The 112,569-nt window shown below is 63.6% G+C and carries 115 protein-coding genes and 1 riboswitch (1 of these 116 only partly in view); of the genes, 51 read left to right on the forward strand and 64 right to left on the reverse strand.

The window, feature by feature from the left end:
* Positions 1 to 467: 467 nt before the first annotated feature.
* Positions 468 to 743, reverse strand: a complete 276-nt coding sequence (locus BJP06_RS02325; RefSeq protein WP_071567268.1) for a hypothetical protein — start codon at positions 741 to 743, stop codon at positions 468 to 470.
* Entirely contained in the window at positions 743 to 1,354 is a 612-nt protein-coding gene (locus BJP06_RS02330; RefSeq protein ID WP_071572683.1) for a sigma-70 family RNA polymerase sigma factor, read from the reverse strand. The genes BJP06_RS02325 and BJP06_RS02330 overlap by 1 nt, the downstream gene beginning before the upstream one ends.
* 45 nt (positions 1,355 to 1,399) lie before the next feature.
* Here BJP06_RS02330 and ybaK point away from each other — a divergent pair, with 45 nt between their 5' ends.
* Positions 1,400 to 1,867 carry a Cys-tRNA(Pro) deacylase gene (ybaK, locus tag BJP06_RS02335; protein WP_071572684.1) on the forward strand — a complete coding sequence of 156 codons (468 nt, stop codon included), beginning with the start codon at positions 1,400 to 1,402 and terminating at the stop codon, positions 1,865 to 1,867.
* On the opposite strand, the gene BJP06_RS02340 is transcribed toward ybaK, so the two are convergent.
* A complete protein-coding gene (locus tag BJP06_RS02340) occupies positions 1,864 to 2,511 on the reverse strand; it encodes an SOS response-associated peptidase (RefSeq protein ID WP_071572685.1) in 648 nt (215 codons plus the stop codon). The genes ybaK and BJP06_RS02340 overlap by 4 nt on opposite strands.
* A 21-nt stretch (positions 2,512 to 2,532) precedes the next feature.
* Here BJP06_RS02340 and aroA point away from each other — a divergent pair, with 21 nt between their 5' ends.
* Together aroA and rsgA are read left to right on the forward strand one after the other, a co-directional pair.
* The gene (gene aroA / locus BJP06_RS02345; RefSeq protein WP_071572859.1) at positions 2,533 to 3,801 is read left to right on the forward strand and encodes a 3-phosphoshikimate 1-carboxyvinyltransferase; all 1,269 of its coding nucleotides are present in this window, start codon (positions 2,533 to 2,535) and stop codon (positions 3,799 to 3,801) included.
* A gap of 10 nt (positions 3,802 to 3,811) precedes the next feature.
* Entirely contained in the window at positions 3,812 to 4,834 is a 1,023-nt protein-coding gene (gene rsgA, locus BJP06_RS02350; RefSeq protein WP_071572686.1) for a ribosome small subunit-dependent GTPase A, read from the forward strand.
* On the opposite strand, the gene BJP06_RS02355 is transcribed toward rsgA, so the two are convergent.
* Together BJP06_RS02355 and BJP06_RS02360 are read right to left on the reverse strand one after the other, a co-directional pair.
* Entirely contained in the window at positions 4,808 to 5,302 is a 495-nt protein-coding gene (locus tag BJP06_RS02355) for a hypothetical protein (RefSeq protein ID WP_070362942.1), read from the reverse strand. The genes rsgA and BJP06_RS02355 overlap by 27 nt on opposite strands.
* The gene (locus BJP06_RS02360) at positions 5,302 to 5,715 is read right to left on the reverse strand and encodes an HAD family hydrolase (protein WP_070975921.1); all 414 of its coding nucleotides are present in this window, start codon (positions 5,713 to 5,715) and stop codon (positions 5,302 to 5,304) included. The genes BJP06_RS02355 and BJP06_RS02360 overlap by 1 nt, the downstream gene beginning before the upstream one ends.
* 151 nt (positions 5,716 to 5,866) lie before the next feature.
* Between BJP06_RS02360 and BJP06_RS02365 the strand changes: the two genes are divergently transcribed.
* Positions 5,867 to 6,274 carry a hypothetical protein gene (locus BJP06_RS02365; protein ID WP_071572687.1) on the forward strand — a complete coding sequence of 136 codons (408 nt, stop codon included), beginning with the start codon at positions 5,867 to 5,869 and terminating at the stop codon, positions 6,272 to 6,274.
* Between the two features lie 34 nt (positions 6,275 to 6,308).
* On the opposite strand, the gene secA is transcribed toward BJP06_RS02365, so the two are convergent.
* The 12 genes from secA to BJP06_RS02425 all read right to left on the reverse strand — a co-directional run bounded on the left by secA (position 6,309) and on the right by BJP06_RS02425 (position 19,715).
* On the reverse strand, positions 6,309 to 8,849 hold the full coding sequence (secA, locus tag BJP06_RS02370) for a preprotein translocase subunit SecA (RefSeq protein ID WP_071572688.1): 2,541 nt from the start codon (positions 8,847 to 8,849) through the stop codon (positions 6,309 to 6,311).
* Positions 8,850 to 9,060: 211 nt separating this feature from the next.
* Entirely contained in the window at positions 9,061 to 9,753 is a 693-nt protein-coding gene (gene hpf, locus BJP06_RS02375) for a ribosome hibernation-promoting factor, HPF/YfiA family (RefSeq protein WP_070362946.1), read from the reverse strand.
* Between the two features lie 129 nt (positions 9,754 to 9,882).
* Entirely contained in the window at positions 9,883 to 10,527 is a 645-nt protein-coding gene (locus BJP06_RS02380; RefSeq protein WP_071572689.1) for a ComF family protein, read from the reverse strand.
* A gap of 5 nt (positions 10,528 to 10,532) precedes the next feature.
* Positions 10,533 to 12,239: an MtrAB system accessory lipoprotein LpqB gene (gene lpqB / locus BJP06_RS02385; RefSeq protein ID WP_255365769.1), complete on the reverse strand. Its 1,707-nt coding sequence runs from the start codon at positions 12,237 to 12,239 to the stop codon at positions 10,533 to 10,535.
* Positions 12,229 to 13,863, reverse strand: a complete 1,635-nt coding sequence (gene mtrB / locus BJP06_RS02390) for an MtrAB system histidine kinase MtrB (RefSeq protein WP_304440869.1) — start codon at positions 13,861 to 13,863, stop codon at positions 12,229 to 12,231. The genes lpqB and mtrB overlap by 11 nt, the downstream gene beginning before the upstream one ends.
* 9 nt (positions 13,864 to 13,872) lie before the next feature.
* Complete coding sequence (mtrA, locus tag BJP06_RS02395) at positions 13,873 to 14,544, reverse strand: MtrAB system response regulator MtrA (protein WP_070477811.1); 672 nt, start codon at positions 14,542 to 14,544, stop codon at positions 13,873 to 13,875.
* A gap of 18 nt (positions 14,545 to 14,562) precedes the next feature.
* Positions 14,563 to 15,168 (reverse strand): dTMP kinase, encoded by a 606-nt coding sequence (locus tag BJP06_RS02400; RefSeq protein WP_071572691.1) that lies wholly within the window; start codon positions 15,166 to 15,168, stop codon positions 14,563 to 14,565.
* A gap of 34 nt (positions 15,169 to 15,202) precedes the next feature.
* Positions 15,203 to 15,562, reverse strand: coding sequence for a DUF4259 domain-containing protein (locus BJP06_RS02405; protein WP_071572692.1), 360 nt, complete (start codon positions 15,560 to 15,562; stop codon positions 15,203 to 15,205).
* Positions 15,563 to 15,766: 204 nt separating this feature from the next.
* The gene (locus BJP06_RS02410) at positions 15,767 to 16,417 is read right to left on the reverse strand and encodes a hypothetical protein (RefSeq protein ID WP_071572693.1); all 651 of its coding nucleotides are present in this window, start codon (positions 16,415 to 16,417) and stop codon (positions 15,767 to 15,769) included.
* Positions 16,418 to 16,519: 102 nt separating this feature from the next.
* Positions 16,520 to 17,707 (reverse strand): mannose-6-phosphate isomerase, class I, encoded by a 1,188-nt coding sequence (gene manA, locus BJP06_RS02415; protein WP_071572694.1) that lies wholly within the window; start codon positions 17,705 to 17,707, stop codon positions 16,520 to 16,522.
* A 105-nt stretch (positions 17,708 to 17,812) separates the two neighbouring features.
* Complete coding sequence (locus tag BJP06_RS02420) at positions 17,813 to 19,198, reverse strand: phosphomannomutase/phosphoglucomutase (RefSeq protein WP_071572695.1); 1,386 nt, start codon at positions 19,196 to 19,198, stop codon at positions 17,813 to 17,815.
* Positions 19,199 to 19,208: 10 nt separating this feature from the next.
* The gene (locus BJP06_RS02425) at positions 19,209 to 19,715 is read right to left on the reverse strand and encodes a DUF3499 domain-containing protein (RefSeq protein ID WP_255365770.1); all 507 of its coding nucleotides are present in this window, start codon (positions 19,713 to 19,715) and stop codon (positions 19,209 to 19,211) included.
* A 93-nt stretch (positions 19,716 to 19,808) separates the two neighbouring features.
* Between BJP06_RS02425 and BJP06_RS02430 the strand changes: the two genes are divergently transcribed.
* Positions 19,809 to 20,279: a metallopeptidase family protein gene (locus BJP06_RS02430; RefSeq protein WP_071572696.1), complete on the forward strand. Its 471-nt coding sequence runs from the start codon at positions 19,809 to 19,811 to the stop codon at positions 20,277 to 20,279.
* Positions 20,280 to 20,289: 10 nt separating this feature from the next.
* Here the strand turns inward: BJP06_RS02430 and BJP06_RS02435 are convergent, their stop codons facing one another.
* The 3 genes from BJP06_RS02435 to BJP06_RS02445 form a co-directional block, all read right to left on the reverse strand.
* Positions 20,290 to 20,580, reverse strand: a complete 291-nt coding sequence (locus BJP06_RS02435) for a WhiB family transcriptional regulator (protein ID WP_305083192.1) — start codon at positions 20,578 to 20,580, stop codon at positions 20,290 to 20,292.
* 305 nt (positions 20,581 to 20,885) lie between these two features.
* Positions 20,886 to 21,980: a sugar phosphate nucleotidyltransferase gene (locus BJP06_RS02440; RefSeq protein ID WP_255365771.1), complete on the reverse strand. Its 1,095-nt coding sequence runs from the start codon at positions 21,978 to 21,980 to the stop codon at positions 20,886 to 20,888.
* Positions 21,981 to 22,006: 26 nt separating this feature from the next.
* Positions 22,007 to 22,879, reverse strand: coding sequence for a glycosyltransferase family 2 protein (locus BJP06_RS02445; protein ID WP_071572697.1), 873 nt, complete (start codon positions 22,877 to 22,879; stop codon positions 22,007 to 22,009).
* Between the two features lie 138 nt (positions 22,880 to 23,017).
* Here BJP06_RS02445 and BJP06_RS02450 point away from each other — a divergent pair, with 138 nt between their 5' ends.
* The 13 genes from BJP06_RS02450 (at position 23,018) to BJP06_RS02510 (ending at position 34,901) form a co-directional block, all read left to right on the forward strand.
* The gene (locus BJP06_RS02450) at positions 23,018 to 24,580 is read left to right on the forward strand and encodes an LCP family protein (RefSeq protein ID WP_071572698.1); all 1,563 of its coding nucleotides are present in this window, start codon (positions 23,018 to 23,020) and stop codon (positions 24,578 to 24,580) included.
* Positions 24,581 to 24,604: 24 nt separating this feature from the next.
* Positions 24,605 to 25,303 (forward strand): TIGR03089 family protein, encoded by a 699-nt coding sequence (locus BJP06_RS02455; protein WP_071572699.1) that lies wholly within the window; start codon positions 24,605 to 24,607, stop codon positions 25,301 to 25,303.
* A 123-nt stretch (positions 25,304 to 25,426) separates the two neighbouring features.
* Positions 25,427 to 26,683 carry an ABC transporter substrate-binding protein gene (locus BJP06_RS02460; protein ID WP_070362958.1) on the forward strand — a complete coding sequence of 419 codons (1,257 nt, stop codon included), beginning with the start codon at positions 25,427 to 25,429 and terminating at the stop codon, positions 26,681 to 26,683.
* A 101-nt stretch (positions 26,684 to 26,784) separates the two neighbouring features.
* Positions 26,785 to 27,789 carry a carbohydrate ABC transporter permease gene (locus BJP06_RS02465; protein WP_070477703.1) on the forward strand — a complete coding sequence of 335 codons (1,005 nt, stop codon included), beginning with the start codon at positions 26,785 to 26,787 and terminating at the stop codon, positions 27,787 to 27,789.
* Positions 27,786 to 28,607, forward strand: coding sequence for a carbohydrate ABC transporter permease (locus tag BJP06_RS02470; protein ID WP_070477701.1), 822 nt, complete (start codon positions 27,786 to 27,788; stop codon positions 28,605 to 28,607). The genes BJP06_RS02465 and BJP06_RS02470 overlap by 4 nt, the downstream gene beginning before the upstream one ends.
* Positions 28,608 to 28,677: 70 nt before the next feature.
* Entirely contained in the window at positions 28,678 to 28,992 is a 315-nt protein-coding gene (locus BJP06_RS02475) for a hypothetical protein (protein ID WP_070362961.1), read from the forward strand.
* A 3-nt stretch (positions 28,993 to 28,995) separates the two neighbouring features.
* Positions 28,996 to 29,205 (forward strand): PEP-CTERM sorting domain-containing protein, encoded by a 210-nt coding sequence (locus BJP06_RS02480; protein ID WP_070477699.1) that lies wholly within the window; start codon positions 28,996 to 28,998, stop codon positions 29,203 to 29,205.
* 276 nt (positions 29,206 to 29,481) lie between these two features.
* Positions 29,482 to 29,578: riboswitch (TPP riboswitch) on the forward strand.
* Entirely contained in the window at positions 29,570 to 31,078 is a 1,509-nt protein-coding gene (locus BJP06_RS02485; RefSeq protein WP_071572700.1) for a bifunctional hydroxymethylpyrimidine kinase/phosphomethylpyrimidine kinase, read from the forward strand. (Overlaps the previous riboswitch by 9 nt.)
* Positions 31,071 to 31,721 (forward strand): thiamine phosphate synthase, encoded by a 651-nt coding sequence (locus BJP06_RS02490; protein ID WP_070362964.1) that lies wholly within the window; start codon positions 31,071 to 31,073, stop codon positions 31,719 to 31,721. Before BJP06_RS02485 ends, BJP06_RS02490 begins: the two co-directional genes overlap by 8 nt.
* Positions 31,718 to 32,815, forward strand: a complete 1,098-nt coding sequence (gene thiO, locus BJP06_RS02495; RefSeq protein WP_070362965.1) for a glycine oxidase ThiO — start codon at positions 31,718 to 31,720, stop codon at positions 32,813 to 32,815. The genes BJP06_RS02490 and thiO overlap by 4 nt, the downstream gene beginning before the upstream one ends.
* A 9-nt stretch (positions 32,816 to 32,824) precedes the next feature.
* Positions 32,825 to 33,022, forward strand: coding sequence for a sulfur carrier protein ThiS (gene thiS, locus BJP06_RS02500; RefSeq protein WP_070362966.1), 198 nt, complete (start codon positions 32,825 to 32,827; stop codon positions 33,020 to 33,022).
* A 2-nt stretch (positions 33,023 to 33,024) separates the two neighbouring features.
* Entirely contained in the window at positions 33,025 to 33,816 is a 792-nt protein-coding gene (locus tag BJP06_RS02505; RefSeq protein WP_071572701.1) for a thiazole synthase, read from the forward strand.
* Positions 33,813 to 34,901 carry a ThiF family adenylyltransferase gene (locus BJP06_RS02510; RefSeq protein WP_070477696.1) on the forward strand — a complete coding sequence of 363 codons (1,089 nt, stop codon included), beginning with the start codon at positions 33,813 to 33,815 and terminating at the stop codon, positions 34,899 to 34,901. Before BJP06_RS02505 ends, BJP06_RS02510 begins: the two co-directional genes overlap by 4 nt.
* A 6-nt stretch (positions 34,902 to 34,907) precedes the next feature.
* Here the strand turns inward: BJP06_RS02510 and BJP06_RS02515 are convergent, their stop codons facing one another.
* From BJP06_RS02515 to BJP06_RS02540, 6 genes are all read right to left on the reverse strand, one after another.
* Complete coding sequence (locus BJP06_RS02515; protein WP_240492828.1) at positions 34,908 to 35,093, reverse strand: DUF4282 domain-containing protein; 186 nt, start codon at positions 35,091 to 35,093, stop codon at positions 34,908 to 34,910.
* Positions 35,074 to 35,259 carry a DUF4282 domain-containing protein gene (locus tag BJP06_RS02520; RefSeq protein ID WP_070362969.1) on the reverse strand — a complete coding sequence of 62 codons (186 nt, stop codon included), beginning with the start codon at positions 35,257 to 35,259 and terminating at the stop codon, positions 35,074 to 35,076. The genes BJP06_RS02515 and BJP06_RS02520 overlap by 20 nt, the downstream gene beginning before the upstream one ends.
* Positions 35,260 to 35,343: 84 nt before the next feature.
* A complete protein-coding gene (locus BJP06_RS02525; RefSeq protein WP_070362970.1) occupies positions 35,344 to 35,979 on the reverse strand; it encodes a DUF305 domain-containing protein in 636 nt (211 codons plus the stop codon).
* Positions 35,980 to 36,039: 60 nt separating this feature from the next.
* Entirely contained in the window at positions 36,040 to 36,519 is a 480-nt protein-coding gene (locus BJP06_RS02530; protein ID WP_071572702.1) for a YdcF family protein, read from the reverse strand.
* Entirely contained in the window at positions 36,512 to 37,012 is a 501-nt protein-coding gene (gene purE / locus BJP06_RS02535) for a 5-(carboxyamino)imidazole ribonucleotide mutase (protein WP_071572703.1), read from the reverse strand. Before purE ends, BJP06_RS02530 begins: the two co-directional genes overlap by 8 nt.
* Before the next feature lie 18 nt (positions 37,013 to 37,030).
* Entirely contained in the window at positions 37,031 to 38,194 is a 1,164-nt protein-coding gene (locus BJP06_RS02540) for a 5-(carboxyamino)imidazole ribonucleotide synthase (RefSeq protein WP_071572704.1), read from the reverse strand.
* 57 nt (positions 38,195 to 38,251) lie between these two features.
* Between BJP06_RS02540 and budA the strand changes: the two genes are divergently transcribed.
* The gene (budA, locus tag BJP06_RS02545; RefSeq protein ID WP_071572705.1) at positions 38,252 to 38,989 is read left to right on the forward strand and encodes an acetolactate decarboxylase; all 738 of its coding nucleotides are present in this window, start codon (positions 38,252 to 38,254) and stop codon (positions 38,987 to 38,989) included.
* Here the strand turns inward: budA and BJP06_RS02550 are convergent, their stop codons facing one another.
* Together BJP06_RS02550 and BJP06_RS02555 are read right to left on the reverse strand one after the other, a co-directional pair.
* On the reverse strand, positions 38,990 to 39,451 hold the full coding sequence (locus BJP06_RS02550; RefSeq protein WP_255365772.1) for a hypothetical protein: 462 nt from the start codon (positions 39,449 to 39,451) through the stop codon (positions 38,990 to 38,992).
* Between the two features lie 10 nt (positions 39,452 to 39,461).
* A complete protein-coding gene (locus tag BJP06_RS02555) occupies positions 39,462 to 40,184 on the reverse strand; it encodes a biotin--[acetyl-CoA-carboxylase] ligase (RefSeq protein ID WP_071572863.1) in 723 nt (240 codons plus the stop codon).
* 31 nt (positions 40,185 to 40,215) lie between these two features.
* On the opposite strand from BJP06_RS02555, the gene BJP06_RS02560 reads away from it, so the two are divergent.
* From BJP06_RS02560 to BJP06_RS02580, 5 genes are all read left to right on the forward strand, one after another.
* Complete coding sequence (locus tag BJP06_RS02560; RefSeq protein ID WP_071572707.1) at positions 40,216 to 40,638, forward strand: hypothetical protein; 423 nt, start codon at positions 40,216 to 40,218, stop codon at positions 40,636 to 40,638.
* Between the two features lie 105 nt (positions 40,639 to 40,743).
* The gene (locus BJP06_RS02565; RefSeq protein ID WP_071572708.1) at positions 40,744 to 42,270 is read left to right on the forward strand and encodes an acyl-CoA carboxylase subunit beta; all 1,527 of its coding nucleotides are present in this window, start codon (positions 40,744 to 40,746) and stop codon (positions 42,268 to 42,270) included.
* A gap of 15 nt (positions 42,271 to 42,285) precedes the next feature.
* The gene (locus tag BJP06_RS02570) at positions 42,286 to 42,489 is read left to right on the forward strand and encodes an acyl-CoA carboxylase subunit epsilon (protein WP_071572709.1); all 204 of its coding nucleotides are present in this window, start codon (positions 42,286 to 42,288) and stop codon (positions 42,487 to 42,489) included.
* 3 nt (positions 42,490 to 42,492) lie between these two features.
* Positions 42,493 to 43,086 carry a nucleoside triphosphate pyrophosphatase gene (locus BJP06_RS02575; RefSeq protein ID WP_071572710.1) on the forward strand — a complete coding sequence of 198 codons (594 nt, stop codon included), beginning with the start codon at positions 42,493 to 42,495 and terminating at the stop codon, positions 43,084 to 43,086.
* 5 nt (positions 43,087 to 43,091) lie between these two features.
* Positions 43,092 to 43,487, forward strand: a complete 396-nt coding sequence (locus BJP06_RS02580; RefSeq protein WP_071572711.1) for a DUF3151 domain-containing protein — start codon at positions 43,092 to 43,094, stop codon at positions 43,485 to 43,487.
* 38 nt (positions 43,488 to 43,525) lie between these two features.
* Here the strand turns inward: BJP06_RS02580 and BJP06_RS02585 are convergent, their stop codons facing one another.
* Positions 43,526 to 44,584, reverse strand: a complete 1,059-nt coding sequence (locus BJP06_RS02585) for a Cj0069 family protein (protein WP_071572712.1) — start codon at positions 44,582 to 44,584, stop codon at positions 43,526 to 43,528.
* Positions 44,585 to 44,879: 295 nt separating this feature from the next.
* Between BJP06_RS02585 and BJP06_RS02590 the strand changes: the two genes are divergently transcribed.
* The 5 genes from BJP06_RS02590 to BJP06_RS12015 all read left to right on the forward strand — a co-directional run bounded on the left by BJP06_RS02590 (position 44,880) and on the right by BJP06_RS12015 (position 47,253).
* A complete protein-coding gene (locus tag BJP06_RS02590; protein WP_071572713.1) occupies positions 44,880 to 45,746 on the forward strand; it encodes a sulfurtransferase in 867 nt (288 codons plus the stop codon).
* Between the two features lie 429 nt (positions 45,747 to 46,175).
* Positions 46,176 to 46,403 (forward strand): hypothetical protein, encoded by a 228-nt coding sequence (locus BJP06_RS11800; protein ID WP_143110520.1) that lies wholly within the window; start codon positions 46,176 to 46,178, stop codon positions 46,401 to 46,403.
* Positions 46,404 to 46,408: 5 nt separating this feature from the next.
* Entirely contained in the window at positions 46,409 to 46,585 is a 177-nt protein-coding gene (locus BJP06_RS12010) for a hypothetical protein (protein ID WP_177224251.1), read from the forward strand.
* Between the two features lie 30 nt (positions 46,586 to 46,615).
* Positions 46,616 to 47,134: an alcohol dehydrogenase catalytic domain-containing protein gene (locus BJP06_RS12405; RefSeq protein WP_369822180.1), complete on the forward strand. Its 519-nt coding sequence runs from the start codon at positions 46,616 to 46,618 to the stop codon at positions 47,132 to 47,134.
* Positions 47,065 to 47,253 carry a hypothetical protein gene (locus BJP06_RS12015; protein WP_177224250.1) on the forward strand — a complete coding sequence of 63 codons (189 nt, stop codon included), beginning with the start codon at positions 47,065 to 47,067 and terminating at the stop codon, positions 47,251 to 47,253. The genes BJP06_RS12405 and BJP06_RS12015 overlap by 70 nt, the downstream gene beginning before the upstream one ends.
* Positions 47,254 to 47,365: 112 nt before the next feature.
* On the opposite strand, the gene BJP06_RS02605 is transcribed toward BJP06_RS12015, so the two are convergent.
* Entirely contained in the window at positions 47,366 to 48,037 is a 672-nt protein-coding gene (locus BJP06_RS02605) for a Fic family protein (RefSeq protein WP_071572716.1), read from the reverse strand.
* Positions 48,038 to 48,254: 217 nt separating this feature from the next.
* Here BJP06_RS02605 and BJP06_RS02610 point away from each other — a divergent pair, with 217 nt between their 5' ends.
* The 3 genes from BJP06_RS02610 to BJP06_RS02620 all read left to right on the forward strand — a co-directional run bounded on the left by BJP06_RS02610 (position 48,255) and on the right by BJP06_RS02620 (position 51,322).
* Positions 48,255 to 48,929 (forward strand): hypothetical protein, encoded by a 675-nt coding sequence (locus BJP06_RS02610; RefSeq protein WP_255365773.1) that lies wholly within the window; start codon positions 48,255 to 48,257, stop codon positions 48,927 to 48,929.
* A 135-nt stretch (positions 48,930 to 49,064) separates the two neighbouring features.
* Positions 49,065 to 50,834 carry a biotin carboxylase N-terminal domain-containing protein gene (locus BJP06_RS02615; RefSeq protein WP_071572718.1) on the forward strand — a complete coding sequence of 590 codons (1,770 nt, stop codon included), beginning with the start codon at positions 49,065 to 49,067 and terminating at the stop codon, positions 50,832 to 50,834.
* A gap of 2 nt (positions 50,835 to 50,836) precedes the next feature.
* Positions 50,837 to 51,322: a GNAT family N-acetyltransferase gene (locus BJP06_RS02620; RefSeq protein WP_071572719.1), complete on the forward strand. Its 486-nt coding sequence runs from the start codon at positions 50,837 to 50,839 to the stop codon at positions 51,320 to 51,322.
* On the opposite strand, the gene BJP06_RS02625 is transcribed toward BJP06_RS02620, so the two are convergent.
* The gene (locus BJP06_RS02625) at positions 51,309 to 52,199 is read right to left on the reverse strand and encodes a hypothetical protein (RefSeq protein ID WP_071572720.1); all 891 of its coding nucleotides are present in this window, start codon (positions 52,197 to 52,199) and stop codon (positions 51,309 to 51,311) included. The two genes, BJP06_RS02620 and BJP06_RS02625, sit on opposite strands and share 14 nt — an antisense overlap.
* Before the next feature lie 87 nt (positions 52,200 to 52,286).
* Between BJP06_RS02625 and BJP06_RS02630 the strand changes: the two genes are divergently transcribed.
* Positions 52,287 to 52,784 carry a GNAT family N-acetyltransferase gene (locus BJP06_RS02630; protein ID WP_071572721.1) on the forward strand — a complete coding sequence of 166 codons (498 nt, stop codon included), beginning with the start codon at positions 52,287 to 52,289 and terminating at the stop codon, positions 52,782 to 52,784.
* A 17-nt stretch (positions 52,785 to 52,801) separates the two neighbouring features.
* On the opposite strand, the gene BJP06_RS02635 is transcribed toward BJP06_RS02630, so the two are convergent.
* The 4 genes from BJP06_RS02635 to prpD form a co-directional block, all read right to left on the reverse strand.
* Complete coding sequence (locus tag BJP06_RS02635) at positions 52,802 to 56,251, reverse strand: pyruvate carboxylase (protein ID WP_255365774.1); 3,450 nt, start codon at positions 56,249 to 56,251, stop codon at positions 52,802 to 52,804.
* Positions 56,252 to 56,445: 194 nt separating this feature from the next.
* Entirely contained in the window at positions 56,446 to 57,606 is a 1,161-nt protein-coding gene (locus BJP06_RS02640) for a bifunctional 2-methylcitrate synthase/citrate synthase (RefSeq protein WP_071572723.1), read from the reverse strand.
* A gap of 51 nt (positions 57,607 to 57,657) precedes the next feature.
* Positions 57,658 to 58,578 carry a methylisocitrate lyase gene (prpB, locus tag BJP06_RS02645; protein ID WP_071572724.1) on the reverse strand — a complete coding sequence of 307 codons (921 nt, stop codon included), beginning with the start codon at positions 58,576 to 58,578 and terminating at the stop codon, positions 57,658 to 57,660.
* A 1-nt stretch (position 58,579) separates the two neighbouring features.
* Positions 58,580 to 60,091: a 2-methylcitrate dehydratase PrpD gene (gene prpD / locus BJP06_RS02650; protein WP_071572725.1), complete on the reverse strand. Its 1,512-nt coding sequence runs from the start codon at positions 60,089 to 60,091 to the stop codon at positions 58,580 to 58,582.
* 189 nt (positions 60,092 to 60,280) lie between these two features.
* Here prpD and BJP06_RS02655 point away from each other — a divergent pair, with 189 nt between their 5' ends.
* Complete coding sequence (locus tag BJP06_RS02655) at positions 60,281 to 61,597, forward strand: short-chain fatty acyl-CoA regulator family protein (RefSeq protein WP_071572726.1); 1,317 nt, start codon at positions 60,281 to 60,283, stop codon at positions 61,595 to 61,597.
* Here the strand turns inward: BJP06_RS02655 and BJP06_RS02660 are convergent.
* The 4 genes from BJP06_RS02660 to upp form a co-directional block, all read right to left on the reverse strand.
* The gene (locus BJP06_RS02660; RefSeq protein WP_071572727.1) at positions 61,578 to 62,984 is read right to left on the reverse strand and encodes an NAD(P)H-quinone dehydrogenase; all 1,407 of its coding nucleotides are present in this window, start codon (positions 62,982 to 62,984) and stop codon (positions 61,578 to 61,580) included. The two genes, BJP06_RS02655 and BJP06_RS02660, sit on opposite strands and share 20 nt — an antisense overlap.
* Before the next feature lie 91 nt (positions 62,985 to 63,075).
* The gene (locus BJP06_RS02665) at positions 63,076 to 64,254 is read right to left on the reverse strand and encodes an amidohydrolase (RefSeq protein WP_071569330.1); all 1,179 of its coding nucleotides are present in this window, start codon (positions 64,252 to 64,254) and stop codon (positions 63,076 to 63,078) included.
* A gap of 51 nt (positions 64,255 to 64,305) precedes the next feature.
* On the reverse strand, positions 64,306 to 64,623 hold the full coding sequence (locus BJP06_RS02670) for a helix-turn-helix domain-containing protein (protein WP_071572864.1): 318 nt from the start codon (positions 64,621 to 64,623) through the stop codon (positions 64,306 to 64,308).
* Between the two features lie 100 nt (positions 64,624 to 64,723).
* Positions 64,724 to 65,359 (reverse strand): uracil phosphoribosyltransferase, encoded by a 636-nt coding sequence (upp, locus tag BJP06_RS02675; protein WP_071572728.1) that lies wholly within the window; start codon positions 65,357 to 65,359, stop codon positions 64,724 to 64,726.
* 61 nt (positions 65,360 to 65,420) lie between these two features.
* On the opposite strand from upp, the gene BJP06_RS02680 reads away from it, so the two are divergent.
* The 4 genes from BJP06_RS02680 (at position 65,421) to BJP06_RS02695 (ending at position 69,066) form a co-directional block, all read left to right on the forward strand.
* Entirely contained in the window at positions 65,421 to 65,702 is a 282-nt protein-coding gene (locus BJP06_RS02680; RefSeq protein WP_071572729.1) for a hypothetical protein, read from the forward strand.
* The gene (locus BJP06_RS02685) at positions 65,702 to 66,664 is read left to right on the forward strand and encodes a C40 family peptidase (RefSeq protein WP_071572730.1); all 963 of its coding nucleotides are present in this window, start codon (positions 65,702 to 65,704) and stop codon (positions 66,662 to 66,664) included. The genes BJP06_RS02680 and BJP06_RS02685 overlap by 1 nt, the downstream gene beginning before the upstream one ends.
* Positions 66,665 to 66,676: 12 nt before the next feature.
* Positions 66,677 to 67,915 (forward strand): hypothetical protein, encoded by a 1,239-nt coding sequence (locus tag BJP06_RS02690; RefSeq protein WP_071572731.1) that lies wholly within the window; start codon positions 66,677 to 66,679, stop codon positions 67,913 to 67,915.
* Between the two features lie 65 nt (positions 67,916 to 67,980).
* Positions 67,981 to 69,066 carry a trimeric intracellular cation channel family protein gene (locus BJP06_RS02695; RefSeq protein ID WP_071572732.1) on the forward strand — a complete coding sequence of 362 codons (1,086 nt, stop codon included), beginning with the start codon at positions 67,981 to 67,983 and terminating at the stop codon, positions 69,064 to 69,066.
* Here BJP06_RS02695 and BJP06_RS02700 read toward each other — a convergent pair.
* The gene (locus BJP06_RS02700; RefSeq protein ID WP_071572733.1) at positions 69,063 to 69,752 is read right to left on the reverse strand and encodes a VIT family protein; all 690 of its coding nucleotides are present in this window, start codon (positions 69,750 to 69,752) and stop codon (positions 69,063 to 69,065) included. The genes BJP06_RS02695 and BJP06_RS02700 overlap by 4 nt on opposite strands.
* Positions 69,753 to 69,840: 88 nt before the next feature.
* Between BJP06_RS02700 and BJP06_RS02705 the strand changes: the two genes are divergently transcribed.
* Positions 69,841 to 71,115 (forward strand): D-alanyl-D-alanine carboxypeptidase family protein, encoded by a 1,275-nt coding sequence (locus BJP06_RS02705; protein ID WP_071572734.1) that lies wholly within the window; start codon positions 69,841 to 69,843, stop codon positions 71,113 to 71,115.
* Here BJP06_RS02705 and BJP06_RS02710 read toward each other — a convergent pair.
* The 4 genes from BJP06_RS02710 to BJP06_RS02725 form a co-directional block, all read right to left on the reverse strand.
* Positions 71,075 to 72,172: a YhjD/YihY/BrkB family envelope integrity protein gene (locus BJP06_RS02710; RefSeq protein WP_070477651.1), complete on the reverse strand. Its 1,098-nt coding sequence runs from the start codon at positions 72,170 to 72,172 to the stop codon at positions 71,075 to 71,077. The genes BJP06_RS02705 and BJP06_RS02710 overlap by 41 nt on opposite strands.
* Positions 72,173 to 72,253: 81 nt before the next feature.
* Positions 72,254 to 73,261 (reverse strand): tryptophan--tRNA ligase, encoded by a 1,008-nt coding sequence (gene trpS / locus BJP06_RS02715; protein WP_071572735.1) that lies wholly within the window; start codon positions 73,259 to 73,261, stop codon positions 72,254 to 72,256.
* 56 nt (positions 73,262 to 73,317) lie between these two features.
* A complete protein-coding gene (locus tag BJP06_RS02720) occupies positions 73,318 to 74,106 on the reverse strand; it encodes a trimeric intracellular cation channel family protein (protein WP_071572736.1) in 789 nt (262 codons plus the stop codon).
* Position 74,107: 1 nt separating this feature from the next.
* Positions 74,108 to 75,025, reverse strand: coding sequence for an exodeoxyribonuclease III (locus BJP06_RS02725; protein WP_071572865.1), 918 nt, complete (start codon positions 75,023 to 75,025; stop codon positions 74,108 to 74,110).
* 103 nt (positions 75,026 to 75,128) lie between these two features.
* Between BJP06_RS02725 and BJP06_RS02730 the strand changes: the two genes are divergently transcribed.
* Positions 75,129 to 77,342 carry an NADP-dependent isocitrate dehydrogenase gene (locus BJP06_RS02730; protein WP_071572737.1) on the forward strand — a complete coding sequence of 738 codons (2,214 nt, stop codon included), beginning with the start codon at positions 75,129 to 75,131 and terminating at the stop codon, positions 77,340 to 77,342.
* Between the two features lie 231 nt (positions 77,343 to 77,573).
* On the opposite strand, the gene BJP06_RS11665 is transcribed toward BJP06_RS02730, so the two are convergent.
* Positions 77,574 to 78,434, reverse strand: coding sequence for a hypothetical protein (locus tag BJP06_RS11665; protein ID WP_143110521.1), 861 nt, complete (start codon positions 78,432 to 78,434; stop codon positions 77,574 to 77,576).
* Positions 78,435 to 78,779: 345 nt separating this feature from the next.
* Between BJP06_RS11665 and BJP06_RS02740 the strand changes: the two genes are divergently transcribed.
* Positions 78,780 to 80,102: an O-acetylhomoserine/O-acetylserine sulfhydrylase gene (locus tag BJP06_RS02740; protein ID WP_071572738.1), complete on the forward strand. Its 1,323-nt coding sequence runs from the start codon at positions 78,780 to 78,782 to the stop codon at positions 80,100 to 80,102.
* Between the two features lies 1 nt (position 80,103).
* Positions 80,104 to 81,198 carry a homoserine O-acetyltransferase gene (locus BJP06_RS02745; protein ID WP_071572739.1) on the forward strand — a complete coding sequence of 365 codons (1,095 nt, stop codon included), beginning with the start codon at positions 80,104 to 80,106 and terminating at the stop codon, positions 81,196 to 81,198.
* A gap of 7 nt (positions 81,199 to 81,205) precedes the next feature.
* On the opposite strand, the gene BJP06_RS02750 is transcribed toward BJP06_RS02745, so the two are convergent.
* Positions 81,206 to 81,541, reverse strand: coding sequence for a DUF3017 domain-containing protein (locus tag BJP06_RS02750; protein WP_240492742.1), 336 nt, complete (start codon positions 81,539 to 81,541; stop codon positions 81,206 to 81,208).
* Positions 81,534 to 82,382, reverse strand: coding sequence for a bifunctional methylenetetrahydrofolate dehydrogenase/methenyltetrahydrofolate cyclohydrolase (locus BJP06_RS02755; protein WP_205634833.1), 849 nt, complete (start codon positions 82,380 to 82,382; stop codon positions 81,534 to 81,536). The genes BJP06_RS02750 and BJP06_RS02755 overlap by 8 nt, the downstream gene beginning before the upstream one ends.
* A gap of 23 nt (positions 82,383 to 82,405) precedes the next feature.
* Here BJP06_RS02755 and BJP06_RS02760 point away from each other — a divergent pair, with 23 nt between their 5' ends.
* Complete coding sequence (locus BJP06_RS02760) at positions 82,406 to 82,876, forward strand: tRNA (cytidine(34)-2'-O)-methyltransferase (protein WP_071572740.1); 471 nt, start codon at positions 82,406 to 82,408, stop codon at positions 82,874 to 82,876.
* Here BJP06_RS02760 and BJP06_RS02765 read toward each other — a convergent pair.
* The 3 genes from BJP06_RS02765 to BJP06_RS02775 are packed head-to-tail and all read right to left on the reverse strand — an operon-like array spanning position 82,799 to position 87,892.
* On the reverse strand, positions 82,799 to 84,232 hold the full coding sequence (locus BJP06_RS02765; RefSeq protein ID WP_071572741.1) for a PH domain-containing protein: 1,434 nt from the start codon (positions 84,230 to 84,232) through the stop codon (positions 82,799 to 82,801). The two genes, BJP06_RS02760 and BJP06_RS02765, sit on opposite strands and share 78 nt — an antisense overlap.
* On the reverse strand, positions 84,229 to 84,735 hold the full coding sequence (locus BJP06_RS02770) for a PH domain-containing protein (protein ID WP_255365775.1): 507 nt from the start codon (positions 84,733 to 84,735) through the stop codon (positions 84,229 to 84,231). The genes BJP06_RS02765 and BJP06_RS02770 overlap by 4 nt, the downstream gene beginning before the upstream one ends.
* Positions 84,736 to 84,754: 19 nt before the next feature.
* Positions 84,755 to 87,892 (reverse strand): error-prone DNA polymerase, encoded by a 3,138-nt coding sequence (locus BJP06_RS02775; protein ID WP_083433167.1) that lies wholly within the window; start codon positions 87,890 to 87,892, stop codon positions 84,755 to 84,757.
* A gap of 144 nt (positions 87,893 to 88,036) precedes the next feature.
* Here BJP06_RS02775 and BJP06_RS02780 point away from each other — a divergent pair, with 144 nt between their 5' ends.
* From BJP06_RS02780 to BJP06_RS02795, 4 genes are read left to right on the forward strand one after another with little or no spacing between them, the layout of a single operon-like run.
* Complete coding sequence (locus BJP06_RS02780; RefSeq protein ID WP_070363016.1) at positions 88,037 to 88,927, forward strand: MetQ/NlpA family ABC transporter substrate-binding protein; 891 nt, start codon at positions 88,037 to 88,039, stop codon at positions 88,925 to 88,927.
* A gap of 3 nt (positions 88,928 to 88,930) precedes the next feature.
* A complete protein-coding gene (locus tag BJP06_RS02785) occupies positions 88,931 to 89,962 on the forward strand; it encodes a methionine ABC transporter ATP-binding protein (protein ID WP_070363017.1) in 1,032 nt (343 codons plus the stop codon).
* Positions 89,959 to 90,651 carry a methionine ABC transporter permease gene (locus BJP06_RS02790; RefSeq protein WP_070975850.1) on the forward strand — a complete coding sequence of 231 codons (693 nt, stop codon included), beginning with the start codon at positions 89,959 to 89,961 and terminating at the stop codon, positions 90,649 to 90,651. Before BJP06_RS02785 ends, BJP06_RS02790 begins: the two co-directional genes overlap by 4 nt.
* Positions 90,652 to 90,680: 29 nt before the next feature.
* Positions 90,681 to 91,469: an HAD family hydrolase gene (locus BJP06_RS02795; protein ID WP_083433182.1), complete on the forward strand. Its 789-nt coding sequence runs from the start codon at positions 90,681 to 90,683 to the stop codon at positions 91,467 to 91,469.
* Here the strand turns inward: BJP06_RS02795 and BJP06_RS02800 are convergent.
* On the reverse strand, positions 91,466 to 92,371 hold the full coding sequence (locus BJP06_RS02800) for a sucrase ferredoxin (protein ID WP_071572744.1): 906 nt from the start codon (positions 92,369 to 92,371) through the stop codon (positions 91,466 to 91,468). The genes BJP06_RS02795 and BJP06_RS02800 overlap by 4 nt on opposite strands.
* Before the next feature lie 143 nt (positions 92,372 to 92,514).
* On the opposite strand from BJP06_RS02800, the gene BJP06_RS02805 reads away from it, so the two are divergent.
* Positions 92,515 to 93,108 (forward strand): hypothetical protein, encoded by a 594-nt coding sequence (locus tag BJP06_RS02805; protein ID WP_255365776.1) that lies wholly within the window; start codon positions 92,515 to 92,517, stop codon positions 93,106 to 93,108.
* Between the two features lie 3 nt (positions 93,109 to 93,111).
* Here the strand turns inward: BJP06_RS02805 and BJP06_RS02810 are convergent, their stop codons facing one another.
* Together BJP06_RS02810 and BJP06_RS02815 are read right to left on the reverse strand one after the other, a co-directional pair.
* Entirely contained in the window at positions 93,112 to 94,656 is a 1,545-nt protein-coding gene (locus tag BJP06_RS02810) for a DNA polymerase Y family protein (protein ID WP_071572745.1), read from the reverse strand.
* Positions 94,653 to 95,366, reverse strand: coding sequence for a hypothetical protein (locus tag BJP06_RS02815; RefSeq protein WP_071572746.1), 714 nt, complete (start codon positions 95,364 to 95,366; stop codon positions 94,653 to 94,655). Before BJP06_RS02815 ends, BJP06_RS02810 begins: the two co-directional genes overlap by 4 nt.
* A 108-nt stretch (positions 95,367 to 95,474) precedes the next feature.
* Here BJP06_RS02815 and BJP06_RS02820 point away from each other — a divergent pair, with 108 nt between their 5' ends.
* Positions 95,475 to 95,909: a hypothetical protein gene (locus tag BJP06_RS02820; protein ID WP_071572747.1), complete on the forward strand. Its 435-nt coding sequence runs from the start codon at positions 95,475 to 95,477 to the stop codon at positions 95,907 to 95,909.
* Here BJP06_RS02820 and BJP06_RS02825 read toward each other — a convergent pair.
* The 5 genes from BJP06_RS02825 to BJP06_RS02845 are packed head-to-tail and all read right to left on the reverse strand — an operon-like array spanning position 95,906 to position 102,195.
* The gene (locus BJP06_RS02825) at positions 95,906 to 97,129 is read right to left on the reverse strand and encodes an alkylhydroperoxidase domain protein (protein WP_071572748.1); all 1,224 of its coding nucleotides are present in this window, start codon (positions 97,127 to 97,129) and stop codon (positions 95,906 to 95,908) included. The genes BJP06_RS02820 and BJP06_RS02825 overlap by 4 nt on opposite strands.
* A complete protein-coding gene (locus tag BJP06_RS02830; RefSeq protein WP_071572749.1) occupies positions 97,122 to 98,732 on the reverse strand; it encodes an ABC transporter ATP-binding protein in 1,611 nt (536 codons plus the stop codon). The genes BJP06_RS02825 and BJP06_RS02830 overlap by 8 nt, the downstream gene beginning before the upstream one ends.
* A 3-nt stretch (positions 98,733 to 98,735) precedes the next feature.
* Positions 98,736 to 99,536 carry an ABC transporter permease gene (locus BJP06_RS02835; protein ID WP_071572750.1) on the reverse strand — a complete coding sequence of 267 codons (801 nt, stop codon included), beginning with the start codon at positions 99,534 to 99,536 and terminating at the stop codon, positions 98,736 to 98,738.
* 5 nt (positions 99,537 to 99,541) lie between these two features.
* On the reverse strand, positions 99,542 to 100,555 hold the full coding sequence (locus BJP06_RS02840; RefSeq protein ID WP_083433168.1) for an ABC transporter permease: 1,014 nt from the start codon (positions 100,553 to 100,555) through the stop codon (positions 99,542 to 99,544).
* Positions 100,540 to 102,195, reverse strand: a complete 1,656-nt coding sequence (locus tag BJP06_RS02845) for a TIGR04028 family ABC transporter substrate-binding protein (protein ID WP_252930969.1) — start codon at positions 102,193 to 102,195, stop codon at positions 100,540 to 100,542. Before BJP06_RS02845 ends, BJP06_RS02840 begins: the two co-directional genes overlap by 16 nt.
* Positions 102,196 to 102,304: 109 nt before the next feature.
* On the opposite strand from BJP06_RS02845, the gene BJP06_RS02850 reads away from it, so the two are divergent.
* Positions 102,305 to 104,200: an FAD/NAD(P)-binding domain-containing protein gene (locus BJP06_RS02850; protein ID WP_071572752.1), complete on the forward strand. Its 1,896-nt coding sequence runs from the start codon at positions 102,305 to 102,307 to the stop codon at positions 104,198 to 104,200.
* On the opposite strand, the gene BJP06_RS02855 is transcribed toward BJP06_RS02850, so the two are convergent.
* Both BJP06_RS02855 and BJP06_RS02860 read right to left on the reverse strand, forming a co-directional pair.
* Positions 104,197 to 104,820, reverse strand: a complete 624-nt coding sequence (locus BJP06_RS02855; RefSeq protein WP_071567345.1) for a response regulator transcription factor — start codon at positions 104,818 to 104,820, stop codon at positions 104,197 to 104,199. The genes BJP06_RS02850 and BJP06_RS02855 overlap by 4 nt on opposite strands.
* The gene (locus tag BJP06_RS02860) at positions 104,817 to 105,944 is read right to left on the reverse strand and encodes an ATP-binding protein (protein ID WP_071572753.1); all 1,128 of its coding nucleotides are present in this window, start codon (positions 105,942 to 105,944) and stop codon (positions 104,817 to 104,819) included. The genes BJP06_RS02855 and BJP06_RS02860 overlap by 4 nt, the downstream gene beginning before the upstream one ends.
* A gap of 111 nt (positions 105,945 to 106,055) precedes the next feature.
* Here BJP06_RS02860 and BJP06_RS02865 point away from each other — a divergent pair, with 111 nt between their 5' ends.
* The gene (locus BJP06_RS02865) at positions 106,056 to 107,102 is read left to right on the forward strand and encodes a PspC domain-containing protein (RefSeq protein WP_071572754.1); all 1,047 of its coding nucleotides are present in this window, start codon (positions 106,056 to 106,058) and stop codon (positions 107,100 to 107,102) included.
* A gap of 9 nt (positions 107,103 to 107,111) precedes the next feature.
* On the opposite strand, the gene guaA is transcribed toward BJP06_RS02865, so the two are convergent.
* The 4 genes from guaA to guaB all read right to left on the reverse strand — a co-directional run.
* On the reverse strand, positions 107,112 to 108,665 hold the full coding sequence (gene guaA, locus BJP06_RS02870; RefSeq protein WP_083433169.1) for a glutamine-hydrolyzing GMP synthase: 1,554 nt from the start codon (positions 108,663 to 108,665) through the stop codon (positions 107,112 to 107,114).
* 212 nt (positions 108,666 to 108,877) lie between these two features.
* A complete protein-coding gene (locus BJP06_RS02875; protein WP_070477610.1) occupies positions 108,878 to 110,170 on the reverse strand; it encodes a PAS domain-containing protein in 1,293 nt (430 codons plus the stop codon).
* Positions 110,171 to 110,194: 24 nt separating this feature from the next.
* Complete coding sequence (locus BJP06_RS02880; RefSeq protein ID WP_070363034.1) at positions 110,195 to 111,349, reverse strand: GuaB3 family IMP dehydrogenase-related protein; 1,155 nt, start codon at positions 111,347 to 111,349, stop codon at positions 110,195 to 110,197.
* A 36-nt stretch (positions 111,350 to 111,385) separates the two neighbouring features.
* Positions 111,386 to 112,569 carry the 3' portion of an IMP dehydrogenase gene (guaB, locus tag BJP06_RS02885; RefSeq protein ID WP_071572756.1) on the reverse strand. 340 nt of this gene lie beyond the right edge of the window, so only the last 1,184 of its 1,524 coding nucleotides appear in the window; its start codon lies off the right edge, out of view; the stop codon is at positions 111,386 to 111,388.

Here is a 112,569-nt window from a genome sequence, read left to right on the forward strand (position 1 = left end):
AACACGCCCACAAAACCCGGATTGTTCAACACATCTAGCCCCACAACCTGCACACATAGCTTAAAAAACACTCAGAAACCATCGCAGCAAACCCAACATGTTCAACAAACCCACCGACACCTGTCGATGGGTGTTCAACAATCAACCCACCCGCATAATATGCGCTCTAGTGCAACAGTAGGTAAGAGAATACTTAACAAATCAGGATTACCAGGCACGACATGTGTCACTCGACACGTGTCGCCGACACTATTAATGCACAACATTTTTATACCAAAAACCTTTCGTGGTCGGGTGTAGCCAAACTTAGGCCCTATGGATGCGTTAGGCAGACCTTTTCGTGATCGTTGAACAGTTGCCACCCCCGTGTTTTACCCCCGTTGGGTTGGGTCGAAAGTATGAAAGGCCCGAACCAGCATGATGCTTGTACTGGTTCGGGCCCGGCAAACAACGCCAACACGCGGCATTTAACGCCGCTGAATACGCACCTCTGTGTAAGAAATTGACGTGATAATCCGCTCCCGCAACACCCTTGGCGCGTGGGCCTGCCCGCAGCAGTCCCGCACCAGGCCACGGATCGCTTCCTCCGATTCAAGCTGACGGAGGCAGTCCGGGCAGCTCGCTAGTTCCTGCCGGATGGCGGCAACACGCTCAGGTGGAGTATCGGGCTGGAACAGCTCGCACAACAGCTGGTGCATGCCACGGCAGTCAGCTTCATTTGCGTGGTTATGTTCTGTTGCCATTACTTCTCCTCCGCTTTCTGCTGCGTCAACTCCGCCATATCCGCATGGTCGAGCCCTATGCCTTGTTCGTGTGCTACGTCTTTCAACATCTCGCGAAGCTGTTTTCTTCCACGGTGCAGTCGGCTCATCACGGTCCCCAGCGGAATGTCCATCACTTCGGCGATCTCCTTGTACGCCATGCCTTCGACATCCGCGTAGTAGACCACCATGCGGTAGTCCTCGTTGAGCGCGTTGAGTGCTTCGCTGATCCGCGAGTTCGGTATCGCCTTGAGCGCCTCGACCTCCGCCGATTCGAGGCCCGTCGAATCGTGTGAGCTTGTGGTGTAGAGCTGGTGGTCGGTCACGTCCTCGGCGGAAGTTTCTAGTGGTCGACGCTGCTTCTTCCTGTACGTGTTGATGTACGTGTTCGTCATAATTCGGTACATCCAGGCCTTCAGGTTGGTCCCTGGTTTGAAGCTGTCGAACGCGTTGTACGCTTTCAAGAAGGTCTCTTGTACGAGGTCTTCGGCGTCTTGTGGGTTGCGGGTCATCCGCAGCGCGCCACCATAGAGCTGGTCGAGCAGTGGCATCGCTTCCTCAGTAAAGCGTGTTTTGAGGTCTGTTTCGGGCATAGGGGCCATTGTAGCCAGCCGAGCGCGCGACGTAGCATCGTCTGTATGCAACGAACTCGTGCTTTGAAAGTTGTGGCGAAGACTCCGCATAAGGTGTTGGAGTACGCCGCGAGCCAGGATAATTTCGGTGAGCATTCGGCCCATGAGCTGGGGCTTGATCCTACGACGGTACTCAAGACGCTGGTGGTGTCGAATGTGCAGGACCCGAAGAAGCTTGCACTGTGTTGCGTGCCTGTCTCCGGGCACTTGAGTTTGAAGGCGGCGGCGAAGGCGCTGGGTTGGAAGAAGGCGGCGATGGCGGAGCTCGCCCAGGCTGAGCACGCCACGGGCTATGTGGTGGGTGGGATCTCACCGCTGGGCACGCTCAAGAGGCTCCCAGTGCTTCTCGACGCCACCATCGAGCCCCTCGACGCTATCACCGTCTCAGCCGGTCAACGGGGACTGTCCGTGCAACTTGCCCCGGGTGACCTGGCGAAGCTGACGTCCGGGAAGTTCGCACCGATCGGCGCCTAGATCGGTTGGATGAGTTCGGGCGAGTCGTTTCGGACGTTGCCCACCTCGCGCCCTACAGCGTGCCACTGCAGCTGTGGCGCCACCCGTGAGGGATGAATGAGCGCCTGGGCTTCTTCGGGTGTGCCCTGCGTCCACTGCTCAACCTCCTCGGGGAGGAGGAAGAGTGGGAGCCGGTGGTGCAGCCATGCGATGCGCTCGGCGGCGTCGGTGGTGACCATGGTCGTCGAAAGCCGGTCGGCGCCGGTGTCCCACAATGCGGCGGCAACGAGCATCCCGGACTCTGGGGTGACGTAGTAGGGCTGTTTTTCGTGCCATTCGTAGTAGCCGTCGAGAAGCATGATGCCGCGCTGCGCGCGCATAGCATTCCGAAACGATGGCTTCTCCGCAACAGTCTCGCCACGCGCGTTGAACAGTGGTGGGCCGGAGTCGTCGCGCTTCCAGCCTGGTAGCAGCCCCCAGCGGGCGGCCTGGAGCACCGCCTCGGTGCCGCGGAAGCGCACGAGCGGGACCTGGTGGGTCGGCGCGACGTTGTAACGGGCAGGCGGCGTGCCGTCGGGGGCTGCGACCTCTCGGACGCCGGGCAAGGTGCCCACAAATTCAACGAGTCGCTCGCCGGTACTAAACAAAACGAAACGGCCACACATTCCTCCATTATGATGTACGCCATGACTGACTTGTGGCCAGCCCCCTCAATTGCCGACCCCGTCCGCGCCACGCTCGCGCTGCCGGGGTCAAAGTCGATGACCAACCGCGCTTACATCCTGGCGGCGCTGGCCTCTGGCCCGTCGACGCTCGTCGGGGCGCTGCGCTCCCGCGACACCGACCTCATGGAGGCGGCCCTGGCTGCCCTCGGCGTGCAGTTCACCCACGACGGCGACACTGTCCACGTCCAACCAGCTCCCCTGCGCGGTGGCGACATCGACTGTGGACTGGCCGGCACTGTGATGCGCTTCGTGCCTCCCGTGGCAGCATTCGCGCAGGGCACCACCCACTTCGACGGCGACCCGCACGCCCGCACCCGGCCGATGAGCACCATCCTGGATGCGCTGCGCCAACTCGGCGCCGACATCGAAGGTGAGCGCCTCCCCTTCACCGTCCACGGCACCGGCACCGTCGCAGGCGGGGACGTCAGCATCGACGCGTCCGGGTCCTCCCAGTTCGTTTCCGGTCTGTTGCTTGCCGCGGCTCGCTTCGAGCACGGCGTCACGATCACTCACACTGGCGACTCGCTGCCATCCATGCCACATATCGATATGACGGTGGCAATGCTGCGCGAAGCGGGCGTCGAGACGCAGTACGAGAACTCGACCTGGCATGTTGCCCCGCAGGAGATCCGCGGGCGGCGCTGGGAGATTGAGCCCGACTTGTCGAACGCGACGCCGTTTTTGGCCGCTGCGGCAGTCACCGGCGGCGAGGTGTGCATCGAGCACTGGCCTGCGCAGACGACGCAGCCTGGCGACGCCATCCGCGACATCCTGGCGCAGATGGGCTGCGAAGTAGATATGTCGGGCAACGCGCTGCGCGTCCAGGGCCCCACGCCGGGGACGCTGCGTGGCATCAGCCTGGACATGGGCGACATTGGTGAGCTCACCCCGACCGTCGCAGCGCTGGCGACGCAGGCGGCGACCCCCTCCGAGCTGACTGGCATCGCGCACCTACGCGGCCACGAAACGGACCGACTCTCCGCCCTCACCACCGAGATCAACAGACTTGGCGGCTCGTGCGAAGAGCTCGAAGATGGCCTCCGCATCCACCCGCAGCCACTCCACGGCGGCACGTGGCACTCCTACGACGACCACCGCATGGCCACCGCCGGCGCGATCATTGGGCTGCGCACCTCAAATGTGCAGGTAGAAAACATCGCAACCACCGCGAAGACCCTGCCCGACTTCCCCGCGATGTGGCACACCGCGCTCGAACAAGAAGAAGCATAGAAAGAACCTCATGGCACGCCGCAAGTTCAGCGATTACGACGAATCCGACGTCCGCGTCCGCCCCGGGCGCGGCTCACGCCCCCGCACCAAGGACCGTCCCTCCTACGAGGACGCGCTCACCGGAATGGTGGTCACCAAGGATAGGGGGCGCTGGGGCGTCATGATGGACAACGGCACCCTGGTGAACTGCATGCGGGCGCGCCACCTGAAGCGCACCAGCATCGAAGTCGGCGACCGAGTCAGCGTTGTGGGCGATACCAGCGGGCGCAAGGACACGCTCGCCCGCATCGTGCACCGCGCCGACCGCATCTCTGTACTCCGCCGCACTGCCGACGACACCGACCCCTTCGAGCGTGTCGTCGTTGCCAACGCTGAGTTGCTACTCATCGTGGTCGCCGCCGCCGACCCGCCACCACGCACGGGCCTGGTGGAGCGTGCCCTCATCGCCGCGTTCGTCGGCGACGTGCGCCCCATCGTCTGTATGACCAAGACCGACCTCGCGCGCCCGGACGAGTTCATCGCCGAAATCGAGGACCTCAACGTCGAAGTCCTCACCGTAGGTATCGACGACCCCCTCGACCAACTCACACAACGCCTCAACGACCACGTATCGGCCTGCGTCGGCCACTCCGGCGTGGGCAAGTCGACGCTGGTCAACCGCCTCGTCCCGGACGCGCAACGCGAAACCGGCGACGTCTCCGGCGTGGGCAAAGGCCGCCACACCTCAACGCAGTCCGTGGCGCTCGAGCTTCCGGGCGGCGGCTGGATCATCGACACACCGGGCATCCGCTCGTTCGGCCTGGCGCACGTCTCCCCCGACCAAGTAATCGACGTCTTCCCCGAGCTCGCCGAGGCAGCCCAGGATTGCCCGCGCGGCTGCACGCACGCCGGCCCGCCCACGGACCCGGAGTGCGCCTGGGACGCCTTCGAGGGAGGGGCGCTGTCGCGCCGCGTCGCCGCCGTGCGACGCCTACTCAGCGCGCTGCGCTCCAACAACGAGTGGGATCTAAAGCAGCTCGACGAGGAACGGTAGCTCGCTGACGTCGTAAAACGCCAGGTAATTGTCCTGCGCGTCCCCGACAGCCAGCTCCGCGTCCTCGTCCCCGAGGTCTGCGGCGTCGATGTGTTCGATGGCCTTCGCCGTCGCCGCTTCCGCCTCCGCCAGGTCGATATGGATCGCCGCAACGTCCTCCAGCGCCACCGGCCCAGACACCCGCACGACGGAGTCCCCCATGTCATCGGCTTCCTCGGCGTCCACGTCCGCGGAGATCACCACGCGGCGGTGCGGGAACCGATCCTGGTCACCAATCGCCAGCAGACGGATGGAGGCCAGCGCGGCGTCGTCAAACGCTACTGCCTCAATCTCCTCCTCATCGCCGGAGGTGAAGAACTCGCGCAGCGCCGTCGTCGCGGCGAAGCCCCACCCGTTGCGCGGGTGCAGCACCTTGTCTGCGGCGAGTCCCTCCACCATGGAGAACGTCGCGGGGATGTAGACGCGCATTAAAACTCCCCCTCGATATTGAACAGCGTCTGGATCTCCACCGCGGTGCGGTCAAACGCCGTGTGCAAAATCGCGATCATGCCGCACTCGACGGCCGAGCGGACGTTCATGATGTCGTCATCGATCATGACGCAGTCATTGAGCGGAATATCCAGCGCATCCGCCGCGGCCTGGAATGCTGCCGGGGACGGCTTCTCCGCACCAATGTCGCCGGAGAGCACCACCGCGTCCACGACACCGCGGAACTCCCAGTCCCGCACCGCGTCCGCCATTTGGCCCTCGGATTCCTCGTTGGACAAAATGCCTACGGCCTTGTCTTTCTCCTTCACAGCCTCAATCAGCTGCTGCCAGCGGCGCTGATCCTCCGGGTCCTGGTCCAACACACCTGCGTAGTCAATAATGAGTCCCTGCATTTGGACGCCTCAATTCCTGTACTTCGTTTTCGGTTCTTCTGCAGTGCACACCAAAGTGCGCAAATTCTCCTAGCGCCCTCACGGCGCGAACGTGCACAATACTACCTACCAGCACCCCGCACCGTGCACAACGATACGAAAGGACCCCGCCGTGACCTACTACCCCGCCCCTGGCCACCAGCACGTTCAACTGCTCGTTCCCTCCCCGAAGCGCTCCGGACGCGCAGCGGAAACGCGCCGCCGCCAAGCACGGTACTCACCCAGCGACCCTCGCCGCACCGGATCCAACGTCGCCCCGCTCGTGCGCACAGCGCTCGCAGCAAGCTTCGGAGCCACAAACCTCCGTGCACTGCGCGCCGACCGCTTTTCCACGGCCGCCCGCACCAACGTCCGCGCCTACCGTCGCTTCCAGCAACAACACGCGGGCCCGCCGCGCATCGTCACCTGCCACGCCCGCGACGGCGGCGAGTTCTTCGGCACCGTCGCTACAGGGCAAAAGCGCTTCGGGTTCGTGGCAAAAATGGACAACGGCCGACTGGTGTCCTTCAAGATTCTCTAAGGAACACCAACCGGCCGGGGCGTGCAGGACGAGGTTAGGCCTGCGCCGTCTCGTCTTCTGCCGACTCGAACTGCTTGCGCATCATGAAGAGCTGACGCACCGTCTCCTCCTGGATGGCCTCATTCATCGCGTTGAACATGTCGCCACCCTCCTTCTGGTACTCAACCAGCGGGTCGCGCTGCGCCATCGCACGCAGGCCGATGCCCTCCTTGAGGTAATCCATCTCGTAGAGGTGCTCACGCCACTTCGTATCGATGATCGGCAGGATCACCATACGCTCCACGTTGCGCATCTGCTCCTCGCCGCCGATCTCGGCAACGTTCGCCTCGAGCTGATCGTACTGCGCCTGGGCGTCGTCGATGAGTGCCTCGCGCAGCTGCTCAGCGGTGAGCTCGCCCGGCTTGCCGTACTCGTCGCCGTCGATAAGCTCCTGGGCCGTCTTCGACGGGCCGTACAGGGACTCGAGTGCGTGCCAGAGTTCCTGCAGGTCCCAGTCCTCGACGTAGCCCTCCATCGTCGCGCCATCCACGTACGCGCCGACAGTCGAGCTGATCATGCGGCGGACCTGATCCTTGATGTCCTTCGACGCCAAGATCTCCTGGCGCTCACCGTAGACCACCTTGCGCTGCTCGTTGAGCACCTCGTCGTACTTCAGGACGTTCTTACGCATCTCGAAGTTCTGGTTCTCAACCTGCGACTGCGCGCCCTTAATCGCATTCGACACCATCTTCGCCTCAATCGGAACATCGTCCGGAACGTTGAGGCGGTTCATCATGTTTTCCATCGACTGGCCAACGAAGCGAACCATGAGCTCGTCGCGCATCGACAGGTAGAAACGGGTCTCACCCGGGTCACCCTGACGGCCAGAACGGCCACGCAGCTGGTTATCAATGCGACGAGACTCGTGGCGCTCCGTACCGATCACGTACAGGCCACCGGCCTCACGCACTTCGTCGCCGAGCTGCTTCGAGCGCTCCTTCGCCTTCGGCAGCTGCTCGTTCCACGCCTCCTGGTAGCGCTCCTCATCCTCGAACGGGTCGAGGCCCTGCTCCTGCAGCTTCGCATCCAACAGAATTTCCGGGTTGCCACCCAGCACGATATCCGTACCGCGACCAGCCATGTTCGTAGAGACCGTCACCTTCGCCGGCAGACCAGCCTCCGCGATAATGCGGCCTTCTTCCTCGTGGTGCTTCGCGTTGAGCACATTGTGCTTAATGCCCTTGCGCGTCAGCAGCTGCGAGAGGTACTCCGAGCGCTCCACCGAGGTGGTACCGACCAGCACCGGCTGGCCCTTCTCGACGTGCTCCGCAATATCCTCCGCAACAGCGGCAAACTTCGCTTCCTGCGTCTTGTAGATCAGGTCGTCGCGGTCCACGCGCTGGTTCGGGCGGTTCGGTGGAATCTGTACAACGTCCATCTTGTAGATCTGGTGCAGCTCCGCCGCCTCAGTCTCAGCGGTACCGGTCATGCCAGCCAGCTTGTCGTAGAGACGGAAGTAGTTCTGCAGCGTCACCGTCGCCAGCGTCTGGTTCTCGTTCTTGATCTCGACGTTTTCCTTCGCCTCGATCGCCTGGTGCATACCCTCGTTGTAGCGACGGCCCGCCAGCACGCGACCCGTGAAGCTATCGACGATCATGACCTCACCCTGGCGGATGATGTAGTCCTTATCGCGCTCGAAGAGTTCCTTCGCCTTAATAGCGTTATTCAGGTAGCTCACCAGCTGCGAGTGCTCAGGCGCGTACAGGTTGTCAATGCCCAGCTGGTCCTCGACGAACTCCACGCCTTCCTCGGAGATACCAATGGTGCGCTTGCGGTGGTCCACTTCGTAGTGGATGCCCTCGCGCATACGCGGTGCGAGCTGCGCGAACACGGTGTAGAACTGGCTGGAGCCATCAACCGGGCCGGAAATAATCAGCGGGGTACGGGCTTCGTCGATAAGAATCGAGTCAACCTCGTCCACGATGGCGAAGTTGTGGCCGCGCTGCACCATGTCGTTGACCGAACGGGTCATGTTGTCACGCAGGTAGTCGAAGCCGAGTTCGTTGTTGGTGCCGTACGTAATCGCCGCGTCGTACGCCTTCTTGCGCTCCTGCGGGCGCATGTCGGACAGGATCACACCCACGTCGAGCCCCAGGAAGTGGTGGACACGACCCATCATCTCGGCGTCACGCTTTGCCAAGTAGTCGTTGACGGTAACAATGTGCACGCCCTTGCCGCTCAAACCATTGAGGTAGGCAGGCAGCACCGAGGTCAGGGTCTTACCTTCACCAGTTTTCATCTCGGCGACGGAACCGAAGTGGAGCGCGGCACCGCCCATGATCTGCACCTTGTAGTGCTTCTGCCCCAGCACGCGCCAGGATGCTTCGCGGGCTGTCGCGAACGCATCGAGCAAAATGTCGTCGAGCGAAGCGCCGTCGGCAATCTTTTGCTTAAACTCTTCCGTTTTGGCCTTCAACTCGTCATCTGTGAGTGCCGCGTACTCGTCATCGAGATCCATGACTTGATCAGCGATCTTCGAGAGGCGTTTTACCATACGCCCTTCACCCGCACGCAGCAGTTTCGACAGTCCAAACACGTTTCTAGAATCCTTCAAAAGTTAGAAAAACAAAGCGATCACGCCAGCTCTACGCGCTGCTTTTATGTACCAATCGGCCATTGTACGCACGCGTCAACGAAAACAGGCAATCACAACTGGTGGAATCAATAAGAAAAGAATGTGAAAACGCCGCCCGCCCGTACAAGCTTTTTGCTTACACAAGCAGGCGACGAATCATACAGTGACGACGCTACTTCTCGTCGTTTGCCTTGACCTCATCTTCTGGAGCCAGGGTGATCAGACCGTAGTCGTATGCGTGGCGGCGGTAGACCACTGCTGGACGCTTCGACTCTTCATCGATGAAGAGGTAGAAGTCGTGGCCAACCAGCTCCATCTCGGAGAGCGCCTCATCGACGCTGATCGGGGTATCCGGGTGCAGCTTGCGACGCACAACCTGGCCGAGCGGGGCATCCTCAAAGGTGCCAGCGTACGGGTCAGTGTCGTACTGGCCCTCCGCTTGCTTTGCGCGAGCATCCTCTGCCTCGTGCGCAAGCTCAGCTGCGATTTCGCCGGTGGACTTCGGTGCGCGGTGGCCGGAACGAGCAATCTCGCGGCGGACCTTCACCTTACGCAAGGAGCGCTCCAGCTTACCCAGCGCGGACTCAAGCGCTGCGTAGAAGCTGTCTTCCTTGGCTTCCGCACGTGCCAGGTGGCCCTTGCCGGTCGCAGTAATCTGCACGCGCTGTGCCTGTGCCTCACGACGAGGGTTCGGCTCGTGCTGCAGCTCAACATGGAAGAACGTCAACGTTGGATCAAGCTTCTCAATCTTGGCGAGCTTGGCGTTGACGCGCTCTTGGAAATGCTCTGGGACCTCGACGTTACGGCCAGTAATCGTAACCTGGGCTGCTGGTGCGAATCCGTCGGTGTGCTCTGCAGAAGTCATCTGCTTCCTCCCTAGCGTTGTTGGAACTGGGTCTATCACCACTATACAACTGGTAATAACCAATGGCTACGTATCTGTGTAAAACTCCCTGCCAGTTTGCTACCAGCGAACACCATGCGTGCTGCGCGGCTAGGCGGCGCACACGGCAACGCAGCTGACCACGTCAAACCCGTGCGCGAGCAGCACTTCTACGCTGGTCTGAAGCGTGGCGCCGGTGGTCACGACATCGTCGACAACAATGACGGGGCCAGCGCCGGTGCCCGTGTGCAGCGCCTCCCACCCGCGGCGCATCCGCACCGCGCCGGCCAAGTTGGACCGGCGGTGCGCCGCGTCCAACTCCGACTGGTCAGTCGTTGATTCCGCGAGCTCCAACACGTCCACCACCTTGCGCCCCGAACGCTTACAGATCACGCTCACCGGGTCCCCGCCGCGCTCCCTTGCCGAGGCCGCGCGCGTCGGCGCAGGGACCAGCAGCGCGTCCGGGTGAATCTCACCGCGAACCTCAAGAAAGGTCAGCGCCGCGTCCAGCACCGCCCCGACATGCTTGCGCACAGCCAAATTCCTGCGCTCCTTCATCGCGAGCACTACCCCACGGTGCGCGCCGCCGTACGGCCCGAGCGCGAACACCGGCACGTGCGGCAAGTGCTGCGGCGACACCCGGCGCGGCAGTGCCGACAGTTCAGTGCGGCAGGCTGGGCACAACACGGAGCCTGGGGTGCCGCACCCAGCGCAGTGGCGCGGTAGGAAGAGTTCACCAACCTCTGCGAGCGCCACGCCGCCTACCTCGCGATGATCGGCAGTGAGCGCACACCCTGGAGGCCAGGCACCTCGCGCCAGATCGGGGTGTCAGCACCACTGACGGGCATTTGCAAAATGGCGTTTGCGTCGGTCGCGTACAGCATGTTTGGCGACGCCGCCACGGCCACCACCGGCGCGGAGATGTTCCCGAGCGACAGCGCGGTGGTCGAAGATCCGTCCTGCTCCACACGCATCACGGGCGACGCCGGGTTCGAGGTGCCAACGATGAGCGAGCCGTCGGGGTGCCAGTCCGCGGAGACCACACTGCCACCGAGCTCGTAGCTGTACTCGAGAACGTTGACGATGGTGCCGGCGCCTGCGGCGCGCTGCTCGATGATGCCGGTGTACAGGCGGCCGTCAATCACCATGACGACGCGCGAGCCCGATCGGGAAAGACGCAGCACGGAAATGTTGCCGTCGACATCTTCGGGAAGATCAACGTGCACTTCCTCGGTGGTGACCTCCCCTGTCGCCGAGGATTGCGTGGAGCGCAGGATGTGCTTGCCGTCCGAAACGGTCCACACCGCCTTGCTGTTTGGCTCGAACGATGGGCGCGAGAAGGTCTCCGCCTTCACCACGTCCACGCTACCGCCGGTGAGCTGCCCGAGGCGCAGCTCGGCGCCTTCGGGGCCGTCGCCGACGTTGAACACCGCGGCCCACTGCCCCTCACCGGAAATGTCGGCGGTGACCACGCTGTGCGTGTTGCCCAGCACATCGGCAACAGGCTGCGGGCCGCCGCCGGTGATTTGGGAGACGTGGCCGTCGGCAAGCGAGTACAGGGTGCTCTCCCCGACTTGCTCGACGACGGGGCTGACGTCGATGAAGTCGTCGGTGGTCAGTTCGCGGGCGCCGGTGATGAGCGGCTCGCCGTCGGCGAGGAGCGAAAACGGGCCGGTCACGCCTGCGGAGGCGAGCGTCCACACCACCTGTGCGGCGAAACGGCTGCGCGCGGCCTCGTCCATATTGCCGAGGCCCGCAAAGTGGTAGACACCGCCCTCGAAACCGGTGTAGCGCACCGTCGATGGCAGCGTCCCCATGATCGCGGGGCGCAAGCGGCTAGTCGGCCCTTCGAGCAGCAGCGAGATCAGCGTACTGGGTAGGAAATCGCGCGGCGCGTAGACCCAGCGCCGGTCGGTGACCAGCTCCTTGCCGGTCGGATCAAAGAAGTACAGGTTGTAAGGCTGGTATTGGTTGCGCAGCTCGGTGCGCTCCATGACCACGCCGGGCGGCAACGAGGAAATGCGCCACTGGCCGTCGACCTGCTCGAGCTCCAGCGTGGCCTCGTAGGTACCGCGCTCCGGAGTGAACACGCCACCACTGCCGAGCGCGCCGACCACGTTGCCATGCACCGCAAAACTGCGCTTGCTCCCCGAGCTGCCGGACACCGTATTCAACCCGATCCGGTCGACGATGAGCGTCTGCTCGTTGGCGCTCCACGTGGGCTTCGCGGCCTCAGTGAGGAAGGCGCGCGCCGCTTCGTAGTCGCCGGTTGGGATCGCGGAGGCCGCGTAGAAGTCACGCAGCAAAAGGTCCGGCTCGCGGTCCTTGATCGGGCCGATAATCTCCGACTCCGGCGCTTCCTCCTGGTAGGGCCGGAGCACATGCGGGTCAGTATTCGACGGCAGCGTCGCGCACCCGCCCAAGAGCAGCGTCGTGCTCATCGCTATAGCAAGGTACCTACGCTTCATGCACTTCATCTGGCTGCCTTTCCTCGTCCTGCGTTTCGACGTCCACTTCGACGCTGTCCGCGTCCGCCCCGGGTTCCAGCTCGAGGGGCAGAGGGGACGTCGAAAAGCCTGCCTCCGGATCCAGCGGCAGGACCAGACGGAACAGCGCACCGACGCCCTCTTCCCCGACGGCTTCCAGCGTGCCGTGATGCAGCTGCGCGTCCTCGCGGGCAATGGCCAGGCCAAGACCGGTGCCACCAGAGTGGCGCTTGCGGGACTTGTCGGCGCGCCAGAAACGGTTGAACACCAGTTCCTCCTGCCCAGGCTTGAGCCCGATGCCGTGGTCCCTGACCGTCACCGCGACGGCACTCTCGTTGGCGCGCAGTGTCACGGTAACCGGCCTGCCCTCCGAGTGGTCAATCGCGTTCGCAATGAGGTTACGCACGATGCGCTCGATCCGGCGGGACTCGCCCAGCATCATCACTGGTTCCTCCGGCATATCGAAGGAAACTTCCACGCCGAGCTCGTCCGCGAGGTGCTGCGTCTGCTGCCACGCCGACATGATCGGCGACTTCATATCCATCTGGGTGACGGACAAGTCGGCGACACCGGCGTCGTGGCGGGAAATCTCCAACAGGTCATTGAGCAGGGCCTCGAAGCGGTCCAGCTCGCGAGTCATCAGCTGGGAAGCGCGGCGGGTACCAGGCTCCAGGGAGTCCTCGTCGGCGGCGATCATATCCGCCGCCATCCGCACCGTGGTCAGCGGCGTACGCAGCTCGTGGGACACGTCGGACGTGAACTGACGCTGCAGGTCGCCGTAGCGCTCAAGGTGATCAATCTGCTGCGACAGCTTGTCCGCCATGTTGTTGAAGGACAGCGCCAGCACCGCCATCTCGTCCTCGCCGTCGACAGGCATGCGCTCACGCAAGTGGCCTTCAGCAAACCGGCGCGCAGTACGCGACGCCGAGCGCACCGGTGCAACAATCTGTTGCGACGCCAACCACGCAATCCCCACCAGCAGGACGCTGACGATCACCGTGGCCGTCGCTAAGATGCCGCGCATCAGCGCGAGCGTCGAGGCATCGTTGTCCATATTCATCACGAGGTAGAGCTGCAAGTGTGGCACATCAGAAGTCGTCGGAGTGCCGATAATCAGCGCGTTGTACGACGAGTGGTCACCGCGCTGCACCGAAGAGAACTGGTACGCAATGTTCCCCTCCGCAACGTATTCCTCCAGCTTGTCCGGGATCTGATACGCCTCCGGCGAGGACGTAACGATCCCGTTCGGGTTCTTCACCACCAGCACCGGCTCGTACACGGCGGTCGCCTCAGAGCTCTGCTGCGTGCGCTGCGTCAGCCCGGCGCGCGCCGAATTCAAACGGCTTTGCAGCGAGGTCGCCGACCCCGAGTTGTTAATCTGCTCCTCAACCGTGACGCGTGCGCGGTCGATTTCCACGCTCGCCGCCTCAATCTTCGAGGCAGCGATGCGCTGGCTCACCACGGATGCCAACGCGAACCCCAACACTAACATCACCACAGCGGAAACAATCAGCACTGTGCCGACGAAGCGCACCTGCAACGAAGTACGCCACGCCTCTGTGATTCGGTCCCTGCTACGTTTCAGTACGGCGAACAGGAGCGCCACCTCCCATTCTTACTTCACGGACTTGTAGCCCACACCACGCACAGTCTGGATGATCTCGGGGTGCTCCGGGTCGTGCTCAATCTTGGAACGCAGACGCTGCACGTGCACGTTGACCAGGCGGGTATCGGAGTTGTTGCGGTAGCCCCACACGGATTCCAGCAACTCGTCGCGGGAGTGGACCTGGTTCGGCTTCTTCGCCATTTCCAGCAGGAGGTCGAACTCGAGCGGGGTCAGCGCAATCTCTTCGCCGTTGCGGGTCACCATGTGCTGGGGGACGTCGATAACTAAGTCGGCGATTTCAATGACGTCGCCTGGTTCCTCATCCGTCCTGCGCAGGCGGGCCCTGATCCTGGCCACGAGCTCCTTCGGTTTGAACGGTTTCGTGATGTAGTCGTCCGCGCCCGACTCGAGGCCGAGCACCACGTCGACCGTGTCCGTCTTCGCGGTAAGCATCACGATCGGCACTGAGGACTCGCGGCGGATCGCCTTGCAGATGTCGATGCCGTTCATACCTGGAAGCATGAGGTCCAGCAAGATCAGGTCCGGCTCGTACTCGTGGAAGGCCTGGACGGCCTCGGCACCATCGGTGACGGGACGGGAATCAAACCCCTCGGCCTCCAGGACGATGGTGAGCATCTCGTTAATGGCGGGGTCGTCGTCAACGACCAGGATTTTCGACATGGACATTGGTGGCTCCTCTTAACGCGCGCTTGGTATTGCTTGGATAATAGCCGTGGCATCCGACGTGGAAATCCACCGACTCACCCAGCCGCTGCTGGCAAGGCGCTGGTACTGCGCAAACGTCGCGTCCTGCAGGCCGCCGTCGCGCTCGTAATGGTCGCGGGTACGCGAAGCGTCTTGCGCCTCCCTGCGCTGCGCACGCTCCCGCGCAATGCTCGGAGAAGTAGCGACCAGCACCTGCAGGTCAGGCTTCGGCAGCCCGAGCCGTTCGAACTCGAGCTCGGCCACCCACTCTGCCGCGGCATCATCGCCGGTGCGCGCCGCGGTGTACGCGGCGTTCGAGGCAACGTAGCGGTCGAGCAACAGGATACGGTCCGGCGCGCCCTGGTACTGCGCGAGCTGCTCCTTTGCGCCGTGGCGGTCGAGCGCGAACATCGTCGCCATCCCATAGGCGGAATCCACCAGGTCACCCATCTTGCCGTAGAGGGCATCCTGTGCCAGCTGCGCGTGCAGCGAATCCTCGTAGCGCGGGAAAGACAGCGTATCCGCGCCGTATTCCTCCACGATGCGCCGCACGATGGTGTTCTTGCCCGCCCCATCAATGCCCTCGATGGCGATGATCATGCCGCTAACCTCCTCCTGCCCTCCGTCGCCTTTTCTACGCGAGCGCTTCCAAAAACTGCTCGACGTCCTCATCCTCGTCGTCACCGACTGCCTCGAGCAGCTCGGCCGCGCTTTCAATGAGCTGCTCGTCAAGCTCACCGCTGTTGCCACGGATGAACGGGAAACGCTCCGCAATCTCACCGGCGGAAAATGGTGCACCGGCCCAGATAGCAGTGATGGTCGCCGCGGCGAGCCCATTGGTGCGTTCCTCGTCTGAGGCACTGTCCTGGTCCGCAGCCAGCAGCACCGCGTCACGGACAGCTTCCAGAATGTCCTCTTCGTCCAAATCCGCGATCTCGTCGAGAAAATCAATGTTGTCGTCGTCAGAGAAAATCTTCTGGTCCCAGCTGCTCATCAGTGCGTCCTTTCAGGTGGAGGCTGTATATACCCTGCAATCTACACGGCACAGCACGCATTGCGAACTCCCCTGCTTCCCACCTGAAAACCGTGCGGGCGGCCCTTTTCAATGTCTACCATCCATGCTATAAACGTTTCCAAGCAACGAAATTGTTATCGTTTTGTAATTCTGGAAATTCTGCGGCGAAGGGCAACCTATGAATCAGACGCAAAGGAGAGTTGCCACATTCATGGCGCTCGGCATCTGTGTTGCCATCGCGGTGGGAGTTGTTGTCTGGAACGCATCATCGCCCGGACGCTCGAACGCCAGCACACAGGCCGGCTTCATCGCAACAACCTCCACCACAACAACCGCTTCCTTATCGACGCCCCCTTCGAGCCCCTCGCGCCGTGATGCAGCAGCGCCACACGCTGCTGATGCGCACGTCGCCACGACTCCCCCGTCGGCGTACAACTTGTCTGCGGACCCACTCGCCCCGGCACACGCGTTCTCGGGAGGCCCTGCCGTGACGGAGCCGACGAAGCAGTACCGGCCTTCGAACGTGGCGCCGGCTACGTCCGCGCCGCGGCCGGCGGGTCCTGCGCTAACCGCTGAGCCGCGGCGGCCGAAGCAGCGCTCCCCGCGGGCCAACACGCCGCACGTGCCGAGCACCGCCTCGAGCACCTCGCGCCCGCAGACGACGCAGCAGGCACCGGCCACCGTGTCAACGCGAACCACGATTGGGACAACGCAGCCGTTATCCCCGACGATGCTGCCTTCGGAGCCAACGCAGGAAGCACCGACGACGTCTACGACTTCGGCCCCGAACCCCGGCGCCACGGCGTCCACATCAGCGCCGACGCCTACGTACACACCGACGAGCGAGCAGGAGCCAAGCCCGGAATCCCAAGCAGCGGCCCAAGCAACGACTTCCGAGGAGTCAACCTCGCCTGAAGAACCTACTGAGGATCAGTCCTAGACGCGCGCGTAGAAGCACTGCGCAGTAGTGAACCCCTCAGCGACGTCGAACGTCACCGCCGGGTCGGAGGCCGGAATCCATGCAGCCTGACCAGGCGTGAGCACGAAATCGCCCGCGCACACCTGCCCTTCGGTGCACAAGATGATCGCAGGGCCGTCGGTGTCCACGTGCATCGGGTGCTCGGCGTCGACGCGGTGGGCACTCATGATGAAATCCTGCACGGGCAAGTGGAAGCTCACCACGTTGTCCTGCTCAGACGTCGCCGCAAACGGGTCATCCAGCGAAGAAAAGTCGAGCACCTTCACAAGCTCGGGCACGTCAACGTGCTTCGACGTCAACCCCCCGCGAAGCACGTTGTCGGAGTTCGCCATAATTTCCACGCCAAGCCCAGCAAGGTACGCGTGGAGCTGGCCAGCCGCCAGGTAGAGCGCTTCCCCCGGGCGCATCTGCACGTAGTTGAGCAGCAACGCGGCAAGGACGCCGACGTCGTTCGGGTACTTGTCATGCACCCGCAAGAACATCTCGGCCAGCGCCGCGGACTCCCCCGCCGCAGCGTTTTTGGCGACGCGTTGGGCCGCCGGAACAATCGCGGCGATCAGAGAGGTGCGGGGATCCTCTGGCAGGGAGATAAACGTCGTGAATACTGCGCGGAGTCCGGCTTCTTCCGAAGTTGCGTCGAGAAGCGAGGCGTAACGGTCAAGCTCCTCGCAGTCGAGCGCGGCGAAAAACTCGCGCGTTTGCTCCAGCGGGCGGAACCCTGCGAGCGCCTCGAACGGGGTCAGCGCCACAATCAGCTCCGGCTTCGGGTTCGGGTCCTTGTAGTTTCGCGTCGGATCATCCAGGCTGATGCCCTGGGCTTCCTCCCGGGAGAACCCGGCCTTCGCCTGCGAGCGCGACGGGTGTGCCTGGATACTCAGCGGCTCGGCGGCGGCGAGCAGCTTCAGCAAGAACGGCAGTTGCGAGCCGTACTGGTCGGCGACCCGCTTGCCCAGCGTTCCGACGGGGTCAGCGGCGATCACGGCGTCAAGACCCTGCCCGCCCACCAGCGAAGGCGCGGCGCTATGGGCGCCGAACCACAGCTCGGCCTCTGGTGCCTCGCTTGGCACCTCGGTGCCGCGCAGCTGCGCAAGCAATGTGCGCGACCCCCACGGGTACGTCCGCAGAGCCCCTTGCAGGTGCTCCATAAGTGTCTCCTTCGCAAGTTCCGTCGGCGTTGCAACAGTTGAAACAACAGCGTTTCAGAATACCAGCGTGGCGCCGATTCACGGAACGGCGACAGAGACCACAAGCTACTGACGGATCACCGCCAGGACTTCCTCCACAATCTCGTCGACCTTCGCCCTGGTTGGAGCCTCAACGTTGAGACGCAGCAGCGGCTCCGTATTCGACGCGCGCAGGTTCAACCACACCGGGCCAGGTGCGCTGTCTTCGTCGCGAAGCGTCACCGTCACACCGTCGAGGCGGTCGATATCCGCGACGCGGTCGCCGAGCGACTCAAGGACACGTTCGGTAGCAGCTGCCTGGTCCGCGACGGTGGAGTTGATCTCCCCGGAGGCCTCGTAGCGCTCGTACTGGGCCATCATTTCACTCAGCGGCTTGTCTTGCTCCGCAAGCGCCGCCAACACGTGCAGCGCCGCCACCAGCCCCGAGTCCGCGTTGAAGAACTCCGTGAAGTAGTAGTGCGCCGAGTGTTCCCCACCGAACATCGCCCCGGTGCGCGCCATCTCAGCCTTGATATACGAGTGGCCGACCCGCGTGCGAACCGGCTTGCCGCCCTGCTCACGAATGATTTCCGGCACCGCCCGCGAGGTGATCAAGTTGTGAATGATGGTCGCGCCAGGGTGCGTTGCAAGGGTGCGAGTGGCGACCAACGCTGTGATCGCGGACGGGGACACAGCCTCACCGCGCTCGTCCACGACGAAGCAGCGGTCCGCGTCGCCGTCGAAGGCAAGCCCGATGTCGGCCTTTTCTTCGACAACAAACCGCTGGAGGTCAACAAGGTTCTTCGGATCGAGCGGGTTCGCCTCGTGGTTCGGGAACGTGCCGTCGAGCTCGAAGTAGAGCGGCCGGATATCCAGGTCGCCGAGCACCGCTGGCACTGTGAGCCCCGCCATACCGTTTGCGGCGTCGACGGCGACCTTCAGCGCCTTGCCCTGCGGCAGCGGCACCAGCTGGCGGAGGAAGCGCGCATACGCATCCAGCACGTCCCGCTTCTCGACGCTCCCAGCTTCGCCCTCAAACGCCGGAACCCCCTCGATGAGCATACGGCTAATTTCCGAAAGGCCGGTGTCTGTGCTGACCGGGGTTGCGCCCGCGCGGCACAACTTGATGCCGTTGTACTGGGCCGGATTGTGGGAGGCGGTAAACATCGCGCCGGCGCACTCGAAGGTGCCAGCCGCGTAGTAGAGCTCATCAGTAGAGGTCAGCCCCAGGTCGAGAACGTGCAACCCTTGCGAGGTTGCGCCTTCTGCAAACGCGGCCGACAGCTCCGGCGAGGACGGCCGCATGTCGTGGCCGACTGCGATGGTTCGCTCCCCCTCGCTGTACAGGATGTGGCCGAATGCCGCTCCGACTGTGCGAACAGTGTCCGCATCAATGGTGGAACCAACAACGCCGCGAATGTCATACGCCTTAATAAGGTCCTTCAAGGACTCATAGGTGTGCTCAATAGCCATACCGGCAATCTTAGTGGCTCGACTCCTCGTCGCCGCCTTCAGTACCTTCACTACCTTCAGCAGGGTCGGGCACAACGTGGAGGTGGGAGCGCCGCGCGTCACGTTCCGCGGCGAGGTGCTCCTCAATCCGCTTCGTGCGGTGTACTGGGTGGTTCGAGGTCGACGGGTCGTTGAAGTCTTTCGTCGCCTCGTACTCGATTGGGTCGCCACCGTTTTCCACCAGCCCGGTGGTCACGCGGCCTGCCTCACGGACAGCGTGCGCCAGGGCCGTAAGCTCTTCGTCCTCGAGCGCGTGCGCCTCGTCGTCAAAGATATCGACGGCTTCTACTCGCACCAGCTCCCAACCGACAGGGGCCGTGATGTGCGCCGAGTGTCGCTCACAGAGGTCCCAAGCGTGCGGCTCAGGGTTCGGCGAGAGCGGGCTAATGACTGCTGTCGATTCCGAATAGGCATAAATCAGCGTGGCCACAGCAGGCCTGCCACAACCAGGACGACAACACCGACGGAAAGTACTCACGCCGTCTAAGCCTAAACCCCAACTTGAGATTTTGGTAGTACGTCCCCGGCGCGCCACGCCCGGCCACACCCCACGATCTCTAGAATCTGGGGCATGAACGTGCCAATCCACCACCTTCGGACTGCACGGGACCGCCATGGACGCGGGGCCCGTGGCCCACTGCTTCCCGTTGGCGTTCCCCGCTACCGGACGCGCTCCGCGCAGTTCGACCAGCTGGTGCTAGACACGTACGCCCCGCTGCACAACGCGTACTTCGAGCAGCTAGCCACGGTGGATTTGGCCGTCGATACGATCCCCCGGATGCGCCTGCACCCCGATGTTGCCCGCTTCAGCGACGAGATCGTTGCCGACGGCCCCGTCCCACTCGGCCGCATCCTACAGGCAGGCGTGGACCGCTACGGTATTCCGACGCGGGCGCGTTTCGTACTCTTTCGCCGCCCAATTGAGCAGCGTACCGAGACAGCAGAAGAGCGGTCAGCCCTCATTCATTGGGTACTGACCGCCCTTGTTGCTTCGTATATCAACCTGGACCCACGGGACATCGATTCCGACTTCCCCTGGTAGAACCAGACGCTTAGCCGATCTGCTTCTTCAAGCGGCGACGCTCTCGGTCGGAGAGCCCGCCCCAGATGCCGAAGCGTTCGTCGTGCTCGAGCGCGAACTCGAGACACTCATCGCGCACAGCGCACGCTTTGCAGATCCGCTTTGCCTCGCGGGTCGAGCCACCCTTTTCCGGAAAGAACGCCTCGGGATCGGTCTGAGCACATAGCGCTTGATCTTGCCATTCCTGCTCGACGGCACCGAACAGCTCGTCGAAGCTCATACCAACCGCGGCTACGCCACGGATGTCAGCACCATTCGCCATGTCTTCCACGCCGTCCCCTTTCTCCGTCGTCCTTCGTTACGGCCAACTACCGTCCACACTCCGTTTGAGGGGTGCGACGAGTGACCTTTGCACTTCTGCGATTACACACCGAACCACTAAATAGGTGCAAGCTATCGGGGGGAAACTCCGCCCTTTTCCACGGGAAACGCACGCCAGCAGTCACACAAGTCACAACAGTCACAGGGGTCCAGATTTGGGGGTATGGGCCGGGGGTACTACATGTGGTACCCCGGTTACCATGCCCTTACTAGCCGGCAGGTTTTTCGGGGCACCCCGCGTGTCGCTTACGCATCTGGGGAAAAACGCACTCCCGAATCCGGGATCGCAACCCCCGGCCACACCCGCATACCGCCTTGCAGTTCGCAACGGGCACCGATTTGGGCGCCCTCACCGATCACGCAACCATCGATCCGGGAGTTCGCCCCAATCGTGACGCCAGAGGCAATAATCGAATCACGAATCATCGCGCCCGGCTCAACCGTGACCCCATCAAAGATGACACTGTCATCCACGCGGCACCCTGCCCCGATCTCCGTACCGCGGCCCACAGCAGTGCCGCCCATCAGGATGACGCCTCCCGCAACGCCAGCGGATTCGTCGATAAGCGACTCCCCAGTCTGGCCTTCCAGCAGTGGCGAGTACGCGATACCGCGCACCACGTCCGAAGATCCCTGCACGAAATCCGACGGCCGCCCCATGTCTCTCCAGTACGAGGTATCCACATAGCCAACCATCTTCGCACCCGATTCAAGTAGGCCGGGGAAGGTTTCACGCTCCACGGAAACGACTCGGCCAGCCGGGATCTGCTCGATAACCTCGTGGCGGAACACGTAACACCCGGCATTAATCTGATCGGTTGGCGGATCCTCCGTCTTTTCCAAGAACGCGAGCACGTTGCCATCCTCATCCGTCGGGACGGACCCGAACGCGCGCGGATCTGGGACGCGGACCAGGTGCAGCGTCGCGTCGGCATCCTTCTCGGCGTGGTAGGCCAGGATCTTGCTCAGATCAGCCCCCGAGAGCACGTCCCCGTTGAACACCATCGCGTTATCGAAGCGCAGTTTGTCGGCCACGTTCCGGATCGCGCCGCCGGTGCCCAGCGCCTCTTCTTCGACGACGTACTCGATCTCAAGACCAAAGTCGGAGCCGTCACCGAAGTATTCCTCGAACACCTCCGCACGGTAGGACGTCCCCAGCACCACATGCCGCATCCCCGCTTGGCGGATCCGCGCCAACAGGTGCGAGAGGAACGGGTGCCCGGCAGTCGGCAACATCGGCTTCGGGGTACTCACGGTCAACGGACGCAGGCGCGTGCCGCGGCCACCAACCAAAATGACCGCGTCGGTATTCTCCGGGGTCACGGTGCGGGATGCATTCACGTGGAATCCTTTCAAGCGTTCTCTAATTACTTACTGCGCGAAACAAGCAGTGCTGCCCGCACCTTCAGGCCAACCCACAACAGCGCGCGCAGCGGGGCCTGCCACCAGTGAGGGTGACGGTCAGACTGGAAACGATAGGCGGAGTCATGGTGCGCCGGCAGCGTGACCCGCTGAAATTTGCTAGCGACGTGGCCCTGGTCGTGCACGATGACCGAGGAAGGACAGTACACATTTTCCCACCCGGCGCGACGCAAACGGTCTCCGAAGTCCACGTCCTCCAGGTACATGAAGTAGCGCTCGTCGAAGCCTCCGATGGCGTCGAAGGCGTCCCACCGCACGAGCAGGCATGCGCCCGAGAGCCACCCGGCGCTGCGCTGATGGTTCATGTGCTGCTCCGCCTTGTACGAGGCGGAAAACGGGTTGGACGGCCACACCTCATATAACAGGGCGTGCCCGATGCCGGTGACGATGCCCGGCACCTCACGCGCGCTCGGGTATAGGTTGCCTTCACAGTCCTCGATGCGCGGACCGACCGCACCAGCCTCCGGCAGGGCGTCCATGCAAGCGCGCAGCGTGTCTACACTGCCAGGCTGAAATACCACATCGGGGTTGGAGATGAGGAAGTAATCCCCGTTGATCTCGCCGCGCTCGCGGCGAGGGCGCAACTGACGAACCGCGGCGTTGATCGCCGCACCGTACCCGATATTTCCGCCCGTCCGGAGCAACTCGACGTGTTCGTGTTCACGCGCTGCAGTCTCCGGGGCCCCATCGGTTGAGCCGTTGTCGGCGCAGATGAGCACTGTTGGGCCAGCGGTGGCGTCGTCAAGCGATGCGATGAGCTCAGCCAGGTGCTTGCCTGGCGAATAGGTCACTGCCACCACAGCGAGTGGAGCCGTCATAGCTGCCTGTCCTCCTATCTGTCCTGCCGGTCAGCCTTTGCGAACACAATGTGAATCAGCTTACCCATCCAAAAGTGTGAGAGGCATCTTGAACTCACCTACCCAGCTGACTTTTCGCACCCTGTATACTTGCGCCCTGTGACTGACTCCCTGAGGCCCGCGCGCGACATCCAGCCAGCCCCATCGCAGATGCGTGACATTTCGCAGATGGGTCACCCGGTTGTAAAGGCATCCCTTGCCGTGTTGTCCGCTGTCGCCTTGACGGTGTCTGCCGTCGGGTACTTCACGGTCGGACGAGTCAGCAATCAGCTCAGCGCCTCCGAGCTGCGGATCAACGCGGGCCGTGGGCAGAACGACAAGGAGCAGCTCGACGGCGCGATGGACATCCTCCTCGTCGGCTCGGACTCGCGTACTGACGCCCAGGGCAATCCCTTGAGCGAGGCCGAGCTGGCGCACCTCAACGCAGGTATTGCTGACGGGGAGATCAACACGGACACCATCATGATTATCCGTGTGCCCGACGACGGCTCGCGGGCCACGGCGGTGTCCATCCCGCGCGATACCTACGTGCACACCGACGACTACGGCAATTTAAAGATCAACGGTGTCTACGGTGCGCACGCCGCCGCCAAGCGCGAGGAGCTCATCGCTGCGGGCAAGCCGGAAGGCCCCGCACTCGAGCAGGAGGTAGCACGCGCAGGCCAGCTCGGGCTTATCGACGCCATCAATGACCTCACCGGCGTGAAAGTCGACCACTACGCGCAGGTTGGTCTCCTCGGCTTTGTCCTGTTGACGGACGCGGTCGGCGGCGTCGACGTCTGCCTCAACGCTGCGGTGGACGAGCCGCTTTCGGGTGCGCGCTTCCCTGCCGGTCAGCAAACGCTCGACGGTGCCCAGGCTCTGTCCTTCGTGCGCCAGCGCCACGACCTGCCGCGCGGCGACCTCGACCGCATCGTGCGCCAACAGGCGTACATGGCGTCACTCGTACAGAAGGTGCTCTCCGCTGGCACGCTGACGAGCCCGGCGAAGCTGCGTGACCTGGCGAACGCAGCGGAGCGCTCGGTCACCCTGGACCAGAGCCTCGACGTGATGCGCTTTGCCCAGCAGATGTCCGGCCTGGCTGGCGGCAACGTCACCTTCACCACCATCCCAGTGACCTCTGTCAACGGCGTCGGCGACTACGGCGAATCCATCGTGACCGTGGACGTCAACGAGGTTCACAGCTTCATGGACGCCGCCATCAAGGAACAGGTTCCCGAGGGCGGGCAGCCGGAGCAGGCACCGGAGCAGGCCGAAGATTTTGTCGGCACGCAAGTCTTCGTTCTCAACGCTGGTTCCGTTCCCGGGCAAGCACGCGCTACCGGCGAGTGGCTCGCCGACGCGGGCATCACCGTTGCAGACGTGTCCAACGCGATGGACGGTGTGTACTGGGAATCCCAGGTCGTCGCCGCCGACCCCGAAGACCCCCGCGCGAAGAAGCTGGCAGAGATGCTCGGTGGTGTACCCGTCACGGCGAACAATGCACTCGAGCCGGGCAGCATCATCGCGGTTGTCGCAGAAGACTACAACGGCCCGGCGAAGGTCGACCCGGCGGATGCCCAGCAGCACGTGCCCGTCGGCACACCTGGCGACGACATCAGCGGCATGAGCCTCGGCCCCGAAATCGACGCCGGCGGTCAGAGCCCCCGCTGCGTGAACTAGCCCGGCCACCTATGCTTGGCTGCCATGAGTATGCTGGCACGCTTATTGCAGGATGACCCCGCCACACCCCGCCTGACCGTCTACGACGAATCCCAGGGCAGCCGCATGGAGTTCTCCGCGTTGACCCTCGACAATTGGTTGAGCAAAGTGGGCAACTTGCTGGATGAGGAGTTCGACCTCGAGGATGACGCCACCATCGTGATCGATCTCCCTGTGTCGTGGCAGGCCGCAGTTATCGCGCTCGGGGCGTACAACATTGGACGGCACCCGGTGTTCACAGATACGCCCGAGGTTGTTGAGGATGTGGCGCTCGTGTTCACCGTGGCGGAGCGCGTCGATGCGTGGTCTGACGCGGAGGAGTGTGTCGTCATATCCCGTGACCCCTTCGGGCGCGGCGTCGTCGAGTCTGGCGGCACCCTGCCACTTGGCACCGTTGATTTCAGCCCGACAGTGCGCAGCTACGGCGACCAATACTTTGGCCAGACCGCCGACATCTCCCAGTGGGCCCAGCCGACTCAGGCGACCGAACAGCCCTCCTCCCCCGAACGGGTGCTCATTTCCGGGTGGAACAGCGCCGAAACGTTCGAGCAGGGCGTGCTCGCTCCGCTCGCGGCGGGTGGCTCCGTCGTCGTGGTAACAGGAGATACGGAAACTCCTGGTGAGGACCGTATCGCCTCCATCGCCCACGCAGAGCACGTAAACCACATACAAACGGGCATTTAGATCCTCTTCCGCCCCCGTTCGTAGGTAATTCGGCAGATTTCTGCGCGCCCGGGTCCAGTTTTTCACTAGATTGAAGTCACCGAATTCACACGAGTCACACATGACCCAACGAAAGGCGGATGAATGAAACTCCGTACGACTGGTGCAACCCTCTGTGCAATTGCGCTCGCTGGCGCAGCTCTGACCGGTTGCTCTTCTGACAACGAGGCAGCGGACACCAACAAGGACTCCGGCACCTCCGCTTCCGAGGGCGGCGCAGAGCGCGGCCCGATCACGTTCGCCATGGGCCGCAATGACACGGACAAGCTCAAGCCGATCATCGAGAAGTGGAACGAGGCTCACCCAGATGAGCAGGTCACCCTCTCTGAGCTCGCCGGCGAGGCCGACGACCAGCGCGATACGCTCGTGCAGTCCCTCCAGGCGGGTAACGCCGACTACGACGTGATGGCCCTCGACGTTGTGTGGACGGCCGACTTCGCAGCGAACCAGTGGCTCGAGCCGCTCGAGGGCGATTACGCCATCGACACCTCCGGCTTGCTGCAGTCCACCGTCGACTCCGCAACGTACGGCGGCAAGCTCTACGCCCTGCCGCAGAACACGAACGGCCAGCTACTGTTCCGCAACGTCGACAAGGTCCCAAGCGCGCCTGACACCTTCGAGGACGTCATTGCCGCCTGCAAGGAGGTCGAGGGAGACTGCCTGACCACCCAGCTCAAGCAGTACGAGGGCCTGACCGTGAACACGCTCGGCTTCATCAACGGCTGGGGCGGCAGCGTCCTTGACGACGCCGGCGAGCCAACCGTCGAGTCCGACGCCGCAAAGGCCGGACTGCAGGCGCTCGTTGACGCGTACAACGACGGCGTCATCGCCAAGAGCTCTACGGCAGCAACCGAGGAGGAAACCAACCTCGCGTTCACCGAGGGCAACACCGCCCTGGCGATCAACTGGCCGTACATGTACACCAACGCCCAGGAAGCTGGCGTGAACTTTGAGGTCCAGCCGCTGGTTGGCAAGGACGGCGTGGGTGTTTCCACCCTCGGTGGCTACAACAACGGCATCAACGTCAATTCCAAGCACAAGCAGACCGCGAAGGACTTCATCGAGTTCATCATCAACGAAGAGAATCAGCTCTCGTTCGCTGAAGCATCCTTCCCACCAGTGCTCGCATCGATCTACGACGACGCCGAACTGGTTGCAAAGCACCCATACCTGCCAGCGCTGAAGGTTTCGCTAGAGAACGCGCAGCCTCGCCCGGTTTCCCCGTTCTACCCTGCGATCTCGAAGGCTATCCAGGACAACGCCTACGCAGCACTGACCGCCGGTAAGAGCGTCGATGACGCCACCGCCGACATGGCAGCTGCTATCAAGCAGGCTTCCTAATACGATACGTCGTATGAGCAGAACGCCCGCCCGGACTGTGTTCGGGCGGGCGTTATAGTTCGTATATCTCCATCTTCCCGTCTACTTTGCAAAGGCCCGCGATGAGCACATCTCCATCCAAGCCTCGCGATACCACGAAGGCGGCAGCGCTCGTCGCGCCCGCGTTGCTGGTGTTGGCGGTAGTGATCGGCTACCCGATCGTCCGCGCAATATGGCTTTCATTCCAGTCCAACCGGCACCTCGACGCCTCTACCGGAGTGTTCGTCGATGGTGGCTTTGCTGGCGTCGATAATTACTTGTACTGGCTGTCGAACCGCTGTATGACGCCGTCGGGCGTGGTGGGTGCCTGCCCTCCTGGCGTGCTTGCGACCGACTTCTGGCCAGCAGTGTCGGTGACCCTCTTCTTCACCGTGGTCACCGTCGCCTTGGAGACAGTGCTCGGTATCGGGATGGCCATCATCATGAACCGGCCGTCGCGCGCCCGCGGTCTGATCCGCGCGGCCGTACTCATCCCTTGGGCGATCCCAACCGCGGTGACCGCGAAGTTGTGGCAGTTCATGTTCGCACCGAGCGGTATCGTGAACTCGCTGCTGGGCGCGAGCGTGGCGTGGACAACTGACCCGTGGGCGGCACGCTTCGCGGTGATCATCGCCGACGTGTGGAAGACCACGCCGTTTATGGCGCTGCTCATCCTCGCAGGCCTGCAGATGATTCCGAAGGATGTCTACGAGGCCGCGCGCGTCGACGGCGCCTCCGCATGGCAGACTTTCACCAGCATCACCCTGCCGTTGGTGCGGCCAGCGCTCATGGTGGCGGTGCTCTTCCGTACGCTCGACGCGCTGCGCATGTACGACCTGCCGGTCATCATGATTTCGGGCTCCTCGAACTCCCCTACCGCGACAATTTCGCAGCTGGTGGTTGAGGATATGCGTCAGGGCAACTTCAACTCGGCCTCGGCGCTGTCGACTCTCATCTTCCTGCTGATCTTCGCGGTTGCGTTCGTCATGGTGCGGTTCCTCGGAGCGAACGTTGGTGGCGCGAACGAACAGCGTGAAGCCCGGCGCGCGAAGCGCAAGCAGGAGAAGAAGGAGGCGGCAGCGCGATGAAACGACTCGGCCACTACGCAGGCATCATCTTCATCATGTTCTGGGGGCTCGCCCCGTTTTATTGGATGGTGATCACGGCGCTGCGGGACAAGCGGTTCACGTTCGATACCACGCCGTGGCCCACGCACGTCACCCTCGAGAACTACCGGGACGCGCTGGCCACGGACGCCGGCAATGACTTCCTCGGGGCGATTTTCAACTCGCTGATTATCTCGTTGGCGACGACGGCGTTGGCGGTCGCCGTGGGCGTGTTCACCGCCTACGCGCTTGCTCGCCTGGACTTCCGCGGCAAGGGATTCATCACGGGCATCATTTTGGCGGCCTCGATGTTCCCTGGCATTGCGCTTGTCACTCCCCTGTTCCAGCTGTTCGGTGACCTCGGGTGGATCGGCACATACCGTGCCATGATCATCCCGAACATCTCATTCGCCCTCCCCCTGACTATCTACACGCTGGTGTCGTTCTTCCAGCAACTTCCTTGGGAGCTCGAGGAAGCAGCGCGTGTCGACGGCGCCTCCCGCGGCCAGGCATTTCGCCTCATCTTGCTGCCGTTGGCAGCACCGGCCATCTTCACGACGGCCATCCTGGCGTTTATCACCACCTGGAATGAATTTATGTTGGCGCGCCAGCTGTCGTCCACGGCGACTGAACCTGTCACCGTCGCAATTGCACGATTCTCGGGGCCGAGCGCCTTCGAGTACCCGTACGCTGCGATTATGGCGGCGGGCTCGCTGGTGACGATTCCGCTGATCATCATGGTGCTGGTATTCCAGCGCCGTATTGTGTCTGGTCTCACAGCCGGCGGCGTGAAGGGCTGACTTAACTTTTTCTTATGTCTAGATTAAGCTGTATTCACTTTATTACTTCCCGCCCCTAGAAAGAGCAGCTATGCACCACACCACACTCCGAATCGCGACGGCAACCGCACTCGCATCCTCCCTGGTACTGAGCGGCATGACTGGCACGGCACACGCCGAAACCACCGCAACGGTGCACACCAACGCCGATAACAACGGCACGACAGTGACCACCAACGTCACCACCAACACCACCGCAAACGGTGGTGTGACCAAGGAAGAAGCAAACGCGCTTGAGGTCGCCGGAGTTGTGGTTGGGCTCTTGGCAGTACTCGGGGCCCTGATGGCCGGGTGGCTATACTTCGCTGCCCCGCACATGGGCCTGAACTTCGGCCCCCGCCTCTAACGAGTGCAACGGCCCTCACAGCGCCAGGATCTGCTCTGGCAAACAATCATTGGGTTCGTAGGGTTCTTCACCCTGCTCGCCTTCGTACAGGCCGCCATCAACATCACAAAGCCCGAGCCATCAATCTGGCCGGGCCTCGTTCTTGCCGCCTTCGTCGCAGCATTGTGGTGGCTGATTCGCCGGTGGCGCCAGTGGCGCGCAGGCGAAGACTAAATCACTCCTCGCCGAGCAGACGCTCACGCAGCGCGGCGTCCTTACGCTCAACTTCAGCCGCCATGTCGGACTGGTACTTCGCCGGCGATTAATGCGTCTACGAGTATCATGCCACCCACAATAAACACCCACACGCTGCACAAACAAGCGATTGTGAGAAGCATTCCACTTTCAGCTCAAAAGAGAACCGGCAGCCCAATCCATACGCCTAATATAGGTCTGGTTTTTGCCGCTGCGATCGTGCGCAGGGCAGGATTCGCGCTGTGCTAGTGTCACCAATGTGACACGGGGTGCACCCCGAAGTGGTGCTGAGATCAGACCCGTCGAACCTGCTCTAGCTCAACCTAGCGAAGGGATGTCCCACATGAATGCACCTGCCCTGCCCCGCATCCTCACGATTGCCGGCACCGACCCGACCGGAGGCGCAGGCGTCCAAGCCGATATCAAATCCATCCAGGCCGCCGGCGGCTTTTCCTACAGCGTAGTGACCTCGCTGGTCGCCCAGAACACCACCGGTGTGCAGGAGATTTTCACCCCGCCGATCGACTTTCTGCGCACACAGCTGCGCTCCGTCACCGATGATGTGGCGATCGACGCGATCAAGATCGGCATGCTCGGCACCACCGAAATCATCGAGGTCGTACGCGAATTCCTCACCACACACGCACGAGAGGCCGCGGTGGTGTTGGATCCGGTGATGGTGGCGTCGTCAAGCGATAGGCTCCTGACGCCCGAGGCGGAAGTCGCGCTGCGCGAGCTCGCCTCGCTTGCCGACATCATCACGCCCAACCTCCCCGAACTCGCCGTCCTCACCGGCGAAGACCCGGCCACCGACTTCGACACCGCGATCGCGCAGGCGCAGGGGCTGGCGAAAAAGCTGGACACAACCGTGATTGTCAAGGGCGGGCACCTCACCGGCCCGCGCGCAGACAACGCCGTGGTGACCGCCGAGCGCGTGCACCACGTGTCGGTGAGCCGCGTGAACACGAAGAACACGCACGGCACGGGCTGCTCTTTTTCCTCGGCGCTGGCGACGCGCCTGGGCGCCGGCTTCGATACGCCGACGGCGACCGAGTGGGCGTCGCGCTGGCTGTACGAGGCGATTGCGCACGCCGACGCGCTCGCCGTTGGACACGGCCGCGGCCCCGTCGACCACGGGCACGTCGGCCGCCGCATGCAGCGCGCCGCCGACTGCAACCCCGAGCGCTTCCTGCGCATCGACGCCCCACCAACCGCGCCACTCGCCACGCCTGCTGGCCCGTACACCCAGGCGCTGTGGGACGCCTCGGCGCCGTACCTCACCGCGATTATGGAGCTGCCGTTCATCCGCACGCTTGCCGACGGCACCCTCGACCACGCCGAATTCATGTTCTACCTCGAGCAGGACGCCTACTACCTGACCAAGTACGCGCGCTCGCTGCACGCGCTTGGCGGCGCGTGGGCAAAGGATGCGGACGCCGCGATCACCGACGAGCAAGAGATGCAACGCACCTGGCTCGCCGATCTTGGCCGCGAGACGCTGCCGTCGCCGGTCACACGCGCCTACACCGATTTCCTGCTCGCCTCCGCCCTCGGCGAGTCGGCGGCGATCGGGCAGGCGGCGGTGCTGCCCTGCTACTGGCTCTACTACGAGGTCGGCGCGCGCCTCGCGGAGCACAACCACGCCTCGCATCCCTACCACGACTGGCTGGCCACCTACTCGGGCAACGGTTTCTACGAGGCGGTGCGCGGCGCGATCGACCGCTGCGAGGCCACCCTTGAGGCGAACCCCGACGCCCTGGACGCGGCGGTGCGCGCGTGTGCGGTCGCCTCGCGCTACGAGCGCGATTTCTTCGACCAGGCCGACCGCGCGTGGGTGGTGCGCGATGCCTAAGTCGCTCGACCTACGCTGCTATTTCGTCACGGGCCAGCCTACCGCCGATGTCGCGCGCGTCGCCGCCGAAGCCGCGGCCGGCGGGGCGGGCGTGATCCAGGTGCGCAGCAAGCCGATCGCCAAAGCCGACCTCGAGCGTCTCGCGTGCGAGGTCGCCGATGCGGTCGCCGCGGCGAACCCGCGCACGCGCGTGCTTATCGACGACAACGTTCCCCTCGCCGCCCGCCTCATGCGCACCCACCACATCCACGGCGCGCACATCGGCCAGGACGACATGGACCCGCGCGCCGCGCGCGAACTGCTCGGGCCGGACGCGATCCTCGGACTGACCACCGGCACGCTCGCACTGGTGGAGGCGGCGAACGCGTACGCCGACGTGATCGATTACGTCGGCGCGGGCCCCTTCCGCCCGACCCCGACGAAGGACTCCGGCCGCGCCCCACTTGGCCTCGACGGCTACCCGGCGCTGGTCGAGGCCTCGCAGGTACCGGTCGTGGCGATCGGCGACGTACACGCCACGGATGCCGCCGCGCTTGCCGCCACGGGCGTGGCCGGCGTGGCGATCGTCCGCGGTTTCATGCACGCTGAGGACCCGCGCGCGATGGCGGCGGGTATCGTCAAGGATTTCGAGGAAGCGTCGTGAGTAGTTTCGAGCACGTCATCGTCGGCGCCGGCATCATCGGCCTGACCACCGCGTTCGAGCTCACACGCCGCGGGGTGGATCCCCGCAGGATCGCGCTGGTGGACCCGGCCCCGGCAAGCGGCGCGACCAACGTGGCCGGCGGCATGCTCGCCCCGGCCGCGGAAGTGCAGTACCGCCAGGAGCCGCTCTATCCGCTGATGTTGGAGTCGGCGGCGCTCTATCCTTCGCTGATCGCAGACCTGCCGGGCATCGAGGTTGGGTACCGCACCGAGTCGACCTTCGTGGTCGCCGCCGACCGCGCCGACGCTACCCACCTGCGCGAGCTCACCGAGCACCAGCACGCCCACGGCATGGACGTCGACCGCCTCACGCTGCGCCAGGCGCGGGCGCAGGAGCCGGGCCTAAGCCCCCAGCTGGCCAGCGTGGTGGAGATCCCCGGCGACCACCAGGTCAACCCGCGCATGTTCGCCGCCGCTCTGCTGCGCGAGCTTGCATCGCGCGGCGTGACGCTGGTTCGCGAGCAGGCCACAGCACTGCGCTGGGAGGGCGAAACCTGCGTGGGCGTCGAAACCAGCACCGGCAGCCTGCGCGGCGACACCATCTACGCGTGCAACGGTCTCGGTGCCAGCGCGCTCGGTCTGCCGCTGAACCTGCGACCGGTGCGCGGCGACATGCTGCGTCTTACCGGCCGCATGCCGGTCGGCCGGGTCGTGCGCGCCTTCGTCGAGGACCGCCCCGTCTACATCATCCCGCGCACCGACGGCACCATCGCCGTGGGCGCAACCAGCCGCGAAGACGCGCGCGTGCGGCCCGCCGTCGATGGCGTGTATACGCTGCTTCGCGACGCCATCCGCGTCGTCCCCGCCATCGAGGACTGCGAGCTGGTTGAGGCGCTCGTCGGCAATCGCCCAGGCACGCCCGACGACCTGCCCTACCTGGGGCTGCGCGGCGAGAACCTGGTGGTCTCCACCGGTTATTTCCGCCACGGCATCCTGCTGGCAGCGCTCGGCGCGCGCGTCGGCGCCGACCTCGGGCTGGACCGCGAAACCACCGTCGATATTTCCGACTGCGACCCCGGCCGCCACGAACTGTAAAGGAGCATCATGCGCATCATCATCAACGAGAAGCCCCATACCTTCGACACCGCGCCGACTGTGCGGTCGCTGGTCGAGGAGGTCGTCGGCCACGCAGAAGGCGTCGCCGTCGCTGTCAATGGCAAGGTTGTGCCCGCAAGTCGCTGGGACAGCTCGCTTGCCGACGCCGACACCGTCGACATCCTCACCGCCGTCCAAGGAGGCTAGACGTGCTGAACATCGCCGACAAGAAATTCGACTCCCACCTGATCATGGGCACCGGCGGGGCGACCAGCCAGCAGTTGCTCGAGGACGCGCTGGTGGCCAGCGGCACGCAGCTGACCACCGTGGCGATGCGTCGGCATGCCGCCCGCACCAATGGCGGCGAGAGCGTCTTCGAGATGCTCACCCGGCTCGGCATCGATCCCCTGCCGAATACTGCGGGCTGCCGCACCGCCCGCGACGCGGTGCTCACCGCGCAACTGGCGCGCGAGGCGCTCGGCACGAACTGGGTCAAGGTGGAGGTCATCGCGGACGAGCACACGCTGCTGCCGGACGTCGTCGAGCTTGTCGACGCCTGCGAGCTCCTCGTCGCCGAAGGCTTCGTCGTGCTTGCCTACACCTCCGACGACCCGGTCGTCGCCGCCCGCCTGGAGCAGGTTGGGGTGCATGCGGTGATGCCGCTCGGCTCTCCGATCGGCACCGGCCTTGGCATTTTGAACCCGCACAACATCGAGCTGATCTGCGCGCGTGCGCAGGTGCCCGTGCTTCTCGACGCCGGCGTCGGCACCGCTTCCGACGCCACCTTGGCCATGGAACTCGGCTGCGACGGTGTGCTGCTCGCCAGCGCGGTCAACCGTTGCCAGGACCCGGTCGCGATGGCGCGTGCGATGCGACACGCGGTCGAGGCTGGCCGGCTCGCGCGGGATGCGGGTCGGATTCCGCGGCGGACGCATGTGGAAGGGGCGTTGGCGTCGTCAAGCTTTGATGGCCTAGCGAGCTGGGCGGATGAGGTCCTATGAGCCTGCCTCACGCTGAGCTGCGGCGCACCGCGCGCCAAACGCTGCTGCCCGGCTTCGGGCTAGCGGGCCAAGAGGCGCTGAACCGCGCGCGGGTGCTTGTCATCGGCGCGGGCGGGCTCGGCTGCCCGGTGATGCAGGCGCTGGCGGCCACAGGTGTCGGCACGATCACGGTGATTGATGATGACGTGGTGGATGACACCAACATCCACCGCCAGATTCTGTTTAGCGCCTCCGACGTGGGCCGGCCCAAGGTGGAGGTGGCAGCCGAGCAGCTGCGCCGACACCGCGCAGACGCCACGATCGTGCCGCTGCGCAAGCGCCTCGACACCTCCAACGCACCTGGGCTGTTCCGCGAGCACGACCTGGTCATCGACGGCTCCGATACCTTCACCACGAAATTCCTCGCCGGCGACGCCGCAGAACTCACCGGCACGCCCCTGGTGTGGGGCTCGGTGCTGCGCTTCCACGGCGAGCTCGCGCTGTGGTACTCCGGACCGGATGCACGCGGGGTCGGGCTACGCGACCTCTACCCCACCCACCCGGCACCCGAGGACACTCCGGACTGCGCCACCGCCGGCGTGCTCGGGGTGACGACCTCGGTCGTCGGCGGGCTGATGGCCACGGAGGCCGTGAAATACCTCGCGGGCATGGACGCCGAGGTCGGTGTGCTCCATGTCTACGAGGCGCTCGCCGGGACGCTCCGGCGCTTCGAGGTCGCTGCCGACCCGCAGCGCGAGCTGGTCACCGAACTCGTCGCCGAAGCTGCCCCGTGTATGCTGCCGCCAGACGGCGAGAAAACGCGCCTACTCGCGCAGGTCGCGGATGGTCACGCCACAGCGCTGGACGTGCGCGAACTCGGTGAAAAAGCGATCAAGGACCTGCCGCACGCGTCCTTCCACCTGCCGGCCTCGGTGTGGCGCGAAGACCCGGACGCCGCGCTTACGCTCCTCGACGAGCTGCGTGGCGCGGGCGAGGTCGTGGTCTACTGCGCCTCCGGCAAGCGCTCGGCCGATTTCGTTGCGCGCTTCGGCGAGGCTGCCGCCGCGCGCGGCCTCACTCTGCACAGTTTGCCGGGCGGGGTCTAGCGACCCCTAACGACGCTGCGCCGCTGCGATCTCGGAAGTGTTCTGCGCCGTCTTGATCGCCGAGACCATGAATTCGAGGGTGACGCGCGCGCTGATCAATGAGAACAGCGCGAAAAGCGTACCGAAGAGAAGGAAGCCGATCAGCATGAGCAGGCCGGTGCCAAAACCAACACTAAACGTAGCCAGCGACACCAAAAGGCCGAAGACCCCAGCACAGTCCGATGAAGACTGCGGAGATCAGGTAGATCACGCGGGCGAACTTCAGGGTGATGTACTGGGAGAAGGAGAAGTCGAAAAGCGCGGAGAAGAAGCCGTCGGCGGTCTGCTTGCTTTGCGCGGCGTTGAAGTTGGCGATCATGGGTGTTCCCTTTCAGTCGTATTACAGGTGCACTACGAACTTATACCCGGGTTAACGCGCTCCCGCTTCGTTTATCCAGGTTGGTTACTCAGTCAGCAGGCTTTCGCCTCTGGCTTCCAGGAGTTGTTCCATCTCGTGCATCTCAGCGGTTTGCACGTCGACCATTTGTTGAGCCAGTTCCACGAGAGGCTGGTAGCCGCCGTTGTCGATTTGGTCTTGGGTCATGGCAACGGCACCCGCGTGATGGAAATGCATGAGCTGGAGGAACCGGGTGTCTGCTTCCTCGCCCGAAAGTGATTTCAGCTGGTCCATCTGTTCTGGAGTGATCATGCCATTGGCAATGTGTGGGGCGTGATGTGCCATCAAGTCACCCTGGTCCCATTGTTCAGCCCAGTCGACCATGGTGTCGATTTCTTCTTGTTGCCCGATTTTAATCCGTTCGGCCAAGTCCGCGGTGGCTTCGCTGATGCCATCGGCGGCCAGGATGATCTCGCTCATGTCCACGGCTTGCTGGTGATGCGGTGTCATCATCGCGAGAAAATGCAAATCGACCCCATTGACTTCTGCGGGTTGGTTGGCCCCGGCAGTCACTGCGGCACCGTCCTTGTCGGTCTGGGGCGCGTCTGTGGCGTCTTGGCCATCTCCGGCGCATGAAGCCACGCTGGCCCCCAGTACTGCAACGGTGATCAAGCCGGTGATGCGGCGATGTAAGTGTGTCATGAATGGAGCCTTCCTAGGACTGAAGCACATGGCACCAAAAGTAGCACCATCGGATGTACTCTAGCGCATTTTGTGCATAAGGCGTCGCCACACAACCCGCGCCGCGGAGTGCGGCAACGCAACGAGCTCGCGCGCGTAGTTCTTCGGCCGGGAGCGGCGCGGGGTGCGCGCAGGCACCATCTCCACTGGAATCCCCAGGTGCCAGGCCCACACGCGCGTGCGGCGCACGTGGAAGTTGCTGGTCACCACGATCAGCCGCGGCGCGTGCGGGAACAACGCGCGGGTACGCTCGAGGTTTTCGTTCGTCGACGACGCATGGGGCTCCTGAATGATCAGTTCACGGGGCACGCCGCGCTCGACAAGCCAGCGAGCCATCACGGCCGCCTCCCCGCGGCCGGTGACCACGATGGCGCGCCGCACGCCAGCGTGCGCGTCCGTCCGCCAGCGGAGCAGTGCGCTGCAGAGCCGGGCGTGCAGCATGCGCGACGGGTGGCCGTCGACAATTCGCGCACCCAGCACCACGATGGGACTGCTACTCACCCAGCAACCGGCTGCGCAGCGCGGCGTCCTTACGCTCCACTTCGGCCGCCATGTCGGCCTGGTACTTCGCCATCTTCTCCACCAGATCCGGGTCTCCGACGCCAAGCATCCGCGCAGCGAGCAGGCCCGCGTTCTTCGCCCCGCCAATGGAGACCGTCGCAACCGGAACGCCGCCCGGCATCTGCACGATGGACAGCAGCGAATCCAGCCCGTCGAGGTCCTTCAGCGCGCGCGGAATCCCGATGACCGGCAGCGGCGTTGCGGCGGCGACCATCCCCGGCAGGTGCGCTGCCCCACCGGCGCACGCGATGATGACCTGGATGCCGCGCTCGTGTGCCTGCTTGGCGTAGGCGAGCATCTTTTCGGGGGTGCGGTGCGCGGAGACCACCCCAACCTCAAACGGCACCCCGAACTCCGCAAGTACCTCTGCGGCAGGTGCAACCGTGTCCCAGTCCGAATCCGAGCCCATAATGAGCCCAACGCGTGCGTTCATGAAGCAACTCTCTTCCTGTTAGTACCAGTTCGCGTGAACGATGAAGTGCGCGGCGTGCTGTGCAATCGCCAAGGTGGACGTAACGTCGTAGCCGGTAACGTTCACGTGTCCCATCTTGCGCCCAGGGCGCCAGCTCTTGCCGTACAAGTGCACCTTGGCCTCTGGGTAGCGGCGCATCACCTCGATGACGCGCTGCTCCATTGGCATCTGCGGGTCCTCCTCCGCGCCGAGGGTATTGACCATCACCGTGACTGGCTCCAGGGTGTCCACCGAGCCAAGTGGCCAGTTCAGGACAGCGCGCAGGTGCTGCTCGAACTGGGAGGTCACGCACCCATCTTGGGTCCAGTGCCCGGTGTTGTGTGGGCGCATCGCAAGCTCATTCACCAGGATTTCCGACGCCCCGTCCTCCCCAATGCGCTCGAACAGCTCGACGGCAAGCACTCCGGTGACGTCGAGCTTCGTGGCGATCTTGGTCGCCAGGTCACGGCACTGTTTCGCCACATCAGCCGGTAGTTCTGGCGCCGGCGCGATCGCAATATGACACACGCCATCAGCCTGGCGCGATTCGACGACGGGCCACGCCTTTACTTCGCCATCGCGGTTGCGTGCCACCATCGCAGACAACTCGCGGACGAAATCCACCTTCTCTTCCGCGTACAGCACGACGCCCTTCTCCAGCAGATCGGTCACGAGCTGCTCACACTCCTGCGGCGTCTCCGGGAACCAGACGCCATGCCCGTCGTAGCCACCGCGCGTCGCCTTGACGCACACGCGGCCGTCGACACGCTCCCAGAACTCGCGCGCGTCCTCCACCGAGTCGAACTTCGCGAACGGCGGCACTGGTGCCCCCAACTCCTTGAGCTTTGTGCGCTGCTCAAGCTTGTCCTGGGCATAAATCAGCGCCTGGGGGCGCGGCTCCACGTTGTAGCCCTCGTCCAACAGGCGCTGCAGAAACTCGTTCGGGACGTGCTCGTGGTCGAACGTAATCGCCGAGGCCCCTTGGATCGTTGCGTGCAGGTCGTCGAAGTTGGTGTAGTCGCCGAGCTGGACGTCGCCAAACACCTGGGCGGCCGAGGCGTCCGGGGCTCCCGCAAGCACCCGGGGCTGCAGTCCGAGCTCGATGGCTTCGGTGTGCATCATTCTGGCAAGCTGACCGTCACCGATGATGGCGACTCTGGGCATTCCTTGAGCGTCTCTCACAACGAACTACCTTAGCCTTAAGGGCGCTACGATGTGGGCATGACTGAAACGAATCCTGCCATTGTTCGCCACACCATCTTCCAGAACTCGTTGATGACCGCGCTTCTCGACGGCATCTACGAAGGCGAACTGACCATCGGAGACATCCTCGGCAAGGGAAACTTCGGCCTTGGCACCTTCGACGGGCTCGACGGCGAGATGATCATTCTCGACGGCGTGTGCTACCAGCTCACCAGCGACGGCAAGGCTCGCGTCGCCACCCTCGACCAGCGCACGCCATTCACCGTCGTGACGAACTTTGTGCCACGCATCCGCGTCGACGCCCCGAAAGGGATGCGCCGCGCGGAACTCGCCGAGTTCATCGACGCGCTCGAGCCGAGCCACAACTTCTTCTACGCCGTGAAAATCACCGGCGCCTTCGACGAGGTGGTCACCCGCACCGTAACCAAGCAGGAGAAGCCCTACCGCCCCATGACGGAAGCCATCGGCGACGACGCCGAGCACCACTTCACCGACATCCACGGCATCATCGGCGGCTTCCGCACGCCCGAATACGCCAAGGGCATCGGGGTGCCGGGCTGCCACGTCCACTTCATTGACGACGCCCGCACCGCCGGCGGCCACGTGCTCGACTACACCATCAACGACGCCATCATCGAGCTATGCCCCGCCACCGACATGGACCTGCATCTACCGATCACGGCGGACTTCCAGGCGGGCAACTTGAACCCCAACGACTTGGACAGCCAGCTGCACACGACGGAGATTAAGGAGTAATTAGCGGCGGCGCAGACTCGCGTCGAGTGCGCGCTCCACCGCGCGCACCTTGCCTACGCGGGGGAAGAACACCGGTTGGTCGTACCCCCACAGGGCGATGGACAGCCCGCCGCGTTGGCGTCGAAAAGAATGAATCTGGCGCAGCGGGATCGAGTCGACCGCACCACGCGCCGAACGGGCGAGGATGCGACGGTCGGTGAGCAGGAAGCGCTGGCGGCGGTGACGCACCACCGGCCACACAAAACGCCACGCGGAAAGCAGCGCCCACACTACGACGACGATGTTGCGCGCCTGAGCGTCGATAAACGGGGTGACGTCCATCCAGCCGATGGCGATCCAGGCGACCCCGGTGATCACGATGAGCTCGAGCAACGGGAAAATGAGGCTCGTGAAAGGCGGGTTCGTGTCGGCGAGGACGGTCTCGCCCTCTGCCAGCTGAAACTTCACCCGCGACTGTTGCACGGCACAGATCCTACTGTTTCGGCCGGAGGTGGTGCACATCTCCGACGCTGTACGCCGTGCCGTCGATGATTACTTCACCCTCGTCGTTGACACCATCGACGGTGCCGACCACCTCGCCGTTGTGCAGCTCAAGGCGCACATGTTGGCCGATCGTGGTACACACCTTGCGGTAGTCAGCGAGCAGCTGCGGGTCTCGCTGCTGCCACTGCTGAAAGCGCTCGCCCATCGCGCAGAGCACCTGCGTGGTGAAGTCCACGACGTCGACGTCGATCCCCTCGAGGTTCAGCGCGGTCGCGGTGGGAATGGGCAACTCTTCGCGTGCAAAGTTCAGGTTGATGCCGATGCCGACCACCACGCGGCCGTCCGCGAGCCCGGAGAGGATCCCCGCGAGCTTCTTGCCACCGATCTGCACATCGTTCGGCCACTTGAGCTGGGCCTGCGGCACGACGTCGGTCATCGCGACGCCGGGGGCGATCGACAGAAGCCCGAGCGGTGGCGGGTTGTCGTCGACGGGCAGCACCATGCTCATCGCCAGCTGCGCCCCCTTCGGGCTGACCCACTTGCGGCCAAGGCGCCCGCGCGACGCCGTCTGCTCCCCCGCGATCAGCACGGTGCCTGGCTCGCCTTCACGCAGCAGATCGTCGTTCGTCGACCCAGTAGTTTCGACCCAGCGCACCACCGGCCAATACTTTTCGACGCCCCGCTGGAGCCTGGTCAGTTTCTCAGCATTCATGGTGATCCAATCTAGCGCTACTGTTGGACGCATGACGATTCAACGTTTTCTCCGCAACGCACTCATCCCGACGTTCGGGGTGGCCGGCATCCTGCACTTCATCAAACCGGAGCCGTTCGACTCCATCGTTCCCGAATCCCTCCCGGGTGAGGCCCGGACGTACACCTACGCATCTGGCGTCGCAGAACTTGCGGCCGCGGCACTACTGGCCGCGCCAAAGCTTGGCCCGGCGTCACATGCGGGACACCAGAAGCGTGCGCCGAAGCTGCGCAAACTCGGTGGTGGCTTCGCGGCAGCGCTGTTGCTGGCCGTGTGGCCTGCGAACTTCGAGATGGCACGCCAGTGGCGTGATAAGCCGTGGCAGAAACAAGTGATCAGCATTGGCCGCCTGCCGTTGCAGTTGCCGCTGATCTCGGCTGCGTGGAGCATTTTCAAGGATCCAAGCATGCGCTAAGCGCTGTGCAGATTTCGTGGCGGCGTCCTGGTGCCTGAAACATTGGGGCGTCGCCACGCGATTTATAATGTGGTTTTCTTTCCGTGCTAGTTAGACTGAGGCGATATGGGCGATAAATCTTCTTCCAAACCTGACATGTCGACGACTGCAGGCCGCATCCAAGATCTGCGCAACCGGCTTGACGAGGCCCGGGCACCGCTGGGCCAGGACGCGATCGACGCAGTCCACGAGGCCGGGGACCTGACCGCGCGCGAGCGCGTCGAGCGCCTGCTGGACGCGGGGTCCTTCGTGGAGGTCGACGCGCTGGCGCGCCACCGCGTTGAGGCGTACAAGATGGACCGCACCAAGCCGTCGACGGACGGTGTCGTGGCAGGCTACGGCCTGATCGACGGCCGCCGCGTGTGCGTGTTCTCTCAGGACGCCACTATTTTCGACGGCGGCATCGGCGAGGTGTACGCCGAGAAGATCCTCAAGGTCTACGAGCTGGCTGCAAAGACTGGCGTGCCGGTGATCGGGTTCTACGACTCGCTCGGCCCGCGTTGGCAGGAGGGCGTCGTCACGGCGCATATGCAGGCGAAGATCCTGCGTGCCGCGACGCAGGCTTCTGGCTTGGTGCCGCAAATCGCCGTGGTTGCCGGTGAGGTTGCCACGCTTGCTGCCACGACCGTTCCGCTGGCTGACATGTGCATCATGGTTGATGGTGCGAGCCTGCACCTGGCCGCGACCGACGTCGCCTCCAAGGTCGCTGGCAGCGAGGTGACGGCGGAGCAGCTCGGCGACGCGGATGTCCACGCAGCGACGACTGGTGTTGCCAACATCCGCGTGAGCACCGATGAGCAGGCCGTCGACGAGGTGCGCAAGCTCGTGAGCTACCTGCCACTGAACAACCGCGCGGCCGCTCCCGTCGCAGATGCTGCCGAGGGCGCGGACGCCAGCGTGCTCGACTCCCTCGTCCCGGATGAGGACGCCCAGCCATACGACATCACTACCGTCATCGAGACGATCACCGACGGCGACTTCTACGAGCTCGGCGGCGCCCACGCCGGCAACGTCGTCACCGGGTTTGCGCACATTGATGGTCGGGCGCTCGGCATCGTTGCCACGCAGCCAAGCGTGCTCGCCGGCTGCCTGAGCGCCGACGCCGCCCGCAAGGCCGCGCGCTTCATCCGCACCTGCGACGCCTTCAACCTGCCGCTGCTGCACATCGTGGACTGCCCAGGCTTCGTCCCGACCGTCGAGGAGGAGCAGGCAGGCGCCCTGTCCGCGGCGTCCACGCTGGCGTACGCCTTCGCTGAGGCCCAGGTGGGCACCATGACTGTGATCACGCGCAAGGCGCTCGGCACCGCCTACTCGGTGCTCGGCTCGAAAGGGCTGGGTGCTGACTTGGTCTTCGCGTGGCCGACCGCGCAGATCGCGCTGGCTGACGCTCCGACGGCTGCTGAGGCGTTGGGCGTCGATACGCAGGCGTACGAGGAAGAAAACCTCAACCCCTACGTCGCTACCGAGCGCGGCCTTGTCGACGCCGTCATCGCGCCAAGCGACACCCGCGCCCAGCTCGTGGAAGGTCTGCGCCTGCTGGAGCGCAAGGTTGTGTATCCGCCGCAGAAGAAGCACGGCAACCTGCCGCTGTAACCACGAAAGGAACGTATGTCTTCCCTCCCCTTCGACGTTGTGAAAGGCAACCCCTCCCCCGAGGAGGTCGAGGCGCTGCGCCTTGTCCTGGAGCAACTGCAGCAAGAGGCGCAGGCGGCGAAGCGCGGGCAGCGCAACCTATGGGGCACCACGCCTTCGCCAGTGCATGCGCCGACACTGTTTAACCCACTCGCGTTTTCCCCTTCGACGTACTCCTAAGCCATGCGGATTGTTCTCGCCTCGCAGTCGCCGTCGCGCCGAATGTTGCTCGAACAGGGTGGCGTCGAGCCGGTACTTCGGCCCGCCAACATCGACGAGGACGCGGTCATCACCTCGCTTGCCGACGCCCCTCCGGCACACATCGTCGCCGCCCTCGCCCGCGCTAAGGCTGAGGCCGTCGCCGGCGAGTTCCCGGGCGACGTCGTGGTCGGTTGCGATTCCATGCTGCTCCTGGATGGCCAGCTGTTAGGCAAGCCTCACACCGTTGCAGCCACGATCGAGCGCTGGCGCGCGCAACGCGGCAAGGTCGCAGAGCTGCTCACCGGCCACGCTGTCACCTACAACGGCGAGTGGGTCACGGACACCGTGCGCACCACCATCCGCTTCGGCGAGGCGAGCGACGCCGACATCGTGGCCTACGCCAACTCCGGCCAGCCGCTGGAGTGCGCGGGCGCGTTCACGCTGGAGGCGCTCGGCTCCTGGTTTATTGATTCCATCGATGGCGACCCAACCAGCGTCATTGGCCTGTCCATGCCGCTGCTGAGGCGCTGCCTCTACCATTTCGGACTGGACGCGTCGGAGTTCTGGGTATCCTAGTCGGCATGAAGTTCAACGACATGCTTGCCCCTGACCCGATCCGCCTCCCAGAAGACCCAGCTATCGGCTGCGACCTGCTTGCCGACGCCACTGCCGTCGCACACCCCGACTCCCCCGCCGTGTGGGCCGCCCGCGCCGAGCGCGAGCTGGCGGACGGCGACACGATCGTCGCCTACGCGTACGCCCGCACCGGCTACCACCGCTCGCTCGACCGGCTGCGCGCCAACGGTTGGAAAGGCTGGGGCCCGGTGCCGGCCTCGCATGAGGCGAACGTACCGGTGCTCAAGGCCATCGCGCAGCTCGCCCTGGCCTCCAAGGCGATTGGCGACGACGCCGAGTACGACCGCTGCCGCCAAATGCTGTCCGACGCCGACCCGGACAGCGTCGCTACGCTGCTTTAATCCCAGGGCGGCGTCATGACACGTACGACTAAGCGCGACTAGGCGAACTTCGCCTCGACGCGCTTGATTGCTTCTTGCGCAACGAGCTCCTGGATACCCATGTCGAGCTCGGAGGTGAAGCCGACGCAGGAGCAGTTGATCTCGCCGAGCACGTAGGTGTCCTCGCCGTTCTCGCCGTCGGCCAGCATGAAGTCCGCGGTCCAGATGAGCGGGATGTTGTCGCCACCGAGGTTCTCGGCGATGATCGGGCGTGCCTCAGCGAACATGTCAATGAGCTCCTGCCACGCCTCTGGCTTGTCGTAGGTGTACGTTGCACCCGAGAACAGGGTTGCGGAGAAGTTATCGCCGCCCTCTGCCGGCTTCTTATGCACAACGAAGACCGGGTGCGGGCCGACGAGCAGAATACGGATCTCGCCCTCGACAATGCGAGGCATGAAGCGCATGTCCACCAGCATGCCGTTGTCGCCAACAATGTACTGGTTGCAGAAGGTCATGAACTCGCCGAGCTCACGGGTCTCTGTGTGGTTGTCGACGGCCTCGGTGCAGCGGATCTTGGTGTCCAGCGGCAGCGCGGTGCCCGGCTCGACGGACGCGGCGAGGTCCTCGTCAGCGATGCGGACGCGCCAGATGCCTTCACCTGTGGAGCCACGGTTCTGCTTGAGTACGCGCTCGCCGTAAGACAGGGACGTCGGGAAGGTCTCGTGGAAGGTATCGACGTCGTAGTAGGCGGCGGTGTCAGACGGGACGAGGTCAGTGTCCTTCAGCTTCACCAGGGCGTCCTTCGCCCCGTAGGCCATCATCTCGCCCGGCGTGGACATGCCAACCAGGCCCGCAACCGAAAGGCTGGTGAGCAGCTCGAAGTAGCCCTTCTCGCCGCCGGGGATGTTGCCTGGGTTTACACGCGAGATGTAGCCGTCGAAGTTCTCGGAGACGTAGGTGTAGATCGCGTCTTTCCACTCGGGACGGTAGAAGACGACTTCGGCGTGCCATCCCATTGCCTTGATCGCGTTGACGATCGGCATGGTGTCTTTCCGGTGACCGTCGAAATACTTATCCGAGCCGCCCTCGACCTCGAATACGACGATAGCTTTATGCATGGGGCACCTTTCATGTCATTGTCCCACCGTATTGGCGGAAACGGGTGTCGAAATGTTTCAATTTTTCACTTTATTGTCCAGTCTGAATTTTCCTGCACTCGCCTGGGTAAACGTGCCCAATTTCACACCCCGGTTCACCCCTTCGAATACACCCTGCACACAGGAGTGACACCGAGCACAACAGGATCGTTTTTGCGGGATTTCCCGGCTCTCTATTTCCTTGACATGTAGGGTGAGGAGTATTAAGGAACTTCGCTCTGTGTTATTAGCCAGTGTTATTGGAGGTTAGCCCACCGTGGGTATTGAACTCGATGATCATTCGCAGTTTGCGGACTACGCGCACCCTGAACGATTCGTTTCTGCAGCGTGGTTGTCTGCGCGCCTCGGCGTGCCGGGGCTTCGGGTGATCGAAAGCGATGAGGACGCCTTCCTCTACGACATCGGCCATATCCCCGGCGCGGTGCGCATCGACTGGCACAATGACCTCAACGATCCAGTGCAGCGCGACTTCATCGACGGTGAAGCTTTCGCGGAACTCATGAGCGCCCGTGGCATTGCCCGCGATGACACCGTAGTGATTTACGGCGACCGCTCCAACTGGTGGGCCGCCTACACGGCGTGGGTCTTTGAGATTTTCGGCCACCCGGATGTTCGCATCCTCGACGGTGGCCGCGACGCCTGGATGGGTGAAGAGCGCGACACGTCGTTCGCGGTGCCCGAGTACCCGCGCACCGAGTACCCCGTAGTCGAGCGTCAGGACACGCCACTGCGCACGTTTGCATCACAGCTGCTGGCGGAAACACCCGCCCAGCTTATCGACGTCCGCACGCCCGAGCACTATGCAGGAACAGAAGAGGCCGCACAGGATGGTGGCATCGGCACCCTGCGCCACGGACATATCCCGGGAGCTATCAATATCCCTTGGGGCAACTCCGTGTTCCCGAACGCGCGCCTCAAGGGCAAGGACGACATTGCGCAGGTCTACAAGGATCTCGACCCTGCTGTACCGACTGTGGTCTACTGCCAGCTCGGCGAAAGCGCGGCCCACACCTGGTTCGTACTGAAGCATGTGCTCGGCTTCGAGCAGGTTTCGCTCTACGACGGCTCATGGACGGAGTGGGGAAACATGGTGCGTGTGCCGGTGGAGCGCGGCGAGCGCTAAGAATGAACAGGTTGACGGCCAATCGCACCGGACTTCTAGGCGCATTTCAGGCAGGTGGCGGTGGCGTAGTCGCCGTCGTGGCTGAGCGAGAGTGATACGACCGGTCACGTCAAGCTTGGCGAGGACAGGGTGGACCACTTCCCAGCCCATCCCGTTTGTGTTTGTGGGGCTCAAGAGCCTCCTTCACAGGTCTGCTCTCAGCCCATGGCTGTCTGCTATGGTTTATGAGCATGAAACGTGGTGGGGGGTACTACAGACCAAGGATTAACTTGGGTCAAAGATTTTCTTATCATTATCTTGTTCTTGTTCGCCGGGTTGTTTTACTTAGCGTTAATCTTCAAGGACCCAGTAACACGAGAAGCTGCCCTCGATCTAGGCGCTAAGGTACTGGGCCCCTCAATTCCCGCCGCAGTGGCTTTTTACGGAGTCATGAAAACTCTTGAGAACACACGAAAGCAAGATTTGCTTAAAGAATGGCACTCAAATTTGCGTTGGGCGACGGACCTTTGCGTATCAAAAGAGCCAGAAGTCGTCGCCATCGGTGTCGCTGCCATCGATGCGCTTGATGACGCACCCTTCCTAGGAAATAATGAGAATGACCTCGTCGATTCATTAATCAAGCAAATAACCAGGAGTTGGGACTCCGAGAGCAGGTGACATAAATGGAAAAGCGCCGTACCCCTAATCAAGAGTTTTACGTCCCAAAGACCAACGTTCCCCCGAACGCGGGTCAGATCGCCGCGGCCAAGCTCATCATGAAGCGCCACCGCGAGGGCAAAGGACGTGTGGAGATCACACCGAAGATCCGTTACCTCGCGAACTACGGAGACTCATTCTGAGCCTCTCCTGCTCTCCAACCCATTGCCAGGTTGGCTGCCAGGAATCACTTTCCCCCGTGTCTGCACTCAGCAGCTACGCGCACGATGGGGCGTGAATTTTCCGGTGTCGTTGAGGAGGTCGGCCCGACCGCAACCGGGATCAACGTCGGTGACCATGTCACTGTTCAGCCTTTCATGGTTGACGTCACCTGCCCATCCTGCAAGCGCGGCCACTACCACCTGTACGACCAGATGGGGTTCATCGGGATTTCCGGCCGGGGCGGCGCTCATAAAACCACTTTCGGTAGCACACCACGGCATCACTTATGCTGGCTGGGTACGCCGATGTCAACCGCAAAGGCGAATGAGCGCTCGTCGGCGGCGCTGGCCACGTTGTCAACCCGCTCGAGGAGGACCGGTTGCCGAATTCACTCAAGGCGAATTAGAAGCCGTATCTTTCGACGCAGCAGGCGTCCTCCAGATACTTCACGACCTCATTCATGCGACACAACCCGCAGGCCGGGTGGAAGTCTTGGCCCTCCGCCTACACCCCCTATTCCATCGATGTGATGTGCGATCTCACGCTGAAGGAACATGTCATAGGGTCTTCCATCGGCTACTGCAACGACCACCCCAAGGTGATCAAGCTGGTTCAGGATGGGAAAATCAATCTCGTCTTGCGCCGTTAATCACGTCCACAATCAAGGCGGAGATCAATGTCGAAGACGGGCTCAACGCGCTACGGAACCCGCGAGAAGTCAAAATCCTGTTTTCGATGAACTAGCGCTTGGCTACGGGCCTCTACTTCCCCGCAGGCTGGTGGGCCAGCATGAATTCGACGACCGCCTGGACCGCCGAGCGGTCGTCGTCGCCGTAGATGTACGCGCGGCCGAGCAGGTCGTGGAACTCGGACTCGATCTCGCCACTCGCTTGAGCGTCGTGCGGTACAACCAGCACAGCGTCTTCGGGAAGTAGGGCGTTGGCTGCCAAAATCGCGGTACGCTTGTTGCCGTCCTCGAAGGGCTGCGCCTTAGCCAGGCGAACAAATAGCAACGCTGCTCGCGCAAGCATTGAGTCGGGTGCAAAGGGCTCAGTCTCGTCTTCTTCTACGAGTGCTCGCAACTTTTCCATCGTGAGCGCCGGAGGCATGTGGTCGCCCTGGGCGGTACGCACGCCGATACGCTGCTCTTCCCGGCGCAGTTGCCCCGGGTGAAGCGCTGCAGAGCGGGTCATCGCGGCGTTGAGTGCGCACACAAGCTCGGCGGTCACCGGCTGCCGATCGTGTTTCGCGCGCAGCGCAATTTTTGCAACGTCCTGCAGGTCTTGGAGCAGCTGCAAGTCAGCCCGCGAGGCGATTCCGGCGGTGCTACCGTTGGCCAAAAATGCCTCAGTAGCAAGCCGCCCGGTACGGAGGTTGTCGAAAACCTTGCCCGCCGAATAGATAACTGAGACAAACGCGTCCGTCCGTAACATGCTTCGAAGTGTAGTGCTTCGGTGCCACGTGGCGTCGTGAAGCAAGCACTTGGACGAGCACCCCGCGTGTTCCGGCGCCAAGCGCGAACACCCTGGCACGCAATAAGCGCTGGCTCGTCGACAAGCACAAACTGATAGCCTGTGACAAATGCTTTCCGGCGCCGACCCGGGCAGCGTCGCCACACTCCCCTAGCCTCAGGACGAAACCATGACACACATGCTTTTCAGCCGCGCATCAGCTGCCACTCTCGCGGTATTGGCACCACTGACCTTCACCGCCTGCAGCTCCGAGACGGACACACCACCCGTCATCACCATCACACAGACCACCGTGGTGGAAGAGCCCTCCTCTTCAGACAGCCCTGACGCCGCCACACCGCCCGCCAAGCAACCAGTGCAGCAGAACAATGCGGATACGTGTGCCCAGCTACCCAACGACCCACGCGCGGCATACCCTTCCAACTCGACCCCCGGACGCATGCCTGCTGACGATGGCAGCGACTTCAACTACTGGATCGAGGACATCGACAATGCCTACGACCCATGTAAGCGTCTGAGCTGGATCATCTTCCGCGGCTCACTCGGGGACAAGGAGCGCCCAGCAGGCACCGGCGCCTCCATTACCGACGGAGTAGCGTTCTACGTCGACGGCAAACCGGTCAAAGAGATGAAGGCTTTCGGCCACATCGACAACATCGAGCCGCTCGGGGACGGCGGAGCCATCTTCGCGTGGTCGGAGCGCGGCAATTACACGGCCGAAGGCTTCGTCAACCACTACTCTGCCGAGCTCCGCGCCACCGACGGGGGCATCACAGCGGTCTCGGGGGACACCGAGAAGTTCCACGAACACTGGGACTATCCCGTCAGCTACCTGTTGGGCACGTATGATTAAGCGCGCCCCCGCGACGCGTTTCATACACCCCCGTTTTGAGAATCGCTGGGACCTACCGGCAAGTTGTAACATAGGGTGGCAAAATCCGATATATTTCGGCAAAGCTCAGACTCTTTGAGAAAGACGGGATTTTTTGTGCCTATTCACAATCAGCAAGTGACCAAGGTGTTGGTTGCAAACCGCGGCGAGATCGCGGTGCGCATCATTCGTGCTGCCCAGGATGAAGGCATCGCGTCCGTTGCGGTGTACGCAGACGGTGACGCGGCGGCACCATACGTCTCCCTTGCCGATGAAGCGTTCGCCCTCGGCGGGGAAACCGCCGCGGGAACGTACCTTGACATGGAGAAGCTGCTCAAGGTTGCGGCTGATTCGGGTGCGGACGCCGTCCACCCGGGCTACGGTTTCCTCGCGGAGAATGCTGAGTTCGCACAGAAAGTTATCGACGCCGGCCTCACCTGGATTGGCCCCTCCCCAGAAGCAATCGCGACACTGGGAGATAAGGTCGCTGCCCGCGCCATCGCCGAAGCTGTCGACGCCCCGATGGCCCCCGGTACGAAGCATCCAGTCGCAGACGAACAGGAAGTCCTTGCGTTTGCAGATGAGCATGGGCTACCAATTGCAATCAAGGCCGCGTTCGGTGGTGGCGGGCGCGGCATGAAGGTCGCGCACACGCGGGAGGAGATCCCGGAGCTGTTCGAGTCCGCAACCCGTGAGGCCACCGCGGCCTTCGGTCGCGGCGAGTGCTTCGTGGAACGCTACTTGGATACGGCCCGCCACGTTGAGGCCCAAGTGCTGGCGGATCAGCACGGCAACGTCGTGGTCGTCGGCACTCGCGATTGCTCACTGCAGCGCCGCTTCCAGAAGCTCATCGAGGAAGCCCCGGCACCGTTCCTCACCGATGAGCAGCGGGAGCGGATCCACCGCTCTGCCGAGGCGATCTGCAAGGAGGCCGGGTACTACGGCGCCGGTACCGTAGAGTACCTGGTTGGCGCCGACGGCCTGGTGTCTTTCTTGGAAGTCAACACGCGCCTCCAGGTAGAGCACCCCGTCACTGAGCTGACCACGGATCTCGACCTTGTGCGAGAGCAGTTCCGCATCGCCCGCGGCGAGAAGCTCAGCATCACGGAAACCCCCACCCCACGCGGGCACGCATTCGAGTTCCGCATCAACGGCGAGGACCCAACAACGAACTTCATGCCGTCTCCCGGCCCGATCAACGCGTACCGTGAGCCAACCGGCCCCGGCGTCCGCGTAGATTCCGGCGTGCGCGAGGGCTCGTCGATTAGTGGCCAGTTCGACTCAATGTTGGCCAAGCTCATCGTGTACGGCGCAACCCGCCAAGAAGCGCTGCGCCGCGCGCGCCGCGCCCTTGCGGAATACGTCGTCGAGGGCATCCCGACTGTTATCCCGTTCCACCGCGCCATGGTAGAGCACGACGCCTTTGTCGGCGACGGCTCCTCCTTCGATGTCTACACGCGCTGGATCGAAGAGGCGTGGGACGGCGAGATGCCTGCTGCTCCAACCGAAGACGACGCTGTTGAGGGCGAAGTGGGCGTCGAGAAGCAGGTGTTTGCTGTTGAGGTGGATGGGCGACGCATCGAGGTCGCGCTGCCTACCGCGCTTGTGCCTGGTGCCGGCCCTGCCCGTAAGCCAAAGAAGCGCCGCGCATCCGCTGCGAAAGCTGCTGTGTCCGGCGACGCCGTCACTGCCCCGATGCAAGGCACGCTGCTCAAGCTCAACGTCGCCGAGGGCGACACGGTTGCCGAGGGCGACGTCCTCGTGGTCCTCGAGGCCATGAAGATGGAGAACCCGGTCAAGGCACACAAGGACGGCGTAGTGACGGGCCTGGCCGTCGAGCAGGGCGCACAGGTGTCCAAGGGCACAACCATCATGGAGCTGAAGTAGCCATGAGCTTCCGCTTCCGCCGGGCTACTGAGTCCGACCGCACCTACCTCGAACGCATTTACTTCCTCGCCGAGGCCCACGGCGACGAGTCGAGCGAACTGTTCGCCGACTACCCCACCTACGCCGCGGGCTACATCGGCGACTGGGACCCGGAGCGCGACGGCGGCGTCATCGTCTACGACGCCCTCGGCGTGCCAGCTGGAGCGATCTGGCTGCGGTTCTGGGAGGACGACTCCGCCGTCGGGTGGGCGAACCTCGGGTCGGATATCCCTGAGTTCGCCATCGCGATCGAGTCGCGCGCGCAGGGCAAGGGCCTGTCGCGCACGATGATTGAGCAGGCCTGCGAGCTCGCGCGCGACAAGGGCGCCCGGCAGCTCGCACTATCTGTCGACGCCGACAACCCCAAAGCCCGCCACGTCTACGAAAAGTTTGGCTTCCGGGACGTCACCGACGCCCCGCACCCCGGCACCATGGTTATTGACCTCTAGCTGCCGCGATCGAGCGCCAGGACTCCACGATGGAGACGATATCTGGCGCGGCGGCCACCACCACCCCTAACGCGATGGCCAACACCACGGGAAGCACGCCGCGCGCCGCGGAGCCCTCCTCGGAGGACAGCGATTCCAGTCGCTTTCCTAGCTGAGCGCCCGCGTTCGCGGCGGTTTCTACTGGGCGCTGCGCGGTATGTGTGACGGGGCCGTCGATACGAAACCTGCGCTTGAGCACACTGATTTCCTCATCGACGCTGTAATCCCTGCCGTCTTCCGGGTGTACCGCCCGCGCGAGGCTCCGCGAGCCGGAGGAGGACGAGATCTTGCTGATGCCCGAGTACGGCCCGATCATGCCCTTGCCTTCGACCCACACGGGTGCGCCTGAGTCGCCCGGCTGGCCATCCGGCAGCGTTGCAAACACGGTGTTGCCGAGGCGAGCGGCAAACGTGCCGCAACGCTTCGACTTGGACACCCCGCCGTACGTGCACACGCGATCCTTCGAGGTCAACTCCGTGCCCGGAGGAATAAGCGTGTCCCCGCTCAGCCAGTTCGGGCCGAGTGCCACCCCGTCGTCCCACAGCACCATCGCCCAGTCGTTGGCGGTGTAGCCTTCCTCATCGCGGTACAGAGGCGAAGGGAGAAATGTTCCGGTGAGCACTTCGGCACCGTTGACGGTGACCCGGTCCCCGTTGTGCCCGCAGTGGGCGCTGGTGTAGCTCACGCCCTGGTCTGGATCGTTCATCGCGACGGTGCACTTCGTGTTGCCGCCAACCACGATCAGACCCGCCTGCTGCACTACCGGCGCTGCCACCGCGGCACCGTGCGAAACGCCGAGGGCCAACGCCACGGTGATCGCCCCGATGCCACGTGTCATTCCTCCTCGCATAGGCCACAGGGTACCGCACTGCCCGAACTGCGCCTATGTGCAGCTACCTGTGCAGCCCGCGTTACAGTAGGCACCATGACACAAAACAAGTCGTTTACCCTGCGCCAGGCCACAGAGTCTGACCGCATGTATCTGCAGCGCTTGAACTTTCTCGCGGACGTGTTCGGGGATGAGACCGCGCCCGTCGGCCACGAGGAACGCCTCGGTGTCACCGACTACGTGGACCACTGGGACCCGGAGCGCGACGGCGGGATCATCGCCTGCGACGAATTCCGCACCCCCGCCGGTGGCGTGTGGCTGCGCTACTGGGATACCCCGGACGCAGGCCACGCCAACCTTGGGCCCGACGTACCAGAGCTCGCCATCGCTGTGGAGCGCCGCTTCGCGGGCCACCGACTGGGTGCGAAGCTGCTGCGCGCGGTGATTGAGCTCGCAGCGCAACAAGGCGCGCCCCGCGTCGCTCTCTGGGTTGATCCAGACAACGAGCGTGCGCGCCACCGTTACGAGCAGTTCGGATTCACCGCAGTCGCCGACGTTGCCAATGTCATGGTGTTTGACTGCAACGTCGGCTAACTGCGGCGAGGATCCCTTTAGGAGATCACGACGACCAGGTCGCCGCCCTCCACCTTGGTTGGCTGCGTGAAGGCGACCCGCTCGATGGTGCCGTCCTTCGTCGCGGAGATCGCAGCCTCCATCTTCATCGCCTCAATCGAAGCGACCTGGTCGCCCGCCTTGACCTCATCGCCAGGCTTGACGGTCACGTTCACCACACCAGCAAACGGCGCCGCGACATGGCCCTCCTGCGACGGATCTGCCTTCTCCACCTCGGCGACCGTGGACTCGGCGTTCTCGTCCCTGACCTGCATCGGGCGGATCTGGCCGTTGACAGTCAGGATGACCTGGCGCATACCCTTCGCATCGGGCTCGCCGACAGCGTCAAGGTTCACCACGAGTGGCGGCAGGTGTTCCTCGCGCTCGCCATACCAAATCATTGTCTCTTCGCCCTCAACGAGGCCGTAGAAGAAGGTGCGGTCGGACAGGTGGTCCGTGATGCCATAGGTGCGGCGGTGCTCCAGGAACTCCTTGTACTGCTTCGGGAACAGCAGCTGATCCAGCGCGGCACGGCGAGTCACGTGATCCTCGGTGGCAAGATCGCCCGCGAGCTCCTCTGGCACCTCCACCGTGTGGTCGACTGCTTGGCGGTCCTCGAGCGCCTTGTCACGCAGTTCCGGCCAGCCGCCCGGAGGGGTCCCCAGCTCACCCTGCAGGAAGCCGATGACGGACTCGGGGATGTCGTACTTGCGTGGGTTCTCCGCGAAGTCCTTCGGGTCAACGCCCGCACCCACCAGGTGCAGCGCGAGGTCACCGACAACCTTCGAGGACGGCGTGACCTTCGTCGGGCGGCCGAGGATCTCGTTGACCGCGGCGTAGTAGTCCTCGACGAGCTCGAAGCGGTTGCCCAGGCCGAGCGCCTTCGCCTGCGTGCGCAGGTTGGAGAGCTGGCCACCTGGGATTTCGTGCTTGTACACGCGGCCGGTCGGGCCAGGGATACCGGACTCGAACGGTGCGTACACCTGACGCACGGCCTCCCAGTACGGCTCAAGGTCGCTGACCGCCTGCAGGTCGATGCCGGTGTCGCGCTCGGTGTTCGCGAACGCCGCAACGAGTGCGGACAGCGACGGCTGCGAGGTGGTACCCGCCAGCGGTGCCGACGCCACGTCCACGATGTCCGCGCCAGCATTCGCGGCTGCCAGGTAGGTCGCCAGCTGGCCGCCAGCGGTGTCGTGGGTGTGCACGTGCACTGGCAGGTCGAAGCGCTCGCGTAGCGCCTTGACCAGTTTCGCTGCGGCACCCGGACGCATCAGGCCCGCCATGTCCTTGATCGCAAGGACGTGAGCGCCGGCGTCGACAATCTCTTCGGCCAGACGCAGGTAGTAGTCCAGCGTGTAGATGTCCTCAGCAGGATCAAGCAGGTTGCCGGAGTACGCCATCGCAACCTCGGCGACGGTGGTGTTCGTCTCCAGGACGGCCTCGATGGCGGGACGCATCTGGGAGACGTCGTTGAGAGCATCGAAGATGCGGAAAATATCAATGCCTGACGACGCCGCTTCGTTCACGAACGCCTTCGTCACCGAATCCGGGTACGGGGTGTAGCCCACCGTGTTGCGGCCGCGCAGCAGCATCTGGATATTCACGTTCGGGATGGCCTCACGCAGGGCGTCGAGACGCATCCACGGGGACTCGTGCAGGAAGCGCATGCCGACGTCGTAGGTGGCACCGCCCCACGCCTCTACCGAGGCGAGCTGCGGCGTCATGTGGCCGACGTGCTTCGCCGCAGCCACCAGCGTGTTCGTGCGGATGCGCGTTGCCAGCAGCGACTGGTGCGCGTCGCGGAACGTCGTCTCGGTCACGCCGAGCGCCGTCTGGTTGCGGATCTTCTCCGCCCACTTCGTCGGGCCGAGCTCCAGCAGATCGTCGCGAGAGCCGCGTGGCAGATCGCCGTAGTTGAGCTCCGGCAGCTTCTTCGAAGGACGAATCGAGGTCGGGCGCGGGCCGTTCGGCTTATTGACGGTCACGTTCGCCAGGTAGTCGAGAATCTTGCCCGCATCGTCCGCAGCGGCAGGCGCCTCAAGCAGGTGCGGGTGATCGTTAATGAAGCCGGTGTTGATGCGCTTGTAGCGGAAGTCTTCCTCCGACAGTAGTGCGCGCAGGAAACCAATATTGGTGGAGACACCGGTGACGGTGAACTCGTTGAGCGCGCGCAGCGCACGGTCGACCGCGACCTGGAAGTTACGGCCACGGCACGTCATCTTCACCAGCAGCGAGTCGAAGTTCGGGGTGATCTCGGTACCAACGTTTGCGGAGCCGTCGAGACGCACACCCGCGCCGCCCGGGGAGCTGTAGCCGGTAATCACACCGGAGTCCGGGCGGAACCCGTTGTTCGGGTCCTCAGTGGTGATGCGGCACTGCAGCGCAGCACCGTTCATCTCGATGAGGTCCTGGGTCAGGTGCACGTCCTCGAGCTTCGCGCCCGCGGCGATGTACATCTGATTCTTCACGATGTCCACGCCAGTGATTTCCTCGGTGACGGTGTGCTCCACCTGGACACGTGGGTTCATCTCAATGAAGACGTGGTTACCCTGCTCGTCAACGAGGAACTCGACGGTACCGGCACCCTCGTAGTTGATTTCCTTACAGAAGTTCACCGCGTCCTGGCAAATGCGCTCACGCTGTTCCTGCGTGATGTGCTGCGCCGGAGCGATCTCGACGACCTTCTGGTGGCGGCGCTGCAGGGAGCAGTCGCGCTCAAACAGGTGGACCACGTTGCCGTGGGAGTCCGCCATGATCTGCACCTCAATGTGCTGCGGGCGGATGACCGCGCGCTCGAGGTAGACGTTGCCGTCGCCAAACGCGGCCTCCGCTTCGCGGGACGCCTCCGCCGCGAGGTGCTCAACGTCTTCGATCTTCTCGACGAAGCGCATACCGCGCCCGCCACCACCAGCGACCGCCTTGACGAAGATCGGGAAGGTGAAGTCCTTCGCCAATTCGGCGAGGTGAGCAGGGTCCGTCGATGGCTCTGAGTCCTTCAACGTCGGCAGCCCGGCGCGCTCAGCTGCGTGCACTGCGGCTGCCTTGTCGCCGGTCAGCTCGAGCGTCTCCGGGCTAGGGCCGATGAATTTAATGCCGTTGTCTCGGCAGGCGCGCGCAAGCTCCGCGCGCTCCGAGAGGAACCCGTAGCCTGGGTAAATTGCATCGGCGCCGGTTGCTTTCGCTGCCCGGATAATTTCGGCGATGTCGAGGTACGCCTTGACCGGCTGGCCCTCGACGCCAATCTGGACGGCTTCGTCGGCGAACGGCCGGTGGTAGGACTTACGGTCCTCGCGTGGGTAGACCGCGACGGTCTTTGCACCCGTTTCGAATGCTGCTCGGAAAGCACGCACCGCGATTTCGCCGCGGTTTGCTACCAAGATCTTATTGAATGACGGAAGGTCATTCAGGGGGAGCTGCTCCATCGATGCAATCCTTTCATACTGTGACATGGGTGACAGTTTGAATGTTATTTGGTTGGCCTGACAATCCTAACGCAGGTCGGGACCACGCCACGGGAAAACCAAGAATTGCATTCCTTCCCGCAGCGACTACCCCCCATGTTGGGGTCAGCGGCACCGCACCTTCAGGCAAAACAAACAAAACGGATGGCCCGCAGCGAAGGCGGACCACCCGTCGATCATGTTTACTGCGGCTGGTAGGTGCCGTCGAGGTGACGCTCCTCCGGGCCGTTGTAGGCGGACAGTGGGCGGATCAGCGAGTTGTTCTCGTACTGCTCGATGATGTGCGCGGTCCAGCCGGTGATGCGGCTCATCACGAACAGTGGGGTGAAGAACTCGATGTCAAAGCCCAGGATGTAGTAGGACGGGCCCGACGGGAAGTCAAGGTTCGGGCGGATGTTGATGGAGGTGTTCTCGTACATGGTCTTCGCCATGATGTCGTAGATCTCCACCCACTTCTCGGCGCCCTTGTCCTTGTGCTCCGCGGCAAGCTTCTTGAACGCAGCCTCCATGGTCGGCACGCGCGAGTCGCCGTTCTTGTACACGCGGTGGCCGAAGCCCATGACGAGCTCCTTGTTCTTCAGCTTGTTCAGGCACCACTGCTCAGCGTTGGCCGGGTCGTCGATTTCCTTCATGTGGTGCATGACGAACTCGTTCGCACCACCGTGCAGCGGCCCCTTCAGCGCGCCGATCGCCGCGGTGATCGCGGACCAGGCGTCGGACTGCGTCGAGGTCACCGTGCGCGCGGTGAAGGTGGACGCGTTGAAGGAGTGCTCCGCGTAGAGAATCATGGTCTTCTCAAACGCCTCGATGTCCGACGGGATGGTTGCCGGGGAGCCTTCCTCGTCGCCGAAGACCATCCAGAGGAAGTTCTCCGAGAACCCCTTGTCTTTGCTCGGGGCGATGTAGCCCTTGCCCTGGCGGCGGCGGATATCGGTTGCGACGATCGTCGGCAGCTTCGCCAGCAGCTCGGTGCCGATCTTGCGGATGTGGTCAGCGTCCGGGGTGAACTTGTACTCGTCGCGGGTGCCCAGGAAGGACACTGCGGTGCGCAGCACGTCCATCGGGTGGCAGTCTTTCGGCAGGTAGTTGATCACCTGGATGAGTTCCTCATCGATGTCGCGGTTGTTCATGCAGCCGAGACGGAATTCCTCCGCGCCCGACTTGTCTGGCAGCTCGCCGTGCCAGAGCAGGTACGCAACCTCTTCGAAGGTGCAGTGCTCGGCGAGCTCGTGGACTGGGTAGCCGTAGTACAGCAGGGAGTTGGTCTCCGGGTTGACCTTGGAGATTGCGGTGTAGTCCGCAACGACGCCAGCGAGGCCCTTCTTGATTTCTTGAGCAGTCATGGGATGAGTCCTTTCGGGATAGTGATTGGGATGAGAGTTGAGAACGAGGGGCTACTCGAACGTGGACGAGTACGTGTCTTTCGAGTAGGTGAATACGGACTGGTCAAACTGGTTGAAATCTTCGTATTTGACCAGCTCGTACAGGCGGGACCTGTGCTGCATACGGTCGAGCCACGGCTCCTGCGTGCCGGTTTCCGCGATGTCGCGCAGCATGGCCTCGGTCTGCCCCATCGCGAGGCGGAACGTGGTCACCGGCCAAATCACCGCGTTGTAGCCAAGGTCTTGCAGGGTGCCTGCGGAGAGCAGCTTGGTCTTTCCGAACTCAGTCATGTTCGCCAGCAGCGGGATGTCGACGGCCTTGCGGAAGGTTTCGAAGTCCTTCTCGGTGTAGAGCGCCTCTGTGAAGATGAGGTCCGCACCAGCATCGGCGTAGGTCTTGGCTCGCTCAATCGCGGAGTCAATGCCTTCGATGCCAGCCGCGTCGGTGCGGGCACAGATGACGAAGGCGTCGTCGTGGCGCTCCCGGACGGCGGCACTGATGCGTCGCACCATCAGGTCACGCGGCACTACTTCTTTACCGTCGAGGTGCCCGCAGCGCTTCGGGTTGACCTGGTCTTCCAGGTGCAGCGAGGCAAGCCCTGCGGCTTCGAACTCAGCCACGGTGCGTGCTGCGGACATCGGTTCGCCGAAGCCGGTGTCGGCGTCGATAAGCACTGGAAGGTTCGTGGCGCGGGCGATCTGGCCACCGCGCTGCGCGACCTCCGTGAGCGTGGTCAGCCCGATGTCCGGCAGGCCCAGGTCGTTGGCGAGTACCGCGCCGGAGACGTAGACGCCTTCGAAGCCACCGATGTCCTCGATGAGGCGGGCCGTCAGCGGGTTGAATGCGCCGGGCAGTTTTGTAATTTCGGCGGACTCGAGTGAGGCCCGCAGCGCCAGTCGACGTTCGTTCGGCGTTGTATCAGGAACAAACATTTTAGAAAATCCCTCCTGGAATCTGAGGAGCATCTGCCTGCGCGTCCGCGTTGACCGTGATGTTGAGCTTGCTCAGGTCGGTGAGCTGCTCGAGGTTCTGCACGTCCGCAAGGAAACGGTCCTGCTCTTCCTTATCGACGATCCCCTCCGCCAGCGTGCGGAACTTCTGGATGTACTGCTCACGGGCAAATGGGCGCGCCCCCAGCGGGTGCGCATCCGCCACGGCCATCTCGTCCTCGATGACGGTGCCGTCGTTGAAGGTGATGACGGCCTTCGCACCGAACGCCTTCTCGTTCGGGTCCTGCGAGTGGTAGCGGCGCGTCCACTCCGGGTCCTCCACAGTGGAAATCTTGTGCCACAGCGTGACCGTCTCAGGACGGTTCGCGCGCTCAGGTGCGTAGGAATCGACGTGGTGCCACGTGCCGTCCTCGAGTGCCACGGCGAAGATGTACATAATCGAGTGGTCGAGGGTCTCGCGAGATGCCTTCGGATCCATCTTCTGTGGGTCGTTCGCGCCGGTGCCGATGACGTAGTGCGTGTGGTGCGAGGTATGCAGCACGATGGACTCGATATCGGCGGTGGACTTGCCTGCGTCCGCGATGGTCTGCTTCATACGTCGCGCCAGGTCGATCGGCGCCTGCGACTGGTACTCAGCCGAGTGCTCCTTGGTGTAGGTCTCCAGGATTGCACGCTTCGCCTCACCGTCCGCCGGCAGCGGCACAACGTAGGTGCGCTCTGGGGAGTGCAGCATCCACGCGATGAAGCCGTCCTCGCCTTCCCAGATCGGTGCGGGTGCGCCCTCGCCGCGCATCGCGCGGTCAACGGCTTCGATGCCCATCTTGCCCGCGAATGCTGGGGCGGACGCCTTCCAGGAAGAGATGAGGCCCTTGCGGGACTGGCGCGTCGCCGTCGTGGTGTGCAGCGCCTGGCCAACCGCCTGATAGATGGTGTCGACGTCCAAGTCCAGCATGGTGCCCAGCCCAGCGGCAACTGACGGGCCAAGGTGCGCCACGTGGTCGATCTTCCACTCGTGCAGACACATGCCCTTCACCAGGTTGACCTGGATTTCGTAGCCGGTTGCGATACCGCGGATCAGCGCCTTGCCGTCGAGCCCCTTGTGCTGCGCGACTGCAAGAATCGGCGGAATGTTGTCGCCCGGGTGAGAGTACTCCGCTGCAAGGAAGGTGTCGTGGAAGTCCAGCTCGCGGACCGCGGTACCGTTCGCGAACGCGGCCCACTCTGCGGAGTAGGCACCGTCGACACCAAAGATCTGCGCGCCACCCTCGGCAACCGGGTGCGCCTCCGCCATCACGCGGGCGGTGGCGACTGGGCGGCGACCGTAGGAAGCAACAGCGACTGCGGCGTTGTCGATGATGCGATTAATGATCATCTCGGCCGTCTCTGCGGGAACCTCTACCGGGTCTGCCGCAACCTTTGCAATCTTGTATGCGAGGTGCTCTTCAATCGGGAAATCTTCTGCCGAACGGTGCGTGCGCACATTGTGTTCGATCATCTCGGCTCCTTCGTCTTTTTCTGAAGTTCCGCATCTGCGAAACGTTGTCGATGTTGCAGCTCATACTAAGAAGCAAAATGTGATGCGGGCCATGATTTTTACCTGTAAACTTCTGCGTACAAATTCAATCGACTATGCAAACCCTGCTAACTACGCTGCATAGACACACAAAACCGAGGAAAAGCACTCATGACAAAGCTGTACGCGGGGGCAAAGATACAGACGCTCCGCCGTGAACTCGAACTCACACAAGGGGAAATGGCCCGCCGAATCGACATCTCAACGAGCTACCTCAACCAGCTCGAAAACGACCAGCGGCCCCTCACCGTCAGCGTGCTCCTCCAACTCACCAACGTGTTTCAGCTCTCCCCCACCTTCTTCTCCCCCGACGAAGACCAACGTGTGGTCAACGAACTGTCCGAACTCCTCCCCCGTATCCCACAACCGCAACTGCACGAGTTCGCACAGCGCTTCCCCGACATCGCAAATACCCTCCGGGCGCTGCCCTCACCCGAAACAGCCGACCCCGAACACCCCCACGCGTTAGTCCGCGAGTTCTTCCAAAACCACAAGAACTACTTCCACGAACTCGACGTCGCAGCCGAACAGCTCGCCGCGCACACCGCGAACCGACAACTGCGACTGACCCGGCTCGCAGCGACCTTCGACCGCGAATACGGCATCCAGGTGCGCTTCAACCAATACGCCCATGGCCCCCGCTCTACCCTGCAACACAATCAGCGCGAGATCCGCCTACGCACCGGCCTGACCGAAGCGCAGCAGTGCTTCGAACTCGCCTACCACTACGGCCGCACCGCGTTCGCCGCGCTCATCGACGAATACGTGCGCGACACCTTCAATGAGGCAACGCAACCCGAACCAGTCCAGCTTGCGCGCCACGGGCTGGCGCAGTACTTCGCCGCGGCCGTCACCATGCCCTACGCCGAACTCCTTCAGGCCGCCGAGGAAACCCGCTACGACATCGACGTCATCTCCGCGCGCTTCGGCACCGGCTTCGAGTCCACCTGCCAACGCCTCGCCACCTTGCAGCGCCCCGGCGCGGAAGCAATTCCGTTCGTCTTCGTTCGCACCGACCGGGCAGGCAATATTTCGAAGCGCCAGTCGTCGACCGCGTTTCACTTCTCACGCCACGGCGGGGGCTGCCCCTTGTGGGTCGTGCACCGCGCGTTTGAAACCTCGAACAGGGTGACGCGCCAGGTCGCCGTCATGCCTGACGGGCGGACCTACTTGTGGATCGCCCGCATGGTGCAGGGCCCCGTCGTCGGTTTCGACTCCCCGCGCCGGGAGCACGCGGTGGTGTTGGGCTGCGATATCGCGTTCGCCCAACGCATGATATACGCCGACGGACTGAACATCTCCCCCGAGTCGGCGACAAAAATTGGCCCCGGCTGCGCTACCTGCCCGCGCACATCGTGCCCGCAGCGAGCGTTTCCGGGGCCACCTGGCTCCGGGCCTAGTCCTAGCTCTAGTCCAGATCGGACTTAGCAATCAGCCTGCGCGCCGCCTCAGTAATCGAGCCCGACAGGGACGGGTAGACCGCCATCGAGTTCGCCAGCTGGCGCACGGTCAGGTCGTTCGCCACCGCGATGGTCAGCGACAGGATCAGCTCCGAGGCAGTCGGGGCGACAATCACGCCACCGAGCACCTGGCCGGAGCCCTTGCGGGCGAAAATCTTTACAAAGCCGTGCTGGAGGGAGCGCATCTTCGCGCGAGGGTTCGTCGCCAAGTCCAGCTTGTAGATGTCCGCGTCGACCTCGCCGTCGGTGATCTGCTGCTGTGTCACACCAACCGCTGCGATCTCCGGTCGGGTAAAGACCGCGTTGCCCACCGTCTTCAAACGCACCGGCGAAACCCCCTCACCCAGGGCGTGGTCGACGGCAATACGACCCTGCTGCGCTGCGACGGATGCCAGCGGCATCAGGTCGCTGCAGTCGCCCGCGGCGTAAATGCCAGCGACGTTGGTGCGCGACACGCGGTCAACAACGATGTGGCCCGACGGCGCCACTTCCACACCGGCCGCCTCCAGGTTGAGGTCCGCCGTGTTCGGAATTGAACCAATGGACATCATCACGTGCGAGCCGGTAATTTCGCGCCCGTCCGTCGTGCGGACCACCACGCCGTCGCCGGTATTCGTCACGGACTCCACACGGGCATGCTTCTCCAGGTGCACGCCACGGCCAGCGAGCACGTCTTCGAGCACGTCAGCGGCATCGGCGTCGTCGTGCGGCAGGATGCGGTCGCGCGACGCCACCATGGTCACCTTGACACCAAGCTCAGCAAACGCAGAAACAAACTCGGCGCCAGTCACGCCGGAACCGACCACGATCAGGTGCGTCGGCATCTCCTGCAGGCTGTACATCTGGCGCCAGTTCAGGATGCGCTCACCGTCCGGCTCAGCGCCCGGCAGCACGCGCGGATTCGCGCCGGTGCACACCAGCACCATGTCGCAGTCGATGGTCTCGGTGTCGTTGCTCTCGCAGCGCACCTCCACGCGGTGCGTGGTGTGCCCAACCTGCTGGTCAGCGAACCGTGCGCGCCCCTGAATGAGGCGCACACCGCGCTGCTCTAGCTGCTTCTTAATGTCACTGGACTGCTTCTCCGCTAGCGCGATCACGCGCTCATTGAGGGCACTCAACGAAAGCTGGGCCTCACCCAGTCCGTGGTTGAGGCCCATATCGTCTGCACGACGAAGGTCGGTCTTGATGTTGGCTCCGGCAATGAAACCCTTCGAAGGGACAACGTCTTTGCGGATAGCGGAGCCGCCCAAACCGTTGTCTTCCACGATGGTGATATCGGCCCCGTACTTTGATGCGACCAGCGCAGCCTCGTAACCAGCCGGCCCTCCGCCAATAATGACGATCTTCTTCGACACCTACATACTCCTCAACGGTCTTCGTCGTTCACACAAATACTTGACTATTCTACACCGCCGTATGCTGCTTCGATACCCACCAAAAGTTGCACTAGCTGAGGTTTTCCGCATATTTTTCGACGACCCCTCCGAACAACCGCACCCCCACCTCAAGGGCACGCTCATCAATATTGAGATCGCCCTGATGCAGGTCCTGCATCTCCCCCTCACCGCTCCACGCACCAAGCCTGAACATCGCCCCCGGCACGTGCTCCAGGTACCACGAGAAGTCCTCGCCGCCGGACGACTGCGGCGCGGTCACCACCGCGTGGGGGTCAATCCTGCGGCCTGCTTGAACTCCGAGTGCGGTCGCGGCGTCATCATTGAGCACCGGCGGCACACCCCGCATGTAGTCCAGGTGGTACGTACATCCAGTCGGCGCGACCACCAGGTCGATCAGGTCGGTGACCAGGTCTTCGAGGATGCGCCACGTCCCGATATCTGCCGTACGCAGCGTGCCCAGCAGCTCACCAGTCTTCGGAATGGCGTTCGCCGCATCCCCCGACTCCACGTGCCCAAACACCAGCACCGTGCCCGTGCGCGGGTCGACCCGGCGCGACAGAAGCGCAGGCAGCTGCGTAATCAACGCCCCGAGCGCGTACACGACATCCGCCGAGAGCTGCGGGCGCGAGGTGTGCCCACCCGGCCCGTTGACGGTAATGCGCAGCACATCCGACGCGGACGTGATCGCGCCCGTGCGCACACCGACTTGCCCCACGCGCAGTTTCGGTTCGGCGTGGAGCGCAAAAATACTGGCGACGTCCTGCAGCGCACCCCACTCGATGACGTCGAGTGCGCCGCCGTTCATGACTTCCTCCGCCGGTTGGAAGATGATGCGTACACCGAGCGGCAGCTGGATCGTCGATAAGGCACACGCGAGTGCGAGCACCACCGTCGTGTGTACATCGTGCCCGCAGGCGTGGGAAACGCCCGGATGTTGCGACGCGAACGGCAGACCCGTCTGCTCCGGCACCTTCAGGGCGTCGATGTCGCCGCGGAACGCGAGCCGCTTGCCGTCCTTCGGCCCCAGGTCAACGTAGAGCCCCGTGCCTGGAAAGAGGACCGGCTCCAGGCCGTGCTCGCGCAGCACCTTCGCGATGAACTCGGTGGTGGCGAACTCCTGGTTGGAAAGCTCAGGGAACGAGTGAAAATGCCGACGCCACTCCACCATCGTCGAGTGGTGTTCCTGCACCCATTGGTCTACCGCGCGCGCAATTCCTCCGGCCGTCATTGTGTTGCTCACCCTTCACCCAGCATTTGTGCGCGTGGCTCCCACTGCGCCTTATTGTGGCACTGATTCTACGCCCATCTCCACCGATTCTTGCGACTTGGAGCGTTCCGCCTCCTGCTCCTCGTCGGCCGGCAGCAGCTGCAGCGGGGAAACATCGAGCGCGGCCGCGATCCGGTAGATCGTCGAAAGCGTGGGGTCAGCAGCCCTATTCCTGTTGTAACTATTGCGCTCCAGATTAGAGAGCAGGGATCGCGAGATCCCCGCCCGCTCCGCCAGGTATGCCTGCGATAGCCCCTGCATGGTGCGCAGCGCGCGGATCTTCTCGCCTAGCGCAAACGCGTAACTGGTCCAGTACTCGTCCGAATCCACATCGGAAAACCGTGCGCCAAGACTCCCCTGAAAGAACACGTATACCCCCTCGTGTACGTAGCAAACTTCCGGTGATTATATCCGACGCACGGTGTTTTGCCTAGAGGTCAATATTGCGTGGCCCGTACAGGCGGTCTCCGGCGTCGCCGAGACCAGGCACGATGTAGGCGTCCTCGTTCAGGCCAGGGTCAATCACGGCAGTGATCAGCCGCACCGAACCGCCGTGCTGCTTCAGCCTATCGACGCCCGGCTGCGCACTCACCATGCACACACACGTAATGTCGTCTGCCCCGCGACCCTCCAACAGCTCAATCGCGTGGATGAGGGAACCACCGGTAGCCAGCATTGGGTCGACCAGGAACACGGGCTGACCGGACAGGTCGTCGGGTAGCGCCTCGAGGTACGGAACCGGTTCGTGGGTCTCCTCGTCGCGCGCCATGCCGATGAAGCCGACCTGCGCGTCCGGGATCATGGACAGCGCGGGGTCGATCATGCCGAGCCCGGCGCGAATGATCGGGACGATAATTGGGGGCTTTTCCAAACGAACGCCGGTGGCGGTTGCTACCGGCGTTTTGGTTTCAAAGGTTTCGGTTTTCAGGTCACGCGACGCTTCATAAATCAGCATCGCGCCCAGGTCAGCGAGTGCGGCACGAAACGCGGTGTTGTCGCTTCGCTCATCGCGCATCAGTGTCAGGCGGGAGGCCGCCAGGGGATGATCAACAACGGTAATTTCCATGGTTCATATGGTAATTGAAATTCACAGGGAACCGTTTACTGACTCCGTGCGTCCAACCCATATGACTACTTTCGCTTTTGACCAATCAACCATCCATGCGCACGCCGATTCTTTACGTGACGACGCGGCTGCGCTTCAGCCACTGCCCAACGTTCCAGTGCCAAGAGTGTGGCCACTCGCGGAGTTCAGCCAGGCGCTCTCACAAGCAGTGGAGCAAGAAAACGCGCGAAGTGCGGCGTTCAGCGAGGAGGCAAGCCGCGTTGCCTTCGCGATGCTCAAGGCGGTGCAAGCCGCCATCAGCGTTGATGAACGCTTCAGCAACCGTCTTCAGGCGGTGCTGTGATGGTTGCACTGGCTGCGGGCATTGACCCGATCGCGGCAGCGCAGCTCATTCTGCGACACGTCCCTGCCCCACTTCCCCAACTCTCATTCCTTTCCACTCCCAGTTTTTCTGACATCGAGCCTCTGGCCGCGTTCGTAGGAGCACACCCTGCGGGCCAAGCATTACGCAACGCCGCGAATCTGCTCGCGAAAGATCGCGACACTATTGTCAAGGTGTTCGGCCAGGCGAGCAGCCTCGTATTCTTTGCTGCTAAAGACTTAAGCAACATCGTGGTTGGGCTCATCCGAGATACCCAGCCGCTCCTACCCCTGCTGCTCAACCCTGCGACGGCAGTCGGAGCGGGGATCAAGATCGCCGCCCAGGTTGCGATGGCGGTCACCCAGGCCGGGCTCACACTCAACGGACTGGCGAACGACCTTTCCCCGCTGGCCAAGCAGCTGACGGAAATTGTTGCCCACGCCGCAAGCCAGCCGACGATCGCCGCGTCAGCGCAGGCGAAGGCCGCCATGCACGAGCTCGAGCGCCACATCACTGCACGCGATATCACCCCTCCGAAGCAGGAAGTCACGCAGCTGGCGGCTGTGCAGCAGGCGGGGCCTCCGCCCGCTCGGGGAGGCTCGGCCGCCGGTGAAGCCGCGGTCGCGGCGGCGAAGCAGCAGCTCGGCACCAGGTACGCATGGGGTGGCTCGGCACCCGGCGGGTTCGACTGCTCCGGGCTCACCAGCTGGGCGTACCGGCAGGCCGGTGTGGAGCTCCCCCGCCTTGCTCAGGAGCAAAACATTGGGCAGCAGGTTCGCTACGAAGACCTACAGCCGGGCGACCTGGCGGTGTGGGACGGGCACGTCGCAATGTATGTCGGCGACGGAATGCTCATCGAAGCCGGCGACCCGGTCCAGATGAATCCGGTGCGGACTGAAAACATGGGAATGGCCTTCAAAGGTTTCTGGCGCCCGACAGCGTGATAGATTTGCTGCATGATTACCCGTGCTATTTTGCCCGTCAAACTTTCACTGACCGACGGCGATTTCTACACCCTGTGGGCGCCAACCTGGAAGGAGCACGGCTCCGAGTGGCAGGCCTTTTTCGGCGATGAAAACTCGGTGCTCGTGTTCGAATCCCCCGAGGCGCTGCTCGCGTACATGAACAACACGCCGAAGCACGATCTGGCGGACCACCCGAAGTGGGAGCAGTTCTCCAACCAGGGCGACGACCGCGTTGTGCCGAACGACAAGCAATACTTCGACATCATCGGTGCGCCGGAGCTGCTTGCCGGCCGCCCGAGCCACGAGAACGTCTCGCACCTGTCCCGCGTGCTGCAGATTTCGCGCTCCCTCGCAGAGGTCGCGGCGGCAGAGCCTGCGCTGATTTTCTTCGCCTCCCACTCAATTCTGGGCAATGTCAACCGCGGCTCGGACCACTACCAGGGCGAGAACGGCCTGGACGAGTGGTCGGGCGTCGGCCGAGTCGTGCTGGCCAACTGGGAGGACGTAGTCAAGTCCCTCGATGAGTCGGTCCGCGTGGTGCCAACGGATTCCATCGACTCCGCTGCTGTCAGCGCCGCTGTCGCAGCCATTGAGGCCGCGCAACAGGCCCGCGAAGAAGCACAGCAGCAGGCTGCCGAGCAGGAACAGGCCGAGCAGGAATCGCAAGACCCGTACGACAACTCCGCGTGGGCACGCGCCGGCATCGACCCGGTCAAGGTCTCTATCCAGGGCAAGAGCGTCTACACGCTGCGCACCTACCTGGGCTCCAACCCGGTATTTTTAGGCAAGTACGGCGAAATCTTCACCTTCCCGTCCACCAAGCACCTTGGACGTTGGATCATCGAGAATGATGACCACGACCTGGCTGGCATCGCCACCTGGTCTGACCTGGTCACCCTGGCTAACGCCGGCGAGCTCGATGTCACCGTCCACCCGGATAACTCCTACTCCTTCAACGGCATCGCGCAGGACATCAAGCAGGGCGTTGATGCCGTCGATACCAAGCAGATGGCGAAGGCATACGAACTGCTTGCCGACGCCGCCGACTGGGCAAAGGACGACTCGCTCAACTCTTTCCTGTTGGCAAACCCACGTATGCAGGACTACCTGGCATACATGCTCGGCTCCACCGAAGCCGCAGGCTACGTTCCGTCCGCACCGTTTACGGATAAGGCTGAGGCGTGGAACGAGATGGAGCTGCAACTCATCAAGCGCTTCTCCAAGTTCTAGGCAAGTTCTAGGCGTTTCTGAGGCCGCCGAAGGGCCGGAGCCCGGCACACGTAGAATGTGCCACCATGGACCAGGTCGATCCGTTAATCTCCGCTATCTATCGTTGGTTCGATGTCTCCGGTGTCTTACTGATGGGCGTCATCGGTGGCACCATCGCGCGTCACCGCGGCTACGACATCATCGGGTTTTTCTTCATCGCCATGCTCTCCGCCCTCGGCGGAGGCATGCTTCGCGACGTCCTCATCAACGAAGGCACCGTCGCCGCAATGAGCCAGCCGGAATACCTCATCCTGGCGTTTACCGGCGCGGTGATCGCGCGGTTCACCTACTTCAAAGGGCGGGCGTGGAGCGTGCTGGAAAGCCACGGCGACGCCTTCGTCTCCGCGCTGTGGGCGGCAACGGGGGCGTCAAAAGCCCTGGCGTACGGGCTGCCGGTCCTGCCCGCGATCATGATGGGAGTGTTCACTGCGACGGGTGGTGGCATGATTCGCGACGTCGTCACCGGCCGCGAGCCAAGCGTGTTCGGCAACAACCAACCGACAGTCATTCCGGCTGTGGCATGCTCCGTCATCGTGCTGCTTGGCCACGCCACCGACCACATGGCAGTCGGGATGGTGCTCGGCCCGATTGCCAGCTTCGCGCTGTTCCTGCTCGGCTACTACGGCAACTGGCGGATCTCTACGAACTCAGAATTCGCCCCGGTGAACCAAACTGCGGCGCACCTCGCGGAACTGGCGCGGAAGGCGGAGCGGCGCTCACGCAGCATCGCGCGGGAACTCGAGCCGACTCGCGTGCGCTCCTGGCGCCACCGCCAGATGGAGAAGGCGCTCCAACGCAGGATCGAGTCGGAGGTCAAGCGCGGTAAAGGACGTTCGGAGGCCGTCCACGAGGCGGACGCGTTCCTCCAGGAATTCACCTCCCAGTTCGAGGCGATCAACGTGGAGGACGGCCAGGATGTGGCGGAGGGGGCGTCGACAAGCGAGTCGTTGCTCGATGGCATCGGGATGGACCTCACGGGCGACTCCTACGACGAAGAGCAGCACTTGGACCAGTCCGCGAGCAAGATGCTCGACATGATCCTGCAGGACGACAAACTCACCGACGAACTCATCGAGCGGCTAGTTAAACAGTACGAGGCCCGCAACTCCTAGAGAGCCGTAGTGCCGAAGACCCAACCGGCGCCGAAGGTGATGGCAAGGCCGAGTGCGCCACCGATAACCAGGCGCAGCACGGCGCGCGTCACGCTCGCACCGCCGATGCGCGCAGAGACCGCGCCCGTCGCCGCCAGCGCCACGAGTGTCACGATGAACGTCGAGGCCACGCGCCACGAGTCCGGCGGAAGCAGCACCGCCGCCAGCGGCAACAGTGCGCCGAGGAAGAAGGAAATGAACGACGCGATGGCGGCCGACCACGGGTTCGCTAGGTCGTCCTCGTCGATGCCGTAGTGCATTTCCAGGTGGGCCTTGATGGGGTCCTCTGCGGTGCGCTCCTTCGCCACCCTCAGCGCCGTCTTCGCGCTCAGACCGGACGCGACGTAGCCTGCCACGAGGTGCTCGAACTCCTCGTGCGGGTCCTCCTTGTGCAGCTCGAGCTCGCGCTCAATGAAGGCATTTTCCATGTCTCGCTGTGAGGACACGGACACGTACTCGCCGAGCGCCATCGATACCGCCCCACCGATCAGGGCGGCGATGCCCGCCGTGGCGATCGCGGGAACGTTCGGGGTAGCACCCGCGACGCCGACGACCACCGCGGCTGTCGACACGATGCCATCATTCGCGCCGAGCACCGCCGCGCGCAGCTTGTTCAGCCGCTCATTCATGCCTTCCACTGCAACCATGCGCTACATGGTGGTCCAAATAAGACACCTGCGCAGCGAAGCGCAGCCTCACCAATATCGCGGGTGACCTGGCGTACGATGGCCTGCGATGAACACTGCAAAACGGATCGCAAGCGCCGTGTGCGCGCCTCTGTGCATCGCCCTCGTCGCCCCTGCCTCGCTGGCAGTCGCGGAGGACACGACAACCACAACGACGGTCACTCCTCGCCCCGGGTTTTACGACGACTACGGCAACTGGGTGCCACCGGTCCGCCTCCACGCGCCGGACACAAACAATTGCGAGCGCTCCCTGTGGCCACCCGAACCGGTATCGGCGTCCGAGGCTCGCGAAACCGAAACCCTTCAGCCCCTGCCCGTAACCTACGAAGGCCCATGCGGCATCGAGGCTCCTGAGGGGTTCCACGTCGACGAGGGGGTGCTCGCGTCCGCGTGGCTCGTCGCCAACCTCGATACCGGGGACGTGATCGCGATGAAGGATCCGCACGGCAGGTACAGGCCGGCGTCGATTATTAAGGTGCTGCTCGCGCTCGTGGCAATTGACGAGCTGCCCCGCGAGCAGCGCGTTGTTGTCAGCGAGGAATCCGCCGGTCAGGAAGGCTCCGCCGTCGGCATCGGCGCAGGTGGCGAGTACACCGTCAACGACCTGCTGCACGGCCTGCTGATGGCCTCGGGCAACGACGCCGCCCACGCCCTCGCCCAGGCGCTCGGGGGCGACGACGCCACCCTGACCAAGATCAACGCGAAAGCCCGAGCGCTCGGCATGACGGATACGCGCGCAACCTCCTACTCCGGCCTGGACCGCGCTGGAATGTCTACCTCAGCATGGGATATGGCGCTCGCCTACCGGGCCGCGTTTTCCAACCCGACGTTCGCCGAGATCGCGGACACCGCCTCCTACCCCTTCCCCGGCTACGGCGACATCCCGGGCTACGAGCTGTGGAACGACAACCAGCTCTACCTCAACGACCCTGACGGCATCGGCGGCAAGACCGGCTATACCGACGACGCGAACCACACCTTCGTGGGCGCCGTCAACCACGAAGGCGCGCGGCTGGTGGCAGTCGTGCTTGATACGACGGTGGACAGGATGCGCGCGTGGCAGCAGGCGCAGTCACTCCTCCACGAGTCCTACGCCTACGCCTCCGAGGGCCACACCCACGTGGCGTCGCTGAACCCTGTCGAGGGAACGCCGACGACAACATCGCAGCCGACCGATACCGCTGATGAGCAGCCTGGAACAGCAAAAAGCCAGGGTGGCATTCCCTGGCTTTCCATCGCGCTCGTCGGCGGCGTGCTGGTGGTTACCGCACTCGCCGTCGCGCTTAGTTTCGCGTCAGCAAAGAAACGATCCCGACGCCAATAGCACCAATCGCGGCCCCAATGCCTAGCGCCTTGCCCGATGCCGAGGCGCTGCTAGCAGGGTCCTGGTACGCGCCCGCGCGCACATTAATGATCGCGGACTCCGGGACCTCAACCGGCTCGAGCTCCAACGACTCCTCTGTAGTTGCGGTCCAGGCAGAAACGTAGAGCACAACGCGCCAGATGAGATAGAGCACCACCATCAGCACAATCACTGGGCCGAAGATCGCGCCGGCTGGGTTGCCCGTCGCCGAGCTGACGATCACGGTTGCGAACTGCTTCACCAGCTCGAACGCGACCGCGCCGAGCAGCGCGCCCTTCAGGCCGGACTTCATCGGCACCTTCGTGCGCGGCATGTACGTGACCATCCACCACATAACCAGGAAGTTCGCCAGCACACCGACCAACAGGCCGACGGCCCACACCACGAGGCGGGCCCCCGGGAAGTCACCGAGACCGAAGTGCTCCATCGCCTGCGAGGTCCAGGAGGATGCACCTACAGCGGTCACACCGAACGCCACGATGAAGAGCAGAATCAAACCGATCAAGCCCAACAGGTCCGTCAGCTTCTTCACGACGAAGTTTCCACCATCATTCGCGTCAAGGTTCCACATCGCCGAAACGCCGACTCGCAGGTTGTTCATCCATCCCAAGCCGGACCAGAGGGTTGTGAGCAAACCGACACCTGCGACGGCTCCACGCTGGTCGATCGCTGCCTGTAGCAACTCGTTGACGGTCTCGCCGAGTCCCCCTTCGAGGTTCTCAGTGATTTGGTCCTGCACCTGCTGCATGATGTCCGGGCGCCCGTTCAAAAACATACCGAGGGCAGCGAACAGCAACATCGCCAGCGGGAAGAGTGACAGTACCGAGAAGTACGTAATACCTGCTGAAAGCTGGTTTCCGCCCTGCGCGGAGAAACGCTCGTTCATCCGCATCAGGTGCCCGACCGCCGGAGCCTTCTTCGCAATCTCGTCCGCAGCGCCCTCTGTTTGCTGCTTCGTGGCGCGCTCAATGCCCTGCCGATCGGTGTACTCCGTCTGTGGCGACGTCGAAGTGGCCATCACAGTCCCTTCCCTACTTCTGGTTTGTTACGTTAAGCACACCATCGTAGAGGAAAGGTCCACCATCTAGCCACCGAATTATTAGGCTCCGGCCAGGAACCCGACTTTCTCGTAGACGTCTTTGACCAACGGCGCCGCGATTTCTCGGGCGCGCTGCGCTCCGTCTGCGAGGATGCGTTCCAGTTGCGCGCGGTCGTTCATGAGCTCGTCGTAGCGGGCGCGAAGTGGCGTCGTAAAGGCTTCGAGTGCATCCGCCGTATCCACCTTCAGTGCGCCGTAACCTTTGCCCTCGTAGCTGGCCGCCAGCGAGTCAATCGGGGTGCCGGTCAGCGCCGACTGGATCACCAGCAGATTGGATACGCCGGGCTTGTTCTCCTTGTCGTAGGCGACGACGCCATCGTCGTCCGTCACCGCGGAACGAATCCGCTTCGCGGACACCTTCGGATCATCCAGCAGGTTGATCAGACCCTTCGGGTTCTGCCCAGACTTGCTCATCTTCGACGTCGGATCCTGCAGGTCATAAATCTTTGCCGAGCCTTCCGGAATCAGCCCCTCAGGCACCACGAAGGTGGAGCCGTAGCGGGAGTTGAAGCGCTCAGCGAGCGTACGGGTCAGCTCGAGGTGCTGGCGCTGATCCTCGCCAACGGGCACGAGCTGTGGCGAGTACAGCAAAATATCGGCCGCCATCAACACTGGGTACGTGAACAGGCCCACAGAGGTGCGGTCCTGGCCCTGCTTCTGGCTCTTGTCCTTAAACTGCGTCATGCGGCTGGCCTCGCCGAAGCCGGTGAGACACTGCAACACCCAGGTCAGCTCCGTGTGCTCCGGCACGTGCGACTGCACGAACAACGTGGACTTCTCAGGGTCAATACCGAGCGCGATCAGCTGTGCGCAGCCCGCGATGGTGCGCTCGCGCAGCTCTTTCGGATCCTGGTCGACCGTAATCGCATGCAGGTCCGGGATGAAATAGAACGCGTCGTACCCGTCTTGCAGGTCAATCCACTGCTTCAACGCCCCGAGGTAGTTGCCAAGGTGGTAGGAGTCTGCCGTGGGTTGGATTCCGGAAAGTACGCGCTGTTTTTCAGTCATGCCTACTTACTGTAGACCAGACTGGAACGCGCGCGTGCGCTACCTGTCTCCCTGCCCTATTCTTTTTCCTCTTTGTCGGCCCTGTTGTTTGGCCGCGGGTCGGTGCGTCGCATGCGCTTGATGCCGCGGTAGACCTGGCGCGCCCCCGGCACCATCCGCGCTCGCCGGTAGAAGTAAGAGGTCAGCGCGTACTTCGGGTCGATCTCGGCGACGCGCTCGTCGTCGTACACATAGACCGGCAGTGACCAGCCACGCTTCAGGGAAACCAGGCGGATACCCAGCACGAGCAGCACGGTGACAATGACGTTGACCCACTCCGGGACCCCCACCATCATCATGAGCCACCACGCCACGGTGCCAATCACCGCCGCCGACGCATACAGCTCTTTCCGGAACACCAGCGGCACACGATCGGAGAGGACGTCGCGAATGATACCGCCGGAAACACCGGTGGTGATGGCGGCCACGCAGGCAATGATGAACCCGTGGCCGTTCTCAATCGCGATTCGAATACCAACAACAACGAACGCGGCGAGCCCGATGGCGTCGGCAACTAAGAAGCCGCGACGCAGCTGGTGCATCAGCCAACTAATGCGGACAGTCAGTACGGAAGCAACTACGACGAGCAGCAGGTACTCGGGTTTTTCCACCCACACCATCGGGTAAATCCCCAGCAGCAGGTTGCGCACCGTGCCGCCGCCGAGCGCGGTCAACGCGCCGAGGGTGATGACCCCGAAGAGGTCCATGCGCATGCGGCCCGCGGAGACAGCCGCGGTCATGGCCTCTGCGACGATACCGATGATGAACAGCGCGGTGATGAGCTGATCGGTGCTGACTGCGTCCATATTAAATGTCGTATTCCACGATGAGTGGGGAGTGATCCGACCAGCGCTGCTCTACCGTCGGTGCCTTCTCCACCCAGCTGCGCTGCGCGCGCTCGAGCATGGACTTCGTTGCGGCCTGGTAGTCGATGCGCCAGCCGGCGTCGTTGTTAAACGCCTGGCCGCGGTAGGTCCACCACGTGTACGGCGCGTCCTCGGGCTGCAGGCGGCGCGCGACGTCAAACCACTGTGGGTTGTCATTCGCTTGTCGACGCCCCTCCGACTCATACTCCACCGCCCCAGCCCACCGGCTTGCCTCCTTGTCTTCGAGGTCCTGCGCGGCGTCATCCGGGAACGCACCGAAGACGGAGTCCATGAACGCGCGCTCGTCGGGCAGGAAACCGGACTTCTTCCGGTTCGTTTTCCAGTTCTTGAGGTCTTCGCGGCGGTGGCAGATGTTCCAGTCGCCTGCGATCACCATGTCGGGGTACTTCGCGGGCAGCTCCTCGAGCACCGGGCCGAACTGGTCGAAGAAGCGGTACTTCTCGTCCTGCTTGGCGGTCTCCGCGGCGCCCGACGGCAGGTAGAGCGACGCCACCCGCACGCCATTCTCTAGCGTCGCCGCAAGGAAACGCCCCGCATCCTCGAAGCCCGGGATGCCAACGCTTACCTCAGATAGGGGGGTTCTTGAGAGAATTCCCACACCCGCGCGGCCTTTCGCGCCCGGAGTCTCCGCCGGGGCGACGGCGAGGTGCCACCCCTGCTCAAGTGCAGGGGCCAGCGCGAGCTCGGTTTGTTCCTGCGTTGCCCGCACCTCTTGCATCAGCACGACGTCGACAGACGAGGCGTCGAGCCATGCGTGCATCCCGTGATTGAGCTCGTTGCGGACCTTCGTTGCCGCGCGGATTCCGTTGACGTTGACCGAAGCAATGCTTAAAACCATGCCCATGACCCTACCTTTCCCCGCTAATACAAGACACGCGGTATGTAAAAGCTGTACGCTGTGGGTTTAGGCAACACATTTGACGCGATACTTAAGGAGAACCATGGCTCAAATCATTTGGACACGCACCGATGAAGCGCCACTGCTGGCAACCTATTCCCTCAAGCCAATCGTTGAGGCATTCGCCGCTCAGGCGGGGCTCGATGTCACCACCGCTGACATCTCGCTTGCAGGCCGCATCATTGCGCAGTTCCCGGAGCGTCTCACCGACGAGCAGAAGATGGACGACGCACTTGCGCAGCTCGGCCAGCTTGCTACTACCCCCGAAGCGAACATCATCAAGCTTCCGAATATCTCGGCTTCCCTGGTCCAGCTGAAGAAGGCCATCGCAGAGCTGCAGGCCGCTGGCTTCGACCTGCCGGAGTACCCGGACAATCCTTCCACCGACGAAGAGCGCGAGGTCCAGAAGCGTTACGACGCCGTGAAGGGCTCCGCCGTGAACCCAGTCCTGCGCGAGGGCAACTCCGATCGCCGCGCGCCGGAGGCCGTCAAGAACTTCACGAAGAAGCACCCACACTCGATGGGCGCGTGGTCGAAGGACTCCAAGACCAACGTTGCGACCATGGATGCTGGCGACTTCCGCCACAACGAGAAGTCCGTCATCATGCCGGCGGCTGATTCCCTGACCATCAAGCTGGTCGCCAATGATGGCACCGAGACCGTCCTCAAAGACTCCCTGGCCGTTGAGGCTGGCGAGGTCGTGGACGGCACCTTCATGTCCGCCAAGGCACTCGACGCCTTCCTTCTCGACGCCGTCAAGCGCGCCAAGGAAGAGGGCGTGCTCTTCTCCGCCCACCTGAAGGCAACGATGATGAAGGTCTCCGACCCAATCATCTTCGGCCACGTCGTCCGCGCATACTTCAAGGACGTCTACGACAAGTACGGCGAGACCCTTTTCGCTGCTGGCCTGAACGGCGAGAACGGCCTGGGCGCGATCCTCGATGGCCTTGCTGGCGTCGATAATGGCGAGGAGATCCGCGCGGCCTTCGAGCAGGCACTGAAGGACGGCCCGGCGTTGGCGATGGTCAACTCCCACAAGGGCATCACCAACCTGCACGTACCATCCGACGTGATTATCGACGCCTCGATGCCTGCGATGATCCGCACCTCGGGCCACATGTGGAATGCTGCCGACCAGGAGCAGGACACCCTGGCGACCATCCCGGACTCCTCCTACGCGGGCGTCTACCAGGCGGTTATCGACGACTGCCGCGCCAACGGCGCCTACGACCCAACCACCATGGGCACCGTGCCAAACGTCGGCCTGATGGCGAAGAAGGCTGAGGAGTACGGCTCCCATGACAAGACCTTCAAGATCCCTGCCGACGGCAAGGTGCAGGTTGTCAGCAAGCTTGGCAACGTCCTCATCGAGCACGACGTCGAAGCCGGCGACATCTGGCGCGCATGCCAGACCAAGGACGCCCCGATCCAGGACTGGGTCAAACTCGCGGTCAACCGCGCACGCCTGTCCGGCATGAAGGCCATCTTCTGGCTCGACGAGGAGCGCGCACACGACCGCAACCTCATCGAGCTGGTGAACAAGTACCTGCAGGACCACGACACCGACGGTCTGGACATCTCCATCATGAACCCGGTTGAGGCGACGAAGGTCTCTGTTGAGCGCATCCGCCGCGGCGAGGACACCATCTCCGTAACCGGTAACGTCCTGCGCGACTACAACACCGACCTGTTCCCGATCCTCGAGCTGGGCACCTCCGCGAAGATGCTCTCCGTCGTTCCACTGATGGCTGGCGGCGGCCTCTTCGAGACCGGTGCCGGCGGCTCCGCGCCGAAGCACGTCCAGCAGGTCCAGGAGGAGAACCACCTGCGCTGGGACTCCCTCGGCGAGTACCTCGCGCTTGCCGAGTCCTTCCGCCACGAGAAGAACACCAAGGGCAACGAGAAGGCAGGCGTCCTCGGTGACGCGCTGGACCACGCAACGGAGACCCTGCTCAACGAGGGCAAGTCGCCGTCACGCAAGGTCAACGAGATCGACGACCGCGGCTCCCACTTCTGGCTGGCACGCTACTGGGCTGAGGAGCTCGCCGCGCAGTCCGAGGACGCAGACCTGGCGGCCACGTTCGCTCCGGTTGCTGCAGCGCTGGCAGAGAACGCCGAGACCATCGACGCAGAGCTGCTCGCGGTCCAGGGCTCCCCTGCCGACTTGGGTGGCTACTACTGGCCTGAGGAGGCCAAGGTCACTGCCGTCATGCGTCCGTCGGCAACGTTTAACAAGGTGATTGACGGTTTGAAGTAAACCCTCGGTTTGATCGGCCCCGGTTGCTGCGTTTTCGCGGCGGCCGGGGTTTCGTTTACGGTTCTTAACCTGGCGCCCAGGATGGCAACCCCCACGTGGTAACCAGAGGATGGTAATCTGCCGAGTAACTGGGCCGACGGCGACCACCTCTACTCGGCTGATTACCGTCCTCTGGTTACCATCCTCGGCGAAGAGCGGGCTGCGGGTGTGGTGGCGTCGAGTAGCAGGTACTCACCCGAGGGCTGCCCGGCGGCCAGCGATGGTGTCGCGGACCTCGCGGACGAACTGATCGGGGTACCGACGCAAGAAGGATGGCGAGTAACGCAGGAAGACGTAGCCCCTGTTGGCGATTCTCTTCTGCCGCTCGAACTCTTCCTGGCGAGCGCATTCGGCATTGGGTCCTTGGTACTTCACGTTGCCGTCGATCTCGATGAGCAGCCAGCCGTCGACGCAGAGGTCCGCGTAGCGTCCAGCCACTTCGTACTGCGTAAACAAAGGGCCGATCCCGGCGCGGATCAGCAGGGCGCGTGCGAAAGATTCGTAGGGCGAACCGGAATCCGCGACACAGTGCCGGATGCACTCCCGGACCACGGCAACGCCCTTTAGCCTGCCAAGTTGGGATGCCTCCCGTTCAAGAAGTTCAAACGTAAACCCACTACACCGAAGGTAGTCGGCAGCGACGAGCCCTTCGACGAAGCCGTAATGGCGGGCGATGTCAGCAAACGTTCGGAAACCGTTAGTAACCCGGTGGCCGTCGCGCAACGAGATTTCGTTGCTACGCAGCACCATGCGCCGAAACATTATCCCCTCCCGGTTTCGGCGAGATGGCGGGCTCCCCCTCGAAAGCAGACACAGTTCGACGGGTTCTTCCGTCGTACTGATCACCCAAATGCCGTGCATGCGCGCGGCCGATCTTCCGACCAACACCGCTTCCCTGCTCATCATCGCAGCAGCTTCGACGCGCAGCCACTGACGTTCGTGGAACCTCAGCTCTTTCCAGCCCTTCTCTGCATACACAATGCTCGTGTCGAGCACCCGATACGGCCCTCGGAGTTTGTCGAGTTCCTTGTGGGAAAGAACCCGCTTGTCCACAATCCCCCGCCGTAGCTCTTCCTTCCGTTCCTCCCACCGTTGCTGTTGTGCCTTATGTGCTCTGTCAATCCCCATGTCTTTTCTGACGGCGAAAACCCGGCACCGGTTCCCTCCCGTCGCCGAAGGCCTACCCCGCGTTGCGCGACGCGAAGGTTCACGAACGTACATCACCGTCACTATTGTCAACATGGTTGAACCAGCAAGTTGGCATGACTACCGCCCGGGGTGAGCGTGACGCTGGACGCTCTTCACTATTCTATTTATATTCACATATATCGCCTGGTTAAACAGTATTGCTAGACAGCTTGGTTCACACGAAACCTACCAAGCGTTACATTGTTCCCCATGACTCAATACGACAACAGCAATACGAAAGATTGGTCCTTCAACACCCGCACCATCCACGCCGGTCAGGCCGTGGACAGCGACTACGGGGCCCGCAACCAACCCATCTACATGACCACCTCCTACGTGTTCGACAACGCTCAGCACGCAGCAGACCGCTTCAACCTCTCCAACCCAGGCCCGATCTACACTCGCCTGACCAACCCAACCCAGCAGGCACTCGAAGACCGCATCGCGGACCTCGAGGGTGGCGTCGCAGCTACCGCATTCGCCTCTGGCATGGCTGCAGAGACCGCCGCCATTACGAACCTGGCGTCGGCAGGCGACCACATCGTTACCTCACCTCGCATCTACGGTGGCACCGAGACCCTGTTCCAGGTGACGCTGCCGCGCCTCGGCATCGACGTCACGTTCGTCGACAACCCTGACGATCCAGAGAGCTGGCAGGCGGCCGTCCAGCCGAACACGAAGGCGTTCTACGGCGAGACCTTCGGCAACCCGATTGCCGACGTCCTCGATATCCCGACCGTCGCGGAGGTCGCGCACCGCAACCAGGTGCCACTGATTATCGATAACACCATGGCCACCGCTGCCCTGGTCCGCCCACTGGAGCTCGGCGCGGACATCGTGGTCGCTTCCACTACGAAGTTCTACACGGGCAACGGCGCAGCTATCGGCGGCGTCCTCGTCGACGGCGGCAAGTTCGACTGGACCGTCGAGCGCGACGGCAAGCCAGTCTTCCCGTACTTCGTCACCCCGGATCCGGCGTACCACGGCCTGAAGTACGCGGACCTCGGTGCACCGGCCTTCGCACTGAAGGCCCGCGCCGGCATCCTGCGCGACACCGGCGCTGCGATCTCCCCGTTCAACGCGTGGGTTGCGCTGCAGGGCCTAGACACGCTCAGCCTGCGCGTGGAGCGTCACAACGAGAACGCACTGAAGGTAGCGAAGTTCCTCAGCGAGCACGACAAGGTAGCCAAGGTGAACTTCGCCGGCCTCGAGTCCTCTCCGTACTACGCGGTCAAGGATCAGCTCGGCCTGCGGTATACGGGCTCTGTCCTCTCCTTTGAGGTCGCAGGCGACAAGGACGACCACACCAACGCCTGGAAGTTTATCGACGCCCTCAAGCTGCACTCGAACCTGGCGAACATCGGCGACGTCCGCTCCCTGGTGGTTCACCCGGCCACGACGACGCACTCCCAGTCGGACGCGGAGGGCCTGGCACGCGCCGGCATCTCCCAGGCAACCATCCGCCTGAGCGTCGGTATCGAAGACGCCGACGACATCATTGCGGACCTCGAGCGCGGATTCGCAGCGATCTAACATGCCCAACCTGGCGCCTGAAGGCGAGCTGCAGATAGTCCCGATTGGTGACTTCACCACAGAGGCCGGAGCCACTATCCAGGACGCCCACATCGCGTACCAGCGGTGGGGGCAGTTCCGGGGTGACCCGAAGGGCGACAACAACATCCTTGTTGTTGAGCACGCCTTAACCGGCGATTCCAACGCCGCCGAGTGGTGGAGCGGGGCGATTGGCCCCGGCAAAGCACTCGACACCGACACTTGGTGCGTGATCTGCACCAACGTGATCGGGTCCTGCTACGGCTCGACTGGCCCTGCGAGCACGCATCCCGACGGCGCCGCGTGGGGGTCCCGCTTCCCCGCACTTTCAGTTCGCGACCAGGTCCGCGCCGAACGCACCCTGTTCACCCAGCTTGGCATCCACCGTGTCCATGCCATCATGGGAGGCTCCATGGGCGGGGCGCGCACCCTGGAGTGGACGCTGCTTTACCCCGAATCTGTCGGCTACGCCTGCGTCATGGCGGTCTCCGCGCGCGCAAGCGCCTGGCAGATCGGCATCCAGGAGGCTCAGATTTACGCCATCGTGCGCGACCCCAACTGGCACGGCGGCGACTACTACTCCACTGGCACCTCCCCCGATGAGGGACTGGCTGCCGCCCGGCGCATCGCACACCTCACCTACCGTGGTGAGCTCGAAATCGACGAACGCTTCGGTACCAGCGCCCAAGAAGGCGAAAACCCACTCGGCCCCTACCGCGAGCACGACCAGCGCTTCGCTGTGCAAAGCTACCTAGACTACCAGGGGAAAAAGCTCGTCAAACGTTTCGACGCCGGCGCCTACGTCACACTCACCGAAGCTATGAACCGCCACGACATCGGCCGCGGTCGCGGAGGCCTAAACAAAGCGCTGCACTCGTCGACGGTGCCGACGATGATTGTGGGCGTCGATACGGATATTTTGTACCCCTACCACCAGCAGGAACACATGTCCCGCAACCTGGGGAACCTGCTGGGGATGCACAAGCTGTCATCCCCGGTTGGCCACGACGCGTTTCTCGTCGAGGCCCGCCAGATGGACAACATCTTGCGCAACTTCATCGCGCTGACCAGCGCGTAAGATCCCTTTAGGAGCCCAGCGCGTCCACCGACCAGGCTAGCCACACCATCGCGGCGCCCAGGCCGGTGGAAAACGCGATATCGAAACGCTTGGAGCGCACTGCCAGCAGACCAATGACTTGCGAGTCGCACGTCAGGCGCAGCAGTGCGCACCACAGCATGGTCGCCCCGAGCGTGAACGTGGCGCGCCGCCAATGATCCGTCAGCGACCACACCCCCGCGGCAACAAACCCCAGGATGAACACGCCGACCATCGCCACCTGCACGTTCCGAGGCAGTGGCGAGGGCGGGTTCCCAATGTCATGAGGGTTGTCCAGCGACAACCCTTCTGCCGAGTTAGGCAAGCTGCTCAGCTCGCTCCACGATATTGCGGACCAGGAACGTGCGAGTCATCGGGCCAACGCCACCAGGGTTCGGCGAGACCCAGCCCGCCTTCTCCCACACATCCGGGTGCAGGTCGCCGACCGTTTTGCCGTCGACACGAGAGACGCCCACGTCCAGCAACGCGGCGCCTTCCTTAATCATGTCCGCGGTAATCATGTGTGGCTTGCCAGCGGCCGCGATGACCACATCCGCCCGGCGCGTCTCCGCGGCCAAGTCCTTCGTGCCGGTGTGGCACAGCACCGTCGTGGCGTTGACGTTACGCGAGGTCAACATCAGCGAGATTGGGCGACCCACGGTCACTCCGCGGCCGATGACGCACACGATCGCGCCGTTAAGATCCACGCCGAAGCGCTCCAGCAGCTTGATGGAACCGTTCGGGGTGCACGGCAGCGGCGCGGGCTCGTTAAGCACCAGTTTGCCCAGGTTGACCGGGTGCAGGCCGTCGGCGTCCTTGTCCGGGTCGATCAGTTCCAGGATGCGGTTCTCATCCAGGTGCTTCGGCAGGGGCAGCTGCACGATGTAGCCGGTGACGGCGTCGTCGTTGTTGAGCTCCTCGATGACTTCCTCGAGCGCCTCCTGCGTGATGTCCCCCGGCAGCTCCTTCATGATGGAGGCGATGCCGAGCTCCTCGCAGTCGCGGTGCTTCATGCGCACGTAGTTCTGGCTCGCCGGATCATCGCCGACCAGTACGGTAGCCAGCCCCGGCGTGATTCCACGCTCCCGCAGGGCGGCGACTCGTGTTTTGAGATCCGCAAAGATCTCCTCGCGGTACAGTTTTCCGTCTAATTTAATCGCAGTCACGGTGACCATCCTAGACTGTAACCATGTGCGCTTTTCACGTTATCTTTGACAATCCCGTCATCCCAGGCAACACCGGCAACGCAATCCGGCTGTGCGCAAACACCGGCGCCGTGCTGCACCTCGTGGAGCCGCTCGGGTTCAACTTCGAAGACAAGCACTTGAAGCGCGCAGGGCTGGACTACCACGACTTAGCGGACGTCCAGATTCACCCAACTATCGACGCCTGCTTCGCCTCTATCCCGGATGCCCGCATCTTCGCGTTCACCACCCAGGCGACCGACTACTACCAGGACGTGGAGTACCGCGACGGCGACGCTCTCCTCTTCGGCACCGAGCCGACCGGGCTGCCCGAGGCACACCGCAACCACCCTCGCGTGACCAAGCAGCTCCGCATCCCGATGCTGCCGAGCCGTAGGTCAATGAACCTTTCCAACTCCGCTTCCGTCGCCGTCTTCGAGGCCTGGCGGCAGTTGGGATTCGTCGGCGGCGTCTAGCTCCGGCTCGGTAGCTACCGGGGGCAGCGTACGGGTGCGCAGCGTGTCGACGAGCCAACGCCCCTCCCCCGCGCGCATATCCCGCGCCACCATTTTGACGGCTCCAGGGACCAGATCAAAGCGCACGTGCGCGAGGCCAAGCCTGCGCTGCAACGGCCCTTGTTTGAAGGAAAGCTCCTGGATATGCGCGTTTTCCACCATCTGGTACCGCTGGGACAGGCGACCGAATGTGAGCACGGTGACCTCTGGGTACAGCGCGACTGTCTGCCGCCGCCAATCAACCGGTGAAACCCACCGCGCAGAGAGCGGGGAGCGCAGCTGTGCACGCGACATGTCTCGCATCGCCTCACCGGACAGCGGCGCAATCGCGTCGATGACCTGCATGGCCTGCTCCAAGGTCCCGACCGGCAGCAGCTTGGACGTGCCAGTTGCCTTGTTGCGCTCGGACCCGTACCCGGCCACAGTCACCGAGACGGTCCACCACCCAAACATGCGCCACAGCAGTGGCTGGCGAAGCTGTACCGCGTGGATGCGGTGCAGCGGGACTGCTTGGTGCCTGCGGTTCGCAAGCCCGTACGTCATGTTGATGACGGCCCCGTTGCTGCCGGAGGTGGCGTCGTCAAGCACTGAATTGAAGCGCCACGAGTGGTCGATGGTGTGCCAGATCTGTGGCACGAACCCGACGAGGATCGGTACTGCCGCGGTGATCGAAAGATCGGTGAAGAGCGGGACGGCGCTCGAGACGACAGTAATGATGGTTGAGAGTTGGAACGCTGCAGCAAGCAGCGAACGACCAATCGGGATTGGTGGCACCAGCGTATTAGCCGGTTCGACGTCTTGCTCGGTGGGCGTCAACGCCGACGCAGCTGCGCCGGGGCGGGCAGCGATGGCCTGCAGGATCTCGGCGCGTAGTTCGTCCGCTTCCGCGCGGGGCAGGTAGGCGATCTCGATGGCCGAATTATTGCCGCCGGCCGCCTCGACGCGCACCGCCGCAAGCCCGAACAGACGTGGCGCGAACGGTTCGATGACGTCGACTGCCTGGATCCGGTCGTAGCGAGCGGTGCGCACCTTAGTGGTGAGCACCCCTCGCGTCAGCTCGATGTCTTCTTCGCCAACGCGGAATCCGATCTTGGCCCACCACAGCTGCGAAATAATGAACACTACGAGCAGGCCAACGACAAACACGCCGACGGCCACGCCCACATCCATGATGCCGATGCCTTCGTCCTGCAGCCAGTTGACCAGGGGCATCGTGAAGTTGAAGACAGCGATCGTGAGCAGCGCAAGCAGCGTCGCCCACACGCGCAGCAACGGGGTCAATCGGTGGACCCGCCGGTACTCAGAGGCCGCTGTCATAGGCCACTCATCTGTTCGCGTGCTTTGACCACAAGCCGGTCACGCAGCGCGTCGGCGTCGTGGGCGGGAAGCCCAGGCAGCGTGGTCACCGAACTGACCGATGCCGTGTTCACCACCAACTTCTTGAGCCCAAGCATCCGCATCACCGGTCCCGTGTTGACGTCCACGAACTGGATGCGCCCGTAAGGGATAACGGTGAGCGTGTGCCACATCTTCCCCTGGCTCAGGATGAGCTCGTTGTTCGTTTCCAGCCACGCCAGGTTGCGTACCTGGAACGGGATAAGGAAGTACTTCCAGATGAAGAACACTCCGCAGACGGCCGCACCCCACATCCACCAACCGCCGTACTTCCATTGCGCCCACAGCAAGCCGCCGATCACGATCAGCGCCCACACCGTATTGGTCACCAGCATGGGCACCATGTACTTCGGTGATACGCGGTGCATCTGCTCAACCGAGGCCGGTAGCGGTGGTCTCGCGAGTGCGTCAGTCTGCTGTTCCATGGGCCCTACCCTAGCGACTTCACCGAAAATCACGTGAACCACGCGAGAGCCACTGGCCGACATCGATCTGCTCCAGACGGTCCGCCACGACGCTGACCGCACCTGACGCATTTTGGACAATCCCGCGCACCACCAGCGCGTGCGCTGTGCGCGCCACTACGCGCTGCCGCTTCCACAGCCCCGGCGACACCATGATGTTCAGCAGCCCGGTTTCGTCCTCCATCCCCAGAAACGTCAGGCCTGATGCCGTCTGCGGCCGCTGCCTGTGCGTGACCACGCCTGCGACGCGGACGCGGGTACCGTCTTCCACGCTACGAAGGTCGACCGCTCGGAGAATCCCCTCCCGTTGCAAGTGTTCGCGCAGCAGCTGCATCGGTTGAATATCAGGGGTGACGCCCGTGGCGGCAACATCGGCCGCGAGCAATTCGAACGCGGTCATCCCGGGCAGTGCTGGGGCGTCGATACCTGAAAGCCCAGGCAGCATGCCGTCGCGCTCTGTTGCTGCGATACCCGCAGCCCACACTGCTTGTCGACGCTCCCCTCCGAAGCAGTCCAGCGCACCCGCCTTGGCGAGCGCCTCGACGTGCTCCACGGTCAGCGCCGCCCGACGCGCCAGGTCCGCGATGTCCGTGAACGGCGCGGCCTTCTCGATCCTGGCCGCAGCCTTCTCCCCGACCCCCTTCACCAAATTCAGCCCGATCCGAATTGTGTCATTATCTATACAGCGCGCCTGTACGCCGGATCCGTTCACGCTCACCGGCAACACCGTGATGCCGTGGCGGCGGGCGTCTTGAATCAGGGACTGAGGCGAGTAGAAGCCCATCGGCTGTGCCCGCAGCAGGCCGACGCAGAACTGCGCCGGGTAGTAGTACTTCATCCACGCGGAGAAGTACACAAGCGACGCAAACGATTGCGAGTGCGACTCCGGAAATCCGTAGGCGGCAAACGCGACGATCTTGTTCCAGAGCTTTTCCGCGACGTCCGCCCCGATCCCGTTCGTGGTGTTGCAGCCCTCGAAGAACCGGGCTTTGAGCGCCGCCATTTTAGCTGGAGAACGCTTCGAACCCATCGCGCGGCGCAGCGCGTCGGCCTCCCGGCCGCTGAATCCTGCGGCGTCGACGGCGATCTGCATGAGCTGCTCCTGGAACAACGGAATACCCAGCGTCTTCCCAAGAGATTTTTCCAGCACCGGGTGATCGTAGAGAACGGGCTCGAGGCCATCGCGGCGCCGTAGATATGGGTGAACGGATCCGCCTTGAATTGGGCCTGGGCGGATGAGGGCCACCTCGACCACGAGGTCAAAGAAGCGCTGTGGTTTCAGCCGTGGCAGCGTGGAAAGTTGCGCGCGCGACTCCACCTGGAATACTCCGACGGCGTCAGCGCGGCACAGCATGTCGTAGACGTTGGTGTCGGCGAGGTCGAGCTCCCACAGGTGCACCTCTGTGCCCGTTGTATCGCGTACGAGGTCCACCATGTGGTGCAGGGCCTCCAGCATGCCGAGCCCGAGCAGGTCAAACTTCACCAACCCCACCGAAGCGCAGTCGTCTTTGTCCCACTGCACCACAGAGCGCTGTTCCTTGCGCGCCCACTCGATGGGAACGACGTCCGCGATCGGCCGGTCGCAGATCACCATCCCGCCCGAGTGGATCCCGAGGTGGCGTGGCTGGCCAATGAACTCCTCCGCCAACGTACATACCTGCTCCGGCGGGTCGCTGAGTCCTTTTGACCAGGCATCCGCAGCACCTTGTGGGTACCCGAGCGCCCGGGAAGCGTCACGAACAGCACCCTTCCTCCGGTACGTGATCACGTTCGCCACCTGCGCGGCACGCTCGCGGCCGTAGCGCCGGTAAACGTACTGGATTACTTCTTCGCGCCTGCCGGACTCAATATCAATATCGATATCCGGTGGGCCATCGCGGTCCGGCGACAGGAAACGCTCAAAGAGAAGGCCAGCGCTGATCGGCTCGGCGTTCGTGATCCCGAGAGCAAAGCAGACCGCTGAGTTCGCCGCCGACCCACGGCCTTGGCACAGGATATTGCTGCGCCGACAAAAGTCGACCAGGTCGTACACGATTAAGAAGTAGCCGGGGAATTGGAGCTCCTCAATCACGCTGAGTTCGTAAGCAATCTGCTTCATCGCCTGCTCACGGATGTTTTCCGGGCGCGTCGCGTACCGCACCTGCGCACTCGCGTAGGTCAACTCCTTCAGATAGCTCATTTCATTGTGGCCAGCAGGAGTGTCGTAGTCCGGTAGGTTTGGCGCGACAAGGTCGAGCGTAAACGCGCACTGTTCGGCAACCTCCACGGTGGTGGCCAGCATCGGCTCACATCCCGGCAGCAGCCGGGCGAGCTGCTGCCCGCTGCGCAGCCAGTGCGCCCCCATGGGGTGCAGGTCAGCAACGTCTTGCCGCAGCGCGCGGCGCTGGCCAAGCGCATGTTTCGCTGCAGCGAGGCGCGCGTGTCGGCGCGTCGCAGCGGCAGGCCGGGTACTCACTATGGCGGGAAGATGAACGAAGCGGTCTAATTGTTGGTGATGATCGGCGTCATCCGGCATGAGTGAGACCACGTACTCCCTCACCACATTTTCCACCCCGAAGCTCTCGCTCAATTTATCGAATAGCGGGGTCCACTCCCACCCGCCAAGCGCTAAGCAGGAGCCATCAAGCCACTCCCCGATTTCCCACATCGGCGGGTACGAGAGCTCGCCTTTTTGCCTACCCTCCATGTGTGCGCGCGACATCAGATGCGATAACCTCCGGTACCCTTCCGCACCACGGGCCAGGACGGGCAGCACCCCCTCTTTCAGCGTCAGCTCTGCACCAAACACCGTGGGCATCGCGGCCGCCGCAGCAGCTTCCGCAAACTTCACCGCACCGTAGAAACCGTCACGATCACACAGGCCAAGCGCCGAAAGTCCGAGCGACCGAGCGCGTGCAACCAGCTGTTCAGGCTCGCTCGCCCCGCCAAGGAAGCTATAGGACGACACCGCGTGCAACTCGGCGAATGGCACCCCACCGCGCCGCCCACCGACCCCCTCACCCTCCGCTTCACCAGCAAAGGTGAGGTGATCTACCGGAACGACAGGACCGACGTCGTTCCCAGACAGTATCCGCTCCAGCTTTGACCATGTCAGCGGAGCACCCCCATTGAATCGCATGTTCGATAGTGTAAACATGTTCGAATGCTCGCGCAAGCGGATTTATATTCAACGTTTGTAGCCAGGGATAGACTAAGCGGTCCAATAGATGCTAAGTTTTCAAACCATCAATGATTCCCCAACGAAAGACATAAAGGAGACATCATGCGCCTCAACCGTGTGATTGCAACCATCGCAGCTTCAGCCCTCGCCGCTACCAGCCTGGTAGCTTGCTCCAACGACTCTGCCGAGAAGACCACCGACGCTGCCGGTGGCGGCGAGGACACCGTCGTCAAGATTGGTACCACCGACGCTGACCAGAAGGCATGGTCCGTCTTCGAGGACCTCGCGGCAGACAACGGCATCACTCTCGACATCGTGCAGTTCTCTGACTACGCACCAGTCAACGAGGCGCTTGCCCAGGGCGAGATTGACCTGAACAAGTTCCAGCACATCCTCTACCTCGCCACCTACAACGAGGCTTCCGGCAACGACCTGAAGGTGCTGTCCACCACGGAGATCTACCCGCTGGCACTGTTCTGGAAGGATCACGATTCCCTCGACGGCATCGAAGGCACCGAGGTTGCTATCCCGAACGATGACTCGAACCAGGGCCGCGCAATCAACGTCCTCGTCCAGGCTGACTTGATCACGCTGAAGGATGGCGCTGATGAACTGGCACCGTCCCCAGCAGATATCGACGAGGCAGCGTCGAAGGTGAAGGTCGTTCCGGTCGACGCTTCCCAGACGACCTCCGCATACAAGGAAGGCCGCCCGGCCATCATCAACAACTCCTGGCTGGAGCGCGCTGGCATTGAGCCAAAGCAGGCTATCTTCCAGGATGACCCGGCTTCCGAGCAGGGCGAGCCATACATCAACGTCTTCGCTGCACGCGCTGAGGACCTGGATAACCCGACCTACAACCGCCTCGCAGAGCTGTGGAACTCCCCAGAGGTCGCAGCTGCCGTCCAGGAGGATTCCCGTGGCACCGCGGTCGCTGTTGAGCGCTCCCGTGATGACGCAAACGCTATCCTCGCACGCCTTCAGGAGAAGTAATCCGTGACGAAAACCGGCACCCGGGTTGAGTTCCGGGACGTATCGAAAGTCTTTACAACGGGTGGGCGCGAGGTTGTGGCCGTCGACAATGTGTCGCTGACGGTCGAGCCTGGTGAGATCCTTGGAGTGATCGGCTACTCCGGCGCTGGCAAGTCCACGCTGGTGCGGCTGATCAACGGGCTCGACATGCCTACCAGCGGCGAACTCCTCCTCGACGGCACCAATATCGTCGGCAAGAGCGAGAAGCGTCTGCGGGAAGTGCGCCGAAACGTTGGGATGATTTTCCAGCAGTTCAACCTGTTCTCTTCCCGAACTGCGGCGGGCAACATTGAGTACCCGCTGCAGCTTGCCGGTTTGGGCAAGCAGGAGCGCCGGGCGCGCGTCGAGGAGCTCCTCGAGTTCGTCGGCCTGTCGGATCGCGGCAAGAACTACCCCGAGCAACTTTCGGGTGGTCAGAAGCAGCGCGTGGGCATCGCTCGTGCGCTCGCCACGAATCCCTCGCTCTTGCTTGCCGACGAAGCCACCTCCGCCCTCGACCCCGAGACCACCCACGAGGTGCTCGAGCTACTGCGCCGCGTCAACGCGGAGCTCGGCATCACGATCGTGGTGATTACCCACGAGATGGACGTGATCCGCGCGATTGCGGACAAGGTCGCCGTAATGGAGGCCGGCAAGGTCGTCGAGTATGGCTCCGTCTACGAGGTGTTCTCGGACCCGAAAACGAAGGTCGCGCAGCGCTTCGTATCGACGTCGCTTCGCAACACCCCAGACAAGCACGAGGAGCTCGAGTTGCTGAACGCGGCGCCTGGGCGCCTCTTCACCGTCGACCTGACCGAACACTCGGGATTCTTCGGTGCGGCGGAGAAGGCGCGCCAACGCGGCGTGTCGATTCAGCCGGTGCACGCGGGTATTACGACCCTGCAGGAGCACTCCTTCGGCAAGATGACGGTCCGCCTCAACGGCGACGATGCAGCGATTAACGAGTTCCTGCACACGCTGCAGGGCACCACGGATATTCAGGAGATACGTCGATGAACAGTGCTGTCAACGAATTCATTCTGGCGCAGCCGAACTGGGACCGGCTCGGCCCCACGTTCGTAGACGCCATCGGCGATACCCTTTGGATGGTGGGCATCACCCTGCTCGTCGGTGGTATCTGTGGCCTGATCCTCGGCGTGTTCTTGTACACCACCCGCCCGGGTGGCATCCTGCAGAACAACGTCGTGTACTGGGTGATTAACTTCGCCGTGAACTTCTTCCGGCCGATCCCGTTCATCATCATGATCGCGATGCTCTACCCCATCACCCTGTCGGTGGTGGGCACCACGATTGGCCGGGGCGCAGCTACGTTTGTGATGTGTTTCTCCGCGACCTTTACCGTGGCCCGTATTGTCGAGCAGAACCTGGTATCCATCGATCCCGGCATGATTGAGGCCGCACGTTCGATGGGCGCAGGACCGTGGACGATCATCCGCACCGTGATCCTCCCCGAGGCGCTCGGTCCGCTGATCCTCGGCTACACGTTCATCTTCATCGCGGTGATCGATATGTCCGCGATGGCAGGCTACATCGGCGGTGGCGGCCTCGGTGACTTCGCCATCGTGTACGGCTACCGCCAGTTCGAACCGCAGGTGACGTGGGCGGCTGTGATCGTCATCGTCGTCATCGTGCAGCTGGCGCAGTTCTTGGGCAACTGGCTGTCCAAGAAGGTGATGCGCCGCTAAGGTGTGACCAGTTGGTTAGGATGGGTGCCATGAAAATCGCAGCGTTTGATTTTGATGGCACCCTTCATCATTCCACGGACACTGACACGGGCGAGCACGGCTTCGACCCGGCCGACATGGCCGCGATCCAGGCCTGGCGCGACGCCGACCACATCGCCATTTCTGCCACCGGACGCTCGCGCACCGCGCTCGAGTTCGGAATGCGCCACTGCCCCATCCGCTTCGACTACCAGGTGCTCTCCAACGGCGGCTCCGCAACCACCGGCGATAACGAGCGCCTGCTCTACTCGCACCTTGTAGACCCGGAGATCGTCGAACAGGTGGTCACGCACTTCGCTGACACGGATGGGGTGGCGGTGTTCGGCACCACGATCGGCCACGTCGATGGTGAGTTCAGCAACAACACCCAGGCTCGCAGTAGCTTTACCGTCAACTTCGACAGGATGACCACGGCCGACATTCCCCACCACGAGTTCGCCGTCGTCCCCTTGTGGATCCCAGGCAACGAAGCGCTTCGCGCGGAAGTCTACGAGTGGACGCGCGCGCTGCCGCATGTATCGGTGGCGCAGAACCAGGACTTCATCGACATCATGGCGCCCGGTCGCACGAAGGGCGCGGGCATCCAGGACCTGTTGCAGCTCCTCGACGTCCCACGCGAAGACATCGAGCTGTACACCTTCGGCGACTCGTGGAATGACCTGTCCATGCACGAGATCGCAGATCACTCGCACAGCTTCCACCACTCGCCCGCCGAGGTGCAGCAGCGCACCGACCACGTGATCAACAGGGTCGCTGACGTGCTGCCCAGCTACATCTAGGAGCGCCCGACTGCGACCCAGCTCTTGCCGGGCTTCGGGTCCTTCCCGCATGATGCCATCACGGCATCAACGTCGCGCTGTTCCAACGTCACCTCGTAGGCAGTGTCGGTCGCGGTGTCGGTGACGGTGACGTGGGCGGAGGGGCCGTCGATACGCTCGGCGGTGACTTCGAGCTGGCCGTAGCGCACCTTGTCCCCTCGGGTGGCGAGCTGCGTTGCGACGTCCACTTCCGCCACCTGGCCTACCGGGCTGAAGGTGCCGCGGCCGCGGTTGCCCGGCACGAAGTACTCGCCGCGCATCGCAGCTTCAAGCATGGCCTCAGTAGCCTCGAGGTTCATCCGGCCAAAACTGTACGCCCACGGCATGAGCAGCATCGTGGCGGCGAAACGGTGCCCCTTGATGTGCGAGGTTTCCCACACCACATCGTTGCCATGCCCAAACGGGTACTTCTCTACGAGCTCGTTGACGATGGGACGGCCCTTGATGGCGCAGCACATGTCGCGCTTCGCGTGGGTACAGACCAGGACGAGTGGCTTCGTACGCGACTTGGCGCTGTTTTGCCCTGGGCCTGACAGGTCGAGATCCAGGATCGCCTCAGGCCCATCGACGTGCAGCACCTCGGTTGCTGCCTGGTCGGCGAAGACCAGGTAGACGTGGTGATCTTCAATCTGGCGGCCTTCCCTCGTTGGGTGGCGGATAAGCAGCAAGGTGGCGTTGTAGCGCTGCATGTGCGCTTTCAACTTTTCGGTCAGTTCGTCCCCGAAGGTGTCGCCGTCGAGTACGTCGTGGCTCCACTTGTGTGGCCACTCAAACAAAACGTAGGTCGAGCCGGGTTTCGCGGTACCCGGCAGCGGCTCACTGTCCGTATCGGAGCAGAGTGTGCGTGCATGGGCTGTAGTCATGTCACCTACTGTAGCGAAAATTTCCCGATTGATTAGGCATACCTAAACCGGGCCGAGTCGGGCAGTTAACATTTTGATAACCTTTTTGGTTTTTCGCTGTTCTGCTTTGCTCTTCGAGATTCGTTCTGGCTACGGTAATTTGCGTGTTTCCCTTACCGAAGTTCGCCGTTGCGGCGCTGGCGCCCTGCATTGCTGGCGCCGTGCTCGCCGGGTGCGTGTCTTCTCCTGCTCAGGACCAGGCCGCGACCCGCGTCGGCTCGATGCATGCTGCGCCATCAACGACGCAGCTGCGCCCGCTCGGTACCGCGAACGCGAGCCCGAAGACTCAGCGGCCTTCCGCGCCTACTCAGCTCGCCGTGACTGGCGTGCGTGTGGGCACCCACGAGGGGTTCGACCGTGTGGTTGTGGACCTCGTCGGCGAAGGTGAGCCCGGCTGGTTCGTGGATTACACCTCCACCCCGATGCAGGAGATCACCGGCAAACCACTGAAGGTGACTGGCAACGCGTTCCTCAATATCAACATCGACGGCACCGTCTACCCCTACGAACTTGGCCTGGACGCGGACCAGATCAAGGTAGATACCCCGGCAGAGACCGGCAACATTATCGACGTCGTCAACGCCGGCACCTACGAGGGTCGCAGCCGCGTGGTCGTAGGGCTACGCTCTGACCTGCCGTATTCGGTGCAGATTCTGGAGCACCCGCTGCGCCTGGTCGTCGACATCGTGCAGTCCTAACACCTAGTGGTAGAGCGCCTCGACGCTCCAGCGCTGCCGGTGCCACACCAACAACCACCCGCGCTGCCCTGTTCCTACCGCCTGGTCGTGGCCCAGCACCTGGAGGCGCGCAAGCCGGGTCGGATGCGCACCCCACCACTCTTCGTCAACGGGCCAAGGCCCTGCCCACGCGGTGATGTCGTAGCAGCGCTTGCCCCACACTAGCGTTGTCGGCTGGCCGCTGAGCAGGACTTCGGCATTGAGCAGTATCGGCTGGTCGGAGCTGTCCAGCAGCTGCACCCGCGATGACGGGTGTTCGATCCCACCGCCGAGCCGGGCTGGAAGTGGTGACGGAACGGCGCCGACGAACGCCCCGCGGCCCTGCGGCGGCACCTCCCCATAGGGCACCAGCTGAATACGCTCGGCCACGCCGCGACCTCCAACCGCGACCGGCTGCAGCACCGCCTCCATTCCGAGCTGGGACTGCACCCGCTCGATCACGCGCCGCGCCCCCTCGTCCGACGCCCCGTCGGACCACAGCTCCCCCACCATGTCGGGCTGCGCAAGCTCAAGTGGTTCCAGCATGAGCGAGGCGATCGGCCCTGCGCCCCCGTTGGTGAGCCAGCCGTCGAGCTGCCAGCGCACCCGGTCGGCGGTGCCAGCCTCTGTCAGTGCCTCCCGGGTGCGCCACACGCGCTCGACCCGGGTGGCGTCGACAAGCTCGGCGGAGATTTTCAGCCGGAGGCAGTGCACCCTGGCCCCCTTGAGGCGCTGGTGCAGCCTGGCGGCGAGCGCGCGGGCGGCAAACGCGGCGGCGTCGACGCGCTCGATTGGTTCCTCCGGCGTCATCTCGACGGCGAAGTCCTCCACGGGTAGCTCCGGGGCGACGCGCCGGTCCGGGGCCGCGCTGGAGATCCGGTGGAGGTGGATGCCTGCGACCCCGAAGCGAGTCATCACGGCAGAGGACGGCAGTTGCGCGAGCTGCCCCAGCGTCTGGATGCCCAGCTGGCCCAGGGTACGGACCGTTTCCGGGTCCGCGCCGAGTGCTGTCTCGGCGGTGAGCACCCGAAGCGGCTGTACTGCAAGGAACTGCGCCGACTCCCCCGCTGCAACCACGTGCGAGCTCCGGGTGGCGATCACCGCGGTGGCGATCTCGTCCGCCGCCCCTGCCATGACGTCGATGCCGTGGCGTGCGGCGGCGTCGAGAAGCATCTCAAGCGCCGTATCTTCATCGCCGTGGAACTTCGCCGCCGCGGCGAGGTCCGCAACCACCAGGCCAGGGCGCAGCACCTCCACGGAGGCCGCCACGTCATCCAAGGATCCCGCGAGCGCGCTGAACGTGCGACCGTCGCGCTCCGGGTTGTCTTCTACCACCGTCAGCTCAGGCGCGACGGCCTGCGCGTTGCGCACCCGCATCCCACGGCGGACCCCGGCGCGCCGCGCCTCCTGCGAACACACCTTGATACGGTGCTGCACCGCGATCGCGATCGGTTCCTCCAGCGTGTCCTCGGCTTCGAGCTTGGCTGCTTGCACGGGCCAATCCGGGAACCAGAGCGCCGCAACCCTCATGAGGGCACCGCTTTCAGATGCGTGACACCGCCCGTCGCGGCCCCAAGCGTCAGCAGTGCCCGTGGCCGCTTCCAGCCTTTCGCGTGCGCGGACACCTCCAGGTCAATGCCTGCGATGCGCCCGCGGCCGCGCCCGATGCCGTGGAAGCTAGCGATGTCCGCGCTCATGCGCAATGCAGGCGAAGGCACCGTCGCGTTCACGCACAGCATCGCCGCCTCCCCGGCGCGCACGCGGGCAAGCAGTGGGCGTGCCTGGGCGGGCGTGTACTGGATTTCGCTTCGGGTGTGTAGCACCACCACGTCTAGCCCCTCGGCGAGCACCCCTGCGGCGTGCATGGCATCCATCCCCGGTTCCGGAACCGCTACGGTTCTGCGCAGCGCTTGCTTCGAGAGCTCTGCGTAGGACAACTCCGGCCACCCCACCACGGCCGCGTATCCTCCGGCTTCCGTGACCTGCCGCAGGATCTCTACGATAAGCGACGGCGTATCGCTCACCTGCGTGACTTGCCGTCTTGGCAAACCCCCGTTCGGGAGCACGCGCGCCAACTCTGCAGACAGCGGAACAACACCCTCGCTCCCGATCGGCTCCTGCACAGCACCACCGCCGAGCTCGGCTAATTGCGCTCGGAGTTGCGCAATCTGCTCAGCTTTGCTGAGCTGTCCGCCACCGTCCGAGGCAAACTCACGCAAGCGAATAGGTGTTCCATTCATGCATGTAAGTATGCAACGCGCCCCCGACACGGGCAACAGTAAAGGTCGAACAGGGTTTCGAATCCCTGTGCCACAAAAAGCGAGACACCATGCTGTACGCTCTGCCCTATGTATTACGCAGACTTCCGCAACCGCGTCACCCCAATTCCCACGCCACCCATTGTGCGGGCTGTGGCGGCGGGGTGCGTAGCGGCGTCGATAAGCGTGATGGCGGCACCGCTACCCGCAGCCGTGAAAGTCGGCATTGCTCTCGCCGCGGTGCTCGTCGCCCGTGCAACTACCCGAGCGCACCCGTACCGCAAGGCCATGGCCGAGTTTGCGCGCAGCCGCAACGTCTCGCAGGTGCCGTCGCTCAGCATGGTGGTGCCGCTGATGCTGTGGTGGCTCGCAATCATGCTGAGCCCGCTGATCGCGCCGCTGCCCGGCTGGGGGCTGGCGCTGCTTGCGGGCGGGCTGTTTGTGGTGGCGTGGGTGCTCATGCCGCACGTCGACGGCACGCGGCGCCTCGCATACGCGCCCGCAGCGCCCACCCAGAAGCGCTAGCGGTAGCGCTTCGGCACATCAGCCGCACCGAGACTGAGCATGAGGCGGTTGGCCCAGTTGAAGAACGCCGCCGAGTTGATCAGGTCGAGGATCTCGAGCTCGCCGCAGCCGGCCTCGCGGAGGGCTTCGACGTGCTGTTGCGAGAACGCGATCGGGGTGTGCGTGAGCGCCACGGCCGCATCGCGCAGCGCGTTCCACAGCGGGGTGCCCAGGTCCGCGGTCACGCCTTCGTCGAGGAGCCGGGAGATCGCCTCGGCGTCGCCGCCTTCCTGCTTCGCGCGTCCCTGGTGCACGGAAGCACAGTACTCGCACCCGTTGAGGCGGGAGACCACGGTCGCGGCGAGTTCGCGCTCGGCGCGCCCCAGGCCGCCGTCGGTGTTGTAAAAAATGTCCAGGTCAGTCAGGGTGCGAGCCTTGAGCACCGCAGGATCACGCGCGAGCAGCCGGAAGTACTCCATGTCGATTCGCTCGGGTTTGAGCAGCGCGTCGCGGTGCACCTCGGTGAATTCGGACTTGTCCAGGCTGGGCACCCACGCGCGCCAGCCTAGGGAGTGCTCCACGAACTTCGTCGGCACCACGACCTCGGGCAACAAGGTGCGCGGCCCGGGCTCCCATCCGGGGTCAGCCACGCCGTGCGCCCGCCCGCTCATCGACGCCCGCTGCACCCCACCAGCGTCAACCCCGCCGAGCACCCGCACGCCGTGCACGACGCGCAACTGGAACGCCACGAACGCGATGAGCTGCCCCAACGTGACGATGCCGTTGTCGCTCCACCCGGAGGTCTGCAGGTGACCGATCGCTGCGGCGGTGGAATCCTTCGGGTGGACAACCAGCAGGTGTGCGAAGTCCAGGGCAGCGGCGAACTGCTCGGACGCTTCCCCAATGACGTCACCGAACAGGACGAAGTCGCCGTGCCAGTACGGCCCCTCGGATGCACCGCGCGCGATGGCGGCGTCGACGGCCTCGGCTAGGCCGGGGGCTTGGTCTTCGAGGTCCTCGAGCAGCTCCCGATAGAACGCGCTCGCAGTTGGTAGCCCGGTGAGCCCTGCCACGAACGCGGCGACACCATAGCGCCAGGCCAACGGAACATCCCCCTCGTCAGCGGGCTCGAACAGGGCCGTAAACGTCAGTTCCGCGTTCTCGACTGCTTCCGGGCGGCGCCTGCGAAGGCGCGTGAGTTCCGGAGAGGCGTCGGCAAGCGTATCGATGATGTTAGACACTAAATTCTCCTAACTGCCGGGCACGGAAGCGCGCGCCCGGGATTGCATGGATCAAGTTCTTTGTCACTTCGTGGCGCGGCCACTGGAAGACGTCATCGGTCGGGCCGTACTCCACCTGGGTACCACGGCTGAGCACGCTGACCGTATCCGAGACCTGGCGCACCACCGCCAAATCGTGGGAAATAAAGATATAGGTCAGGCCCAGCTCTTGCTGTAGGTCCTCCAGCAGTCGGAGGATCTGCGCCTGCACCGTCACGTCGAGCGCGGAAACCGCCTCATCGAACACGACGAGCTCCGGCTCCACCACGAGCGCACGCGCAATGGCGACACGCTGGCGCTGCCCGCCGGAAAGCTGCGACGGGGTGCGCCGCGCGAACTGCTGCGGGTCCAGCGCCACGCGCGCCAGCACCTCGTGCGCCTTCGCGCGCGCCTCGCGTTTCGACGCCCCCGTCAGGTTCCGAACCGGCTCGGCCACGATGGCCTCCACCGTCATTTTAGGGTTCAGGGAAGAAAACGGGTTCTGGTGCACCAGCTGCACCGTGGATCGCAGCTTCCGACGGGTGGCGTCGTCGACGCCGGTCACGACGTTGTCGCCGATGGTGACGCTGCCGCTCGTCGGATCCCGGAACAGGGAGATCGCCCGCCCAGTCGTGGTCTTCCCGGAGCCGGATTCGCCCACAATCGCGTGCGTGGACCCTCGCTTCACTTCGAAGGAGACGTCGTTGACGGCCACGAAATCCCCATACTCCTGGCGCAGGTGATCCACGCGCACCAGCACGTCGCCGTCCGGCGCTGGCCGGTGGTAGGCGTTCGCGACGGCGAGCGAAGGGGCGTCGGCAAGCAAACGCTGTGAATACTCCTCTTGCGGGTCGGCGAGCACCTCCGCGGCGGGGCCTTCCTCCACGACGACGCCGCGCTGCATAATCACCACGTCGTCGGCACGGTCGCCCGCCACCGCCAAGTCGTGCGTGATCAGCACGATGCCGAGGTTGAGGCGCTCACGCATCTCGTCGAGCACGTCCAGCACCTTTTCCTGCACGGTCACATCCAGGGCGGACGTCGGCTCGTCGGCGATCAGCACCTGCGGCTCGGGCGCGATGGCCGTCGCGATGAGCACGCGCTGCTTCATCCCGCCTGAAAGCTCGTGCGGGTACTGGCCGTGGCGGCGCTGCGGGTCATCGATGCCGACGGCCTCCATCAGCTCCAGCGCGCGTGCGCGACGGGAGGCGGCGGTGCCAATGCCGTGGACCGCCATGGCTTCCTCGATCGAGGCCCCGACGGGCTTCAGCGGGTTGAGCGAATTGTTCGGGTCCTGCGGCACCAAGCCAATCTTTGTGCCACGCAGCTGACGCCACTGCCTCGGAGACAACTGCGTGATGTCTTTACCTTGGAAATAGACTGCGCCGTCCAGCACCCGCGCGGATCCGCCGAGGAGGCCCAACGTCGCCATCACCGAGGTCGTCTTGCCGGAGCCGGACTCGCCCACGATCGCGGTGAGTTTGCCAGGCGCGACGGAAAAGGACACGTCTTGCGCCGATGGCGGCTGATTGCCGTACGCGACGGTCAGGCCGCGCACTTCAAGTAAAGGTTGCAGGGGTTGCATAGGTTAGGCCTCCGTACGAATGAGTTGGGACAGGTGGTTCGCGCTCATGACGGTGGCGATGATCGCCACGCCGGGCAGGACGATGATCCACCAGGCGGTGGCCATGAAGTCGCGGCCTTCCGCGATGATGAGGCCCCACTCCGGGATCGGCGGCGGGGCACCGTAGCCGAGGAACCCGAGGATGGACAGCTGCAGGATCGCCGTGCCGAACTGCAGGGCCGCCAACGCAATGACCGGGGTGAGCGAGTTCGGCAGGATGTGGCGCACCAGCACCTGGGACTTCGTCGCTCCAGAGCCGTAGGCGGCCTCAACGTAGTCGGTGCCTGCAACCTGCATCACCTGTGAACGGGCGAGGCGGGCGAACGTCGCCACCGTGGTCATGCCGACAGCGAAGGCCGCCTGCAGTGAGCCGAAGCCCAGCACGATGATGATGGACAGAGACAGCAGAATGCCTGGGATAGCGAGCAGGACGTCCACGATCCGCATGAGCACGGTATCGACCTTGCCACGAAGCGCGCCCGCCACCAGGCCAATCAGCGTGCCGAACACCAGCCCGACCGCCACCGCGATTATCGCGCCGAGCAGCGACTGGCGCGCGCCGTAAACCACGCGCGAGTACACGTCGCGCCCCACGGCGTCGGTGCCGAAGAAGTGCTCCGCGCTCGGCGCTGCAAGGGCTACGTCGACGCCCTTGTATGGGTCGTGCGTGGCAAATATGCCCGGCAGCAGGGCCCACGCGCACGCAAGCAGCAGCACGAGCAGTGCGAGAACCGTTCCCGGTTGTTTCCAATTCGTCGTTCGCATGGTTGCTACTCCCGTCCCGTTTCGATTGCCCGCACGTCGATGGCGTCGGCGGACTGGCTGGCGTACTGCTTCGGTGTTGCGGCAAACGGCCCGCCGGCGGTGCGCAGCCGCACGTCAAGCACCGGGTAGAGCAGGTCAATGATGAGGTTGATGGTCACGTACGCCACCGCAGCGATGAGGACTACGCCCAGCAGCACCGGCGTGTCGCGGTTCGACACGGCGGTGACCACCATGGAGCCCAACCCGGTGCGCCCGAAGACGGTTTCCGTCACCACAGCACCACCGACGAGCTCGCCGAAGAGCAAACCAGCCATGGTCAGCGCCGGCAGCAGCGCATTTCGCAGCACATCGGACCAGAAGATGCGGGTCTCGCTCGCACCGCGCGCACGCGCCACCTGCACGAATGGGCTGCGCTGCACCTCGTCGATGGAGCGGATCAGCACCTGTGCGAGCGGGGCCGCCATCGGGACGGACAGTGTGAGGGTCGGCAGCACGAGCCCCTCGAGCGGGCCGGGGGCGACCACGTTGATCCAGCCGAGTTCAAAGGACACCAGCTGCAGCAGCACAATCGCGATCCAGAACCCTGGCAGCGACACCATCAGCGAGGGCACCGCGCGAAACAGCTCGCCGATGCGTCCGGCGCCGGGCAGCGTCGCGATGAATGCGGTCGCCAGCGCCACGATGATCGCGAGTCCGACCGAGGTCGCGGCCAGCGCGAGCGTGTGCGGCAGTGCGTCGGCAATGAGCTGGCCCACCGGTGTGCCCGTGCGCACCGAGTAGCCGAGACTGCCGGTGAACAGACCCGTCAGCGTCGCCACGTACTGCGTAAGCAACGGCTTATCGACGCCCATCTCCGAACGGATCGCCTCAATCTCAGCCTGGCTGAGTCCCAGTGCCGGGTCAGCGTAGCGGGCCATGACACCGTCGGATGGCAGAGCCGAAAGCAGAAAGAATGCGAGAGTGTAGGTCAGCAGCAGCACGATCAGTGCTTGGCCTACCCGCTTTACGATGTACGGCATGGCGTATCCCCTTCCTGGAGGTAGGCGCTATAGAGCGCAGGGCGTGCAACGGCTTCGACGCCGAATCCGCACAGACGTGGGCTGACGGCGTAGACCTGCGGCTCTTCGAACAGCGGCAGCGTGTAGGCCTGCTCAGTGACGTAGTCCTGGACGGCTTCCACCGCGCGGGCCCGGCCGGCGTCGTCAGGTGTGGAGACCACGGTCTGCAGCAGGTCTTCGAGGTGCTGGTCGATCACGTTGTCATTTTCATCCTGGTTAATGAAGGAGTCTCGGCGCCCAACCGCGTAGTGCGACTCGATGGCGTCGTAGTCCGCCCGGCCGACCATCGTGTGGTAGAGCTGCACCTTGTTCGGGTCCTTCGACGCCACGTTTTGCGTCGAACGGTCGCCGGAGAGCACGGAGAGCTCAATGCCGATGTCGCGCAGGTTGGACTGCACCATCGTCATCACTTCGCGGGCGCGCGGCTGGGTCTGCGCGTAGTTGACGGTCAGGTGCAGGCGTTCCCCGTCCTTGACGCGGATGCCGTCGTTGCCCACGACCCACCCGGCCTCATCGAGGAGCTGCCGGGCAAGCTCCGGGTCGTATGTGTAGGCGTCGCCCTGGTTCTTGTAGCCCAAGCCGGTGGCGGCCACGCTCGAGGTCGCCAGCGGGTAGGAGTCAGAGAACAGGATGCGCAGCAGCTCTTCGCGGTCCACGCTGTGCGTGATCGCGCGGCGCACCCGGATGTCCTGCAGGTACGGGTGCTGCGGGCGCATCGCGATCTGGTTGTTCATCGCGTTCGTGCCGCGGGAGACGATCTGCACGCCGCGGTCTTTCAGGTGGCGCTCGGCGGACGCAGTCACGTCGCGCACGATGTCCGCCTGCCCGGATAGGACCGCGCCGGTGCGCATCGCCTCTTCGGCGGCGAGCCGGTACGTCACGCTGTCCAGCCGGGCGCGGCCCTGGTGTTCGAGGATGGGCGGTGCCCAGTCGTAGTCTTCGCGCGCCCGCAGCTCGATGGAGGTGCCCAGCTCCTCACCGGCGATGACAAACGGGCCGGAGCCGATGATGTTGTGGGCGCTGCCCGGCCCGAAGGACTCGTTGTCGAGCGCCAGGGTGGCGTCGGAAAGCAGCCCGGCGTTGTACACGGAGACCGCTTGCTCGAACCCCGGCGAGGGTGCGGTGAAGTGGAATCGCACCGTGTCTTCGTCGATGACTTCGCCGTAGTCGTAGTTCGAGATCTGCTCGGATGCGTTGAGCAGCCGCTCCTTGTCGCCTTTGCCGTAGAGGTCGAAGTTGGCCACGACGTTCTCCGCGGTGAGCGGCGAGCCGTCGGAGTAGGTGACGTCGGTGCGGATGTCGAACGTGTATACCGTCGCGTCCTCGTTGATCTCCGGCAGCTTCGTGGCGATCCACGGGTGCAGCTCGAGCGTCTCCGGGTCCTGATAGAGCAGTCTGTCTGTTATTTGATTCACGACGCCACCATTCGGGTAGAACCCGGCCGCAGGCGGATAGAGCGAGGTAAACCAGTTCGGCTCCAGGTACGTGATTGCCTGCATGTCCCCGCTTTGCTCTGTTTGTCCTGCACATGCGGTGCATAACCCGAGTAGCGTGGTAGCCGCAAGCAGCGCTCCGGCCTGCGTTCGACGTGTGTGCTTCACTGTTCTCCCTTCGATGAGCGATAACGCTAACACAGATTAGACGGAGCGGTCTCATGCGTCTAGACTAAGCAGTCTAAACGGTCACTGTCGCAACAGGAAGGAACACACAGTGCAGCCAGCAATCGCCATCGTCGGCGCAGGTCCACGCGGCATTTCCATCATCGAACGCGTCGCCGCCACGCTCAACGAATCTAATTCCACCAAGCCGCTGACAATCCACCTCATCGACGACGCCCAGCACGGCGCCGGGCGCGTCTGGGACACCGCACAGACCCACACGCTGTGCATGAACACGCTGGCCGGCGCCGTCACCCTCTTCACCGAGCCCGGCGCGACCGTCACCGCCCCCGTACTCGAGGGCCCCACCATGTACGAGTGGATCCAGCTCCTGCGCGGCGAGCGCGACGCCGTGTCCGCCACCAAGCAATCACTGTTCGACGCCCACCCAACCCCCGACCACGTCACCGCGGACTTCGGCGCGGAGCTGGCTGCCACCCGCCCGGAGTCCAACCCATCCCGCGCGCTGTACGGCGAGTACCTCCACTGGGTCCTCACGGTCGCGCTGGCGCAGCTCCCCGAGCACGTGACCGTCACCAACCACCGCTCCCGCGCGCAGCGCATCACCGCCGAGAACGGCCGCGACGCCATCACGCTTGAGGACGGCACCACCGTCCACGCCGACGCCACCGTGCTCGCCACCGGCTGGGTCGTCCCCGAGCACCCGGTGGCCTTCCGCGGGCACTGGATTCAGCCAGGCAACCCGGTGGAACAGGACGTCGATACGCTGGTTGCTGGCGAAACCGCAATCGTGCGCGGCCTTGGCATGGGCTTTTTCGACCTCATGGCGCTGAGCACCATCAACCGCGGCGGCCGCTTCGTGCCCGCCGACACCCGCTCCGGCCTGCGCTACGAACCCAGCGGTGCCGAGCCACACCTCGTGGTCACCTCGGGCCGCGGCTACCCTTACCTGCCGAAATCCGAGTACCACTCACTGCCGCCCAAGGCGGACCTCTCGCGGCTGCGCGCCGCGATCGAGCAGCACAGCGGCGCCACCTCGGTCAGCTTCGGCGAGCAACTCTGGCCGGCGCTCATCCGCGACTCCTACGCCGCCTACTACACCACGCTTGCGCGCGTACGCCCCGACGCCCTGCGGATCCCGCTTGCGGACATCATCGCGCGCATCGACGCCGCCCCACTCGCCGGCGCCGCCACCCGCACCAGCCTCCTGCCCTGCGCCCGCGCGCTCAACGACACCCTTGCCGACGCCACCACCGACCCCTTCGACATCTCCTACTGGATCGACCCCCTCGCCGGGTGCGAAGGCCTCGACACCGAAAGCCTGAACTGTGTCATCGCCGACGCCCTGGCCCGCGACATCGCCGAGGCCGTCGCCGCCCACGACTCCCCCATCAAGTCCGCCCTGTGGGTGATCTCCGCAGGCCGCAAACCGACCGCCATCGCCGTCGAGAACGGCCGTGGTACCCCGGAGGATCAGCGCGGCGCGCTCTCCGACTACATGGCATTCGGCCAGATGGTCGGCTCCGGTCCTCCGATGTTCCGCTCCCGCGAGCTCCTCGCGCTTATCGACGCCGGCCTGGTCACCCTGCTCGGCCCAACCCCAACCGTCACGCAGTCGGGCACCACGTTCACCGCCACCAGCGCCGAGCGCACCGTCACCGCGGACACCCTCGCAGACGCCTTCCTGCCGTCCCCTAACATCACCCGCGCAGCCGACCCACTGACCGCGTCACTGTTGGAAAGCGAGCGCATCCGCCCCTTCGCGCCCTTCGGCACGCCCACCGGCTCCCCAGAAACCGACGCGGACACCCGCCGCACCATCCACCCCGACGGCACCCTGGACCCGCGCCTGCACATCGCAGGCATCCCCACCGGCAAGCAGTGGGCAGACACCACCATCTCCCCAATGCCCGGCACCGACCCGCGCATGCTGCAGGAAACAGACAAAACCGCACAGTCGCTGCTGCGGCAGGTAGGTGTACGCTAGCCCAGGTCGCGCGCAACCGCCCACCGGGTCAACTGGTGGCGGTTCGAGGTCTGCGTCTTACGCAAAATACTCGACGCATGCGTCTCCACCGTCTTCACGGAAATGAACAGGCGCTGCGCGATCTCCTTGTACGTGTAGCCCCGCGCCAGCAGGCGCAGCACCTCGAGTTCGCGCCGGGTCAGCGAGTCCACCGCCGGGTCGTCCTCCTCGACGACAGGCCTGCTCGCAAACGCATCAAGCACGAACCCCGCCAGGCGCGGCGAGAAGTACGCGTCCCCGCCGCGTACCCGCTCGATGGCCTCCGCGAGCTCCGCGCCCGCGATGTTCTTGGTCACGTACCCGCGGGCGCCCGCGCGGATTAGGGCAATGACGTCTTCGGCGGCGTCGGACACGCTGAGCACCAAGTACGCCGGGCCGGGTGCACGCTTCAGCACTGCGAGGCCGCCGCCGTCGGGCATGTGGACGTCGAGAAGCACGACGTCGGGCTGTGTCTGCTCGATCCCCCGCACCGCCTCGGCGACCGTGCCAGCCTCACCGACGATCTCCACAGCCTGCTGCAGCTCGGCCTTCACCCCAGCGCGGAACACGGAGTGGTCATCCACTAGAAACACGCGAGTCATAGGTCCAACGCTAGTTCAATCTCGGTGCCACTGCTTTCCGACGCCACCACGTGCACCTCTCCCCCAACGCGCTCCACGCGGCCCACGATGGAGTCCCGCAACCCGTGGCGGTCCGTCGGCACTGCCTCAGGGTCGAAGCCCTTGCCGCGATCCCTCACGAACACGGTGAGCCTGCCAGCAAGGTGCTCCGCGTAAACATCAACGGTGTCCACACCGGCGTGCTTTGCCGCGTTGACCATCGCTTCCCTGGCTGCGAGCACGACCGCCTCTGCGCGCTCGCCGAAAGGGATGTCCTCGCCCACCGTGACCGGTTTGATCACGATCCCGTACGCGTCCTCCACCTCGCCGGCAGCCTTGCACAGCGCGGCGAAGGTGGTGGTGTGGTTGGACACGGTGTCGTCGAAAAGCCAGGCGCGAAGCTCACGCTCCTGGCCACGGGCAAGCCGAACCACCTCGTCCGGATCACCAGCCTGGCGCTGAATCAGCGCCAAGGTCTGCAGCACCGAATCATGCAAGCGGGAAGCGATCTCCGCGCGCTGGTCCGCCACCGCCTTCTGCTCACGCTCCGCGACGAGCGAGTTCGCCAACTTCGTAATCAACGGCACCACCAGCACTGCTACCCCCAGCACCGTCACCAGCACAGAGACCACAACCCCGGCGACCCCGCTGCTTTCCCCCATGAGCGCGAGCGCCAGCACCCCACCCATCATGAGCAGCGCACCCAGCGCCAGCGCCGCAAGATTCTTCCATGAGGCCATACCGCGGTCGTAGGCCTGCAACGCGATAATCGCACCCACTATGAGCACGCCAACCACGAACAGCACAGCCGATCCAACGCCCGAGGAGCTCTGCAAGGACATCAGCGCACCCGCAAACCCCACCAGCACAAGGAAAACATCCAGCGCTCCAGGACGCTGCCGGGGCTCGGTACTCTCTGCAACCGGCGCGAACATCCACAAGCCCGTGTACAACAACACGCCAATCCCGCCAGTGAAACTTGCGACGACAAAGAACAGCCGCACCCATTTCACGTCCACCCCGAAGTGGCCAGCAACTCCAGAGGCCACACCCGCGATCACGCGGCGTGAACGGTCCCGGGTCAGCCGGGGATACAACGCAGACATGCACTCATCATGACACGGGCGGCGCCTCGGCCACATCGGGGTAAACCCTGAAATCAAAAATCAGGGTCATTCCCGATACCGTCCACGGGCCCACCACGCGACAATGGAGGCATGGAAACCAACACACTGAAGCGCATGTGGGAGACCCGCCCGCCCCGCATCCCAGAAGACCAGGGCGGTAAGGCTGTCATCGCTGGCGTCTGTGAAGGCATCGGCGCCCGCTACCAAGTCGACCCGACGCTTGTTCGCGTCATCTTCGTAGCACTTGCACTCGTATTTGGCGGCGGACTTTTCCTCTACCTACTGTGCTGGATCAACATGCCACGCTTCGGCATGACCCGCAGCCCGTGGAACTCAATTATCACGCCGAAAGAACAACTCACCGAGCCAGAGAAGAAGGACCGCAGCACCGGTTGGTGGCTACTCATCGGGTTGGTGATCTTCTTCCCATCTGTCTCAGCGGCAGGCGATCTCAACGGGGTGCTCGTTACGTTCGTGTTGTTCGCGCTCGGCTGGTACCTCGCCCACCAGCGCCAGCCGGAGCCGCCGGCAGGACTGCTGGTAATGAACCCCGAGGAGGCGTCGACAAGCGAAGGCCCCACCGTGGATACCTCGCACCTCACCGTGCCCGAAGGCTACGAGCACCCCGGCACGCCCCCCGCGTGGGACCCACTCGGCGCGGCGCCCGGGCTGTGGCACCTGCCCGAGCCAACCGAGCCAGCGCCGGAACAGCCGAAGAAAAAGACACGCCTCTGGCTATGGCTGCCCCTGGCTGTCATCCTCGTCTGTGCCCTGTTTATCACCGGTATTGTCGGCCCCCGGTCCGATATCAAAGTGGGCAGCCGCATCGGTGAAATGCACCACTCATTCGAGGACGCGGCTTCAATCCCCGATCTCAACAACCTCGTTGGAGAAACCACCATCGATCTGAGCAGCCTCAAACCACTCGACGAACCGAAGACCGTGAACATTGCCAACGGCGTCGGCGAAATCGAGATCATTCTGCCCAACAACGTGCCGGTCGACGTCCACTGCGAAGCCACCATCGGCGAAACTACATGCCCCCAGGGCAAGCAAAACGCGGACAAGGACGGCGAGCTCCTCACGATCAACGTGAAGCAGCGCGTCGGGTCCGTGTCCGCGTACTTTGCCGAATAATTCGGCTACCTACTCCCACTCAATGGTGGCCGGCGGCTTGGATGTAACATCCAACACCACGCGGTTGACATCCGCCACCTCGTTGGTGATGCGGGTCGAGATGACCTCCAGCGTCTCGTACGGGATGCGTACCCAGTCCGCGGTCATCGCGTCCTCGGACGCGACCGGGCGCAGCACAATCGGGTGGCCGTAGGTGCGGCCGTCGCCCTGCACACCCACCGAGCGGACATCGGCCAGCAGCACGACCGGGCACTGCCAAATCTGGTCGTCCAGGCCAGCCTTGGTCAGCTCCTCGCGCGCGATCGCATCCGCGGCGCGCAGGGTTTCCAGGCGTTCCTCGGTGACCTCACCAATGATGCGGATGCCCAGGCCCGGGCCCGGGAACGGCTGACGGTTCACGATCACCTCAGGCAGGCCCAGCTCGCGGCCGACCGCGCGGACCTCGTCCTTAAACAGCAGGCGCAGCGGCTCGACCAGCTCGAACTCGACGTCGTCCGGCAGGCCGCCGACGTTGTGGTGGCTCTTGATGTTCGCGGTACCGGTGCCGCCGCCGGACTCAACCACGTCCGGGTACAGGGTGCCCTGCACCAGGTAATCCACCTTGTGGTCCGACAGCACATCAGCCACGGCGCGCTCGAAGGAACGGATGAACTCCGCACCGATCGCCTTGCGCTTGGCCTCCGGCTCGGTCACACCAGACAACTTGTCCAGGAAGGCCTTGCGCTCATCCACGGTGACCAGCTTCGCGCCGGTCGCGGCGACGAAGTCCTTCTCCACCTGCTCGCGCTCACCCTGGCGCAGCAAGCCGTGGTCCACGAACACACAGGTCAAACGGTCACCGATCGCGCGCTGCACCAGCGCCGCAGCAACAGCCGAGTCCACACCGCCGGACAGGCCACAAATTGCGTAGCCGTCGCCAACCTGGGTGCGAACCTGCTCAATGAGCTGCTCCGCAATATTGGATGCCGTCCAGTTCTGCTCCAGACCAGCGATCTCGGTGAGGAAGCGCGTCAGCACCTCCTGGCCGTGCGGCGAGTGCATCACCTCCGGGTGGTACTGCACACCGGCGAACTTGCGCTCCACGTTCTCGAACGCGGCGACCGGCGCACCCTTCGAAGACGCGGTGACCTCGAAGCCCTCCGGGGCCTGCGTTACCGAATCACCGTGGCTCATCCACACCTTGTGCTCCTCCGGCAAGCCGGCGTGCAGCACACCACCCATGACGTTCATCGCCGTGCGGCCGTACTCACGGGCGCCGGTCTGCTCAACCTTGCCGCCGAGCGCCTGCGTCATCACCTGGAAGCCGTAGCAGATGCCGAAGATCGGAATCCCCAACTCGAAAATCTCAGGGTCCAACTGCGGGGCGCCATCCTCATACACGGACGACGGGCCACCGGATAGGACAAGCGCCAGCGGCTGCTTCTCCTTCACCTCCGCAGCGGAGATCGTGGACGGAACGACTTCGGAGAACACGTGCGCCTCACGCACACGACGCGCAATGAGCTGCGCGTACTGCGCACCGAAATCAACAACAAGAACAGGGCGAGTTTGAGCTGTAGTCACGCACCAAATCTTAACCTACGCAGCACCTAATGTGTACGTGAGCCCGATGACAGTGTCCTGCGCACCACATTCCCGCGCGCACAATTCGGGACCTGGGGAAACACCAATGCACCCGGCCGAAATACTGGAATCTGGTGCGGGAATCCCTTCGAAACAACAAAACACCACCCGCCAGGCAGGTGGTGTCTTCAGCGTTGCGGCGTTACAACAGACTACTTCAGCAGCGCACGCAGGTTCTCCAGCGCATCGTGTACCCCGTCAATCGCCGGGTCGGAGCCCAGCTTCTGCGAGGAAGCGTGCAGGCGCTCGATAGAGTTATCAGCAGCCTGGATAGCGCGGTGCACCTGAGCAACAAGCGGCTCGATGTTCTCGCCGAACGGCTCCTGCGCCGTGGTCTGGGACCAGCGACGAATCATCTCGAGCGGCATCTTGGTCAGCTCGGAAATCGAGTTCACCTTCAGGTCCACGCGGTTCGCCAGGGAGGAGTGCAGGAAGACTGCGTCGTCCATCTGCTTCACGTCCACCTCGAGGGCGTCGAACAGCATAGAGAGCACCTCGCCGCGGTTCGCCTCAAGGGAGAAAATCGCGGTCTGCGCAGTATGCAGACGAGCCAGCGCAATCGCCATACGCGCGGACGCCGCCTTCTTCGCCAACTCGCCAGCCACCTCGTTGAGTGACTGCGCGTTCTCGTCGATGATGCCACGCATCGTTGCCCACACCTGCAGCGGTGCAAGCAACAGCGTACGGGCAGCGCCCTCCGCCATGACGTTTTCCATCTCGCCCTTCACACTGTTGGTCACAGCGTTTTCTTCCACCAAAGTCTGGCTGGCCTTTGCCAGTTCTTCGGCGGCTTCCTTAATGGAGGACTGGATTTCCATGAAGCGGTCCAGCTCGCGGTAGAGGCGCTTAGTGGCCTCGTACACCTCGCCGGTGCCCTCTGGAAGGTCGAAGCCCGCTTCCTCACGCGCCAGCACCTCGGCCGGCAGCGCTTCGGCAACGAAGGCGTCGTAATCAGGCACAAGCTCCTGCAGCTTGTCCAAGCCAAGCTCTGCACGGCGGCGACGGCCAACGCCCTCGTGGCGCGCCTTCCACTCAACGTCGTTCACCGCTTGGTACACGTCGCCGACGACCTTGAACAGTTCGGTCATCGGGCGGGTGCGCACCGAGAGGTAGTCGCCATTTGGCAGAGGCGTCACGGTAGCAAACACGTCGTACGCAGAGCCGCTCTTTGCGCGGTTACGGACATAGCCTGCGAACGGTCGGCCGTCCTCAATGACGTCCCACATCAGCTTGAACGCGCCACCAGGCATCTCAATATGGCGAATGAGATTGTGTGGCTTCCCGATCATCTCGACTTCGGGATACTGCGCGTAGTGAATAAAGACCTCATTGACATGGGTCATAATGCCCTTGCTGTCCGTCACCGAGAAGAAGATGTGGTTGACATCAACCTCGTGGTGTGGGCCGTCAGGGGCATCTCGTTTAATAACTACTTCGTAGGCCATATTCGATATATTAGGTCAATCTGTTTACGGGCGGACGGTCACGTCGACCTTTTGGAACGACTTGAGATCAGTGTACCCACATTTCGCCATAATACGGCGCAAACCGCCCACTAAGTTCGTGGCAGCGCCCGAATCGCTCGATGGACCGAACAAAATCTCAGACAGCGGAAGACGATCGCCGAACTCCCAGTTGGCAACCTCGCCGCGCGGGAAGCGCGGGTGCGCAGCCGCCGGTTCCCAGTACGCGCCGCCAGCAGCGGCCTCGTTCGCCTTCGCGAACAGACTGCCTACCATGACGGCGTCGGCGCCCATGGCGAGTGCCAACGCGATGTCTCCGGCGTTCGACGGTGCCGAATCAGCGATGACGTGGACATAACGGCCACCGGTCTCGTCCAAGTAGTCGCGGCGAGCTGCAGCCACGTCAGCAATCGCAGTTGCAAGGGGAACGTCCAGCGCCAGGCCGGAAGAGGAACGACCCGAACCAACAATCACGCCGGCAGCGCCAGCACGCATCAGGTGCGTGGCCGTCGTGTAGTCGAAGACACCACCTGCGATGACCGGAACGTCGAGGGAGCCGATGAACTCCTTCAAGTTCAGCGGTTCGCCACCGGGCTGCACGTGCTCGGCGGAAATCAACGTACCCTGCACGAACAGGATCTCTGCACCGGCCTTGATCACTGCAGGGGCAAGCTCGCGCACGTTTTGCGGGCTCACGCGCACAGCGACGGTCGCGCCCGACGCGCGGACCTGTGCAATGCGCTCACTCAACACGTCCAAATTAATTGGCGCCTGATGGAGCTTCTGCAGCGTTGCCGTAGCCTTGGCAATCTTGCTAGGAATCTCGTGGTAATTCTCCTGCTCGAGGTCCTTGGGATTTGGCGCTTGTCCGCAGACCTCGTTGATCGCCTCTTCGAAGTTCGCGTGGCGGCCCAGGATGCCCTCGGCGTTGAGCACCGCAAGTCCACCCTGCTTACCCATCTCGATGGCGAACTCGGGGCTCGCTAGGGCATCGGTCGGGTGGGATACGAGCGGCATGTCAAAGGAGTAGGCGTCGATGTGCCACTCCGTGTTGACGTCCTTCGACGAGCGGGTGCGCCGCGTCGGAACCAGGGTCAGATCGTCAAGGTCGTAGGCCTTGCGGGCTTCGCGTCCGATGCCAATTTCTACATATTCACGCATGTCAGGTTCTCTCCTTCAGGAGCCAGTCAGAAAGGATTAGTTGTGGTAGTTCGGCGCTGCAACCGTTTGCGTGATGTCATGCGGGTGCGATTCGCGCAAGCCAGCCGTGGTGATTTGGACGAACTGCTTCGTCTGCAGTTCTGCAATCGAGGCGGAGCCGGTGTAGCCCATCGCGGCGCGCAGACCACCAACGATCTGGTGGGTGATGGCGTCGATATCTCCGCGGAACGGAACGCGGCCCTCGACGCCCTCCGGCACCAGCTTGTCCTCGCTGGTGACGTCTGCCTGGAAGTAGCGGTCCTTGGAGAAGGAACGCTTCTCGCCGGTCAGGCCACGGCCCTGCATCGCGCCCATCGAGCCCATGCCGCGGTAGCGCTTGTACTGCTTGCCCCCAACAACCACGACGTCACCGGGTGCCTCAGTGGTGCCTGCGAGCATGGAGCCGAGCATGACGGTCGATGCGCCAGCGGCGAGGGCCTTAGCAACGTCGCCGGAGAACTGCATGCCACCGTCTGCGATGATCGGTACTCCGGCCTTGTGAGCAGGTACGGAAGCCTCCAGGATGGACGTGATCTGTGGTGCTCCGACGCCCGCAACAACGCGGGTGGTGCAAATGGAGCCAGGACCGATGCCGACCTTGATCGCGTCCGCACCGGCATCGATCATGGCCTGCGCGGCTTCGCGCGTTGCCAGGTTGCCGCCGACGACGTCAACGCGGTCGCCGAAGTCCTTCTTCACACGGGACACCATCTCCAGCACGCGGTTGTTATGTGCGTGCGCAGAGTCGACGACGAGGGCGTCGACACCCGCCTCAACGAGCAGCGCGGCACGCTCGTAGGACTCTTCACCAGTGCCGATACCAGCGGCAACAAGCAGGCGGCCGTTCGAGTCCTTCGACGCGTTCGGGTACTGCTCGCTCTTCACGAAGTCCTTCACCGTGATCAGGCCAACCAGCTTGCCTGTCTTATCCACGATCGGCAGCTTCTCCACCTTGTTCGCCGACAGCAGCGCAAGTGCCTCCTGCTTATCGACGCCCTCATCCGCCACAACCAGCGGCATCGGTGTCATCACCTCTGCGACCTTGCGGTCGTAGTCCGGCTCGAAGCGCATATCGCGGTTGGTGATGATGCCCACCAGGCGCTCGTCGGCGTCGATCACCGGCAGGCCCGAGATGTGGAAGCGGCCGCACAGCGCGTCGACGTCACGAATCGTCATGTCTG

Origin of the sequence: Corynebacterium sp. NML120713 (genome assembly GCF_001875735.1) — a bacterium.
Taxonomy (GTDB): Bacteria; Actinomycetota; Actinomycetes; order Mycobacteriales; family Mycobacteriaceae; genus Corynebacterium; species Corynebacterium pseudogenitalium.

Coding starts and splice junctions, on each gene's coding strand:
- BJP06_RS02725 (WP_071572865.1), bottom strand. CDS start 75,025: ATGGTTTTAAGCATTGCTTCGGTCAACGTCAACGGAATCCGCGCGGCA.
- BJP06_RS02565 (WP_071572708.1), top strand. CDS start 40,744: ATGGGCGATAAATCTTCTTCCAAACCTGACATGTCGACGACTGCAGGC.
- prpB (WP_071572724.1), bottom strand. CDS start 58,578: ATGTTTGTTCCTGATACAACGCCGAACGAACGTCGACTGGCGCTGCGG.
- BJP06_RS02475 (WP_070362961.1), top strand. CDS start 28,678: ATGCACCACACCACACTCCGAATCGCGACGGCAACCGCACTCGCATCC.
- BJP06_RS02700 (WP_071572733.1), bottom strand. CDS start 69,752: ATGGTTGCAGTGGAAGGCATGAATGAGCGGCTGAACAAGCTGCGCGCG.
- BJP06_RS02355 (WP_070362942.1), bottom strand. CDS start 5,302: ATGCGCGTCTACATCCCCGCGACGTTCTCCATGGTGGAGGGACTCGCC.
- BJP06_RS02435 (WP_305083192.1), bottom strand. CDS start 20,580: ATGGCGAATGGTGCTGACATCCGTGGCGTAGCCGCGGTTGGTATGAGC.
- BJP06_RS02740 (WP_071572738.1), top strand. CDS start 78,780: ATGACTCAATACGACAACAGCAATACGAAAGATTGGTCCTTCAACACC.
- BJP06_RS02610 (WP_255365773.1), top strand. CDS start 48,255: ATGCTTTTCAGCCGCGCATCAGCTGCCACTCTCGCGGTATTGGCACCA.
- BJP06_RS02490 (WP_070362964.1), top strand. CDS start 31,071: ATGCCTAAGTCGCTCGACCTACGCTGCTATTTCGTCACGGGCCAGCCT.
- BJP06_RS02730 (WP_071572737.1), top strand. CDS start 75,129: ATGGCTCAAATCATTTGGACACGCACCGATGAAGCGCCACTGCTGGCA.
- BJP06_RS02420 (WP_071572695.1), bottom strand. CDS start 19,198: ATGGCTATTGAGCACACCTATGAGTCCTTGAAGGACCTTATTAAGGCG.
- BJP06_RS02760 (WP_071572740.1), top strand. CDS start 82,406: ATGTGCGCTTTTCACGTTATCTTTGACAATCCCGTCATCCCAGGCAAC.
- BJP06_RS12010 (WP_177224251.1), top strand. CDS start 46,409: ATGGAAAAGCGCCGTACCCCTAATCAAGAGTTTTACGTCCCAAAGACC.
- BJP06_RS02830 (WP_071572749.1), bottom strand. CDS start 98,732: ATGCAACCCCTGCAACCTTTACTTGAAGTGCGCGGCCTGACCGTCGCG.
- BJP06_RS02325 (WP_071567268.1), bottom strand. CDS start 743: ATGGCAACAGAACATAACCACGCAAATGAAGCTGACTGCCGTGGCATG.
- manA (WP_071572694.1), bottom strand. CDS start 17,707: ATGGAGCACCTGCAAGGGGCTCTGCGGACGTACCCGTGGGGGTCGCGC.
- trpS (WP_071572735.1), bottom strand. CDS start 73,261: ATGACTGAAAAACAGCGCGTACTTTCCGGAATCCAACCCACGGCAGAC.
- BJP06_RS02810 (WP_071572745.1), bottom strand. CDS start 94,656: ATGAGGGTTGCGGCGCTCTGGTTCCCGGATTGGCCCGTGCAAGCAGCC.
- BJP06_RS02340 (WP_071572685.1), bottom strand. CDS start 2,511: ATGTGTGGCCGTTTCGTTTTGTTTAGTACCGGCGAGCGACTCGTTGAA.
- BJP06_RS02580 (WP_071572711.1), top strand. CDS start 43,092: ATGAAGTTCAACGACATGCTTGCCCCTGACCCGATCCGCCTCCCAGAA.
- BJP06_RS02835 (WP_071572750.1), bottom strand. CDS start 99,536: ATGCGAACGACGAATTGGAAACAACCGGGAACGGTTCTCGCACTGCTC.
- BJP06_RS02655 (WP_071572726.1), top strand. CDS start 60,281: ATGACAAAGCTGTACGCGGGGGCAAAGATACAGACGCTCCGCCGTGAA.
- BJP06_RS02620 (WP_071572719.1), top strand. CDS start 50,837: ATGAGCTTCCGCTTCCGCCGGGCTACTGAGTCCGACCGCACCTACCTC.
- BJP06_RS02360 (WP_070975921.1), bottom strand. CDS start 5,715: ATGCAGGGACTCATTATTGACTACGCAGGTGTGTTGGACCAGGACCCG.
- BJP06_RS02585 (WP_071572712.1), bottom strand. CDS start 44,584: ATGCATAAAGCTATCGTCGTATTCGAGGTCGAGGGCGGCTCGGATAAG.
- ybaK (WP_071572684.1), top strand. CDS start 1,400: ATGCAACGAACTCGTGCTTTGAAAGTTGTGGCGAAGACTCCGCATAAG.
- aroA (WP_071572859.1), top strand. CDS start 2,533: ATGACTGACTTGTGGCCAGCCCCCTCAATTGCCGACCCCGTCCGCGCC.
- BJP06_RS02525 (WP_070362970.1), bottom strand. CDS start 35,979: ATGACACACTTACATCGCCGCATCACCGGCTTGATCACCGTTGCAGTA.
- BJP06_RS02575 (WP_071572710.1), top strand. CDS start 42,493: ATGCGGATTGTTCTCGCCTCGCAGTCGCCGTCGCGCCGAATGTTGCTC.
- BJP06_RS02330 (WP_071572683.1), bottom strand. CDS start 1,354: ATGCCCGAAACAGACCTCAAAACACGCTTTACTGAGGAAGCGATGCCA.
- BJP06_RS02705 (WP_071572734.1), top strand. CDS start 69,841: ATGAACACTGCAAAACGGATCGCAAGCGCCGTGTGCGCGCCTCTGTGC.
- BJP06_RS02780 (WP_070363016.1), top strand. CDS start 88,037: ATGCGCCTCAACCGTGTGATTGCAACCATCGCAGCTTCAGCCCTCGCC.
- BJP06_RS02865 (WP_071572754.1), top strand. CDS start 106,056: ATGGAAACCAACACACTGAAGCGCATGTGGGAGACCCGCCCGCCCCGC.
- BJP06_RS11800 (WP_143110520.1), top strand. CDS start 46,176: ATGAAAACTCTTGAGAACACACGAAAGCAAGATTTGCTTAAAGAATGG.
- BJP06_RS02520 (WP_070362969.1), bottom strand. CDS start 35,259: ATGATCGCCAACTTCAACGCCGCGCAAAGCAAGCAGACCGCCGACGGC.
- hpf (WP_070362946.1), bottom strand. CDS start 9,753: ATGACTTCTGCAGAGCACACCGACGGATTCGCACCAGCAGCCCAGGTT.
- BJP06_RS02665 (WP_071569330.1), bottom strand. CDS start 64,254: ATGACGGCCGGAGGAATTGCGCGCGCGGTAGACCAATGGGTGCAGGAA.
- BJP06_RS02400 (WP_071572691.1), bottom strand. CDS start 15,168: ATGATCATCGCCATCGAGGGCATTGATGGGGCGGGCAAGAACACCATC.
- BJP06_RS02695 (WP_071572732.1), top strand. CDS start 67,981: ATGGACCAGGTCGATCCGTTAATCTCCGCTATCTATCGTTGGTTCGAT.
- rsgA (WP_071572686.1), top strand. CDS start 3,812: ATGGCACGCCGCAAGTTCAGCGATTACGACGAATCCGACGTCCGCGTC.
- BJP06_RS02405 (WP_071572692.1), bottom strand. CDS start 15,562: ATGAGCAGCTGGGACCAGAAGATTTTCTCTGACGACGACAACATTGAT.
- BJP06_RS12015 (WP_177224250.1), top strand. CDS start 47,065: ATGCGACACAACCCGCAGGCCGGGTGGAAGTCTTGGCCCTCCGCCTAC.
- BJP06_RS02605 (WP_071572716.1), bottom strand. CDS start 48,037: ATGTTACGGACGGACGCGTTTGTCTCAGTTATCTATTCGGCGGGCAAG.
- BJP06_RS02485 (WP_071572700.1), top strand. CDS start 29,570: ATGAATGCACCTGCCCTGCCCCGCATCCTCACGATTGCCGGCACCGAC.
- BJP06_RS02860 (WP_071572753.1), bottom strand. CDS start 105,944: ATGTCTGCGTTGTATCCCCGGCTGACCCGGGACCGTTCACGCCGCGTG.
- BJP06_RS02430 (WP_071572696.1), top strand. CDS start 19,809: ATGAACGTGCCAATCCACCACCTTCGGACTGCACGGGACCGCCATGGA.
- BJP06_RS02710 (WP_070477651.1), bottom strand. CDS start 72,172: ATGGCCACTTCGACGTCGCCACAGACGGAGTACACCGATCGGCAGGGC.
- upp (WP_071572728.1), bottom strand. CDS start 65,359: ATGGAAATTACCGTTGTTGATCATCCCCTGGCGGCCTCCCGCCTGACA.
- BJP06_RS02570 (WP_071572709.1), top strand. CDS start 42,286: ATGTCTTCCCTCCCCTTCGACGTTGTGAAAGGCAACCCCTCCCCCGAG.
- BJP06_RS02840 (WP_083433168.1), bottom strand. CDS start 100,555: ATGCCGTACATCGTAAAGCGGGTAGGCCAAGCACTGATCGTGCTGCTG.
- BJP06_RS02685 (WP_071572730.1), top strand. CDS start 65,702: ATGGTTGCACTGGCTGCGGGCATTGACCCGATCGCGGCAGCGCAGCTC.
- BJP06_RS02625 (WP_071572720.1), bottom strand. CDS start 52,199: ATGACACGTGGCATCGGGGCGATCACCGTGGCGTTGGCCCTCGGCGTT.
- thiS (WP_070362966.1), top strand. CDS start 32,825: ATGCGCATCATCATCAACGAGAAGCCCCATACCTTCGACACCGCGCCG.
- BJP06_RS02875 (WP_070477610.1), bottom strand. CDS start 110,170: ATGGCCTACGAAGTAGTTATTAAACGAGATGCCCCTGACGGCCCACAC.
- BJP06_RS02465 (WP_070477703.1), top strand. CDS start 26,785: ATGAGCACATCTCCATCCAAGCCTCGCGATACCACGAAGGCGGCAGCG.
- BJP06_RS02820 (WP_071572747.1), top strand. CDS start 95,475: ATGTATTACGCAGACTTCCGCAACCGCGTCACCCCAATTCCCACGCCA.
- BJP06_RS02690 (WP_071572731.1), top strand. CDS start 66,677: ATGATTACCCGTGCTATTTTGCCCGTCAAACTTTCACTGACCGACGGC.
- BJP06_RS02855 (WP_071567345.1), bottom strand. CDS start 104,820: ATGACTCGCGTGTTTCTAGTGGATGACCACTCCGTGTTCCGCGCTGGG.
- BJP06_RS02560 (WP_071572707.1), top strand. CDS start 40,216: ATGACGATTCAACGTTTTCTCCGCAACGCACTCATCCCGACGTTCGGG.
- purE (WP_071572703.1), bottom strand. CDS start 37,012: ATGAACGCACGCGTTGGGCTCATTATGGGCTCGGATTCGGACTGGGAC.
- lpqB (WP_255365769.1), bottom strand. CDS start 12,239: ATGAAGCGTAGGTACCTTGCTATAGCGATGAGCACGACGCTGCTCTTG.
- BJP06_RS02680 (WP_071572729.1), top strand. CDS start 65,421: ATGACTACTTTCGCTTTTGACCAATCAACCATCCATGCGCACGCCGAT.
- BJP06_RS02640 (WP_071572723.1), bottom strand. CDS start 57,606: ATGACTGCTCAAGAAATCAAGAAGGGCCTCGCTGGCGTCGTTGCGGAC.
- BJP06_RS02445 (WP_071572697.1), bottom strand. CDS start 22,879: ATGACGGCTCCACTCGCTGTGGTGGCAGTGACCTATTCGCCAGGCAAG.
- BJP06_RS02790 (WP_070975850.1), top strand. CDS start 89,959: ATGAACAGTGCTGTCAACGAATTCATTCTGGCGCAGCCGAACTGGGAC.
- mtrA (WP_070477811.1), bottom strand. CDS start 14,544: ATGTCGAAAATCCTGGTCGTTGACGACGACCCCGCCATTAACGAGATG.
- BJP06_RS02800 (WP_071572744.1), bottom strand. CDS start 92,371: ATGACTACAGCCCATGCACGCACACTCTGCTCCGATACGGACAGTGAG.
- BJP06_RS02630 (WP_071572721.1), top strand. CDS start 52,287: ATGACACAAAACAAGTCGTTTACCCTGCGCCAGGCCACAGAGTCTGAC.
- budA (WP_071572705.1), top strand. CDS start 38,252: ATGACTGAAACGAATCCTGCCATTGTTCGCCACACCATCTTCCAGAAC.
- BJP06_RS02470 (WP_070477701.1), top strand. CDS start 27,786: ATGAAACGACTCGGCCACTACGCAGGCATCATCTTCATCATGTTCTGG.
- BJP06_RS02770 (WP_255365775.1), bottom strand. CDS start 84,735: ATGGAACAGCAGACTGACGCACTCGCGAGACCACCGCTACCGGCCTCG.
- BJP06_RS02815 (WP_071572746.1), bottom strand. CDS start 95,366: ATGAATGGAACACCTATTCGCTTGCGTGAGTTTGCCTCGGACGGTGGC.
- BJP06_RS02455 (WP_071572699.1), top strand. CDS start 24,605: ATGAGTATGCTGGCACGCTTATTGCAGGATGACCCCGCCACACCCCGC.
- BJP06_RS02540 (WP_071572704.1), bottom strand. CDS start 38,194: ATGCCCAGAGTCGCCATCATCGGTGACGGTCAGCTTGCCAGAATGATG.
- BJP06_RS02555 (WP_071572863.1), bottom strand. CDS start 40,184: ATGAATGCTGAGAAACTGACCAGGCTCCAGCGGGGCGTCGAAAAGTAT.
- BJP06_RS02720 (WP_071572736.1), bottom strand. CDS start 74,106: ATGGACGCAGTCAGCACCGATCAGCTCATCACCGCGCTGTTCATCATC.
- prpD (WP_071572725.1), bottom strand. CDS start 60,091: ATGATCGAACACAATGTGCGCACGCACCGTTCGGCAGAAGATTTCCCG.
- BJP06_RS02795 (WP_083433182.1), top strand. CDS start 90,681: ATGAAAATCGCAGCGTTTGATTTTGATGGCACCCTTCATCATTCCACG.
- BJP06_RS02765 (WP_071572741.1), bottom strand. CDS start 84,232: ATGACAGCGGCCTCTGAGTACCGGCGGGTCCACCGATTGACCCCGTTG.
- BJP06_RS02460 (WP_070362958.1), top strand. CDS start 25,427: ATGAAACTCCGTACGACTGGTGCAACCCTCTGTGCAATTGCGCTCGCT.
- BJP06_RS02880 (WP_070363034.1), bottom strand. CDS start 111,349: ATGCGTGAATATGTAGAAATTGGCATCGGACGCGAAGCCCGCAAGGCC.
- BJP06_RS02775 (WP_083433167.1), bottom strand. CDS start 87,892: ATGCGATTCAATGGGGGTGCTCCGCTGACATGGTCAAAGCTGGAGCGG.
- BJP06_RS02635 (WP_255365774.1), bottom strand. CDS start 56,251: ATGTCACAGTATGAAAGGATTGCATCGATGGAGCAGCTCCCCCTGAAT.
- BJP06_RS02745 (WP_071572739.1), top strand. CDS start 80,104: ATGCCCAACCTGGCGCCTGAAGGCGAGCTGCAGATAGTCCCGATTGGT.
- BJP06_RS02510 (WP_070477696.1), top strand. CDS start 33,813: ATGAGCCTGCCTCACGCTGAGCTGCGGCGCACCGCGCGCCAAACGCTG.